The organism is Phyllobacterium sp. CL33Tsu (assembly GCF_900113985.1).
GTDB lineage: Bacteria > Pseudomonadota > Alphaproteobacteria > Rhizobiales > Rhizobiaceae > Phyllobacterium > Phyllobacterium pellucidum.
Genome location: NZ_FORJ01000007.1, coordinates 57672 through 172690, shown reverse-complemented (window position 1 = coordinate 172690; position 115019 = coordinate 57672). Strand labels below are relative to the sequence as shown.

The following is a 115019-nucleotide window of genomic DNA, read 5'->3' as shown; positions in this document are numbered from 1 at the left end:
ATTCGCTGACGCCGAGCAGCACCGACAGGACCGTCACGGCGAGAATGCCGATGAGGATCGATCCACGTACCTTCATGGCGTCAAGCGCGGCAATGATGAAGAAGCCGAGAATTGCAAGCAGCGTGCCCGTTGCGCCGAGATGACCCAGCCCAACGAATGTAGCCGGATTGGCAACGACGATGCCTGAGGTCTTAAGGGCAATAAAGGCAAGGAACAGACCGATACCGGCGGCGATCGCGCTGCGCAGCGATTTGGGAATGCCGGCGACGAGCCAGCTGCGCACCCCGGTTACCGTCAGTAGCAGGAAGATACAGCCGGAGATGAATACGGCGCCGAGCGCCTGCTGCCAGGTGAAGCCCATGGCCCCGACCACCGTAAAGGCGAAGAAGGCATTGAGACCCATGCCCGGCGCCATGCCGATCGGCCAGTTAGCGACCAGGGCCATGACGGCAGAGCCTAAGGCGGCCGCGATACAGGTCGCCACGAATATGGCGTTGCGGTCCATGCCGGTCGAGGACAGGATCTCTGGATTGACGAAGATGATGTACGACATCGTCAGGAATGTCGTGATACCGGCCAGCACTTCCGTGCGCACGGACGTGTTGTGGCCTTTGAGCTTGAAAAGCCTGTCGAGCATTGTTCCTCCCCTTGGCAAAACGCCGAGTCTCCGGCTACCGCCCGGTGCGCTATGCACCAGAAAGCATGGCATCCGTTCTGATTTTCAATAGTTCTCCACTTGAAAAAATGATTGTCGTGCACTCCTCTGCACGCGCATCATTTTCCCGGTGTCGCCACCGCAAAGCCGATTGTGCGTTTTTCGCACAATGGATGCTAGGTGCCCATTCCGCATTCATTTACGAAACACCTTCAATAAATTCTTGATTTCAAAGCCAAAGAAAATGTCGCCAGCCCTGGAGATTCGAGACTCGTTCAGCGCGTTGCCACGATGAACAGGCGCGGGAAAGGCAATAAGACCGTGCCATCGCGCATCAGGGGATAATACGGGGCGATGCGCTCCCTGTACTTCTCAAGAAAACGCAAACGCTCGTCTTCGTCAAGCGCCGCAAGATAAGGACGCAGGCCCGAACCCTTGAACCATTCGATAATCCCATCAAGACCTTGCAAGGGATGATGGTAGGTCGTGCGCCAGACATCGACGCGTTGCGCCAATGGTCGCAACAACGGATAGTAGAATGAGGCGTCGCCAACCCTGGTGCGGGCAAGATCGGCCTGCGCCATCTTCTTGGCCCAGGCGCCCTCCCTCGCCACCTCGCGCATCGCCACGTGAGTGGGTTGCTCGAGGTTGTCGGGCATCTGCAAGGCCAGGGAGCCCCCCTCATTGAGGAAGCCGAGCAGCCGCGGAAAGAGCTGGTCGTGATCTGGCAGCCATTGCATGACGGCATTGCCATAGAGCAGGTCAACCTTCTCCCCAGGTTGCCAGGCGTCGATATCGGCCACGGCGAATGACAGGTCCGGAAGGCGACGTTTCGCCTGATCGATCATTTCCGCCGACGAGTCGATGCCGGCAATGACCGCACCCGGATATCGCTTGACGAGGAGTTCGGTCGAATTGCCCGGACCGCAGCCAAGATCCACTGCCCCCTTTACGTTCTGATTGGGAATAGCGTTCAGCAGGTCATTGGCCGGGCGCGTGCGCTCGTCTTCGAATTTCAGATATTGGTCTGGCGACCACACAGCCTTTGCCACTTTTGGCGCCTCCGTTTCAAAGATTCGACTGCAGGATATCCGAAGGGTCCCGGGATTACAGCCATTATTGATCAACAGGCCGAACCGGCTGGACAAGCTCAGCAAAACAGAATCTCATTGCAAACAGAAGTTGTAGAGACCGGGATGGAAGCGACGATGACGCATAAACGGATTCTGTCGATTATTTTCATTTGCTTCGGCGTTCTCGCCTGGCCCGCTTATGCTGCTGCCTATACCGCCTATACAATGGGCAACGTGAACATTCGCACGGGTCCGGGCACCGGCTACGCAAAAGTCGCGACTCTCGCGCCAGGGTTGCGGGTCGATGTTCTCGCTTGCGAAGGCAGTTGGTGCCGCGTCGGCTATCAGGGGCTGCGCGGCTGGCTGTCGGCCAACTACATCGATCGCGCCGTTTCGACGCGTCCGCCGGCAGTCGTCATCCAGCCGACGATCGTCGTCAGGCCGCCCTACCGGCCTCCATATTATCGCCCGCCCGCATACCGTCCGCCGCCACCCTATTATCGGCCTCGGCCGAACTGCCGGATCGCGCCGGGCTACCCCTGTCCGTAATGCAAGCGACCGGCTGGTCGCGCTGGCGGCGCATCAGGGTTTATTCGACTGAAATCGCATAAAATTCTCGACCCGCTGTCGGGATTGGCGTTACCTGTTCGTCATCACTCAGAGAGGAACGAACGCGAATGCTCTACGCCATTTTTTGCTACAATCCCGAGGATGTCGTCGGCGCCTGGACCAAGGAAGAAGACGATGCAGTCATGGAGCGGCTTGGCAAAGTCCAGGACAAGCTTAGGGAGCAGGGCCGGCTCGGGCCCGTCGCGCGTCTGTTGCCAACGACTGCTGCAACGACGTTGCGCAAGGGCCGTGACGAGCCGATTATCATCGATGGCCCATTTGCCGAGACCAAGGAGCAATTGCTCGGTTTCTACATCATTGAGTGCGCATCGCTCGAAGAGGCCATCGACACGGCAAGGGATCTTGCCGTCGCCAATCCGGGCACCGGTTCCTACGAAATACGCCCTGTCTCCATCTTCCGGCCCGGAGTCGATCTGACATGAGCGAAGGGTGCTGGATCGACGCAGCATTGACGGCCGCCCGCCCCCAGGCGGTGGGTGCGCTGCTGCGTTATTTCCGCAATCTCGATATCGCCGAAGAAGCCTTTCAGGAGGCATGCCTGCGTGCCTTGAAAAACTGGCAGACGAACGGGCCCCCTCGCGATCCCACAGCCTGGCTGATCTTCGTTGGGCGTAATAGCGCCATTGATGGCGTCAGGCGTCAGGCGAAGCAACAGCCGCTGCCGCCCGAGGAATTGCTGTCAGACCTTGGCGACCGCGAGACCGCGATTGCCGAGAAGATCGACAATTCCGACTATCGCGACGATATATTGCGACTACTTTTTATCTGCTGCCATCCCGATCTTCCGGCAACCCAGCAGATCCCGCTCGCCCTGCGCATCGTTTCCGGGCTGTCCGTCCGTCAAATTGCGCGCGCATTTCTGGTTAGCGAGAGCGCCATGGAACAGCGCATCACCCGGGCGAAATCTCGTATCGGCAGCGGCGATGTTCCGTTCGAAACGCCAGGGCCCGTCGAGCGTTCCGAACGGCTCGCGGTCGTTGCCGCCATGGTCTACCTTATCTTCAACGAAGGCTATTCGGCTGGCGGCCATGAGCAGCAGGCGCGTTTCCCGCTCTGCGATGAGGCCATAAGGCTGGCGCGGCTGCTACTGCGCCTCTTCCCGGCCGAACCTGAAATCATGGGGCTCACCGCCCTCCTCCTTCTGCAAAGTGCGCGTAGTGCCGCCCGCTTCGACGCCGACGGCGCGGTCATTCTTCTCGAAGATCAGGACAGGCGCCTGTGGAACAGCAAGATGATCGCCGAGGGCCTCGCATTGATTGACAAGGCGATGCGCCATCGCCGCCCCGGTCCCTATCAGATCCAGGCGGCGATTGCCGCGCTGCACGCGAGGGCCGCGCGGGCCGAGGATACCGACTGGAGGGAAATCGATCTGCTTTACGCCGCGCTCGAACGGCTGACCCCTTCGCCAGTTGTTACTCTCAACCGGGCCGTTGCCGTCGCGAAGGTAAAGGGTCCGGAAGCCGCCCTTGCCTTGATAGAGCCGCTTGAGGGAAGACTTTCAGGCTACTTCCACTTCTTCGGCGTCAAGGGCGGCCTGTTGATGAAGGTCGGACGCACCAAGGAAGCACGCGAAGCTTTCAATCATGCAATTTCGCTGGCGAATACGGCGGCCGAAGCGGCCCATATCAGGATGCATCTCGACAGGCTCGCCGAAGGCTAGACAATCTGTTTCAGTTGCTGTCGGTTTGGCGGCTTTTCGTTCGTCCTTGAGATGAGGTTCATCAATCAAGGATAAATCCCATGAACGAGAGACATGCAGTCGAGGCGACAATCAAGGCCTGGTCCAGCGCCATAACCGCCAAGGATGCCGCAAACGTCGTTTCGAACCTGACCGACGACGTCGTACAATTCACCCTCGCACCGCCGCTCCAGCACAAAGGCAAGGACGCGGAAGATCTTGCAGGCTGGTTCGCCACCTGGGAAGGACCGATTGGCGGCGAAGCGCGCGATACGCGCATTGAAGTCGGCGGCGACGTAGCCTTCGCAACGAGCCTCGTGCGCATGACGGGCACGAAGACTGACGGCCAGAATGTCGATCTCTGGTTCCGCCAGACCCTTGGCCTCGTCAAGAAGGAGGGTACCTGGCGGATCACCCATGTCCACAGCTCAGTACCGTTTTACATGGACGGCAGCATGAAGGGCGCTTTCGACCTTAAGCCGTAAATGCCATCAAGCCATGTCTATCGGGGTCTTATGCGCCTCGATATCATGCGGGACGATGGTTTGGCGCTCGACCATGCGATGCACGCGCGGATTGTCTTCGCCGCGATGAAGCTTACGGATGCGATCCCAGATCTCGGCATCGGCGTGCGTCCGGCGTTGGTTATGCCGGACGTATTCGACCCAGGTTGGGGTGTGGTAGCTCTCGGTCCACACTTCTGGATTTTCGAGATCGCGCATCAGCGCCCAATGGCCGGCGCCATCGCGAATGCGCACCCGCCGCCTCTCGGCCATGACGCTGAGAAACTCCGGAACGTCTTCCTCGGCAATGATGTAGTCGATCATGATGACGATAGGGCCGCTCCGTGGTTTCAGATCGAGCGCCAGCAGCGGCTCGCTGAAGCGGTTGAGCGGATCGAGATTGAGCGTCTTGAATTCCGGCAGGGCATAGCGGAGACCGATGGCGGCGCCCGCAAGCATGATGACGCTCGATGCGAGCAGCGCCTTGTCGGCCCCATATTCACCGGCCATAACACCCCAGAGCCAGCTGCCGGCAGCGATTCCGCCGAAGGTAGTGGTCTGGTAAAGCGACAGGGCGCGTCCTACCACCCAGCGCGGCGTCGAAAGCTGGACGGTGACATTGAACAATGAGAGCGCGAGTACCCAGCAGGCGCCCGCAGCAAGAAGGGCTGCATTGGTCGGCCAGGCGCTCGGGCTTACGGCTGCAATGGCTGAACTCACGGCAAATCCGGCGAAAGCGATGCGGACGATTGCTTCGCTCGACAGGAATTCGCGCAGCCGCGCGCTGAGGAGCGCCCCGCCGATGGCGCCGATCCCGAACGATCCCAGCATGACGCCATAAACGAGCGGACCGCCGCCCACCAGATCACGCGCGACGAGCGGCAGCAGCGCCAGCACGGCGCTCGCCGAAAAACCGAAGATGAAGCCACGGAAGATCACCTTGCCGATATTCGGCGACATGGCAACGTAGCGCAGGCCCGCGGAAATCGCCCGCCCCATCGTCTCGCGCGGCAAAGTATTGGGCGGGTATTTCGGCTGCCAGCGCATCAAGGCGAATATGATCGGAAAGTAGCTGACCGCGTTGACGGCAAAGGCCGCCGCCGCGCCCGCTGCGGCGACGATAACACCGCCGACCGCCGGGCCGACGCTGCGCGTAATGTTGAAGCCCATACTGTTGAGTGCAACGGCGCCCGGGAGATCGTCGCGGGGCACCATGTCGCCGACGGAAGCCTGCCACGACGGATTGTTGAGCGCGGTTCCGCAACCGAGCAGGAAAGTAAATGCGAGGAGGAGCCAGGGCGTGATCAGTCCGAGATAGGCGAAGACAGTCAGGAGCACGGAAATGACGACCATGAAGGTCTGCGCCACGATCATGACAGCACGGCGATTGAAATTATCCGCGAGCGCACCGGAAATGAGCGAAAACAGCATGATCGGCAGGGCGGTCGATGCCTGCACGAGTGCGACCATATCGACCGAACTCGAGATCGTGGTCATCATCCATGCGGCGCCGACCGCCTGAATGAGTGATCCGAAGTTCGAGGAGAGATTGGCGATCCAGATCGTGCGGAACGTTTCGTGTCTGAACGGCGCGAGTGGCGATATTCGGTCTGGCACCTCGAATGCTTCCTATTTGCGGTGATGGCTCGTAGTGCCCTTATAGGCGAGCCTGCCGCGAATTCCAGTTCTCGTGAACGACCGGTCCGTTCAACTTACGTTTTCGGTCTTAAGGAAGTGTGGGTGAGGCTCGCCCTTCCTCTCCCTTGTCGAGGGGACGGCGCCCAATAAAAAAGGGACGCCGCATCATTGCGAACGTCCCTTGAATTCGATTGAGCACTGCACTCATCATCTACGGTGCAATTGCTGCTTTGCGCGCCCCTTGTTCAAATGGTTTCCCCATGGCGAGCCTCGTCCCCGTCGGATCGGTACCACCTGGCCACCCGGCTCTCCGCCAGGTCCCCACTGGTTTGGCGCAGTACCTGATCCAACAGGCTCACCATGAGGAAAGTCGTCAATGCGAAGAAAATGCCGAGGCTAAACATCACGCCACCTCATCATACATCGCGTTGATCTTGTAGATCGCTTCCGAACGGTTCGTGACGCGCAGCTTCTTGAGAATATTGCGAACATGAACTTTGACGGTGTTCGGTGCCAGGTTCAGCGTATACGCAATTGACTTGTTCGCCTTACCGAGCCGCAGCACCTGAATGACGTCCTCCTCGCGCGGTGTAAACATCGCCCCCCGCTTGGATTGGTAGCGCCTCGTCCCCAGGATGCGCTGGATGTCAGTCAGATTTTCGGCCGCAACAAACACACCCCCGGCCAATGCCATCGAAATTGCTTCCATGCAGACCGATATGCCGGCATTGCCTGGAAGATAGCCCCGTGCCCCATGCTCGAGAACGGTCAGTATTTGCTGGAAGCCGCAAATATCGGCCTGGACGATGACGGGTGCGTTCGGGAATCTCAGCACCAGTTCCTCGATTTCGAGTACAATCGAGTTGTCCATAAATCTTGAATCGTCGACACACACGAGAATGGCTGAAAACTCCGAGGCATCGAAGTCTTCGATATCATTCACCGAGCCGAAATTGACGATATGCAGGCCGAGCCCATTCGCAAGGAGACCCCAGGAGAGATGCTCGCGAGAGAGCACGCGCCCGTCGATGATGGCAAGCGACTTTTGCGGCCGTGGATTTTCCGAAGCGATATGCAGCGTGGCACGACGGGCAGCTGTACGTCGGTCGGCAATTGGCCTGCCATCCGGTATTCGCTCATACGTGATTCCTGACATGATACTCACCCCTAAAACTTACTCACTGATTTTCCATCAGTTGTTTGTAACTCTAAGTTGTACGACATGATTTACTGCGATGGCCGGTAGACCTCTTGAGCACTTTTCAGCCGGCCACGGCTTACTCCACTTTGGTGTCCGTTCCTTCACTTGCCTGAATATTTCAGGGAGCGAATTGTCTAACGGAAGCTCATAGTTGTCGATTTTCCGGCAAAGCGCTTCACCCTGCGGGGTGAAACAAAAAAAACTGCAAATTTTTTGTTTGAAAGGAAGTTTAAAGGCCTTCCAGACCTGCAACCATCCGGATCAATTCGACCTGGTTTGCGGCATTGGTCTTTGCATATAAGCTCTTGATTTGCGACCTGATCGTCTCTCGGGAGAGCCCCGCCTCGGCCGCGATTTCATCGGCAGTCCGGCCGCCGATCAACCCGTTCAAGGCCCTGACTTCCGCACCGGTAAGCGCGTACATTTCGCGGAACTCCGCGAGGTCGAATACGCGTGGCGTCGTGCGTTGCGGCTCGAGAATCACGACGACAGTCGGCCCCTCGAAGAAGAACGAGAACCTGTCCTTCTGAACATGGATCAACGTCACCTTGACGTCATCGACCTGAAAACTAGCATATTTCGGTTCGTGCGACGTGCGATCGAGCATCTTCTGCAACATGGCTTCAGCATCGTGGGAGGCGATGTGCAGTTTCCCCAGCGCGGAGGTGCGCACACAGTTTCCCTGCTCCATTATCTTCTGCGCGGTCTCCGAGGCGGACTTTATCCGGGAGCTGTCGCCGACGATAATCAGCCCGACATCGATGGCGTCGAAGGCAAGACCCCGGGCCTCCTTGCTGAACCGGTTGAATGAACGGTTCTGATAATATTTGAAGACCCTGTTGAGATGCGGTGCCAGTCGCGTCAGCAGTTCGGCCGCTTCGGCAGTACGCTCAGTTTCTCGCTCGCTGGTCAGGATGCTTAAAAGAAAAGACCGCCCTTCAGTGCGAACGATCGTTACGCCCACTGCAGATTCGGCGCCGGCCGGCACAAGAAAGTCGCTATAGAACTCGGTCTTCACCAGCCGGTCATAGGGCAGCATCTGTTCCGCCGTGACACCGATTCCGATCTTGCGGTTCGCGGCCCTCGGCATCCACGGATTGATACGGCAGAAATAAGTATCGTACTGGTTGACCTGCTTGGAGGTCATTCCGGAGGTCAATGACAAGGCGCCAGTTGCCTTGTACTGATCGTGATAAAAGAGGGTTGATTTGCCGTCCGGAAGGGTCGCCGCAAGCCGATCGAGAAAATGCTGCCAGCTGGTTTCACCCAGGAGGGAAGCATATACGAGGTCAATGAACTCGTCGTCGATAAGCTTCAAGTCGTGCTTCATCCCACTTTGCCGCTGAACTGTCTTATCTTGCGCGAGTATAGCGCTGCGAGAGAATTTTTCCACAGCAACCCTAGATAATCGGAGCAATGGCTCCGATGCGGCAACTTGCTCCAAGACCGCGGGAACTCCGTACGGACAAAGCCGATTAGCTAAATATATAACCCCAACTGATTACCGATTAGCCCATTATTTGGTTCGACTGTCAGTATATTTTCTCATAACATTGATAGATCAAACGCACTACGATGTATTATTTGAGACAAACGAGCGTACATCCCATATTCAACCTGCAGCTGTAAATATTCCACAGATTATTTCACAGCGCAAGGCGGTCCCGTCCCGCCAACGACTTCTAGCAGCATCGCAAGATAATCTTCATTCATCTCGCGGAGAGCGATTCGGCCGCCTGTGCTTTGCTGCGACTGCCATTCGAGGGGGAACCAACATGGCATTTACGGATAATTGCGACATCTTCGCCTCGTTTCATGAAGATGCGTTCAATGCAGTGATAGGACACGTGCGCCGGCAGCGGCCGTCATTGTTCAATTATGCTTCGCTTGGCGTCATCGCCAACCCTGGGCTGCTGTGCCGGCAAATCGATGCGCACCCTGTCGTTGCCCAACGCAACAATCCACTGATGACGCGCATCGACCCGCTGCAGATACCGGGCACCAACTTCGCCATGGAACTGGCCGTTCAGGTCACCGAGGCCAAGATCGACTTTCACCCAGGCAAAGGGATTGCCCTACCCCCGGAACTCGGAAAGCTCGCGCCGCAGCGCTTCGCGATGGCGCTCGGGGTATGCCTTGGTCTTGGCTGCCCGCGTGATTTCCCCGTCGACAGGCTTATTGATCCTCCCAAGGACAAACCGGACCGCGATGACAAGGGCCGGGATCCGGTACCGCCGCGACCGCTGCCCGTGCGCAGCCTGATGTGCTTCTGTCTGGAAGTCTTCGCCGTGGGCGGCGTGCGAATCCGCTTCTACAACGGCAAGCCCTATCTGGAGCCGTTTCTCGACCGGATCGAGATTGTCGATATACGCCCCGACGAACTTGAAGCGATACTGGAATGCTATTTGGAGATGATGCTGAAGCTCGGCCTCATCCCAAAACTCCGCATCCTGCTCGAACGGGCGCCGCTGGAAATCATCAAGAACGTCGTGAGCGTCGTCGTCAAGCCAACGCCGATCTCGGCGGCGGTTCCGAACAATCCGGCAATCGAGGACGACCAGCTGAAGGCATTCATCAACCTGGAGGTGATCTGAAATGGCCAACCTCACCATTGCCGCTTCCGAAGCGAGTTTCGTTCGCCTCTTCAATGCCATCCGCGACAACTTCACCTTTGCGGACGCTGACAGCGCCGACTTTGGACCTTTCACAGCAAGTTATGACGTCGCCTTCCACCTTGAGAACGGCAATGTCGATCTTCGCGGCGACAATACGGTCAAGATCGACGAACTCGACATCAAATGGGACAAGCTCGACCTGTCGCTCGGCATCGATATACCGAGCATCTGCATAGGCGGCTGGTGCATCATCCCGACGCCATTCGGCTGTGCCCTTCGCCTGCCGAAAATCTGCATCTTCGACGACGATCCCGATATCGCTATCACGCTACCGCTCGGCGGTCTCGTTTCGGAAGTGTCGCTGACCGGGCGCCTTGTCATGCGCCATTTTGACAACCCGGCGCGTCCACCCGGGATGAACGCCTGGGATGCCCAGGACGCCGTGCCTTCTCTGGCGAGCGAATGGCGTCTGTTCTTCGATGATCCGATTGTCGATATCGACCCTATCGATGTCGGCGATACCGTCGGCGACTTGCTGGAGGCAGCGGTCAACGCGGCGGTCGACAACCTTCTCTTTTTCCTTCCCGGCTGGGCGAGGGATATCGTGAAGGGGATACTCGGGCCGGTCATCGATCTCGTTCGGGCGATCCTCGACATTCCTGACGATATTCAGGAATGGATCTCGGACCTTCTGAATGTCAGCTTTGGACTGCTCGACATCGTTGCCCAGTTCATCATCGATTATTTCGGTGACAAAACTCCGCTGATGGCAATTGAAGATCCCTACCCGTTGCTGCCGGAAACCACCAACCCGAACAATTTCGGTCCCTCCATGCTCATGCCCGTCAAGATCCCGATCCGGAAACTCAACGTCTTCAACAACGATGTCGAGATGATTCTGGAAGCAGATATAGGATGAAACGATGTTAGCGAACCTCAACCGGCAATTGTTCGAGGCTACCGTTTTTGACAGCGGGGCGCTTGGGCTCACCACCAGCATTGTCCATCAGTTCACGGTCGCCGGGGTCTATTCGGCAACCGTGCGCAAAGACGGAAAGCACATGGGAAATGTCAGTTTCGAGGTTCGCGACGATGCGACCTCAATGCAACTCGACATTGATCTCGCCAAGACCCAGCAAGGCTCGAAAGATGGCTGTTGCTGCGGCACGGAAGCCGGCCAACCTGTGTCGTCAAAGGGCTATGTCGTCTTTCACACGACGTCCGGCACGGGATGGTCGGTACATGTTGGCGAAGGCAAGCAGGCGAGCTTTGACAGCACACGTCTGACGAAAGGCGATATTTTTGCCCTAACCCTGCTCGAGCCAACCCGGTACGGCATCGAGAACAAACTCGGCAGTGCGAAGGGTTCCGTCACGGTGGAGTTCAGCAAGGGGGATGCGAAGCGCTTGAGCGAACTCAAGCCTGTCATGGTGACGGCCGGAAAAAAGTTCGACCCCGAGAACTTCAAGCTGATCGCCACGCAAGGGCTCGTATTCCGCATCGAAACCGATGCCCGTATCGTCATCAGCCGCAAGGAAGCGCGTAAGGCTGAACCTGACAAGGGGCGCATCCGCTTTCAACGGCCGCGTATCGTCGAAACCCGGCCGGCGCGGAAGGCTTCATAGTATCGTCCGGAGGCTAGCGCGCGCTGCGATACAGGATCTCGCCCTTGCCCGACACGGAATTGTCGCCCGCATATTTCCCCGGCCTGTTGCCAAGCAGGGGGCGGTCGAGGATGCCTTCCGCGATGAGGTAGCGGTCGAAAAGGCCGGAAAAAGCGGTATCCGGCCGCCCGCAAGGGATGAAGGTCGGCGACAGTGCCTCGGGGTGGCGGTCAAAGAGCAACGAGCCGCGCTTCATAAGGTAGCCCGGCATTGCACCGACCTTGCCCGTAACCACGATGGTTCCTGCGATCATGCGATAGCCCGCATGATCGCCGCAGCCCTTGCCGATTGCGACCGTGCCACGACGCAGCCGGTCGCCGGCGTAATTGCCGGCCCTGCCCCGAACAATGAGGACACCGCCTTCCATGCCTGCAAGCTCGCCGGCAAGCGGTGCGGCGACGTGATTGCCGGCGTTGCCCGTAAGTTCGATTCGCCCGCCAGCCATGCCAGATCCCAAATGATCGCCAGCGTTCCCTTCGATCAGCAGCGATCCCCCGGACATCTTGCGGCCGGCCTGACTCCCGACATTTCCAACAACGCGCAGACTGCCAGCACCCATATCGGCCCCGACCCGGTCGAACCGGGCGCTTCCGCCCTCGACGATGAGGTTTTCAGCGTCTTTTCCGGCCAATTTGAAAAGGTCGCCGACAACGGCTGGTTTGCGGCTTGTACCGACGCGCAACCTTTCAATCTGTGCGAGCGAGAGCCCTGATATGCCTGTCGGCGTAAGGACGGAGAGATCGAGGCGCTCCTCGGGCTCGGACAGCAGGGTGAAGGTCATGGCTTTCATGGCAACAAGTCCTTCAGATGATAGTGAAACTTGCCAAGCTTGCCGCCATAATTGCCAGCGCTGATCCGCAGCGCCCCGCGCTTCGGGCCAAGATCGATCGCCGCCTTCAGTCCGGCGCGCATCGCTGCGGCAACCGCATCGCTGGTTTCGCCGTCAATGACGATCTCCAAAACGGCGTTGACGTCCGCCGTGAGTGAGGAATTCACCACGCCGCGCAGCGTCGGCGCAAAAGCATCGTTGGTCGAAGCCATCATGCCCTTGTATTTCCCGCCGACTTTCGAGCCAGACCGAACGATACCGCCGGGGAACGGCATGATTGCACCCGGCACTTTTTCGATGGCGGCGACCGCTCGCTCGGCGGCGTGCAGCGCCTTGGCATTGTCCGCCGCAAGGAAAAGCAGGTTGCCGCCGCCGACTGCATTCTTGGTAAGGCCCGTCGTCGCTTCGCACAGAAATTCGCCATCCATGACCGGCACGCGCCAGTAGTGGCGGTAGCCGAACTTCTTCGAGATTTGCCAGCCGTCGCCGAAATAGCGCAGCGAATTGCCAAGGTCGAGCCGCACTGTTCCATCGAGCGCGGCGAAACACGCGCTCCCCGGCGAGGTCAGCACACATTGGCCGAGCCGGGTCTTGAGCTGCTTCTGCAAATCTTCAGTGCTCATGGCGAAGATCATGACGCGGCAGCCCGGACGGCCATCCGGTGTTTGGGTCTCCGGCACATCCATATCGATGGCGGCCTCACATCCGCAGCCGATCACGGAGGTCGCAAAGCCGGTCATGGTGATCGCTGCCTGGCGAGCCCACTTCAGTGTCGGCGCCGTAATGAGGATTGCGGTGGCCCGCATGCCGAAGGCCTCGGCAAATGTATCGTCGACAACGACCCCATTGCGGCTCAGCTCTTGCATGAAACCTCCGCAAACGGCTCTTCGCGGGCAATCGCGGTATCAGCAAAGGTGAACCACTCCAGCGACAGGCCGTAGCGCTCGTCGTGATAGTCCCGCATGCGTTTTACCATGGCCTTGTCCGCCGGCGGATTGAGCCGCAACGCCTTGCCCCAACGGTATTTGGTCACCTTGCCGTTCTTGACGACCACCTCGCCGTTCTTGAAGACGAGCGCGGCTTCGCGGAACATCTTCGCGATGTCCTTGCCGCGCCTGTAAACGGCAATATCGGCGATCGCACCCGCCGCGAGATGGCCCCGATCCTTGAGGCCAAGAAGCTTTGCCGGCGCGGCCCGCGTCATGATGGCGATCTCCTCGAAAGTGTATTCGCGCCGAACCGAAGCCAGCGTCGTCAGCTCCAATGCTCCGGCATTGAGCTCGGTCGCCTTGGCGTCTCGCGCCTCGGCACTCATCAGCAGTTCAAACAATTCCGGATAGGCGGTAAAGGGCGCACCGTTGGGATGATCGGTCGTAAAGAACACGCGCCATGGATCTGTAATGAGGAGAAAGAGCTCGAGCCCTACCGCCCACTGCAGCGAGCCATAGTAGTCGTGCTTGTAGCGATAGGGGACAATGCCGCCACCGCTATTGCCGTCACCGTCGATAATGACCGATTTCTTCGGATTAGCGTTACCGAGTGCCGAGAACTGACGCATCACGTCAGAAGAAATCGTCACTGTCTGGCCGAACATCACCTGGCCGATATCGATCGTCACGTCGGGGTTGCCGTTGACAAGTTCCGCAAGCCGCGCGGCCTCGGACGAGAACTTGCGCTTGCCTTCCGTCCCATAGCCGTAGAACTGCAGGTGCGCCAGATGCAGGGGCGTGCCTTCGGTAGCGGCAATCGTCGCCGCGGCCGTGTCGGCGCTTCCGGCTATGCCGAGATTGTTGCAATGGACATGCAAGGGATGCGGAATGCCGAGCCGCGTGACCGATGCCTGCAGCGCCTTGACGATGCCGCGCGAGGTCAAACCATATTCCGGCACGATGTCGTCGAACGAAAACGATCGCACATTGTCCTTGAACGCAGCGGCCGCGCCGGCATTGATTACCTTGACGCCCAGCGCACGGGAAGAAGCGACGATCCAGGCAACATAATCGTCGAGCATGGCCGTCGATTTTTCATCGCGCAGCAGCGAAAGGGTAAAATCGTCGTTGCCGAGAATGGCGAGCGTCGCCTTGTCGATGATGGGTATGTCGGCAAGCTCAAGATGGGTGTGAAGCGCGGTGCTCGGGGCCATGGCCGGCTCTACGACGGTTGTAAAGCCCATCTGAGCGTAGAGGCACCCGGTCTGATAGGTCGACCAGCCCGCATTGGAAAGCGGGGTGTTTGCCGGGCGTGGCTGATGCGCTGCGTGTTGCTCGGGCAGCAGCAGACGCGCGGTATTCACATTGCCGCCGCCGATATGCGAGTGAATATCGATTGCGCCCGCCATGACGATGCAACCGGATAAATCGTGCGTTTCGTCTGCTGCGCCGCCCTCGGGAGCTTCCACGATAACACCGTCCCTGATCCACAGGTCACGGCGGCCACTTGTACCATTGACCGGATCGATCACGTCTCCCCCAGCGAGACGGATCAGCATGGCAGACCCTTTCGCCCGGGAAGAACAAGCGCAAGCTGCTGCAGCACGCTTGCTATGCTCGGCAATTCGGACGGTGCCGAAGCCGTCAGCGAATGGAACGTGCCGATCCTGCTTGAGAAGGCAACCCCGTCATGATCGACTCCCGCCCTGCCGACCGATATCGTCACGGCAGCCCCTTCCCTCCGCTTTTCCGTCCGGCTCAAAGAGACCAACCCGATCCTGCCTTTCGGGGGCATTGTTCCCCGTGCGGACACCCAGACGTGAAGGTCCGCTTCCTTGTCGCGAACCATACGCTGGGTGTCCCATCGCACGGGGTCATAGCTTGGGAGGCTATCGGAAAATCCTGTACGGGGCGGAAAACCGGTCATCCACAGTGATGTGAGGGCGGTACCCCAGGCATCATCGTCCGTGGGAAGAAACAGACTGCTGGCGCGACCTTGCTTGTTGAGGTCGGCCACAAGTCCCTGGAGCATGGCAAGGTCCGGCGAATTCATCGTGCCGGAAAAGACGAAGACCGGAAACCGGCTCTTGCCGAGCGCGCTCTTCAGACGATCTACATTTGCCAGCGAACCAGTCTGATTTCGCCCAAGCAAATCCGCGCGCAGGGCAGCGAGCACGCCCGAAAGTCCGAGGCCCTCCCCGCCGATCGCAACGGATCTGAGCTTGCGATGGAGGCGACCCGCGTCTGAGGGGGGCTCCAATGCGCCCTCGACATGAAACCAGACCCGCTTGTTGCGATCGCCGAGATCAGGACCGGATCCTGCCAGATGGAGGAGGAGTTCATGATGGGCAACGGGAATGTCACCGACGAGAACGACGAGGCTGGAACGGCGCCGCGTCTCACCCGGCGTCGTGATCATGGCGCCTTGATCGGCGAACAGCGCCACCTCCCTTGCGAGCGTGTCGCCATGGATATGATCGAAGGCGCCACCAACTCTTTCCGCGAGTGCAATCGCACTGCGCGTACCATGCACATCCGCATCTATGGTGAATACTGGACAGCGGCTTGATACCAGAAGCTTTGCAACATTCTGTATCGCATCCATCAAGGATACCGGCTGGCTGCCAATCCATGCAACCGACATATTCCGCATCTTTCTGGTGCCAAGATTAACTTAGCTACTTCTTTTTCGATTGTGAACCCTGACGCCAGGCAAAAATCACGCGGTCAATCGTCGTATTTTACATAGGCAAAGCGCTGGTCTGTTTGCGGCGTTCCTTCCAGCGATCCCGTCTCCTTGCCGGGTTGCCACTGGACCACACTTTCGATCTTCTTGGCGAGTTCGAAGTCCTTGTCGGTAATGCCTTTGGCCGCGTGATTCTGGAGCAGGACCTCGACCCAGGCATAGGACGCCTTAAGATCCGGATGATGCCATGCGGCCTCCGCGAGATGACCGATCGTGTTGATGACCATCAATGTCGACTTCCAGCTCTGCGTTTTGTATTTGCGGCGAATCCAACCGTTCTCATAGCGCCAGTGAGGCAGTTCTTCCTTGAGCTTTGCGACGATTTCGCTTTCGGAATAGACGCGTTCCTTGATCTTCGGTTCATCGGTCATTGGCATTCCTCCCTATTTCGTCGCGCATCGCGCTTGCGCCGAATTCGAAAGACGATATCATAGTGGTGGGCCCGATTTTTGAGATTATGTAAAGAATAAGCAAATGTCGGATTCCGTCACTATCAAAGTCCCGGCCCGCCTGCATCTTGGTTTTCTCGATATTCCCCGCTCGCGGGACGATCGCTTCGGCAGCATTGGCCTGCCAGTCGAAGACATTGCGACGACATTGACGATTGCACGTAGCGCCGAGACGCATGTGGCCGGCGACGAAGAGGCGCGTATCACCCAGCACCTGGAAACGCTCTGCACATATCTCGGCATCAAGGCGCACCACAGGATCAGTATCCAACATGCGATCCCCCGCCACATCGGTCTTGGCTCCGGTACGCAGATTGCCCTCGCCGTTTCAGCCGCATTGCGCACTCTCCACGGACTGCCGCTTGAGCCTGCCAACGACGCCGTGCTCTTGAAGCGCGGATCGCGCTCGGGCATCGGGATTGCGGCGTTCGAGGAAGGCGGCGTCATCATCGACGCGGGGAAAGGCGATACCAACCGGGCACCGACGGTGGTTGCCCGTTTCGCATTTCCCGACGCCTGGCGCATCATTCTCGTCTTCGACAATGCTGCCCATGGCATCCACGGCGAGGCCGAGATCGCTGCTTTCCGCGCGCTTCCTCTGTTTCCTGTCGCGACATCCGCTTCGATCGCACGCACCGTACTCCTTGGGATCATGCCGTCATTGGTCGAGCGCGACCTTGCTGCCTTCGCGCGCGGGATTGCGTCCATCCAGACTGAAATCGGCAGCTATTTCGCGCCGGCCCAAGGGGGCGTTTTCACGAGTCGGAAGGTAGAGGCGACATTGCACCGGCTCGCCGACGCGGGCGCCCTTGGCATCGGGCAAAGTTCCTGGGGTCCGACCGGATTTGCCTTTGCACAGACGCAAGCCGAGGCGGAACGTATCGTCAGCGCCATTGGCGGCCGCGCTCCCGGCACGACGATCCAGATCGTTGCGGGCCGGAACGCGGGCGCGGAGATCACGCACAGCGCCCTCAATCTCGCCAGAGCTTGAAATCATGGGCGCCACAGCCAGAAAGGAGCGGGCACGATGAGCCGCAAGACGATCCTTCACATGTTGACGCCACTCCGGCACATGAGCCCGTTCGACGTGAACATGGCGCTCGATGCTGGTTTCGATGCGGCAATTCCCTATACGGAAGTCGGCCTCGCCGATATCGGCAACCTTGTCCAGGATGCGATTTTTTCCCGTCCGCCCGACGCCGGCGTCGCAACCGGCATCTTCATCGCCGGCAAGGATGCGCCGCTCGCGCTTGACATGCTGGGTGCAGCAAAAAAAGCCATGGTTCCGCCGTTCGAGGTCTCGGTATTTGCCGATCCGGCAGGATCGTTCACCACTGCCGCTGCCATGGTCGCCAAGGTGGAAAAGGCCCTTATCAAACACCATGATCGCGGCCTTGCCGGAACGGCTGTCGCCGTGTTTGGCGCAACCGGGGTCGTCGGCTATTGCACGGCGGTGATCGCCGCCAGCGAAGGCGCCAACGTTACCATCGTTGGCCATGACGGCATTGATCGCGTGACGGATATCGCAGCGTCGATCAAGGAGCGTTTCGGCGTCGTGGTCGAGCCTGCAGACGGCTCGACCGATGCGTACAAAACCGCCATCGTGCGCGCAACAGAGGTGGTGCTCGCCGCCGCCAAGGCCGGCGTGCAGGTCCTGTCAAAGGCGCAACTCGGATCGGCAGGCGGGCTGCTCGTCGCCGCCGACGTCAACGCGGTACCTCCGGCCGGCATTGAAGGGCTCAAGGTCAATGCCAACGGCGAACCGCTCGATGCGACACAGGCTGTCGGCATTGGTCCACTCTCCATCGGCAACGTCAAATACAAGACGCAGGCTGGTTTGTTCGAACAGATGATCGAGGCCAAGAAGCCGGTCGTCTATGATTTCCGGGACGCTTTCACACTTGCTCGCGAACTTGCCAAATAATGCCGCGATCCTGATCGCCGCGATATCCGGGCGCTCGCTGGCGGCCGCCGCTCGGCGCGCCGGTCTGCGGCCACTGGTTGCCGATCTTTTCAACGATGCCGATACGCTCAAGCTTGCTGAACGGGCCGTCAAGCTTCACGGCAGCCTTGAGGACGGGATCGATCCGCATGCAATCGTCGAGACCCTTGCCGGACTTGCCGGTGAAGCCCAATCAGTCGCTTTCGTGTACGGATCGGGGTTCGAGCGCCGACCCGAAATGCTGGAAGCAATCGCCAAGAGGTTTTCGCTTGGCGGCAATGCGGCCGACACTGTCCGGCTGGTGAAGGAACCCGCCAGCCTCGCAAGCCTCTGCCACGAGTTTTCCATCCCGCATCCGGAGATCCGCTTCGACAATCCCTTGGAAGCAACGGGCTGGCTGACAAAACTAGGCGGGGGAGCCGGCGGCTCACATGTCAAGCGCTTGAATGGGCATAATGTCATCCAGCCCCCCCTACCGGTGACGGAGGGGAGCGTTTTCGAACATACTAGCCCGCAAATGGGACACTATTTCCAGCGCTTCGTCGAAGGCAAGAACCTTTCAGCGCTGTTCCTCGCAGATGCAACGACGGCGCATATTGTCGGCTTCAGTCGGCAGTGGCCATCGCCGCATCCCGGTGCGCCGTTTCGCTATGGCGGCGCGGTTCGGCTGCGCCGCTACGACCGTGGCAAGGCTTTGCAAATTGAGGCTTGGCTCTCCACCCTGACGCAGCGCGCCGGCCTTGTCGGTCTGTGCAGCGCCGATTTCATCGAGGCTGAAAACGGTCTCAGTCTTATCGAAATCAATCCCCGCCCGGGGGCAACGCTCGATATTTTCGACAGCGACGCAACGCCGCTGCTGCGTGAACATTTGCGTGCACTAGCGGGCGCTTCCATTACGGTTCCTGCCTATCGCGGCTCGGCCGCATCGGCCATCGCTTACACCAATAGGCCAATCAGGGCCTTTCCGCCGGTCGACTGGCCGGCGATGACAGCCGATCACCAGACATCCGGAACTGCACTCGGTGCGGGGGATCCGGTCTGCACCGTGTTTGCGTCGGCGTCCTCGGCAGCAGCAGCCGAGCGCGCAGTAAGGCACCGCGTCAGGACGTTGGCGATCAATTGGGAGGAGGATTTCGCATGAGGGACGGTCATGCCTATCTGAACAGGAATGCACAGCGCCTCGCTGACGCGATGATCGAAGACGCCGATCGGCTCGGGATAAGCCATAGTCGCGGCAGCCTCGGCGAACACTTGATCGACGCCGGGGCCAAGGCTAGCGGGGGAATAGAGGCCGGCCTGCGCATTGTCGAAATCTGCATGGGCGGGCTTGCCACCGTCTCGGCCAGCCTCGATCGCAGTTTTGGCAAATGGCCATACACTGTGGACGTGCGTTCGTCGCAGCCGGTCCTTGCCTGCCTTGCCAGTCAGTACGCCGGCTGGAATCTTTCGCACGAAAAATACTTCGCCATGGGATCGGGACCGGTGCGGGCTCTCGCTCGAGTCGAGCCGTTATTCAAGGATATCCCCTATCGCGAGCTCGAGGCGCAGTCTTCCGTCGTGATGCTTGAAGCAGCGACGCCACCACCGGCGGAGATCGTTGAAAAGGTTGCGAAGGCGACGAAGCTCGACCCATCGCAATTGACCTTCATCTATGCGCCGACGCAGAGCCTCACGGGGTCGATGCAGATCGTGGGACGGGTCCTCGAAGTCGCCCTCCACAAGGCGCACGATCTCAACTTTCCGCTCGATGCCATTGTCGACGGCGCGGGACGGGCTCCAATACCTGCCCCGCATCCGGACTTCCTGAAAGCCATGGGCCGCACCAACGACGCCATTATTTATGGCGGCATCGTCCAGCTTTATGTGCGTGGCAGTTCGCAAGCGGCCCGCGACCTTGCCGAGCAGCTGCCGAGCCACCGGTCACGCGACCATGGACGGCCGTTCGCCGACATATTCAAGGCATTCAAAGGCGACTTCTACGCAATCGATCCGCATCTCTTCAGCCCTGCCGAGGTGATTGTAACCGCAATCGAAACCGGCGATACGTTTCGCAGCGGCAGCCGCGATGATGAAATGCTCGAGCAATCCCTGGGATGAGACGACCGTAAATGCCAGATACGATACTGATCCTATCCGACCGGGCCGATCGGCAGGTCAGACAATTACAGGCTTCGCTTGAGCGTCTCGGCTTCAATATCCTCACCTTGCACCTTGCCGATATCGCTTTCGATACCCGTTTCTCATCGGGACTTGCGATCCCGGGATTGAACGGCGCTTTGCCAGCGGGTGTCATCGTGCGTTCGATATCATCAGGATCGTTCGAGGCGATTACCCGAAGGCTCGGCATCCTGCATGCCTTCGCGCAAATGGGCGTTCCGGTGTGGAACTCGGCCAAGGCCATCGAGCGCTGCGTCGACAAATCGACGACCACTTTTCTGTTGGCGCATGCCGGTCTGCCGACGCCACAGACCTTTGCCGTCGAGAACCTCGCCAACGCGCGCGACGTTGCCGAGCGCGAGCTTGGGCACGGCCCCCTGGTGCTGAAGCCGCTATTTGGATCGCAAGGCAAAGGTTTACGCCTCATCAGGAGCGTCGAAGACCTCCCCCAGCCTGAAGAAGTCGACGACATCTATTACCTGCAGCGTTACGTTGCGCATTCGGGACCGCCCTTCTGCGACTACCGGGTTTTTACATGCGCCGGTGAGGTGCTGGGCATGATGGCGCGCCGCGCCGACGGCTGGATCACCAACATGGCCAAGGGCGCCAAGGCCGAACCCGTCATCGGTACCGTGCGTCCGCTCCTCGAAAGCCTAGCGCTTGCCGCGTCTGCAGCCATCGGCACTGACTTTGCCGGCATCGATATCGTGCCTGCCGCCGATGGCCGCCTTCTCGTCCTTGAGGTCAACAGCATGCCGGCCTGGACCGGCTTGCAATCGGTCGTGCCGGTGCGCATTGCCGATCGCATCGCGGGTGCACTCGCCGCCCGCATCGCTCCCGCACTCGATGAAAGGCCTGCTGCGTGAAACCGACACGCGAGCAGATAAGGCGTGCCTATATCGATGCCTGTTATCACGAGATCGACGCGCTCAAACCGGGAAACGTGCATCGATTTGCCGACGGCCACAAGATGAGCGTCGCACAGTTCTTCGACAGTGCCCAGGCTTCGGCTACGCCGATTGCGGACCCTGAACTTGCCATTGGCGCTCGCATCCTTGCCGCGATCAGGGCGACGCGGCAGAAGGTTGAAACCAACACCAATCTCGGCATCGTTCTCCTTTGTGCGCCGCTGGCACAGGCTGCGGAGCGCGGCGGCGCCGACCTGCGCGCGAACCTTGATGCCGTGCTTGCGGCGCTCGACGTCGAGGACGCGCGCAATGCGTTCGCCGCGATCGTCCTTGCGCAGCCCGGCGGTCTCGGTTCCGCCACCAGACATGACGTGGCAGAAGAACCCGCAGTCACGCTTCTCGAAGCGATGCGCGAAGCCGCCGACCGTGACATGATTGCCCGCCAATATGCCACCGGCTTTGCTGATATCTTCAGCGGCGGATTTGCCGCGCACGCTGCCGCTGTCCAAGCGGGCGAGGAGCACATGTGGCCCGTCGTTTTCCTCTATCTCCATTACCTGTCGGCCTTTGCCGACAGTCACATCGCTCGCAAGTTCGGTGCGGCGCGCGCTGAAGCAACACGCAAGAAGGCGGCGCATATACTGGAGCGTGTACACGCTCTTAAGGACGGCACTGAACGGGAAAAGCTGCTCCTCGCCTTCGATGCCGAGCTCAAGCATGATGGCATCAACCCCGGCACGTCCGCCGACCTCACCGTTGCAACCCTTTTTGCGCTACAACTCAACTTGGTCTTGCATATTCCCTAGGTAAATGATTGAATTTCGTCAGTGGATTTCATCCGCTGCTATCTGGCCAACCGACCCCCAACTCAAGGGTGCTGCGAACAAGGATAGCTGTCCATCGAGCGTCGTGTCTCGAGGTGCGGCATCTTTGGACGAACCATTTGGGACCGCTATAGGGAGGAAATAGGCTGTGGCGAAAATCAATAAAGTTATGGTTGGCGAGTCGCTGGTTGGCGACGGAAATGAAGTTGCGCATATCGATCTTCTGATCGGGCCGCGTGGCAGCGCCGTTGAGACGGCATTCTGCAATGCGTTGACGAACAACAAGGATGGGTTCACCTCCCTGCTTGCCGTCATTGCTCCGAACCTCGCATGCAAACCCAATACGATCCTGTTCAACAAGGTTACCATCAAGGGCGCCAAGCAGGCCGTCCAGATGTTCGGACCGGCACAGCATGCTGTTGCCAAGGCGGTTCAGGACAGTGTTGCCGACGGAACGATTCCTGCGGACGAAGCCGACGATATCTTCATCTGCGTTGGCGTTTTCATCCATTGGGAAGCAGAGAGCGACGCAAAGATCCAGGACTACAACTATCGCGCCACGAAGGAAGCAATCCAACGCGCAGTAACGGGCAAGCCGACGGCCGCGGAAGCAACCGCCCAGCGCGATTCCGTGAAGCACCCCTTCAGCGCATAGACAAGAGACAACCCCGCACAGAGCGCGCCCTCTGTTGAACCGGATGGCCTGCTGCGCCGGTTGGCAAAACTCTTGGGATTCTAGGTTTCGAGGAAGGGGACACCCTCTTCCTCGAAGGCTCTGCGCCTTTTCACACCTTGTGCATGAAAGATGCGATCGCCTCTGAGGCGAGAGCACCATTGTGAAGCGACGTCGCTACAAGTGCGCCCTCGATGCCCATGGCGGCGAGCTGGTGAAGGTCGTTGGCATCGCGGATACCGCCGGCGGCGATGACCGATCGATTGTCGGCACGCCGCTTTATGTCAGCTAGCCAACTGAAGTTCGGACCCGCGTTCGCGCCAATACTGCCAAGGGTCATCACGATGATATTCGACGGCCAGGTTTGGGCATCCGCGAGGATCCCCTCTGGTCCAAGAAATGCGTTGCCGCGAAAATCTAGGGATAGAATGATGCCGGGCATCTTGAGAAGCGCCAAATCGCGCTGGGACTCGGAGCCAATGACCGGAACAATTCCCTTGAGCGACAGTGCTTGTTCAACCTCTTCTTGAGCAGAGAATCCGGCATCTAGCCAGATGGCCGAGGACGCGAGCGCGTCCTGCAGTTGCGACACGAGGTGAAGTGGCGGATGGCGGCCTTCGATTGCGTCGAGATCGGCGACGTAGACAAGTGGAAACGGATAGAGCGAGTTAAGGCCCCGTGCGACATCGCCTATCTCGGCCGTCGGGCTCAGCGGGGTCTCGATGGGGCGATAATTGGCACGATCGCCGAGATGCGCCCGCACCACGCGGCCGTCTTTTATGTCGATTACCGGAATGATATGCACAGGGTCGAATCCAAGTGATGAGAGTGCCATGAAACCGCGATTTGCCAATGAAAGAAAGCCCCTCGTAACCGGTTGGGATCTTGGCGGTGCACACCTGAAACAGGCGAAATGCCTGGGCGGTGAGATCGTCTCCGCGCAGATTGTAAAGACCCCCCTATGGCTCGGCATCGACCAATTGCGCGCAGCGCTGCGTGAAATGGGGCCTTTGCGCGAAGCGGGCAACCTCAATGTCTTCACTATGACCGGCGAACTTTCCGACACCTTTGCGTCGCGCGACGCAGGGATCGCCGGCCTGCTCGATCTTATTGAGGCCGAATTCGGTAGCGATGACACGCTGATCTATGCGGGACGGGCGGGATTTTGCGATGTCACGACGGCGCGCGGGCTTGGAAGCGACATTGCGTCTGCAAATTGGCACGCGACGGCAAGTTTAAGCGCCAAGCTCCTGGACAGCGGGCTTTTCGTCGATATGGGTTCGACCACCACCGACATACTTGCCTTCAAGGCCGGCGAGATCGCGAACGACGGCTATACCGATGCTGAGCGGCTTTTGACAGGGGAACTGGTCTACACCGGATTTGCCCGTTCGGCGCTTATCGGCATCGCGGCGCTGGTACCGGTGCAAGGCCGCATGACACCCCTGATGAACGAGTATTTCGCCAACACCGCCGATCTCGGCCGCATTCTCGGCACGCTGGATGAAGCCGACGACAAATATCCATCGGCCGATCGCCAGGCAAAGTCTGTCGCCGGCTCTATGGCGCGTCTCGCACGCATGGTCGGGCGCGACAGTGCCGATCTGGAATACGACGAGTGGGTGGATATCGCGCGGTGGTTCAGCGAGCATCAGCTGCGCATGATCCATGACGGCGCCTTCCGCGTTGCGCGGCGCATAGGGTCGAATTATGCGGCACCTATCGTCGGTGCGGGCATTGGCCGGCCGCAGATCAAGCGTCTTGCAGCGCGACTTGAACGCCCCTTTCTCGATTTCGGATCGCTTATCCCGGCAACCGATGCTGCGCGCGATGATGCGAGCAAGGCGGCGCCGGCTGCTGCGGTCGCACTTTTGGGCTCAATGCATCTTAAAGGAACTGAAGCTCCCTATCAGCCGTGATGATGCTCATGATGGATGGCATCCTTGCCTTTCGCATCGCGGGCATCGCGATGGTCCTTCACTCTTTGCATCAGCCATGACCAGGCCTGTTGCTCGTCAGGGCCGGCCGTTTTCTCCATGGCTATCGATAGATATTTTATCTCGGCCTCGATCTTTTCAGGTGGCAGCATGTGTAATCGGCTGACGAGAATCGCGAGTTCGAGGATGGCTGCCTTGGCGCGGTTGAGCCCGGTAAACGGAGCGTGCGTCTCTTCCGACACGATCTCGCAAAGATGCTGGGGTCGAAGGCCGTCATCATTGACCGAAACAACCTTCAGAACCGAGTGGCTGAGCGCCGATTGGAGACGGGGAACTTTGCAACCCTTGACGGCGACAGTGGGCCAGTCTTTGCGCCCGGTCAGGCATCCGGCAAAAACCAGCATATCGTCCGTGTAGTTGGCGATTGCATAGGGCACTGCAGCGAGGTTTTCCAGCGTCTTTGACGGCCGGAACGGCGCAATGATCCATTTGTCGTCCTGCTGGATAATGCCGAGCGGAGCGATATGCACCGCGCCTTGATTGTCCACGGTCGTTACGATCGTTTCCCTGATGTAGGTCATGGCGCCACATCCTTTTTTGTCCGCAACGTATGTCCAGCCTCGGCCAGCCTCGTGCGGTCCTCTTGTTTCTCAGGCGCAGCAGCGCCCCATGCGAGCGGCTCGTCCTGCGCATAACGCTTGCCGAGCTTCCAGGCGATTTCCGCTTTGGTCAGTTCCGCGCCGAGATAGAAGGCGTGAGCGCCATCAGCCTCAACGCCGAGACCAGGGAAAAGTTCGAATACGTCCTGTGCCGTCCGGTGGGCCTTACCGTTGAAAACATGGACGCCGTCCGGCGCAGTCATGATGCGGAAATTCGCATCGCGAACGTCAGCGGCAAGCGTATCGATATCCTGAATACTGTGCGGATAGGGTTTGCGATCATGCACCTGCAACAATCCGGCATCGTAACCACGCGGCAAGGCGTGATCCTCCTTCGCAGCGAACATGATGCGGCGGGCGCGGTCATGCTCCTCAACAGTGCGCACCGTGTGTGGACTGACGTTGACGACGAGCACATTTTGGATCGAGAGCTCGGAACAAAGTCCGGCGAGGACCGCCGTAACCCCTGAAGAGTCGGCGTCGGTGAGTTCGGTGAGATTGCCTGTGCCCATCATCATGGGAATGTCCGGCCAGCGTTTCCGCGCTTCGATGAAACGGCCAATCGAGGCCGCAAAGCCGAAGTGGATGGGATCGAGGACCGGATCGGCGATGAAGGATATACCGGCCGTCTGCGCCGCTGAAATCGCACGGCCGAGTGAATCGAGATCGCCGGCAGCCGCGGGGATGAGGATGGGCGTCGCACGATATTTTTCGGCAAGCCAAAAGGTCTCCTCGGTCAGGCTGAGGAGATAGTCGGCGCCAGCTGCGGCCCCCTCCTCCAGCTCCTTGATATTGGCGGAATCAACGCTGACCTTGAGGCCCATTGCCTTGAGGCTGCGAACGGCCTCGGCGAGATGCGGAAACGGTGTTTCCGGCAGGCAACCGAGATCGATTACATCGGCGCCAGCGGCGCTGAGCGTCATTGCACGCCGAACCAGCGCCTCGATGCCCAACGCCGATGCGTCGACGATCTCGGCAAAAATCCTCATGTCATGGCGCGAAAGATCGACGGGCTTACCGGCCCGCCCAAGGAAGGCGGGAAGGTCGGCCACCTCATCCGGACCGCGCACGAAAGCCACACCGAACCTGTCGCTAAGCCGCGCAAGATCACCACGGTAGCGCCCGGGCAGGATCACGCGGTCTGCAGTCAACGGCGACTTCAAACGGCGCGAAATGATCTCCTCGGTCATTAAGGCCGCGACCTTCACGCCGATATCGACGATCTCATAGGAAAAAGTCGTTTCCCCGAGGTCGGCGAGAACCCGCTCCAGCCGCGACCGCGCCAGGTGCCCGGTCAGGAATAGCAGGCGCTCAGCCATCGCTGGCGATCTCATTATGCCGCTGTGCGATGAGCCCCTGCAGTTCGGAAAGTGATTCCACGACCTTGGTGCGTGGATAGGCCTTCAGGCGCTCGGTGTTTTCCAGGTCGATGGGCCGGGGATAGACCTTGACCATGCCGCCCGGCGCCATGGTTTCAAGTTCCGGCGCGGTGTCGCAGGCAAAGACGATCGACGGCACGCGGCACTTGCCGGCCTGCGCGTAAACATTGGTGGGCAAGGAGTCCGATATGCCAGCGACGCATTTCGCCACCGTGTTCGAGGTAGCCGGTGCAATCACTGCCGTATGATAAACGCCGTGGTAAAACCCTCCGATCGGGATGGAACTGGCCGTCTTGTCGTGGAGAACGCGCATCGTATCGGGGAAATCGAGCTTCAGGCCATACATGCGCAGGACCTCATTCGCCGCTTTGGATACGAATATATCGCAGTGTTCGAGCGTACGGATCAACTCGAAGCTTTCGATGAAGAAGTGGCCCGAGCCGGTAAGGGCCCAGGCCCAGCGCGGCGTATGAAGTTGTGTCATTGAGCACTCATGGCTTCAGCAATATTGCAACGCATGATCGGGTGTCCGGGGATCGTTGCCAAGGGTAATTTCAACGCGTCGAGTGTCTGCGGACCGGCAATATAAAGATCAATGTCGGGGGCAAGCATCTTGTCCAGCAGCGGATCGACAATAGCGGCGTCAGCAAGGGCGGAAAGCGATGCGCAATGCAGGTATTCGTCCGTCTGTTTGATGAGAAGCAGCGCTTTGGCCCCGAGTTTTTCTGCGAGCCAAGCGCTCAGCGAATCGGACGTCACATTCCAAGAGCGCTCGACATCGGCGGCGTCGATCGTCATGGTCGAAGGCAGCCAGACAGGAATACGTTCCGCCACCAGCACGTCACCTATCTCGCCGACAGTTCGGGCAAGGCGAAGCCTGTCATGGCGCTCGGCAAGCATCATGCCGAACTGATCCATGGAGAGGATCGCCATGGCGTGAGCAGCGTCATCCGAAATGCCGAACCGCTTTTGCGCAAGCCGCACCTGGTCCGCAAAGGGGCCACCGCCGGGGACGATTACGAGCGGAAAGGTCGAGCTCGCCAGAGCGTCGATCCAGTGCTGCATTTCCGCCTTTCCCGCCGTGCTCCCGCCGAGCTTCACGACAAGCGGTTTCATGAGGTCGCGCCGCCCTTCCTGCCTCCATGCACATGCACCTGCTCGGCTTTGCCCTGTCTCGACTTGGCCGAATTTCGCATGTCGTTCTTGCGCTCGATCTCGACGCCGACGCCGCCTGGCCCGAGTTCCAGTTTCTCCGCCCGGACGACAACACGGGTCACGCGTGGATTCTCCAGAACCAGCGCCGCCACCTGTTCCGCCAATGTCTCGGCGAGCTCGACATGGCCCTGCGCAACGATCGCCCGGATGCCGTCCATTATGAGGTCGTAGGAAACGACATGGCGCATGTCCTCGGGATTGCGCGTCACGCGGAGCACATCCGCAGTAACATCGAAGCGGACCTTCTGGCTCTTGCCGTGTTCGAAACTATAGGCGCCGATCTGCACGGGAACGACGAAATCCCGGACGAAGATCTTGTCGGTCCCGAGGCCGGCTTCTGCGGGATCGGGAAAGTAGGCGCGGGCGGCGAGCAGCTTGTAGTCGACACCCGGAGGCGCGCGCCGCCCCTCCGTCTCCGGAATAAGGCCACGTATCTTCGCTGTCGCCTGCGCGTCAACAGGCGAATTACGGCTGAGCCCCGCGCACAGCGCCCCGCGAAATCCGAGAAAATCGGGCTTGAAGGCAAGGAGCCGCGGAACGTCCGGCGCCTCGAGCGATCCCGCAACGCCGCACATCAATTCGTGCGAATGGCACTCCTTGATGAAATGGCCGATCTGGTCGGGCGTCATGTGGTCGAGCAGCCGGCCCGAAGCCTTGTCCGCGGTATCGATCATAACGCCATGAAACCCTGCAGCGGCCAGCTTCTCGACAAGGTTTTCATCATATTCCGCCACATGATCCGCGAAGAGAACGGCAATCAATTTTCCGTGCGTTGCGAGCGGCTTCAGTACCTCGATGCAGGCATCGAGCTGCGCGTTCGGGAAGAACCCAACCTTGAGATAATCGATCCCGGCCGCCGCAATTTCCTCGACCTTGCTGCGGATTGTGTCAGGGTGCATCGGCAGATCGCCACAGGCAGCGCTGAGCGGTCGGCGTCCGGCAATATAATCCTTTACTTCCAATAGCTTGGATAGTTCCACCGCGCCCAGGGCACCATTTGCCGGATCCTTCAGATCGATGATATCGGCGCCGTTCAGAAAGACGATTTCCGCTTCCTGGCGATCCCTTACGCTGGCCAGCATCTGCGTCATTGGCGCGCTCCCGACAGAATGAACATCACATCAACCAACGCGTGAGAAAAGCTGACACGGTGGGTTGAGATTTCGGCGGGCTTGTTTAAAAACACTCTGGGCACCTCTGTTCTTAAGCGACCGCCATGACGCGAATGGCGGCAAAACGGAATGGTATGATCATGAAGAGTACGGTGCCAAACACTCTCGTGTTTTTATTCGGCTTTTTTTTGCTCTTCGTCAACGTCCCTTCCCTAAACGCACAAGCTACACAACCCGACAAATCTGCAAAACCTGCGCTTGATGTACGCATCGGTTATCTGCGCGCCTATGAGCCGCAACTTGCGCTCTCCGTACTCGATATTCCGCCGCGCGACGAGGGCGTGGCCGGCGCAAACGTTGCCATTAACGACAACAATACGACCGGCAAATTTCTCGGCCAATCCTTTATTCTCGATGTAACGGAAGCCAAGCCGCAGGCCGACATCGTGCCCGTTTTCAAGGAAATGCTGGCGCGGGGCGATCGCCTTATCCTCGCCGACATTTCAGCCAAGCAACTGCTTTCGATCGCCGATCTTGCCAAGGAAAATGGCGCGATCCTCTTCAATGTCGGGGCCACCGACGATTCGCTTCGGGAAGAGGAATGCCGTTCGAATGTCTTCCATACGGCGCCCACCCGCTCGATGCTGGCTGACGGCCTCGCGCAATATCTTGTCTGGAAACAATGGCGCAAATGGGTGCTGCTTTATGGCTCCCACGACGGCGACAAGCTTTACGCCGATGCGATGAGGCGCGCCGCCACGCGTTTCGGCGCGACCATCGTCGAAGAGCGGCTTTACGAGGACAAGGGCACCGCACGCCGCACTGACACAGGCGTCATCCAGGTACAAAAGCAGATGCCGGTATTCACCCAGAACCTGCCCGAACATGACGTCGTGATCGTCGCCGACGAAAGCGAGGTCTTCGGCAGCTATGTGCCCTATCGGACCTGGACGCCGCGTCCAGTTGCAGGCACGGCGGGGCTTGTGGCTTCGAGCTGGCATCCCGCCAGCGAACAATGGGGCGGATCGCAAATCCAGAACCGTTTCGCCAAGGCGACTGGTCGCCGGATGCTTTCAAAGGACATGCAGGCATGGACTGCGGTCCGCATTGTCGGCGAGGCGGTCACACGGACGAAAGGCAATGATCCGAAGCAGGTCGAGGACTACATCAAGTCGGACGGTTTCTCGATTGCCGCGTTCAAGGGCCAGAAGCTGACCTTCCGCAATTGGAATTGGCAGTTGCGCCAACCTGTTCTGATCGGCGATGGCCACGGGGTGGTGTCGACTTCGCCGCAGGAGGGCTTCCTGCATCAATTCTCCGAGCTGGATACGCTCGGCGTCGACAGGCCGGAGACCAAGTGTAAACTGAACTAGAAATACTGGGAGGACTGAATGCGACGGACCTTACGCCTGCTCGCCGCGACTGCGGCTCTGCCATTTCTTGCGGGCCCAAGCCTTGCGAATATGGTCTACGTGTCGAACGAGAAAGACAACACGGTCACCGTCGTCGATTCGAAATCAATGGAAGTCGTCAAGACGCTCGAAGTCGGACAGAGGCCGCGGGGAATTACCATCTCGCAGGACGGTAAATTCGTCTACGTCTGCGCCAGCGACGACGATACGGTGGAGATCATCGATACCGCCTCCGGCGAGATCGTAGGATCGCTTCCCTCCGGTCCTGATCCCGAACTTTTCGTGCTCTCGCCGGACGGCAAGAAGCTCTACATTGCCAATGAAGACGACAATCTCGTCACCGTCATCGATATCGAGAGCAAGAATGTCATCGCCGAGATACCGGTCGGGGTTGAGCCGGAAGGCATGGGTGTCAGCCCTGACGGCAAGACCATCGTCAACACGTCGGAAACGACCAACATGGCGCATTTCATCAATACCGACACTCACGAAATCACCGATAATGTCCTTGTCGACTCCCGCCCGCGCTTTGCCCAGTTCAAACCTGACGGCTCCGAGGTCTGGGTGTCAGCCGAAGTCGGCGGCACCGTGTCGGTTATCGACAACGCCAAGCGCGAAGTGACCCACAAGATCACGTTCGAGATCCAGGGGCTGCGGTCGGAACAGATCCAGCCCGTCGGCATTCGCATCACCGCTGACGGCAAGAAAGCCTATGTCGCTCTCGGACCGGCCAACCGCGTCGCGGTCGTCAATGCCGAGACCTACGAGGTGGAGAAATACATCCTCGTCGGGCAACGCGTATGGCAGCTCGCCTTCACACCGGACGGCAAGAACATCATCAGCACCAACGGGCTTTCGAATGACATCACCTTCATCGATACGGCCACGGACGAGCCGATAAAGTCCGTTACCGTCGGGCAACTGCCCTGGGGTGTCGTGGTGGCGCCGAACTGACCAATGAATGACGCATATCAAGGGAGGAAAAGTATGAGAAATTTCAAGACGGTCGCCCTCGCGACATTCCTGAGCATTGTGGCCGCCCAAACGGCATTTGCACAGGCCGATGATGACGACGACGATCAGGCGGCACCGAAGCCGAAGGCCGAAGCACAAACCAAGGCACCGGCGGTCACGCGTGCGAGCAAGAACCTCCCGGAACTCATTCTTGGCTCCAAGACCGACGACTTCGCCGTAAACCAGAAGGATTTCGAGCTTGTCGCCGGACAAGGCTACCGCTGGAAGATCACCTCGGCCGCCGGTTTCGAATACAAGTTCTTTACCGACCTTTTCCGCAACGTCTGGATGAATCAGATCGTCATCAACGAGCTCGAGGTGCACATGAACGGGGCGCCCGCCTGGCTCGAATTCGATTCACCCGGCACGATCAATGTTCAATTCACCGCGGTTCGCCCGGGCGAATACACATGGTCGGTTCCCGACCTTGCCGACAAGGGAATGAAGGGTAAGATTACCGTCAAATAAGTGATACCGCATACGGTACCAGGGTGGAGCTCAATGGGTACAAATGCCGGACTGAGAAATATCGAAGGCAGGACTTTGCCGGAAGCAGACGTTCCCGCATTGCAATTGACTTCGGTGAGTTACGCCTATGGCAAACGACAAGCGCTGGATGACATATCATTCTCGATTGCGCCCGCACGTTTTGCCGTTCTTTTGGGTTTGAATGGAGCGGGCAAGACGACGCTGTTCTCATTGATCAGCCACCTCTTTGCCACGCGGCAAGGGAATATTCATGTCTTCGGGCACGATATAAACCGCAAGTCCGGCGACGCGCTACGGCGCCTGGGAATTGTTTTCCAGGCGCGAACGCTTGATCTCGACCTTTCCGTACACCAGAACCTGGCCTACCACGCCTCGCTCCACGGCATTGGGTCGCGGCAGGCAAACCAGCGCATCAATGAGCTCTTGATGTCGATAGACATGAGCGACCGCCTGCACGAGAAGGCGCGCAGCCTTTCCGGCGGGCAGATTCGCCGCGTCGAAATCATACGCGCGCTTTTGCACCAGCCGTCGCTGCTGCTGCTCGACGAAGCGACGGTCGGGCTCGACATCAAGTCGCGCGCAACGATCCTTTCCGACATCCGCAAGCTCGTCCAGAACGAGGGCATCAGCGTACTTTGGGCGACCCATCTCATCGACGAGGTCAGCCATGCCGACCAAGTGATCGTGCTCGATCGGGGCAAGCTCGTCGCCAATGGCCCCGTGCACGACGTCATCAAACGCGCGGGCGCCGAGACGATCAACGAAGCATTTTCGCGGCTTACGGGCATCGTGGCGTTAACCCCAGGGCTGAAACCATGACGGACATTGCCGGAAACGTACCGCTTCCCCGGTCCTCGGCGCGCAAACGCTTCGGCCTGATGCAATATCTTGTTTGCCTCAAGGGCATTCTTATCCGTGAGGGCCTCCGCTATCTCAACCAGCGCGAGCGGTTCATTTCCTCGCTGGTTAGGCCCCTGCTTTGGCTCTTCATTTTCGCGGCTGGCTTTCGCCAGGTCCTCGGTGTCTCTATCATCCCGCCCTATCAGACCTATGTGCTCTATGAGGTCTATATCACCCCCGGCCTGTGCGGCATGATCCTTTTGTTCAGCGGCATGCAATCATCCTTGTCCATGGTCTATGACCGCGAGATGGGAAACATGCGCACGCTCCTCGTCAGCCCATTCCCGCGCTGGTTCCTGCTGGTTGCGAAGCTCCTGGCCGGCGTCGCCGTTTCGATCACCCAGGTCCATGCCTTCCTTTTCATTGCATGGTTCTGGGGTGTCAAAGCGCCGCCCATTGGCTATCTCCTGACCCTCCCCGCCCTCTTCCTTGCCGGCATGATGCTCGGCGCGCTTGGCATGCTGCTCTCTTCGGTGGTGAAGCAGCTCGAAAACTTCGCCGGGATCATGAACTTCGTGATCTTCCCGATGTATTTCGCCTCGTCGGCGCTCTACCCGCTGTGGCGCGTGCAGGAGGCAAGCCCGCTGCTTTACAAAATCTGCCAGCTCAATCCGTTTACCTATGCCGTGGAATTGATCCGGTTTGCCTTCTATGGTCAGGTCGAATGGACCTCGCTTGCCGTCGTATGCGGCTTTACGCTTGCCTTCATGACCGGCGCCATCATTGCCTACGACCCTTCGAGGGGTCTCACCATTCGCAAGCAGGAGGGAGGAAATACGTGAGACAAGCGCGCGCTATTGCCCTGATTTCGGCAACGCTTCTTCCCTTTTTTGCTACGCTTCCCGGTTATGCGGCGGCGAGCAACGATCCGGACTGGCCCTGCATCCAGCGCAAAGTGCCGGAAATTTCGGTCGGGCAGGTCTGGAACGGACCGCAAATTCCCGAAACAGCCAGCGACTGGGGCAACGATCCCAAGATCGATGATCTGGTCAGCGAGATTGCTGCCCGCCGTAACCCGCTCGACGCCGCACAGAAACAGATAACGGAATTTGCCGCCGGACTTCCCAAAGACCAGGCCAACGACAAGCTCTTTCAGGTTTTTCAGGGGGTCTTCGACACGCTCAGCCGCGAGCGCCAACAGGTGATGACCGGTATTTCACGCTACGCCATGCGCCAGCGCGACATGGCGGAAGACCTGCGTAAGGAAGCCGCCCTTGTCGATGCCATGCGCGCCAAGCCCGATGCGGATCCGGAAGAACTGGACCGGCAGGACGAGCGTCTGAAATGGGAGACGCGCATCTTCGACGAGCGCGTGCAATCCCTGACCTATGTCTGTGAGGTTCCGACGATCATCGAGCAGCGCCTCTACGGTTTGGCGAAGACGATCAGCCAGTCGCTGGTCAAGCCGTAGGCTCCGTGACCCGCCCAATCCGCCGATAGGTGAATGTTTCGGCGCCATTCGCCGAAGTACTGGCTCCGGCCGCTTCGTTGATGAGCGCGCCCATGCGCGCGTGCAGCGGGGATTTGATGCAGGCTGGATCGGTGGCGGCGGCATCGCCGGCAATGGCCAGCGCCTGGCAGCGGCAGCCCCCCCAATCGATCTCGCGCCGCTCGCAGCTCCGGCATGGCTCCTGCATCCAATCGGTACCACGGAAAGCATTGAAAGCGGAGGATTCATGCCAGATGCGGCTCAGAGTCCAATCGCCGAAGCGTTCGAAATTCAGGGTTTTGATGGTAGCGGCGGCGTGGCAGGGAAGCACAGTGCCGTCAGGGGCTACCATGAAGGCGTCGCGGGCCCATCCGCCCATGCAGGGCTTTGGATAGATGGCAAAGTAATCGGGTGTGACAAAATCGATGGCCATGATGCCCCGCAACCGCTCCTGCGCTGCCTCGACCACCTCGACCTGGCGTTCGACGGCTTCCCGCTCCGGCATCAGCGCATTGCGGTTGAGCAAGGCCCAGCCCGCATATTGCACATTGGCGATTTCGAGCCGCTCGGCACCAAGTGAGAGTGCGAGATCGACGAAGTCGGGCACCTCTTCCATATTGTGCCGATGGATCGGCGCATTGATGGTCAGCGGCAGGCCGGCGGCGCGAATGCGTCGCGCCGTCTCCAGTTTCTTTTCGTGAGCGCCGCGCGCATTGCCGATCTTTTCCGTCGTCGCTGCGAACGCTCCCTGGAAACTCAGCTGGACATGATCAAGTCCCGCTTCAGCAAAGGACTCGATGCGGCCCTCAGCAATGCCGACACCCGCTGTGATAAGGTTCGTATAGACGCCGCGCCGCGCAAGGCACGCGATGAGGTCAACGAGGTCAGCGCGCAAGGTCGGCTCGCCGCCCGAAAGATGCACCTGCAGCACACCGAGATCGGCCGCCTGTTCAAAGAGCGAGACCCAGCCCTGCGTGTCCATCTCGCGATTGGCCTTGAGCAATTCAACGGGGTTGGAACAATAGGCGCATTGCAGCGGGCAGCGATGCGTCAATTCCGCCAGCATGCCGATCGGGGGTAAGACAGGTTCCGTCATAACGTCACCAGAAATTTGTCGGACCATTCTTGCAGAAAGCCGGTCACATCCGGCGCAATTTCCGCTTCGTCCGCTCCATATTGGTCGCCGAGCGAGGCAATCATTTCAGCCACGGTCTGCCGCCCATCGCATAGACGCAAGATATCAAGACTGACCTCATTGGGCCAGAACACGCGCTCTGGCGACAGGAGGGCCCATGCTTCACGCACTCTATCATATTGCAGACGGACATGCCGCTTCAGGATCGGTTTCGATTGCATCGACACGAGCGAACGGGCACGGGCGGTTTCGATCATGTTCTCTCCGGATCGAAGGCGCCTGGCGGAACGTGGCCCGCTTCGCCATAGGCATGCGCCAGCGCATCGAGCATCGCCCAAAGGACGTCGCACTTGAAAACCAGCGCATCGATAACCGCCTGCTGCTTCTCGGCCGTGTCTGCATGTTTAATGACATAGGCAAGGGCAAAGTCGGAATCGCGCGATGCCTGGGTCGGACGTTTGTCGAAATAGGCCAGAATCTCCGGCGTAACATAATCGTATTTCGCCAGCATCGCCGGAACGCGCTCGCCGATTATGACCGGCGAGAAGAGTTCGGTGAGCGACGATGCCACCGCCTCGAGCAGCGTGCGGTTGGTGCAGAACGAGAGATAGGCGCCGACTGCAAAGCGCGTCGCAGGCAGCGCCAGCTTCTCGCTTTTGACGGCGTCAGCATCGAGGCCTAGCCCCGTTGCGAGTTTCAGCCACCGGGCAATTCCGCCGTTCCAGCCATCACTTCCGTCATGGTCTTCGATCCGCTTGCGCCACTCGGCGCGGAATTCCGGGTCCTCGGCGCGTGCGATGATCATGGCATCCTTGCGCGGAATCACCGACTGATAACAGTAGCGATTGAGCGCCCAGGCCTGCATCTGCGCCTTGGTCAGCGCTCCGCTGGTCATCTGGTGATGATAGGGATGGCGATTGTGATAGCGGACCGCCCCCACTTCGCGCAGAACGTTCTCAAGTTCCGCCGGCGAAAGGCCGCTTCCCGCCGCATTGCTGAAATCGCTCAAAGCCTTACCTCCATGCCGTCATGGGCGACTTCCCATCCCGCCTCCCCGACCGCGGCGCGCTCCGCCGATGCTTCATCCAGGATCGGGTTGGTATTGTTGATGTGGACATAGATCCGCCGCTTGACCCCGAGATTGCTCAGTGCATCGATCGAACCGGAGGGCCCTGAAATGTGCACATGGCCCATCCGCGCGCCGGTCTTGGACCCGACGCCTGCAGTGATCATCTCGTCATCGGTGAAAAGCGTTCCGTCAAAGAGCAGGCAATCGGCATTCGACAGGCGGCGCTTCAGATTGGCGTCCACGGCTGCACAGCCCGGAACGTAAAATGCTGCATGTGGCGTCTGCGACGACGAGATACGAAGGCCGATCGTGTCGCCCGTCTCGGTGCCGAAACCCTGCGCGGCCAAACTTGGATCTTCGAGAAATAGCGCCACTTTGCCTGGAACGGCAAATGCCTCGACAACGAGACCGGTGGGCTTGCCGCTGGCGTCAGCGATTTTCGTAGGCTCATCGAGCAGAAGCTCGCGCCGCTTGACGATCGCTGGATCGAGCACGTTGAAAATGGAATTGCTTGCGAGAACTTCCAGGATCCGCTGGGAGGCGTAGATCGCAAATGGCTCGCGTTCGCGCAGGCTGAGAAGCCCGGCAATATGGTCGACGTCGGCGTTGGTCAGAACGACTGCGCGGATTGGTGTAGACCGCAACGGGCCTGCAGAAGCAGGTTGGAGCTCGGGTGTCGCGGCAATCTGCTCACGGATATCCGGAGACGCATTAAATACCACCCAATCCGTGCCGTTTGCACTGGCAATGAGGCCGGACTGGGTTCGGGGGCGAAGATTGATATCGCCGCTCCGGGCACCTCGGCTCAATCGATAGTTGCAATTCCATTGCGGAAACCCGCCACCTGCCGCTGAACCAATTATCTTCAAACGCATTGCAGGCACGCATCCTCACAGCCGAACAGCAAGGCATTAGCACGTGCTTTCAGCTTACGATTGAACCAGAAGGCCGCCCCACGCTCCATATGTGCGTGGGGCGAGAGGTATGTGGCTTATTTCTTGGCCTTCAGTTCCGCTGGCAGGTAACGCGAAAGTTCCATGCCGGCAGCAACTTGGCACATGACTGGCTTTGTCCAGGTTTTCTTCATGCTTTCCTCCTTCTCAAATCAAAGATCATTCCCGATCTTTCTCCAGCATCATACGCCACAATGGCGCAGGATTGAAATCAGTAGGGTTCATTTCTTTGTGTGGCCTGCTTGGCAGTGGTCCATCCATCGGTGCCGAGGGGAAACCAGATCACCGAAGTGTATCCCCATTCAACCGCCCTTTTGGCTGCATTCCACGACATCCAGCAGTTCTCCATACAGTAGAAAATCACCTTCTTGTTCACGTCATCACCCAGACGAGATTTGAGCCCCTTGCGAAAATAGGCCTCTGTCTCCTTGTTAATGACCCCGTATCCGACATTTGGAAGCCAGATGCTTCCTGGAATGTCCTCTCGAATCTTTTCCTTCCAGATCGTGCCAGCCGGCAATTCTGCTGGCTTCGGATCATGGGGAAGAACATCGACGAAAACAGCGTCCTTGCTCTTCCATAGTTCGACCGCCTCGTCGGTCGTGATCACCTTTGCGCCCTTCAGCGTCGCCGGCGTCGGCGCCCTGTAGGCTTCAGTCCTGTAACCGTCGGGCTCGGGAACCGTTCCTGCGGCAAGTGCAAAGCCTGTCCCTGCCACTATCAGAACGGCTGCCGCCACAAGCCGGTTGCACTGCAATTTCAAGCGTCCTCCGTCATCCTATTGCGTCACCGGCTTATTGTTCTCATCGATCAACGGAACCTGGTAATCGAGCAGGATTTTGTTGATCTCCGCCTGGTTTTCCCTGATCACCTTATTCAGGGTCCGTTTCCACTCCTGGTCGGACGGGCGCACGCCCATGGTGATGCGGAATGCCATGTGCCCCGACTTCTCATTCAGGAGCGGCACGAAGGCGAGATCGGGATCGATCTGCTTGGCATAGTAGCCTGCCATTGGCCCCCACAGAATGGCGACATCGATGACACCGCTCTTGAGTTCCTTGATCATGACTTCGGCCATGGACGGAGCGAGGCGCGTATCGACCATCAGCGGATACGGATGAACGTTGCGCATATAGCCTGCCTTGGCGAGATTTACCGATGGCGGCGTACCGGCAACCACTCCGATCTTCTTGTTGGCAAGCTTCGGATCCTCGATGCTGTCCACGCCATCAAGCCCGGCGCCCTTCTTATAGATCAGAACGTAGGTCGATCGATAATAGGCGTTGGTGTTCTGGACGAGTTCATCGCCCTGGGCGTAACCCATGATGATATCGCAGCGATGCGCCCGCAACGTATTGCGAACGAAACCTGTTGCCATCGGATACCAGGTATAGGCAACCGACTTGCGGCCGGTCTTTGCCGCAACGAGCTCCGCGAGCTTGTTCTCAAAACCTTTGCCGCTCTCGTCGGAAAACGGCATGTCGGAGGGATCGGCGCAAACCCGCAAAACGTCTGGATCGACAAGTTCACCGGCCGCACCGAGCCCCGCCCCCTGCGCCAACGCCGTAGAGGGCGATGCCAGGAATGCCGCCAATGATAATGCGGCAATCCATTGCGGAAGAGAGCGGAGGCGCAGATTCATATCAACCACCCATGCAGGATGTTTCCTGCTCCTTGGCCGCATCGGGTTTGTTTTCGTGCTTCGCCGGGCGACCGCGCGGCAAGTCGCCGACAGCGCGCGCACGCAGATAGACATAAAGATCGTCCATGTAGCAGTAGACGTTCTTGTTGTCGCCGAAGGCCGGCATGACCTTCTCATTGCCACCACTGAGATTTTTGCGCCCACCCGCAACGATCGCCATGAAATCTGCGTAGTTGATGGACTTCAGCGAAGTTGCGAGGGCCGGGGCAAAGGACGAACCAGCGCCATCAGCGCCATGGCAGACGTGGCACTCGGAGTTGAACCGCCGGTAACCGCTATAGGTGTACCAGTCGACTGTGCCATCTTCCTGTATCTTGTATGTGGGATTTCCCTCTTTGTCGGCATATTTGCCGTTGGCGTCGGATGCGACTGCAGCGGTCGCTGCGTCGTCGGCGTAAGTGCTGCCCTGGCTCGCCAGAAGGGCGAGTCCGGCAGCGACGGCAAGCAATGTCTTTCGAATGGGCATCCGGAGTCCTCTTTCCAATCCGCGGTCAGCATCTCACGATACAGGCCCACGGTTGTTATTGATCAATGTTTCGGCATTTGAGACACGAAGGGCCCGGCCTGGAAGGACCGGGCCCTATTGTTCAGAGCCTGCCTGCGCACGCTCGCAATGTGTCCGACATCGTTCCTGTCATTCAGGAACGGTGAATACGGTCAGCTGACCACCCAACGTGGTGTAGTCGGCCAAACCGGCGTAACCGCCGACGGCGCCGAGACCTGCAGTTCCGACTGACTTGGTTTCGTCGCCCTGGGCCCTGCCCTGATCGACTGCGCCATGCCATGCAGCTGCATTCTTGGCTTCGAGCAGACCGGCTGCGAGACCGATGCCTGCCCAGCCACCAACACCGGACAGAACGGCAACATATTGTTTGCCCTTATGTTCGTAGGTGGTGACATTGCCGATGATCCCGGAAGGTGTCTTGAACTTGTAGAGTTCCTTACCGTTCTTATCGACCGCCTTCAGGTAGCCTTCAAGTGTGCCGTAGAAGACGACGTCGCCATCCGTGGCAAGGGCGCCTGACCAAACCGAGAACTGCTCGGGAATGGACCAGACGATTTCACCCTTGGCAGCATCCCAGGCAATGAAATTGCCCATGCCGCCGTGGCTGTTGGGAGCCGGATACATGGAAACCGTGGCGCCCACATAAGGCTGACCAGCGGTGTAGCTGACCTTGTAGGGCTCGTAGTCCATGCAGACATGGTTCGTCGGAACATAGAAGAGCTTGGTCTTCGGCGAATAGGCCGCAGGCTGCTGATCCTTCGTACCGAGAGCGGCCGGGCAGATACCGGTCGTATTCGTATCCTCACCCTGAGCCTGGGTCGAATACTTGTCTACGACCTTTGGACGGCCATAGGTCTTGCTGCTCTTGTCCATGTCGACTTCAGTGGCCCAGTTGACAGCCGGATCATATTTCTTTGCGACCAGAAGCTCACCGGTTGCACGATCCATCGTATAGGCGAAGCCGTTGCGATCGAAATGCACGAGCACATCGCGATCCTTGCCGTCGATCTTGATGCCATCGGCCAAGATCATTTCATTGACACCGTCATAGTCCCACTCATCGTGTGGGGTCATCTGATAGAGCCATTTTGCCATGCCGGTGTCGGCATCGCGGGCCATGATGGTCATGGACCATTTGTTGTCACCCGGGCGCTGGTTAGGATTCCAGGTCGATGGGTTGCCCGTGCCGTAATAGATCAGGTTCAGCTTCGGATCGTATGAGTACCAGCCCCATGTCGTCCCGCCGCCGATCTTCCATTGATCGCCTTCCCAGGTATTCGTTCCAGAATCAGGTCCGACTGGCTTGCCGAGCGCTGTCGTCTTTTGCGGATCGATCAAGGTCTCCTTGTCGGATCCCATAGAATAGGCCCGCCAGGCCTGCTTGCCGTCCTTGATATTATAGGCTGTCAGGTGACCGCGGACGCCGAATTCACCGCCGGAAACACCGACGAGAACCTTGTCCTTGATGACAACCGGCGCAGATGTGCCGGATTCACCCTTGCTGCCGTCAGCTGCTTCACCATTCTTGACGGACCAGGCAACGGCGCCGGTCTTGGCGTCGAGAGCAACGAGGGTCGTGTCAGCCTGGTAGAGGAAAATCTTGCCGTCGCCATAGGCAACGCCGCGATTGACCGTATCGCAGCACATGATCGGAATGACGTTCGGATCCTGCCTTGGCTCGTACCGCCACAGGATTCTGCCGTCATTGTTGAGATCGAGCGCATAGACCGTGTTCGGGTAAGGAGCATGGACATACATAACATCGCCAACTACGAGCGGACCGCCTTCATGGCCGCGCAGTACACCGGTCGAGAACGTCCAGGCGACTTGGAGGTTCTTGACGTTGTCCTTGGTGATCTTCTTCAGTTTCGAGTATCGAGTGTTGGCGTAATCGCCCGTCTGCATAGCCCAGTTCTTGGCATCCGAAGACAGGGTCTGAAGATCATCATTGGCAAATGCTCCTCCCACCAACGAGAGCGTCATGGCTGTGGTAGCGAGTGCAATGCCAATGAAGTGTTTGTGTACACGCATTCTGAGTCCTCCCTAAGTTCACTTTAATGAACCATCGGACGGCGCCATCTCAAAGGACGACTCCGCTCCATCAGCTCACGCAAATGGGAAGTATTTCCGGCAGCGTGTCACGACCTAAGCCAGGCGAGCAGAGGGCACCGTTACTGCCCACCCCGCTTGGCCTACGAAGACTGTCACCACTCCCTTGACGGTAACGTCCTTGAAGCCGGAAACAAACCGACGATAGGAGAAACAAATGCATTAAGCAAGCAGGATTATCAATTTATATTTGCTGCATTGCAATACACTTCTATTGCACTGCAGTAACCTGCCTATTTTATTCATATATTCTGCTTTTTGCGGCTGTCACACAATTTGATACTTAAAACCGGCATAAATGTTTGCAGATCGTTGTTATCTTTTGCTATCTACTTGGAAAATGTATATTTCAACGCCACGAAAGCGAGAAATGCCATGGCCGCGTTCAGAGTTGCCAAATTCGCCCTGTTAGCAGTTGCAATATCTGGCTTCACTTTGCCGGCAAATGCTGCGTCAGACTACCCCACGGCGACGGTCGCAGAATACGTGTACGCGTGCATGAAATCCAATGGCGAAAACCGGGATATGCTGCAGCGCTGCTCGTGTTCCATTGACGTTATTGCCTCCGTCGTGACCTATCCTCACTACGAGGCGGCTGAGACCTTCAAGCAGATGGGACTGGTTCCTGGCGAGAACGGCGCACTGTTCCGTGAGAGTGCGCCGGCCAAGGCTGCAAACGCAGAGTTGAAGCGGGCGCAGGCAGAGGCTGACGTGCGCTGCTTCTGATCCTCAAAGGGTAGATGACTGGATCGGCCACTCGTTCTGGAACTTCTTGCCTTTCGTGTCAGCCGCATCGACCTTGATGTCTTCGTCGGGCTTTGCATTGAAGTCGAAGCGGAAGTTGGGATCCTCCGAGATCGATATGCCGCCTACCATGGACATGATCAAGCGATCGCCCTGAGTGATCGTCAACCCGTCGATGAAATGCGGCGGAATGTAATAGCGCGTGACCTGATCCATCTGGAGCCCGGAATTGTTAGGATGCCGGATCATCAGCTGCATCTCCGTGGCGCGTGTCATCGGCTCAGTGCCCGCAGCCGTCGACGGAAAAACCTTGAGCTTCATCTGGCCGAGCGAAGCCAAGGCTTCGTCCTGGTTCTTCATTGCTGGAGCCGAACAGCCGCCTGAGGCCTTTACGAAGGTCTCTGTCATGTGCAGCTTGCCGTCCTCGGTCTCGGCAATCGCCCGGATATAAGAGTACGCGTTGACGCGCAAACGTGTGGCGAGATGCGTGACGCCGGCATCCTTGCCGAATTGAAAGACCGCGGCGACGGGCGACGGGTTCTCATCGACGATAAGGGTAACGGCTTTCAGCCTGCCTGACGCGGCGTCGGTCTTGAACCGCAGATCGACCGGAACGATCGCCGCATCTTCCGCGCGTTTCGGTGCCTCGATACTGATGATGCCATCAGCTGGCTCGATCGGCTTCGCGCCGAACACGTCGCCCTTGAGGCTGTTCCAGGTCGTCGGTTCCGGCCCTGAAGCGCTCTGCGCCATGGCGTTCGGCGCCAAGCCGCCAAGAAATGCCAACGACAAAACGATCGCAAAACGGCTGCGCCGATCTGTGAAATTAAAAGTCATGCTTTGCCTCCACCAAGTTTTGGCGGTGCCCGGCCAGGTGCCATTATACCACCACGCCGAACTTTCTGGCAAACAACACCGTTATTCCCATTCGAGTTCGGCGAAGGCTGCCGTCGCATTGCGTTCATTGTAGTCGTCAAAGAGATGCCAATTATCTCTTTCGCTTCTGGCCGCGGTCGTGACGGCCTTGGCCATTGGCACCCCATCGGCAATTGCCTTGCGGATGTCCGCGGCAAGCACGTCGAAATAGCGACGCTCGGCGTCGAGCGCCTGCGGCCAGTTCGCCGGCACGTCGCCGTGGCCCGGGACTGCACGTTGTGCCTTGATGGATGCCAAGGCGTCGAGTTGAGCCATCCAGCCGCGCAAGGATCCATCCATCGTCGGCAGGTGCCCGAGAAAGCAAAGATCGCCGGTAAAGAACGTTGCGGTTTGCTGATCGAAAACCGTCAGGTCGTTGTCCGTATGGGCAGGTTTCCACGCTTTAAGTGTCAGTCTGCGCCCGCCAAGATCGATCTCAACGACGTCGGTGACAAGTTGTGTCGGCGGCATAATCCTGATGTCTGCCATGAGCGCAGCGCCCATGGCATCGCGGTAGCTCTGCAAATAGAATTCGCCGCGGGCGGCAAGGGCTCGCGGCAGGTTATGGTGCCCGACAATTGTCGCGCCCGTCTCGGCAAAAGCGGCATTGCCGAAGATGTGATCCGGATGCATGTGGGTGTTGATCAGGTAGCGGATCGGCTTGTCGGTCACGGCGCGGATCGCAGCGACGAGTTCCCTTCCCTCGGCCGTGCTTCCCCCGCTATCGACGACCGCAACACTCTCATTGCCGACGATGAAGCCAAGATTGCAGATCTTTCCCTCGTTAGCGGCCAGCATGAGGGCCGGAACACCCCTGAAAGCGAAAACGCCGGGGGCAATCTCGCTGACCGTCAGTGATGACTGCGCCCCTGCGAAGCTAGAATGCATCATGCCGCAACAGGCGAAGAGCATCCCTGTCTTGATGATGCTTCGCCGGGTTGGCGCCGGAATCATGGTTCAGTCCTTATGCCGGCGAATTTCTCCCGGAATGCTCGCAGCAGATCGGCATTGACCTGTTCGTTGCGATAATTGCGGGGCAACCGGATATCGAATGTGCCAAGGACGTGGGTCGGCCTGTCCGAGAGGACGACAATGCGGTCGGAAAGCATGATTGCCTCCTGCAGGTTGTGCGTTACCATCAAGGCCGTCGTCGGGCGGTCCGACCAGACGCCAAGCAGGAGATGCCGCAATTGCTGGGCAGTCGAGGCATCAAGGGAAACAAACGGTTCGTCGAGGAGGAGAATATCGGGCTCGATAGCCAATGCCCGGGCGATTGCTGCGCGGCGCGCAAGGCCGAGTGAGAGCTCCGAAGGGTAGAAGCCGCGCATCTTGGCGAGGCCAAGACTTGCGAAAAGCTGGTCCAGGCTGGTGTCGCGAAGGTGCGTCGGGAGGGCAAGCCGAACGTTCTGTTCTACGGTCCGCCAGGGCAAAAGCAGTGGTTCCTGAAATACGGCACCCATGCGCGCCTCCACCTTTCCAGGCAGCTGGACGGAGCCGCGAAACTCTCGGTCGAGCCCGAGCAGGATGCGCAGCATTGTCGTCTTGCCGCATCCGGAGGGTCCCAGCACGCAGGCAAATTCATTCTCCCCCACCTCGAAATTGAGGTCGCGCAACACCTCGATCGTTCCGCCGTCCGAGGTGCGGAACGATTTCTCTTCGATGTTGACCTTAAGCCGCGCGGCGGCGCCAGCGAGTTGATGAGCGTTCAAGGGGCTGTACCAGGAGGAGTTCGATGAAAAGCATGACCGCGACGAAGGCAAGCGCATAAGCCAGGATCGCCGCGACGTCGAAAAGTTGGAAGAAGAGGTTGATCTCGAAACCCACACCGTTCGATCGGCCGAGCAGTTCGACCACGAGTACGATCTTCCAGATCAGGGCAATACCCGAACGCGACGCAGCGGCGATGTAAGGCTGCAATTGCGGCAGGAGAATATGGCGAAGCCGATCGAGGGGTCCAAATCGATAGACGGCTGCCATCTCGGCGTAGCGCGGATCAAGCGCGCGCGTGCCCTCGCGCATGGTGACGATCACATTCGGGATCTTGTTGACGGCCACGGCACCGATCGCCGCCACCTCGTTGAGGCCGAACCAGATATAGGCGAGGACGATGACGACGAGCGCCGGAATGTTGAGAAACAGTATGAGCCACGGGTTGAAGAATTGGTCGGCGCGCCGGAAACTGCCGAGGAAAACACCGATGACCGAGCCTATGACCATGGCGAGGACGAACGATGCCGCGACGCGCCAAAGCGTCATGCCAAGATGGTAAGGCAAATCACCGCTCGCCGTTTCGCGCAGGAAAGTCTGGAAGACCGGCAACGGACCCGGTAGGGAGCGGCTTGGCCATGTAACGGCAGCGAAATGCCAGGCGGCCAAAAGGACGGCAAAAGATAGTGCGATCATGATCGGCGAGGTCAGTTTGCTGCGATCTGCCGGTGCCCTTCCCCGTTGCATGCGGTCGGATTCAGCGCTTGCCGGCCCCATTCATTCGTCTCCCCAGAACGTGCCTGGCGCCAGTGTCTTGGCCGGTCCCACAAGCCGCGGCCCACCGAGTTCGGCAAGCACAGAATAGAGCTTCGTGGCATCCGCTTGCTGTTCCTCGACTGAATCGTCGGGGATTCCCTCCCGGTAGCGATCCCGCAAAACGTCAAGTTCCCGACCTTCGGCCTTCACGACGGGGGCGAGGCGCCGCCAATCCTCGTCCGAGGTTGCCAGCAATGCCTTGGCGTCGCGGCTGGCCGCAATGAAGCCGGCAAGGGCCTGCGGATGCGCTTTCGCCCATTTTTCATGAAAGATGTAACCGATGGCCGAAGTGGTGCCGGACGCGCCAAGCGCTTTCGCGGCATCATTCGCGCTCAGCAGACGGCGGAAGCCGTTTGCCTCGAGCCGCGCGGAGAAATTCCAGAAGTTGAGGACCGCATCGAGCTCGCCCTGCATCGCCTTTTCGGCCAGCAAGGGCGGCGCGCCGTAAATAATCTCGTTTTCAGCAGCAAGGTCGAATGCGTACTGCTGTTTCGCCAGACCCTGGATCAGCAACCAGCTCTTGTCCAGGGGACCACCGGCCACCCCGAGCTTCTTGCCCTTGAGGTCTCCAAGGCTTTCAATGGGCGATTGTGCTGGCACCATGATGGCGCCCACCGAACTTGAGTACGGGACGAATGTCAGGTCCTCGCCGGACGATCGCTGGCGCGATACCCATAACCAGTCGCTGACGATGATATCCACGTCGCCGGCCATCATCGCCACGTTGGTGGCATCTTCGCCCGCGAAGAACCGGATATCGAGATCGATACCGTGCTTCTCATCGAATTTATGAAACTTGATCGTATCAAGTTCCCAATTCACCGTGCCGAACTTGAGAACCCCGATCCGTACCGTTTCGGCAGCCAAGGCGCCGGTGATGCCCGCTTCGTAAACCAGAAGGAGAATTGCCAGACTGAAAAATGCCCGTATGCATACGCGAATCACGACGCTCTCCTCACAGCGAGCGTTCATCTGTCGGATAATCACACTTCCAGCGGACTACCTTCTGCTTGGGATGGAGCTCCGACCATTTCGCGATCTCGGCAGGGGCGAGAAACATGCAGTTCAGCTGGCCACCACGGTCTTCGAAATGCAGCCGCTCCTCCCGACAACTCGAAGGATTCGACGCAAGGCATATTGTCAGGACGAGATCGATCACATTCATTGTCGGCACCTCCCGCCTTCTGCCGAGGTCTTCCTACGCTCAGCCGCACGTCCGGCGCGAGAAAGACTCAGTCACGCTGATCGGATTTCTCAAGGTGCCCGAATGAGAAATATTGCAACAGGTTACGGTTCCCGTATGCGAACGTCAATCACGGCGAGCATGGAAAAATCGGCCCGCAATTTCTCGGTGTAAGCGATTGACTTCTCAGGAACGGCGGGTAACTCTGGAAGAGTTCTAAATGGTGGACACCAATGCATGGAAATTGGTGCCAGTCTTCGTCCAGGGCACCCTTGGCGAAAATGAGGAAATGCCATGCGATACAAGAATGCCCTACTTATCGGTCTATCAATTGTTTCGTTGTCAGCTGTTGGAGCGCGGGCCCAGGAGGGTGATGCCACTGCAGGTGCAACGGTCTTCAAGAAATGCGCGGTATGTCATGTCGCCGATAGCGACAAGAACAAGGTCGGGCCCTCATTGTTCGGCCTGTTCGGCAGGACTGCCGGAACGCATCCTGGCTTCAGTTATTCGACTGCCATGGTCGAGGCTGGCAAGGGTGGTCTCGTCTGGGACCCGGCAAGCCTGAAAGACTACCTGCATGATCCGAAAGCCAAGGTCAAAGGCACCAAGATGGCCTTTGCCGGTTTGAAGGATGATACGGATATCGCCAATCTGGAAGCCTACCTGAAGCAGTATTCGAAATAAGCGCAATGCCGCCGCTGAACGCGGCGGCGTTCCCCCGCATTCATGCCGGTTCGCGCCATTTGATCGAGCAACCGATCGAAGCGACCTGTTCGCGCGGGCCCTGGCCTGAATTTGCGACCTGTTTCATGGCCTCGAAAAGATCGCGGCGAAGATCGGTATCGCCTTCCTCCTTGCGCGATGCATCAAGGCGGCCGCGATACTGTAATTCCCCGGCAGAATTAAACCCAAAAAAGTCGGGCGTACAGACCGCTCCATAGGAGCGTGCCACCGTTTGATCGGCGTCATGAAGATAGTGGAATGGAAAGTCATGCTCGCGGGCGAAGCGTTGCATGTTTTCGAAAGAGTCGGCCGGATAGGCCGCCGCATCGTTGGCATTGACCGCGACGAAACCAATGCCGAAATCCTTGAGATCCCGGGCATCGCGCACGATGCGTTTGATCACCGCTTTGACGTAAGGACAATGGTTGCAAATGAAAGCCACCACCAGTCCCCTTCGACCGGCCTGCGCCAGGATCGAATGTGTCTCGCCATCGATACCGGTGAGCCGGGAGTCGATAGCCTTCCAGCCGAAATCGCATACGGGTGGGATCGCCGCCATTGTCCTCGCCTCCGTTCAAGCTGCCCGCGCGTGCATTGCCGCGTCGGCAGCATGACGGATTGCTGCGATATTGTCAGCATAGGCGAGCTTGCCATTTCCCTTGAATATCGCAGAACCCGCGACAAGCACATCGGCGCCCGCCGCCGCTACGAGTGGCGCGGTCTGCGGTGTGACACCGCCATCGATTTCGATATGGATCGGCCGCCTGCCAATCATGGATTTGACCCTGCGTACCTTGTCGATGACCGAAGGAATGAAAGCCTGTCCGCCAAAACCGGGATTGACGGTCATCAGCAGGACGAGGTCGAGGCGGTCGAGGACATATTCTATGACGTTCTCCGGGGTCGAGGGGTTCAATGAGACACCGGCCTTCTTGCCAAGGTTGCGTATCGCCTGCAGCGAGCGATCAAGATGTGGTCCAGCTTCCGCATGGACCGTGATAATGTCGCAGCCGGCTTCGGCGAAGGCGGCAAGATAGGGATCGGCCGGAGCAATCATCAGATGACAATCGAAAGTGGCTTTCGTCCGGTTGCGGATCGATTTGATGATCTGCGGACCAAAAGTGATATTGGGGACGAAATGCCCGTCCATGACATCGAGGTGCACCCAGTCCGCGCCGGCCGCAATGACATCCTCCACCTCTTCACCGAGCCTGGCGAAATCCGCCGAGAGCACGGACGGGGCGATGATGGTCTTCTGCCCTATCATGATCATTCCTCCTGCCTGGACATTGCGAAGACGCGGCTGACCCTGATGTCGGGCGCAGTGATCGTTGAAAGCGCACGCGAATCGATCGGACCATCCGAACTTTCAAAGAGCCGGTTGGCCTGTCGCAGGCGCGCCCGGTCGAGTGCGTTGCGGATGGAACGGGCATTGGCAAAATGTGGCTGCTGCCGGCGTAACGTGATGTAATCTGCCATGATGGCGCGGGCTTCATCGTCCAAATGGTAGTTCTGCTTCGACAGCATCGTTTCAGCAATACTCAGCAATTCGTCGTCGCCGTAGTCAGGAAAATCGATGTGGTGGGCGATACGCGAGCGAAAGCCCGGATTGCTTTCGAAAAACTTGTCCATGCGGTCCGCATAACCGGCGAGGATAACCACGAGATCGTCGCGCTGGTTTTCCATGACCTGAAGCAGGATCTCGATGGCTTCCTGGCCATAGTCGCGCTCGTTTTCCTGCCTGTGAAGATAGTAAGCCTCGTCGATGAAGAGTACTCCGCCCATCGCCTTCTTGAGGATTTCCTTCGTCTTCGGCGCGGTATGACCGATATACTGCCCGACGAGATCATCACGCGTCACCGAAACAAGGTGTCCCTTGCGGATATAGCCGAGGCGATGCAGGAGATCTGCCATGCGCAGCGCGACCGTGGTCTTGCCAGTACCGGGGTTACCGCTGAAGCTCATATGCAGAGTCGGCGTCTCATGCGCTAATCCCATGCGCCGGCGGGCGCGCTCGACCAGGAGTAGCGCTGCCGTTTCCTTGATACGCTGTTTTACCGGCTTCAACCCGATCAACTCGCGGTCAAGCTCATCAAGCACGTCTTTGACGCCGGATTCGACATATTCGGCGCGCAGATCGACGGCGGCAGGCGCCGCCGCGATGCTATCCTCTGCCTGAAGTTCCTTGACGGCCATATCAGCCATAACGCTGCCCCGCGGGTTTGTCGGCCGCGTAGGCGCGCGTCGTATAGCGCACGACACGCCCTCCCGCTTCCTGCCGGGCCAGATGGAAACCGGGCTCTTCCGCCGGCCGGTTGACCAGGAACGAAAGCTTCACCGACTCCCAGCCATGGCTGTTATCGAAGGCGACGAAACGGATATAGCGGTCGCCATAGACCTTGCGGCATTCCCTAAGCTCCATCATCAGCGCCGCCGCATCGGGATTGTCGAACATCGGGTGGGCCCACATGTCCCAATAGGTGTTGCGCGGATGCGGATCGTCGGTGAATTCCAGGCTCACCGCCCAGCCATTGTCGATGCAGTACTGGGCCTGTTTTGCGATCTGTTCGTCGGTCAGATCCGGCAGGAACGAGAAGGCTCCCTGTGTGACACGCATATTGTCCTCCTATTCTGCTGCGGTTGCTGTCGGAACGAAATCCGGCGAGTCGGTCGATGTGTAGTTGAAAGTGACGTCCTTCCAGATATCCAACGCCTGCTGGAGCGGCTGGCAGGTGCGCGCGGCCATGCGGAGAATCTCGGGACCCTCGTTGACGATGTCGCGGCCTTCGTTGCGGGCAAGGATCATACACTCCAGCGCTACGCGGTTGGCGGTCGCGCCGGCGGCGATTCCGAGCGGATGGCCGATCGTGCCGCCACCGAACTGGAGGACGACATCTTCCCCGAGAAGATCGAGCAGTTGGTGCATCTGTCCGGCATGGATGCCGCCGGACGCAACCGGCATCATCTTGTTCAGCGATGCCCAATGCTGATCGAAGAACACGCCGTTCTCAAGCCGCATCGGGTTGAAGTCCTCGCGGCAGATATCGTAATAGCCGCGTGTCGTCGCCGGGTCGCCCTCGAGCTTGCCGACCACAGTTCCCGCATGGATGTGGTCGACACCCGCCAGCCGCATCCACTTCGCAATGACGCGGAACGAGACGCCGTGCGACTTCTGCCGGGTATAGGTCGAATGGCCGGCACGATGCAGGTGCAGGATCATGTCGTTGCGGCGGGCCCATTTCGACATCGACTGGATGGCGGTGTAGCCGATCACGAGGTCGATCATCACGATGTTGGAGCCGAGTTCCTTGGCAAACTCGGCGCGCTCATACATGTCCTCCATGGTGGCGGCCGTCACGTTGAGGTACGTACCCTTGATTTCGCCGGTGGCCGCTTGCGCCTTGTTGACCGCCTCCATGCAGTAGAGGAAGCGTTCGCGCCAGTGCATGAAGGGCTGCGAATTGATGTTCTCGTCATCCTTGGTGAAGTCCAGCCCACCCTTCAGTGCTTCGTAGACGACGCGGCCGTAGTTGCGACCCGAAAGGCCGAGCTTCGGTTTTACCGTCGCTCCGAGCAAAGGGCGGCCAAACTTGTCGAGGCGTTCGCGTTCGACAACGATGCCGGTTGCCGGACCCTGGAAAGTCTTCACATAGGCGACGGGCAGGCGCATATCCTCAAGACGCAGCGCCTTCAGCGGCTTGAAGCCGAATACATTGCCGATGATAGATGCCGTCAGGTTGGCGATCGAACCCGGTTCGAAGAGATCGAGGTCATAGGCGATATAGGCAAAATACTGCCCTTCGCCGTTTGGAACCGGATCGACGCGATAGGCCTTCGCCCGGTACTTTTCTGTCGCCGTCAGCCGATCGGTCCAGACGACCGTCCAGGTGGCGGTCGAGGATTCGCCAGCAACCGCAGCCGCGGCTTCGATTGGATCGACCCCGTCCTGGGGCGTGATGCGGAACATGGCGATAATGTCCGTATCCTTGGGCTCGTAGTCCGGCTCCCAGTAGCCCATCTTCTTGTATTCCATCACGCCGGATCTATAGCGCTCCTTTCCCGTAACCGTCTCTGACTTGTTCAGCATTTGTAGGGTCCTTTCCGTTGATTGGGTCCTGTCAGGCAGCCTTGGCTGCGGCGATCTGCGGGTCGAGTTTGCCCGCGGCGTAGCGTTTGGCCATGTCGTCGAGGCCGATGACCTTGATTTTCGATGCCTGGCCCGCGGTTCCGAAACGTTCGAGCCGATCGCGGCAAAGGTCGCGCATCGCATCCATGGCCGGTTTCAGGAATTTTCGCGGATCGAATTCCCCGGGATGCTCGACAGCGATGCGGCGGAACTGGCCACTCATTGCCATGCGGCAGTCCGTATCGATATTCACCTTACGAACGCCGTGACGAATGCCGCGCTCGATCTCTTCGACCGGTACGCCATAGGTTTGCGGCATCTCTCCGCCGAACCGGTTAATTACGTCCTGCAGCGCTTGAGGAACGGAGGACGAGCCGTGCATGACAAGGTGGGTATTGGGCAGCTTGCGATGGATTTCCTCGATCACACCCATCGCAAGTATGTCGCCATCCGGCGCGCGGGTGAACTTGTAGGCGCCGTGCGACGTACCGCAGGCAATCGCCAGTGCGTCCACCTTAGTGCGCAAGACGAAATCAACCGCCTGATCCGGGTCGGTCAGCAGTTGCTCATGGCTGAGTACACCACTCGCGCCGTGTCCATCCTCGGCCTCCGACGCGCCGCTCTCCAGCGATCCGAGCACGCCGAGTTCGCCTTCAACCGAGACCCCGACCCAATGTGCAATCGTCGCAACGCGGCGGGTGATCTCGACATTGTACGCATAGGAGGCAGGCGTTGCAGCATCAGCTTCGAGCGATCCGTCCATCATGACCGAGGTGAAGCCATGCCGGATCGCCGTCAGGCAGGTGGCTTCGTCGTTGCCGTGGTCTTGGTGCATGCAGACGGGAATGGAAGGATAGATATCGACCAGCGCATCGATCATGCTCGCCAGCATCAGATCTTTCGCGTAGGAGCGGGCCCCCCGCGAGGCCTGCAGGATGACCGGCGCGTCGCATGCCCCAGCGGCTTCCATGACGGCAAGCCCCTGTTCCATATTGTTGATGTTGAAGGCGGGAACGCCGTAGCCATGCTCGGCCGCATGGTCGAGCAATTGCCGCAGGGTAATTCGAGCCATGATCGCTATTCCTTGTTAACGAGTTTGCGCGCGGTCGCGACGATGTTTTCCGGCGTGATGCCAAAATGACGGTAAAGATCGGAGGCGGGCGCACTCGCGCCGAAGCCCTGCATGCCGATGAAGGCCCCTTTCTCGCCGATCCAGCGATCCCACCCGAGCCGGGCCGCCGCCTCGATTCCAACGCGCGGCGCAGCAGCGAGAACCGACCGGCGATAGGCGGGCGTCTGGGCTTCGAACAGCTCCCAGGACGGCATCGAAACCACCGCTGCCGCGATCTTGTGCTGCCCGCGCAGGATATCGGCGGCCGTGCAGGCGATCTCGACTTCCGAGCCTGTTGCAAGAAGGGTGACCGCGCGGGGCTCCGCAGGCTCGCGAAGGACGTAGGCGCCGCGGGCCGAACGATTTTCCTCAACATGCGCTTGGCGCAGCATGGGCAGGTTCTGCCGCGACAAAACGATGATGCTCGGCCGGTCCGTATAGCGCAGGGCAAGTTCCCAGCATTCCGCCGTCTCGATGATGTCGGCAGGGCGGAACACGTTGATGCCGGGCGTTGCGCGCAACATCGCAAGATGTTCGATCGGTTGGTGGGTCGGACCATCCTCGCCAAGGCCGATCGAGTCATGCGTCATGACGTAGATGACCTGCTGACCCATTAGCGCCGACAGCCGAATGGCGCCGCGCGCATAGTCGGCAAAAGCCAGGAACGTGCCGCCATAGGGAATGAAGCCGCCATGCAGCGCGATGCCGTTCATAGCGGCGGCCATCGCATGTTCGCGAATGCCGTAGTGAATGTAGCGGCCGGTAAAATCGTCAGGCGTAATGTCGCGAAGCCCTGGGGTAATCGTCAGGTTCGAATGGGTAAGGTCGGCTGACCCGCCAATCGTGATTTGCGTTGCGCCATTGATGACGCCGAGCACCATCTCCGAGGCCTTGCGCGTTGCAACCTTGGTTGCTTTTTCCACGTGCTCCCGGCGAAACGCATTCAGCGCGTCAAACAGCTCCGCAGGAAGCTCCTTCTGAACCTCCTGCTTGAACGCTTCCGCCTGGAGCGACGCGGAAAGCCGCACGCACCACTCACGGCGTTCGTCTGCACCACGGCGGGCGACGTTGCGCCATGTCTCGACGATTGCTTCCGGAACGTCGAAAGGTTGATGAGGCCAGTCGATGGCGAGCCGGGTGGCGGCGATCTCGGCCTCGCCAAGTGGTGCGCCGTGGGTTTTCTCTGTTCCCTGGAGCTTTGGTGCACCCTTGCCGATAATCGTCCGGCATGAGATCAGCGATGGCCGGTCGGATAAACGCGCCCGCGTAATGGCGGCGGCAATCGCCTCGAAATCGTGCCCGTCGATCTCTTCAACCTCGAAGCCGGCCGCCTTGAACCGCGCAAGTTGATCCATCGACGTCGAGAGCGATGTCAGGCCATCAATCGAGATGGAGTTATTGTCCCAAAGCACCACAAGTCGCGCCAGTTTCAGGTGTCCGGCAAGATCGATCGCTTCATGGCTGATCCCTTCCTGAAGGCAGCCGTCGCCGGCGATCACATAGGTGAAGTGATCGACAATTTCCTCGCCATAGCGCTGGCGCAGAAGCCGCTCGGCCATTGCCATGCCGACCGCCGTTGCAAGCCCCTGCCCGAGCGGTCCCGTGGTCGTCTCGATACCCTGGGCATGGCCGTACTCGGGATGGCCGGCGGTCTTGGCGCCGAGCTGGCGGAACCGCTGCAATTCCTCGATCGGCATATCGGGATAGCCGATCAGATAGTGCAGAGCGTATTGCAGCATTGAGCCGTGACCGGCCGACAAGACGAAGCGGTCGCGATCCGGCCACTGTGGATGCAGGGGATCAAGCTTGATGAAGCGGTTGAACAAAACCGTCGCAACGTCGGCCATCCCCATCGGCATGCCCGGATGGCCGGAATTGGCCTTCTGCACGCTGTCCATCGCGAGCGCACGGATCGCATTGGCCATGTCGCTTTCGCTGACAATCTCGGCGGTTGGGGTCTCTTGAAGGAAAGCTTGGGTGTTCATCGTCTTCTCCTCACGAGGCTCGGTTCTTGCGTTCCATCAGCTGCATGATCAGCGGGGTCAAAATCAGCTGCATTGCGAGATCCAGCTTGTTTCCGGGAACGACGATGGAATTCGCCCGGGACATGAAGGAATCGTGGATCATCGACAGCAGGTAGGGGAAATCGATGCCGCGCGGCTTGGCGAAGCGAATGACGAGCATCGATTCGTCGGGAGTCGGTATCCAGCGCGCGATAAACGGGTTGGACGTATCGACGATCGGAACACGCTGGAAATTGATGTCCGTAAGTGTGAACTGGGGTGTGATATAGCGGACATAGTCCGGCATGCGGCGCAGGATCACATCCATGACCGCCTCGGTCGAATAACCGCGCGTTGCCCGGTCGCGATGGATCTTCTGGATCCATTCGAGATTGATGACCGGGACCACGCCGATCTTCAGGTCGGCATGGCGGGCAAGGTCGACCTCGTCCGTCACGGCACAACCATGCAGCCCCTCGTAAAAGAGCAGGTCGCTCGGCGGAAAGTTGCGCCATGGCGTGAAGGTTCCGGCGGGCGCTTCATGCACCTTCGCCTCATCCTCGTCGTGAATATAGCTGCGCGTCTGGCCTGTGCCGCGCCGGCCATATTCTCCGAAAACTTCCTCGAGCTTGTGCAGTTCATTTGCATCGGCATGAAAATGCGTGAAGTTGGGATTGCCCCTTTGTTCTTCCTCCGCGACCTTTTCCTTCATGGCGTTACGGTCATACTTATGGAAGGCATCGCCTTCGATGAACGCCGCTTCGATCTCCTCGCGCCGGAAAATCAGTTCGAAAATGCGCTTGACCGAGGTGGTCCCGGCGCCTGAAGATCCCGTGATGGAGATGATGGGATGCTTTGCTGACATGGTCGTCTCCCATCAGGCCCTGAACAGGCCACGGTTGCTGAAGAGCGGTGCTCGCTCGCCGATGCTGCTTGGCTGCGTGTGATACCGGCTGATGCGCGCGACTTCCCGGGACGAGCCGAATATCAGCGGAACCCGCTGGTGCATGCCTCGCGGCGTCAGCCCGAGAATGCGGTTTTGCGTGTCGGTTGCGGCGCCGCCGGCCTGCTCGATCAGAAAAGCTACCGGATTTGCTTCGTAGACGAGCCTGATCCGTCCCTCGCCATAGCTCTTGCGCCGGTCGCCGGGGTAGAGAAAAACGCCGCCGCGCACGAGGATGCGATAGGCCTCGGCAACAAGCGAGGCGACCCAGCGCATGTTGAAGTCGCGTCCCCGGGGACCTTCATTGCCCTTGAGGCAGTCGTCGACATAGAGACGTACCGCCTCGTCCCAATGGCGGTAGTTGGCAGTGTTGACCGCAAACTCGTGCGCACGGTCGGCAATGACGATGCTCTCATAGGCCTGGACAAAGGTGCCGAGCCTCGAGGAAAACACGAAGATGTGGGTGCCGCTGCCAAGGGTCAGAACCAAGGCGAGCTGCGGTCCATAGATAAAAAAGCCGGCAGCGAGCTGAGCCTCCCCTTTTTGCAAAAAGGAAGCATCAGGCTCGCTGTCCGGTTCACCAGCCACCGGGAGGATGGAGAAGATCGTCCCTATCGAGACATTGGTGTCGATGTTCGACGAACCGTCGAGCGGGTCGATGGCCAGCGCCAGTGGAGCTGAAGGGTTGAGGATGGCTGGATGCTCAAGTTCCTCCGAACCGTAGACCGCCACCGGCGCCTGCCGCATCGCTTCGATGAACATGTCATCGGCAAGGATATCGAGTTCCTTCTGTGTGTCGCCACCTGCATTCCTGTTGCCCTGGTTGCTCGCGAAGGCCTTTCCCAGAGCACCCTGATTGATGGTGTTGCGCACCTTGACGGCGGTGAGAGAAAGGTGGCGAACGACGGCGGAAACCGCGATGCGGATCTCGTCGCCCTTTTCGCAATAGGACCCAAGAAAGGCGTCTAGTGTCGCCGTGGTCATCGTATTCCTCCCGTGCCTGACGTCTCTCCCGTGTCAAGCTTCGGGTTCATGGAAACAGCTTCATATCCGTAAGTAAAATTTAATATATTTACCGGATCACTAAATTATTTTAACTTCGTTGGATGCGAAATCTTACCCTCAAGCAATTGCGTGCAATCCAGGCCATCATGAAGCACGGAACCATCGCTGCTGCTGCAAACGCGCTTCGCCTGACCCCGCCTGCGGTCACAATACAGTTGAAGCTCGTCGAGGAGGAGGCGAAGGTGTCGCTGTTTGACCGGACCAATGAAGGGCTTCGCCCTACTGCCGCTGGCCTCGCATTTCTGGATGCCGCCCAGATGATCGAAGAGAGGCTGCGTGTCCTTGATGACGAGATTGACGCAATCAAGGGCGTGCGGGTCGGCAGCCTCAACCTAGGGGTCGTCTCGACCGCGAAATACTTTGCGCCGCGCCTGATGGCGACCTTCAGGAACGAACATCCGGATATTGCCATCAAACTTCTTATCGGCAACCGGGCCGAAACCATTGCCAGCCTCAAGAGCCATGAGGTCGACATCGCCCTGATGGGGCGGCCACCCAAGGACATCCCGCTACGCTCGGCCGTGTTCGGCGATCACCCTCTTGTCGTCATCGCCGCTCCGGACCATCCCTTGGCCAAACGCCGCGACATAACCAAGGAACGCATAGCCCAGGAGCACTTCCTCGTACGCGAACCCGGATCAGGAACACGCATCTCTCTCGAGATCTTTCTGAGCGAGCTGCCCGGCAGGCTCGATGATCTTGGAACCGAAATGTCGTCGAACGAAACGATCAAGCAGGCGGTCATGGCGGGGCTCGGCGTCGCTTTCATCTCTGCCCACACGATCGCCCTCGAACTCGAAGTCGGCAAACTGGTCATGCTCGACGTGGTCGGCATGCCCATCCGCCGGCAATGGTTCTCCGTGGTGCGCACCGACCGCACCCTGTCGCCGGCGATGAAGGCGTTCCAGGATTTTCTCAACCGCAAGGGCGCGCAGTGCCTGCCTTTCTTCGACAAGCTTTATCCGGATATGGGCAGCATCCACAGATAGCGCAAACAGACCGGAAAATGCTTCGCCCGATGGTTGACTCATTGCTCGCGAGCAATAGGTTGCAGTCTGATTGTCGTAGGGGTCATTCGTGAATTCACCGTTTTATCGCGCTCTGCTCTTTGCCGTCTTGCTCGGACCCGCGCCGGCAATAGCCGCCGACAAAACGATCTACCTGACATTCGACGATGGCCCGCTCAATGGAACGTCGAACATCCTCAATGTCCTGGACGCCGAGCAAGTGCCGGCAACCTTGTTCATGGTCGGTTTGCATGCCGAGGCGAGCAAGGAACGGCAGGCGCTCGTGGCAAAAGCGAAGTCGCTGCCCTTCGTGACGATCGGCAATCACAGTTACAGCCATGCCTATAACCATTACAAATATTTCTATGCTTCGGTCGAAGGGCTCCTTGCCGACCTCGCCAGGGCGAACAAGGTTCTCGGATTGAAGGGTCCACCGATTTATGCACGCCTGCCCGGGCGAAACGTCTTCCGCCTGCCCGACATGTCATCCGACGACATGGCGATCGGCAAACCGGAGGATCACCGCGAGGAGCCCGGCTTCGAATTCGTGGCTGCCTCCGGCTACTATCTTTACGGCTGGGATCACGAATGGGTACACGACGACAGCGGCAAGCCGGTGCAGAGTGTCGATCACCTCGTCAGCGAGATCGAGCATCTTTTTGCCTACGGTAAGCTGGCAAGACCGAACAAGCTGATCCTGCTCATGCATGACGAAATGTTTCAGGACAGCTTCAACGGAACAGCCAACCTGCAGTCGCTCATCGCGTCCCTCAAGAAACGCAGCTACAAGTTTGGACAGATTTCTGCTTTTGACGACTAGTTCAAATGATGAACTTGCAACCCTGGTATATCTGGTTCACGCAAGAGTTGCAAAATGGCGGACTATAGCCAGCGGATTGGCTATATTCACGGAGGGGCGTGGTACCATCGTCAAGGACGATCGTAGTCGCCGGTACAAGCAAGGAGATTTCCATGGGACTGATGACCCGTTATTTCCGCGGTGCGGCGCTGTCGCTGTTCGCCATCTTGTTTTCGGCGAGCATGGCATCGGCGCAGGTCGGCAAGTCAGGCTGCTCGCTGCAGCAGGTCGGTGGCACATCTCGCCAAATGCTCAAGTGCACGGGTGGCTTGACGATCATTGCTGAAAAGGGTGCCCGCTACTCGCTTGTCGACCGCAACCGGGACAACCGTGTGGACGGCGTCCGGCTGCAAAGCAAGGCGCTGCTCCTGGACTTCGCCCCGGGTTCCGGCACCGGGTTTCAGGTGACAACCCCACAGGCGATCGCTGCGGTGCGCGGCACGAAGTGGGCGGTAGATGTCGGCGCTGGCAAGACTTCGGTCTTCGTCGAGCGTGGGCAAGTCGGCGTGCAGCGACCCTCCGCAAATGCCGGGGTCGTTCTCGGGCCCGGCGAAGGTGTCGATGTCGATCAAAGCACGAGCCCCCTTACCGTGAAACGCTGGCCGCGTCCCCGCGTAGCGGCATTGATGGCACGCTTCGGCCAATAATTTCATGAGCGGAAGAGCGCTCCAGACGCTGATCGCCCTCGTTGTCGCAGGAATTTGGGGCGCAGGGCTTGGCCTTGCGCATCTACGCGGCGACATGTGGTTCATCGATCGGGTCGAAGCGACAATGACCGACCTGCGAACAGTCATCCGTGGCCAGAAGCCAGCACCTGACGTCGTCACCATCGTCGCCATAGACGACGAGGCTGTCAGCCAAACTGGCAGTTATCCCCTGGCGCGAGCAAAGCTTGCCGAGTTGATCGACGCAATTGCCGCCTTGAAGCCCAAGGTCATCGGCGTGGATACGTTGCTGATCGATCCGGGGCCGGCCGAGGGCGACCAGCGGCTGGTTCAGTCTCTGGCCAAGGCGCCGGTCGTGCTTGCGGCGGCGGCCGTTTTTCCGCAGGGTCAGCAACGAACCCAGAATGACGCCGCCGACCCGCTATCGGGCGTACCCGACGCTGAGCGCTTCCTGTTGCCCTTACCTGCCTTTGGCGATGTGGCTGCCACCGGCGTCGTTAACGTGTCGACCGATCGAAACGGAACTCCACGGCTCGTTCCGATGCTGTTCAAGAGTGGCGGCGACATCGAGGCATCCTTTCCGCTTCGGGTGGTTTCAATTGCAAAAGGTGTCGAACCTGCCGTGGAACCCAGCAGATTGCTGCTCGGCGACGAAATTATCCGAACCGATATCGGCCAGGGCCTGCCGCTGAGCTTCTATGGCACGCGCGGGTCGATCAGCACCATCAGCGCCGCGGACGTGCTTGCTGGTAAACTACCACGCGAAAGCATCGAGAACCGGATTGTCGTCATCGGAACCACCGTTACCGGCGGCGGCGACGTTTTTCCGACTCCTTTCGATCCGGTATTGCCGGGAGTGGAGGTTGTTTCGACAGCGATAACCCACTTGATGAGCGGTGGCGCTCTCATCCGCGATCGCACCGTCAGGCTGGTCGATGCGGGATTCGCGGCCGCCCTTCCCGTCATCCTGGTCAGCCTTCTCGCCTGGCGGCGCAATGCCATTGGCCTTATCGCAGCGTTATGCGTGGTTCTTGCCTGGTTCGCACTCAACCTCGCCGCCTTCTTCAACGGTGTCTGGCTGAGCGCCGCCGTGCCGCTGGTTGCGGCCATCCCGCCGGCACTCGCCTTCGGAGCAACGCAGTTGTGGATCGGAAGGCGACGGGCCCAACATTTTGCTGAACAGAGCAAGCTTCTGCAGCAAGTGCAGGCGCCGGGACTCGGCAACTGGCTGGCGCGCAATCCCGATTTCCTCGCAGCGCCGGTGCGCCAGGATGCCGCCGTCGTGTTTGTCGACCTTTCAGGGTTCACCGGTCTAAGCGAAACCTTGGGACCCAACGCAACGCGCGAACTCCTCAACGGATTCTACCAGCTGGTGGACGAAGAAGTCGCCGCCAGCAGCGGGTCGATCACGAGCTTCATGGGCGATGGCGCCATGATCCTTTTCGGATTGCCCGCGTCGCGTCCCGACGACGCGCTCAATGCCGCCCATTGCTGCGTTGGCCTTTGTGACCGGACGCGCGCGTGGCTGGATGCGCTGCCTGAGGCCGTCAGTTCCCGTATCGGCTTCAAGGTCGGCGCCCATTTTGGCACGATCGTGGCTTCGCGGCTGGGGAGCGGCACGCGGCAGCAGATCACCGCGACGGGCGACACGGTGAACGTCGCGAGCCGGTTGATGGAAGTGGCCGCAAGCAACGGGGCGGAACTGGCGTTGAGCGAAGAAATTTTGCGCGCCGCCGGGGAGAATGCCGATCCATTCAAGTCGGGCGTCCTTCGCGGTCCGCTCGAGACCCGGATACGCGGGCGCGCAGGGTCAATCGCCATATGGCTATGGCGAGGCAAGGCTTCCGACAGCGCGCGCGGGCAAATTGAAATGTCGAAGTAAAGATCAGTTCGACGCCCGTAATAGCGCGCAACGGCGTTTCGTCGCTGCGGATGAGGCCTGTCTTGGCATCAAGGCATATGGTACGGCAACTAAGCAGCTGCGGCCGTTGTGATATTTTAGCCAACTCACTGCGCGGGCAGACTCCAAACGGGAAATTCTGTCATTGCATGTTAACGGCGGATACCACCTGCCGGATGGGTAATAAGTATTCATTCAGTAAATCTTCCGGACATAAAGTTGTGCACTGCACAAAATCTTTCGCGGTCGCGGACAATACAACCTAGGGTATAAATTTTGCTGTCATTGCCTGTTTTTCGTCTTTGTGCAATGCTACCTTTGGGCGCCTACAGATTGCATGTTCATGTCCACAGCCGATGTCGGCAGGGAGGTGGCAAGAAATGGCTGTCGTACTCATTCTGGTTCTAGTAGCGGTTGCGTCAGTTCTGTTTCATCTGTTGAGTCCCTGGTGGTGGACGCCTATTGCCTCCAACTGGCACTACATCGACAATACAATCATCGTCACATTCTGGATCACCGGCGTTGTCTTCGTCGCGGTTGTCCTTTTCGTTGCCTACTGCGTCTATCGTTTCCGCCACAGGCCGGGAATGAAGGCCCACTACGAACCTGAAAGCCGAAAGCTCGAATTCTGGCTCGCGACGGTAACCGCCATCGGGGTTGCGGCCATGCTTACGCCTGGCCTCTTCGTCTGGCATCAGTTCGTGACCGTCCCGAGCGACGCCACCGAAGTCGAGGTTGTCGGGCAGCAATGGCTATGGAGTTTCCGCCTGCCGGGCGCCGACGGAAAACTCGGCACGTCGGAGACGCGCGATGTGACCAGCGATAATCCGCTGGGGATCAATAAGAACGACCCGGCCGGGCTCGATGACATAATCATTTCGGGCGGCGAGCTGCATCTGCCGATGGATAAGCCGGTAAAGATGGTGTTGCGCTCCATTGATGTGCTGCACGATTTCTACGTGCCGGAGTTCCGGGCCAAGATGGACATGGTGCCGGGCATGGTCACCTATTTCTGGTTCACCCCGACCCGCACCGGAACATTCGAAGTGCTGTGCGCCGAACTTTGCGGCGTCGGCCATCCGCAGATGCGCGGCACCGTCATCGTCGACAATGACGAGGATTACAAGACGTGGCTTGGGCAGCAGCAGACCTTTACGCAGTTGATGGCATCGGGAGAGACCAAGACCGTGAACTGAGCATGCGCTTTTTGGGAGACGAAGCGATGAGCATTGAGGGAGGCAATTGATGGTCAATATTCCATCCAGCATGGACGACCCCATCCCGCCGGCGGAAGTCGAAGACGTGGAGCTCTATCATTCGCACAGTTGGTGGACGACCTACGTCTTCAGCCAGGATGCCAAGGTTATTGCCATTCAATATTCGATGACGGCAATGGCGATCGGCCTCGTTGCGCTCGTGCTTTCATGGCTCATGCGCCTGCAACTCGGCTTTCCCGGCGTTTTCACCTTCATCGATGCCGAGCGCTATTACCAGTTCATCACCATGCACGGCATGATCATGGTCATCTACCTGCTGACCGCCCTCTTTCTCGGCGGGTTCGGCAACTATCTCATACCGCTTATGGTCGGCGCTCGCGACATGGTGTTTCCCTACGCCAACATGCTGAGCTACTGGCTCTATCTGCTCGCCGTCTTGATACTTGTTGCCAGCTTCTTTGCGCCCGGCGGACCGACAGGCGCCGGCTGGACGCTCTATCCGCCGCAGGCTGTTCTTTCAGGCACCCCCGGCGGCGCCGATTGGGGCATCGTCCTGATGCTTCTGTCGCTCATCTTCTTCATCATCGGCTTTACGATGGGCGGGCTTAACTATGTGGTCACAGTGCTCCAGGGGCGCACCCGCGGCATGACGCTGATGCGCCTGCCGCTGACGATCTGGGGCATTTTTACCGCAACCGTCATGGCCCTTCTCGCTTTTCCTGCCCTTTTCGTCGCTTCCGTCATGATGCTGTTCGACCGCCTGCTTGGGACGAGCTTCTTCATGCCGGCGATTGTCGAAATGGGTGAGCAGTTGCAGCACGCCGGCGGAACCCCGATACTCTTCCAGCACCTTTTCTGGTTCTTCGGGCATCCCGAAGTCTATATCGTTGCCTTGCCGGCATTCGGCATCGTCTCAGATCTCATCAGCACCCACGCGCGCAAGAATATCTTCGGATACCGCATGATGGTCTGGGCCATCGTCATCATCGGCGCACTCAGCTTCGTCGTCTGGGCGCACCACATGTATGTCAGCGGCATGAACCCCAACTTTGGCTTCTTCTTTGCGACGACGACGCTGATAATCGCCGTGCCCACTGCGCTCAAAGTCTACAATTGGGTACTGACTCTCTGGCGCGGCGACATCCATCTCACGCTGCCGATGCTGTTTGCCCTCGCCTTCATCGTCACCTTCCTCAATGGCGGGCTAACCGGCCTCTTCCTCGGAAATGTCGTCGTCGATGTTCCGCTGTCCGATACGTTGTTCGTGGTTGCTCACTTTCACATGGTGATGGGCGTCGCGCCGATCCTCGTTGTTTTTGGTGCGATCTATCATTGGTATCCCAAGATTACCGGGCGGATGATGGACGAGACTCTCGGGCGTATCCATTTCTGGGTGACATTCCTCGGCGCCTATCTGATCTTCTTCCCGATGCACTATCTCGGCCTGCTCGGCATGCCTCGACGCTACTACGAAATGGGTGAAACCGCCTTTGTGCCGCCCTCTGCACATTCGCTGAACGAGTTCATCACCATCGTGGCGCTCATCGTCGGCGCCGGCCAGATGGTGTTCCTGTTCAACCTCTTCTGGAGCGTCCGGCACGGCAAGGACGCCGGTGGTAATCCGTGGCGGGCAACCACGCTCGAATGGCAGACGCCGACGACACCGCCTCCGCACGGCAATTTCGGCAAGGACCTGCCGATCGTCTATCGCTGGGCATATGACTACAGCGTGCCGGGCGCGGCGGAAGATTTCATTCCGCAGAACCAGCCCAACGACGACCGGATATCGAGGGAACCGTCTTGAGCGCGATCCTCATCTTCCTCGCGGCGCTTGCCGTCATCATCACCTGGTGGATGGCGCAACAGCGGCTCATGTCAAAACCCTGGCTTGAAGTCGGGCATGCCGGCGACACGCCCCAGCGGGAAGGATCTTCCATTCCAACGGCAAAGATCGGGCTCGGCGTATTCCTCGCGGTCGTCGGCGCTTTGTTCACATTGCTGATCAGCGCCTATTTCATGCGCATGGGCCTCAATGACTGGTGGGCCGTGCCGATCCCGGGCCTGTTGTGGTTCAATACTGCCCTGCTCGTTGCGAGCAGCCTCGCATTGCAGTGGACTAAGGCAAAGGCGCAGCGGGGCAATCTCGAAGCCGTGAAGGCCGGACTTGGCCTCAGCTTCGTAACCTCGGTCGGCTTTCTTGTCGGTCAGATCCTGGCCTGGCGTCAACTGACGGCGGCAGGGTATCTCGTCGCCGACAACCCGGCGAACAGCTTCTTCTACCTGATCACCGGCATGCACGGCTTGCACATTCTCGGCGGCCTCGTCGCACTTGGTCGCACATCCTTCAAGGCACTCAAGGGCGCGCCAGCCAAGGCGATCCGGCTAAGCGTCGATCTGTGCGCCATGTACTGGCATTTCATGCTGTTCGTATGGCTGATCCTTTTCGCCCTGCTTGCGGGCTGGGCGAACGATTTCGTCGAAATCTGCCGGCAATTGCTGACTTAGAGGTGTGACGATGCACGAAACCACAAAGACCAAGCCTGGCATTGCCCTTCCTCCGCTCGCTCCCGGAATGCAGGGCTTTGCCTCCGACTGGGCCTCCGACCAGCGAGCATTCAAGAATGTCTCCTGGGGCAAGGCCATGATGTGGATCTTCCTGTTGAGCGATACATTCGTTTTCGGATGTTTCCTCCTTGCCTATATGACCGCGCGCATGTCGACCACCGTGCCCTGGCCGAACCCCAGCGAGGTCTTTGCGCTCAATATTGGCGGGCAGGACATTCCGCTTATTCTCATTGCGATCATGACCTTCGTATTGATCAGCAGCAGCGGCACGATGGCCATGGCGGTGATGTACGGCTACCGGCGGGACCGCCGCAAGACCGCCGCGCTCATGCTCCTTACCGCGCTCTTCGGCGCGACCTTCGTCGGCATGCAGGCCTTTGAATGGACCAAGCTGATCCATGAGGGCGTCCGTCCCTGGGAGAACCCCTTTGGCGCGGCCCAGTTCGGATCGAGTTTCTTCATGATCACCGGTTTCCACGGCACGCACGTGACGATCGGCGTCATCTTCCTCATCATCATCGCCCGCAAGGTTTGGCGCGGGGATTTCGATCAGGAAAAGCGCGGCTTCTTTACGAGCCGCAAGGGGCGCTATGAGATTGTCGAGATAACGGGCCTCTATTGGCACTTCGTCGATCTCGTCTGGGTCTTCATTTTTGCTTTCTTCTATCTGTGGTGAGGTGGGTCACATGGCACAGACTGCAGCACATGCCGAACATCAGGAACATCCGATCAAGCTCTATCTGCTTGTCTGGGGGCTGCTCTTCGTCCTCAGCGTCTGTTCCTATCTCGTCGATTATTTCGGCCTGCACGGATATTTGCGGTGGGGCCTGATCCTCATCTTCATGGTGCTGAAGGCCGGGCTTATCGTTGCTGTCTTCATGCACATGGCCTGGGAGAGACTGGCGCTCATCTACGCCATCATCGTACCGCCCGTCCTGGTCCTGGTCTTCGTCGCGATGATGGTCTCGGAGTCGCACTATACGCTGCTGACACGGGTCAACTTCTTCGGCGCCGGCCCGTGATCTAGTCTCTCGCGCGTCGCTCAACTGGAAACGGCGCCATCTGGCGCCGTTTCCATTGTGCCCAATGAATTGATCGTCGTTACGCTGCAGTCGGCGCAGGCACGACAATCTTCTTGTAGAGATGCCAGGTCGCGTGGCCGAGCACCGGGATGAACACGGCCAAGCCGACGAACAAAGTCAGGAAGCCCACGAGAAGGAGCGCTGCAACGATCAAGCCCCAGAGCGCGATCGGTACGGGATTGGCAAGCGTTGCCTTCACGGAGGTGGCGACGGCCGCAAAGGCGCCGACATCGCGATCGAGGAGCAACGGAAAAGCGATCACTGTGGTGCATAGTACGACGACGGCGAAAACGAAGCCGATAGCGTTGCCGAGCAGGATCATCCGCAGGCCCTCCGGGGTCTCGAACACCTGGCTCATGAATGTGCCGATCGATGCGGGGACCTGGTCACCGAAGAGGTTCGTATAAAGCGTCTGGGCCACCAGAATCCAGGCGACGAACAGAACGAGAAGCATGACGCCGACCGCGATGATGGATGGGATTGCCGGCGAGTGGCGTACCTCGAAGGCATGGCTCCAGGACGTGTCGAGATTGAGTTCCCTGCGCCTGCTGATCTCATAAAGGCCAAGCGCCGCGAACGGCCCGACCAGTGCAAAGCCCGACATCAGCGGGAAGAGCAGCGGCAGCATGTTGGCTCCGGATGTCCAGCGTATCAGGACCAGACCGGCTATCGGATATATCAGGCAGAGAAAGACATAGTGCGAGGGCTTGTCCCAGAAATCATCGAGCCCCTCGCGCAGCGCGGCAAAAACATCGGCCACACCAATTCGACGAACCTCCGGATAGACGTTCGTTTCATTCGCACCTGCTATCACGTGAAATTGTGCCATGAACAATTCTCCCAATCTCGTTTCGAGCGGGAAAGGTACCGGGGGCACCGTGCAAAGGCGGGGCCAAGGGACCTAAACCTGCACAAGCAAAACATAACCTGATCGGCATGCATTTGCCAGATCTATCGGCAACCGCTGGTAGAAAGGCCGCCCTATGGCCAATCCCTATGGTGATTGTGGTGTGCTTCGGTCAGCCCGTTCTGGAAGAACCGTTCATAGTAGTCGATATCGACGTGATGCACCTGCAGCCAGACGCCGGGAACATGGATCGCATCGCAGTGAGCCGGGAACCTGCCATGGGTATCATAGATATAGGTGCAGATATCCTTGACGCACTCGATCACATCCGAACTGTAGACAGCAGCTTCGGAAAGGTACCGATTGCCGTAGTCGCCTTTGTAAATCTGCGCGAAAAGGGCCTTGTCTGTGTAGAAACCGCCCTTGTCGGCGAACTTTTCGCGAACGACCTCCTGAACGGCGCTTGCCATGGAGTCGTAGTAGGGCGGCGACATGCCCTTGATCAGATGCTCGCCCTTGTGACGCAGGCCGATCGGGTTGCTCCTGAGGTTGGAGTAGCGCGGCAGCGGCACATGCCAGCGCAGAAGATCCATGATGCGCCACTTCGGCGTCTCCACATCGAGTCCGAGCATGGGCCCGTAGTCCTTGGTGAACTTCGGGTCTCCCACCAAGACGGGCGGACTGATCGAGGCGTGTATCCAGGCGCCGAGCCCCATCGCATCGGCGACGAGAAAGAGATTCTGCAACAGAAGGTCAGCTTCGATCTGCGTGCGCAGCGAACCAATTGCGCCGAGCGGCACCTTCAGGTCCTTGTTGAGAAAGCCCTTCTCGACCCATTTCTTCACGCCCGCCGACCGATAGAAGTTGCGGTCATCGACAATAGCCGGGCGAGCTCCATCAGGCTGCGTCAGGATGTACATCATCCCGTTGATGTATTGCCGTGACAGGTCGACCACCGGGAGCAGCACCGTCGTTCCGGGAAGGTTCGAAAGGAAGCGGTTGGAATCGAGATAGGCCGGGAAATCCCTCTTGCCGTTCGGCACATCAAGGCGGTGATCGAGTATTTTGACTTTAGCCTGATTGGCGCGCTCCAACAGAAGCTCGGTGCTGAATGCCTTGTTGCCATCTGCTGGCGGCGGCAGCTTGCGCAGGAAATAGGTTCCGGAATCGTTGATGAGGAAGAAGTGCGTTCCTTGCGCATTGTCCGGGCTTCCCGCCGTTCGTCCCGCCATGTTGAGATTGGGCTTGGCCATGATCGGCTTGCGCGTTGCAGGATCCTCGAAGGGCCGGTCCGGCATGGTTAGGCCGGTACAGCCGGTCATGGCGATGAGGACGGCTTCCTCGAGTTCGGAGAGCGGCTCGCGCGGCTTGTCCGACTCGTAGCTCATCGTACCCGCCAGCACCGTACTTCCCTGGCTGACCCGATGCGTACGCCGGCGCCAGATCGTCTCTAAAAGCGGCCGCTTCAGGAGGGCATCGAGCCCCCGGTGTCCGGTGGATGCGGGAGCATTGGTGGGGAGCGGCTCGGTCACGGCGTCGCTCCCGTCATCGACGGCATTGTGCTGTTCGGCAGGATCGGGCGCCAGGGCGCAAAGGCGCTGCCGGTGCGCGGCAGCACCGAGGCAAGTTCTGGACAGTGCCGCAGGATGACGCTGGTCATGTTGTTGTTGGCGATCCAGTCGATGCCGAATGACGAATAGACCTCCGGCCTGAAATCGACGGTCAGGAAGCGGTCGCTCTGCAGCCGGCGTGATGCCATGAGTATGAAGATACGAAAAGCCGTATCGCTGAAACCGAAGCCGGTGGGCGCGGGTTCGGCAAAGAGACCGACGACCGTATCGACGCGGTCGATACTTCCATAGAACTTTTTCAGGAGCTCGATGTCAGCGGGATTCGTCGTCAACTCTTCGAAGCTTCTCAATCGCGGCCGATGCAGGCCGGCACGGAAATCATTGTATCGCGGCACCCCTCGCCGTCTTGTGCGCACGAGGTCGACCACCGAAAGGTCGATGATCTCGTTGTCGCGTTCGAGCGCCAGAAGCGAGCGGGGATAATTGTGCAGCGTTATCGCACCAGGATGCGCGATGCCGAACGAATAAAGCGTGTTGCGCAGGCCGAACGCCCGCATCGCATCGTCGGCCGCCGCTGCCTGGATGTCGAGGAACCCCTTATCCGCGATCTTGCTGCCATTGGCGTGGTTGTAGAAGCAGTAATCGTCAGGCAGGAGCGGGTGCAGCCGGTAAACGGTGACAAAGTCCTCCGTCAGGCAGTAGGGCGCGCCATGATGATCCGGCAGGGTCTTCGGAATGCCGGTCAGCGCGTGCGCGTCGAGCAGCCATATGCCGAGCTTGGTCAGCCAGTCATTGGCTGGCGGACCGTTCCAATTGCTGGATAGGCCGACGTCTATGGCTTTCGTTGCGAGGATCGCCGGCGTCCATTCAACGGTGTGGATCTTGGCAATCAGGGCCGAGACGATCAGGCGGGCCGTATGATAGACGCGCTCGTCATCCCAATTGCGGTACCGCGAGCGAAGCTCGTCGCAGAGGAGATTGTGTTCGCGCGCAAACAGCGTGTGCAGGGCGCTGAGACCGAGCCACCAACTCTCGTTAAAGCCGGTAACCTCCATGCCGCGCATGTCGACCGGTAGATGCCCGTCTACCAATCGCAGCTTCGGGCCCTCGCGCAACAGATTGGCGGACTTGCTGTCCGGGCCATAGACCTCCGAACCGTCCCACCACTGAGAGGCAGCATTGCCGAAATAGATGGGCGGCTGACCGTCGACCGGATCGCGCCCGGCCACGTTGCTGGCGATGCGCATGACGTCTTCGTGCGGACCGCCGACGCTGCTTTGCCAGGTCATTCCCTTCGGCAATGGCACGATGACATCGTCCTTGCCGAGCGGGTTGCGCGCATGATTGACCCAGTCGTGCACCTGGAACTGGATCCATGCGGCCGCCAGAATGTTCAGCGAGCGCGCGGGAATGAACGTATCACGGTGCAGCAGCTCCCGAGCCACCTCGACTGGATTTGGATTGTCGAACTGATCCGGCTCAAACACCGGCTTCAGATTACGCCCGAAGGCCGAGCCGATCGATCCCATTTTTGGCTGGGACAGATCATTGAACGTTCCATCGTAAGTCCGCGCCTGGCGAACTGCCTCGTCGACGCTAGACGGCGGGACCGGACGGGCTGTCGGCGGTGCTTCATAGACTTCCGTGTCGATCAGGTTCTTCTCGCGCAGCACATAGCGGAACGCGTCAAGGTTGAGCAGGCTCAGGCGCAGCGATAATTTATGCCACTCGATGTAGCGATTGATGACCAGAAAGCCCTGTCGTGCAATCGCACCGAGCACGCGGTTGCGGAGCGGCGTTTCCGTTCGCCAGCGATAGACATGCCGATGCGCCGAACTCGCATCGTAGACCGATTTGCGGGCACGGTTGAGGTTGCCCAAGGGCCGGAATTCATCGGTCGTGTTCCACGGATTGAAGGAAAGCTCGTCGATGACTCTCGCATTGGTGAACGCTTCGGCGATGCCCGAATTGGGCTTCGAAATGGTGAGGTCGGCCACCTTGATGGGCCGCGATACCGATTCCAGCCATTCGACCGCCGTATCCTCGATCGGCGTGGACGCCACGTCGACGTAGGGTTGCAGGCAGAGTTCGAATCGGACGTCGTCACGATCGAGACGGCGCGCGAACTCGTTTGAAAGGTAGCCGGGATCCTTGTCGGAAGGTTCGGGAGCGGACGGAGCGTCGGCAGCGGGGCGCAGGATGAAGCGCACGGCAAGCGTGTCACCCCAACGGATGGCACCGCGGCTCCAATAGGACTCAAGCGCGACGCTCGAAACCTTGCGTTTGCGTGCGGTCGTGACATTGCGGAGCATGCGGATGACCTCTGACGGCCCAAATTTCACCACGAGTTGGACAAGGCCCGCGAGTTTACTGAAAATGCCGCCTGACGTTGCTTTGGCGAACGCCACGAACTGCTCGGCATTGCGCGCGTGCGAGACGGGAAAATTGGTGGCAAGCAGGTCGTGAAATTCGTCGTCCGACACCTTCACGCGCAAGGCAACGCCACGCATATCGGGCTTGTAATCAGGCTGGCCATAGCCGTTGGCGTTCGAAAAGCGGACGATCGTCGTGTATGACGCGCCGGGCTGCGCAAATCCCGCGCGAAATTCCTCGGGAAGGTCGTCAACGAACGTCAGTTTCGCGTCAATGGCGGAAAAGACGGCCTTGCTGTGAAACGCACGCTGGATTGCCGGCGCCTTGCCATGCTTCTTTGCCTTGACCTGAACATCCATCATGTCCTGGGCCAGACGCTCGAACGTCAGCCGCTCGGCTTCCGCATTACCTTGATATTCCTCACGCCACGTCGACATTTTTGTTCCCCTACGCAGGCTACATCAGAAAATATGCGACTTTTTTCGCGCTTTTAGTGCGCACGAACCCTCTCTCCCAGTCGCTCGACCAATCCGGCGAGCGTTCCCTCGGGCGATGAGCTGTATTTCGGCAGTTCCATGCGCGAGATATGGGCGTCGATAAGCACCGGCTTGTTGAGGGCAAGCGCCTTGTCCAAGGCCGATTCAAACTCGCTGACCGTTTCGACCCGGAAACCTTGCGCACCACACGCCTTGGCATAGGCGACGTAGTCCGGATTTTCGAATTCGACGAGACCGGATTCGCCATAGGTCGATAACTGGTAAATCTTGATCAATTTGAACTGGTTGTCATTGAAGATGATCCAGATCACTGGAAGGTTATACTGGACCGCCGTCAGTAATTCGAAGCCGGAAAGCAGGTAGCAGCCGTCGCCGCAGCCGACGATGACGGTGCGGTCGGGATGAGCACATTTGACGCCGAGCGCGCCATTGACGCTGCCCGCCATGGGACCGAAGCCGCCCGGCTTGCGAAACCGCTGGTGCGACTTGAGTTCGAGATAATATCCGAGCCAGGTGAGATGCGCGCCGGCATCTGCAAGCACGATGGCGTCGTCAGGCAGGCGGCGTGAGAGGGCCTGGGCGAGCTGGCCCGGATGAATCTTGCCCACCAGATCGTGAATCTTGTCGGATCGATAGTCGTAGCGGGGGAAGCTTCGTTTCGGCAGCGGCTCTAGTTCGGCCGACATGCGGTCGTAAAGCGCCGTTATTGCAAGCTTTGCATCGCCAATAATCGCCGCATCCGCCTTGTAGACCTTGTCCACTTCGCCGCCATCAATATTCAAGTGAATGAGTTTCTTGCCCTTGAGAAGGTCCTTGCGGAAATTGAACGTCGCATGCTGGGCAAAGGAGTTGCCGATCGCGAGAATGATCTGCGCCTGCTTGAATGCTTCCCGCGCCGCTTTGTGACCGCTGTCGCAGAAAACGCCGATCGCCAAAGGGTGGCTCTCGTCGATAATCCCTTTCCCGTCGAGCGTCGTCACGAACGGGATTTGGTAGCGTTCGAGTAGGCGAAGCAGGGGCTCGCCGGCGTCGCTCAAAATTGCGCCGAAACCGATGAGCGCGAGTACTTTCTCGCCTTTTGCCAAAGCGGCGATCAGAATTTCCGCGACCGTCTCGACCCTTGCCGTCTCGGGCACAACCGGCTTGATCTGCAAATCGACGTCGCGATAGTTGGCAACGGAAACGCCCTTATGGGTCAGATTTTCCGGCACGTGGATATGAACAGGCCCCGGACGGCCGTCAAAGGCGACGTTGACAGCCTCCTCCAGCACGTCGCAAGCCTTGGCCGCATCCTCAAGGAGAAACGACTTCTTGGTGGTCGCCACAAACATCGCATGGGAGTCGGGTGTCCGGCTGACACCGGACGTCTCGTTCAACGCGCCCTTGCCTTTCCATTCCAGCGACGAATAACCCGAAATCGCGAGGATCGGATAGGAATCCGACATGGCGACGGCGAGCCCTGAAAAGAGATTGAAGGCGCCGGGGCCCGCCGTGGCAAAACAGACGCCGAGGCGGCGCGAATACATGGCGTAGCCGCATGCCATGAAGGCTGCGGCCTGTTCGTGACGCGTGATCACCGGCCGGATCGTCTTGGAATGTTTGAGCGCCAGCATCAGCTGGGCAGCGTTCTCGCCGGCGCCGCCGAACGCAGCGCCGACGCCAACGCTCTCCAGGCCCTTCACCAACGCCTCGTAGATCCTCATTGCGAGCGCTCTCCGGCTGCGCAGGACTTCCTCCTGCACAACAAATACTCACCAGCGAGGCAAGCGCCCCGACCAAGAGTCATGACTTTACATTACAGATCGTATTTTCGGCAGAACTTGTCTTACACGACTGTCAATAAATGCTGTCTTTTATCGAGCGGAAACCCTTTACGGATCATAGCATTCTTTGAATGACTTGCAATCTCTTCGGATGAACTTAAGCGTTTCTCACCCATAGGGATTAGCCCAATTTTTGGAGGCCGCACAACTTCGTTGACGCGCTATCCCTCGCCCTCGCGATTTCGCTGTTCGGCAATGTGCCCAAGGATCGCAGTTCGCATATCGTAGGGAATGTTGAGCAATTGGAGGGCGGACGAAACCTCCGCTTCCCATTCGGCCGAAGGCGATCGTGGCTTGGCAAAATCATCGGCGCCGGCAAATAATCCTCGCGTGGCGTGGAAGCCGAGCGACCGATAAGCTTCAAATTGCTCCTCGCTGAAAAATTGATCGACCGTCGTTTCGTGTGGAAAGGCCGGGTTATGGCGCTTGTAGTCGAGAACATAATCGTTCTCGTCACCGCTCAGCGAGGCCTTGATATAGATAAGGATGCCCTGGCCGTCATCGTAGCGTATCTGACCGATCACGGCGTGTGGCCCAAGCTTGCCGGGAAGTCCGTTCGGGCCATAGAGCGCCGTCGCCGTGACGCCGGTTGCGCTGGACTGCAGTGCTTGCCATGGCAGTTCGATGCGGATCCCGAGGTCGATGCGCGCCATGACCTCGAGGTTGACCAGGGCAGAGAACGTCATATTGGGGTCCGCTTCAGCATCAACCGCAACAATGACTTTGCAGCGCCGGCGCAGCAGTTCATAGATGCCGAGATTCTCGATGTGCCCGCCGTCGGTCAGATAGACGTTGAGGCGCTTCTCGTTGAGCTTTCCGAGGGTCTCCATGGCAAAGAACCAGGTGCCGAGTTTAGCCTTCCAGCGATTGCGCCAGGAATGAAAGTCGTCGAGCCGCGCCGGATTTGCCAGCCAATATCCAAGGCGGATATTGAGGAGCGACAGGCTGAATGTCAGGACCTTGATGGTATTTCGGCCCATATTCGCCGAGGCGGCGGCACCCGAGACTGCCATTGCCGTCGCCAGGCTGAAATCCGGCACGATGGCTTCCATCCGCGTCGTCGGGACATATCCCGTCCACCAGCTGCCGACATGCAACGGGCTGAAGATAAAGGTGTCGCCGTTGCGCCCGCGCTTGTTGAGGTCTTCGGAGGCTTCGAGATTGATCGCTGTATTTGTCAAAAGGTATGGCGCATAGGCGGCCGACGGCAGCCAACTTCCCGTCGCTTCCGCGCGCGGTTTCAACGATGAGAACTTCCAGGTATCCACATCGCTTGGCGCATTGTGGGTGCCCATCTGCGCCCGCTCGAACAGGAAAGCGCGGCTCAGGCGGTCACGGTAGAGCTTGTGCAGGGAGTTTGCGTTGGGCCCGATGAAGAGGGTGACCACGACAATAGCCAGCGCGACCACGAGATAGATTGCCAGCGAGCTAAAATCGCACAGAGTGAGCCATCGCATCCAGTCGGCCGTGCCGGCGGCGCAGCGATTGCCGGAATAGTTCTGGATCGCCCAGTAACTCAAGCCGATATAAACCAGCCAAAGCAAAAGCGGGACGATGATTGCCGCCACATAGAGGGCAATGCGGCTTGCATATTTTTTGAGACTGGCAGTCCACGTCGCCTCCCCTATTGACGCCTTCGCCACATTGGCGAGCTTCTGGGATGCGGCAATGAGCACCGTGGCGACGGATGTCAGCAACGCAAACAGCCGTGAAAGCCAAGTCATATCCATATTCGCAGGACCACCAGCGCGCGACATAATTGCCGCAAGGATATAGGGTTGGGCCTGGAACACGGCCGCGACCAGAACGAGGACAACGAGCAAGCCGATGCCCTGCCCGAGGATCTCCCTCGATCGCAGGGTGCCTGGCCTGAAGGAAATGTAGATGGCGCTTGCCACCATGAAGACCGCCGTGAGACCGGCCAGTATCAGCGTCAATGTGAAAGACTTGTAGAGGTCGGGTCGCGGATAAATCGCAACGGTCAGGGCCGCAAGGAGCAGTAGCACCGGCAGAACGATGACGGCATTGACGAGTATCCCGCGCAAAATCAGCGCGAAGCTGACGAGGTAATCGATGCCGCCATTGGCGGTGAGAAAGTTCGAATAGTCGCGCAGATGCTGCGTCTCGGGCGCTTCCTGTTCATCAAGGCGGCTGTCGAAGGGGAACGTTGCATTTTCCTGCATCAAACCGGCAACAAGCGACGTGCCGATGTAACCGCCGCCGGATACAGCAGAAACGTAATCGATGGCATCGATCACCCGCGGCTCATTGTGCTTCGACAGGGAGTCGAGACCCTGGAGCACTCCAAGCGAAAAGGACGCTGAACGTATGCCGCCGCCGGAAAGCGCAAGGCCGACAAGATTGCTTCCGGGAACGGTCCGGGTTGTCTCTCGCCCGGGAACCTCGCTCTCGGCGAGAGCAGCATCGGTGCGCGGGGTCAGGAAATGCGGATTTTCCGCGAATGGCACTTCGACATCGGGAAGAAATAGGTCGGTACTGCCCCGGCGGGTAAGCGATCTTGCGCGTGCGACCGCTCCATCCTGGATGGTGCGTCGGCGGTAATTCACAACATCGAGTTCGTTCCGGAAAATATCAAAGAACGAAAGCACCAATTCACGCCTCCGACTCCATTCAAGATGTCAGATCATCATGTGCAGGCAGATATCGAAGTTCCCGGATGCCATCCTAAAGCGTTTCCCATGTAAATAGAAGCGGTTCTGTTCAGCCCGGCCATCTACGCCGAAGCTTGGGGCCTCATGGCAAAAAACTCTTAACCTTTGCGCCGTATAGGACAGGCATGCGGCGAACCATCCTTTTTCCATCGGCGGCAATTGGCTTGTTGCTCATCTTTGCCGGTTGCGCGACCGCGCCGAGCCGCATCAACGATGTCTGCTCCGTCTTCGACCAGAAGGATGGCTGGTTTGACAACTGGTACGATGCAGCCAAGAAGACAGAGCGGGAATATGGTGTGCCGGTTCCGATCCTGATGGCGACGATCCGCAAGGAATCCGGATATAACGCCTATTCGCGCCCACCCCGCACCAAGCTGCTGGGTTTCATTCCCTGGAAACGGCCGTCAAGCGCCTATGGCTATTCCCAGGCCCTCGACGGCACCTGGGCACGGTACAAGAACGAGACCGGAAAGTTCATGGCCGACAGGAATAGTTTTGCCGATGCCGTGAATTTCGTCGGCTGGTACCATAGTCAAAGCCACGAGAAGAACGGCATCGAGCTCAACGATGCCTATCACCTCTATCTCGCCTACTATTTCGGCCACAACGCCTTTGCCCGGGGCGACTGGAAGACCAATGCAAACATGCAAAAGGTCGCGCGCAGCACGGCGGAGATGGCCTATAGTTATGGCGCGCAGATGCAGGCCTGCGGCCAGCAATAGAAACCCTAAAGGCGCTCGATAGCAGCCGCCTTCGTGGATTTTGGCGGCGAGCAGCGGATCTTTACATATTCGTTCGGGGACCGCCCGACGATGGCAGTTCTTGCGATGAAGGCCTGGCCCTGCAATCCACACATCATGGGATTGTTTGCCTGCGGGCCGATGATCACATCGAGAGCCGTGTTGGTCTGGCACTCGGCTGGCGAAAGACTGGTCGCGCAGATCAGGATTACGATTTGGAGCATGTTGTCACCCTCAGCAACGATTTGCTCCTCCCAGTACAGTCACAATAGCCCAATTTTGCTGCATTGCAATAAGGGTTTTTGTGCATCGCACATAGACTAAAGGATGTATGGTGGCATTAACTGTATTTTCCTGCTTTCCATGCTAGCTTCCCGCCATGACCGATGTACGCAACATGCGCCTCCATACAAGGCCCAATCAGTCTGCCGACAGCGCCGAGGCAAATCGCTGGAGCTTCGCCCTGGAATCGGCGGGTCTGGGCGTATGGGATTCCAATCTTGTCACCGGCCAGTGCTACTATTCCTCCACCTGGAAAAGGATGCTCGGCTACCGGGAGGACGAACTTGGTGACAGCGGCGATCTTTGGCTGACGCTTATCCACCCGGACGACAAGCAGCGCGCCATCGAGAGTGGACAGCGGCATATTGCCGGCGAAATTCCGCAGATCGAAACGGAGTTCCGGCTGCGCCACAAGGACGGCCATTGGGTCTGGGTGCTCGATCGCGGCCGCGTGGTTGAGTGGGATGCGGACGGAAAGCCTACCCGCATGATAGGCGTTCAGACGGATATTACCGACCAGAAGAATGCCGAACATCAGCTGGCGCTGCTGAACCAGCGCGTTGAACTGGCGCTGGACGCGGGCCAGATTGGCCTGTGGCATTTCAACATCGAGACCGAAACAGTGCTTTGGGACCGGCGGATGCGCGAAATATTCGGCATCGGGTCGGGCACCGACGAGGTCCCTCGCGCCACCTGGCACCGTCTCCTGCATCCGGAAGACGCGGCGATAGCGGAACAGGCGGTCGAGGCGACCTTCAAGACCGGTATTCCCATGAAGACGAGCTATCGCATCGTCAAGCCCGACGGCGAGGTGCGCCACGTATATGCTCTTGCCCGCCTCGTTAAGCGCGAAGGCATGCCGGAGATGCTGATGGGCAGCATCTGGGATATTACCGAGCAGGTCCACAGCGCCGAGGCACTGGCGCGCGAGAAGGACCTTTATCGCGTCACGCTGCAATCGATCGGCGACGCGGTGCTGACAACGAATGTCGACGATATCATCACCTTTGCCAACCCTGCCGCTGAACGGCTGTTGCTGCGATCTGCCAGCGAACTGATCGGCGCCCCGGTGAGCGGCGCCCTTCGCCTCGTTGACGAAGTTAGCGACCATGTTTTGACGTCGTCGACGATGCGAGCGATGGAGAACAGATCGACGGTCGATCGCGTCGAAAACGCGGTCGTCGTCCGAAGCGATGGCGAACGCCGCTCGATACGTGACCTTGCATCGCCGATTTTCAATTCAGCCGGCGCGGTCACCGGCTCGGTGCTCGTCGTTCAGGACGTCACCAACGCGCGCAATTTGCAACGTGAACTCTCGCACGCGGCGACCCACGATACCTTGACCGGGCTTCTCAATCGGCGTGCATTCGAAGTGGCCACCGCCTCGATACTTGCCAGCCCCGACCGGCGACACGCGCTGCTCTACATCGACCTTGACCGCTTCAAGATGGTGAACGACACCCTCGGCCACGCGGCTGGCGATGCGCTGCTGAAGCTTGCAACTGCGAGCATGAACAGCGTTCTCCCGCATGACGCCGTCATCGGCCGTCTGGGCGGTGATGAGTTCGCCGCGGTCCTGCCCTCGGCCAACCCCGAGGACACAAAGGCAATTGCCGAGCGCCTGATCGAAGAGATCCGCAAGGTGCGCCTCGAATGGGACGGGAAACTGCAGGAAATCGGCGCGAGTGTCGGTATCGCATTTCTCGACGACCCCAACCTCACACTTAACGAGGCAGTCGCGCGGGCGGACGCTGCCTGCTACGCTGCCAAGGCGGAAGGGCGCAACCGCACAGCGATTTACGATGAAAACACTGGCGCAGCGAAGGAGAACCTCGCAAGCGTCCAGGCTGCATCGGGCATTCTCGAGGCGCTGGCGGAAGGACGGCTGGAAATCTACGGCCAGGAGATCAGGGAGATTTCCGATACGACCGAAAATACGGTCTACATCGAAATCCTGTCGCGCATGCGCGCTCCGGACGGCACGTTGATTGCCCCTGCGGAGTTCATCCCGGCGGCGGAGCGCTTCGGCCTGATGGGTATCGTTGACCGCTGGATCATCGAACACACGCTGGAGCAATATGGCAAGCGGCTGATGGCCACCGATAAGGTTGCGATCGCGCTCAACCTTTCAGCCAACACGATCAGTGATCCGACTTTGTGGTCGTTTATCAAGACGACCACGGAACGTACAAACGTCTCGCCCTCGCGCCTGATCTTCGAGATCACGGAAACGACCGCTGTCAACAATTACGAGGCGGCCGAAAATTTCGTCAAGGAAGCCCGGGCTGCCGGCTGCCGCATCAGTCTCGACGATTTTGGCGCGGGCCTCAGTTCCTTCGGCTATCTGCACCACTTTGATGTCGACAGCATCAAGATCGATGGTGCCTTCATCGAGAAGCTCTCCAACAGCCGGCTCAATCAGGCGGTTGTCCGGTCGATCGGCAGCGTTGCGCGCGAACTCGGGGTCGATGTGGTTGCCGAGCATATCGAAGACACCGGCGCTGTCGGCATCTTGCGCTCGCTCGGCATCGGCTTTGGACAGGGCTTCCTGTTCCACCGCCCGCAACCACTCGGAAACTTGCTGCAGGAACTCGACGTCCGTGAAGCAAACTCGTAGTTATCGCTTCGATTGGGAAGGGAACTGACTGATGATCTCGCCAACAATGTCGTCGGTCGTTGCGAACTGATCCGTATCGAGCACCCTGCAGCCATGCTCCCTGACAAGTTCGGTGGTCTTCTGGTCGAAGAGGATGGTTCGCTCCAGAAAACTTGCAATCATCGCGCGGCTTCGTTCGTCGGCATTCTGGTAACCGCTGCTTTCATGGATGCGCGACCTCAACGTCTCCGCGCTTGCCGTTAGCCAGACGGCGCCGATTTCCTTCAGGCGGTGACCCGCCGTGATAAACGGCCAGAGAGCGGAGCCTTCGAGCACAGTCCTCTCGTCATTGGCGCCCTTGAGTATCGACCAGATAAATTCCGCAACGAGCGGCGACATGCGCCTGTGATGAAGGATCACAGACTCTAGTAATTCGTCGGCTTGCAAATTGAGGTAATGTTCCGAAACGTGATTTGGAACCTTTTCCTTCCGCTTGGGCCATGGCCTGCCTGGATGTTTGGCGAGGCTGTCGGTTGAAACGCAGCGCCAGCCAAGCTTGCCCGCAAGCACATCCCCAATGGTTGATTTGCCCACATTGGATGATCCGCCCAATAGAATGACCTTGAGCTTGGCGTCTATGCGTTTGGTCAATGAGTTTCCCCTACCCCACAAAAGCTTCGAACAGTGTTTATCGCAGTACAGTTTTTATCAATTGAAACAGCTCTAATATAAGGGTGCCCAATAACACAATTCAACTTTAGAGTGAAAAATTCAACCCGTAGGTGCACCGTTACACCTTGATAGATTCCTTGATCCTCACCATGCCGATCAATTCATTTACCGTAGCGATCACAAAGCGCAAGGCAACCATGACTGTAGCCGTCTTCATATAGAAAGTCTTAATCGCTATAACGCAACTGTTGCATGTGCCGCACTCGCAGTTTCAAATTGAGCTCAACATGTCAAATACGCCTGCGCGCAGTGTATCCAGCGCGAAGACACGCCAACTTGCCGATCTGGTAGCCGAAATGATCGCGTCCCTTGGTCGGCGCGATGATGCCGAAACCGCGTCGCGTATAAAGGCAGAGCTTGATGCCATGGAGTCGCGCATCCGCCAGCAGGCAGCCGCGCTCGCTCACAGCCAAAGAATATTCGATCAATCGGCGGCGGCAGCCCGGATCGGCATCTGGGAGTGCAGCCTTCCCGATGAAACGCTGCGTTGGACCGACGTCGTCTACGATATCTTTGATCTGCCACGGGGCTCGCCGCTCGATCGAAACGAGATCATGTCGTTCTATTCTGCGGAATCCGCGCGCGAACTCATTCGGCGCCGCAGCCGTGCCGTCGAAGAGCATAGCGGATTCACCATGGAAGCCGAAATCGTCACGGCAAAGGGCAATCACCGCTGGATGCGCATTACCGCTACCGTGGAATGCTCCGACAATGAGCCCGTGCGCATCTTTGGCATGAAGCAGGACATCACCGAGCAAAAGCTGCTCCTCGATCAGACCCGCTATCTCGCCGAATACGATCCGATGACCGGCCTTGCCAACCGGACCCAATTCCAGGCGAAACTTGCGCAGATGTGCAAGCAACATGGCGAGATGACCGATGCGGGTGCGTTGCTCCTGATCGATCTCGACGGTTTCAAGAAAGTCAATGACACGCTCGGGCACGCGGTCGGTGACGATTGTCTGAAGGAAGTGGCACACCGCCTGGCACATGCTTGCCGCGCCGCCGAGATCGTCGCACGTATCGGCGGCGACGAGTTCGCCGTTCTTACAAAGCCATCGCAAGGCAGGGATGCGCCCGAGGACCTTGCACGCATTATCGTCGAAGCGCTGAGCCAGCCGATCGAGCATGATGGAAGGACGCTGCGACTTGGTGCCTCGGTCGGCATCGCCCTCGTCGATGCGGGCTTACCATCGGACGTGTTCAAGCGGGCAGATATCGCGCTCTACGCAGCAAAGGCTGCTGGCCGCAACCGCTTCCAACGGTTCGAACCGCCGCACGATCTCAGCGCGTGATCAGCAATCATTGCTGTCGAAGGCATGCTGTTCCCGTGAAGCGCACGGGTGTGCTCGGCCAGCCACGGGATCGGGTATCGAATACCAACGAAGCCGCTGACCGTCGCCTCCATAGTTGAACGCTCGGCGGGACAAGAGCGCGCCCATCCCATTGGGTTGAAGCGATTGCATAGAGCCAAAGAAACGGGCAGCATGCCATTTCCTGGCGGTGCAAGGGGCGACAGCGCAATTGCCGTCGATGCGTTGCCAGGGAGGGCTGGCAAATGCGGTCATGACACGCGCGCAGCAATTGGGGGTAATTATCGGCCTTGCCTTCGTGGCGGTACTCACCATCCTCCGGGCCGGTGATCCACCCATCCTGAAGCTTGCCCGCGACGTCACCTTCGATGAATATCAACGCATCCTGCCGCGCGCCTTCGAACCCATGCCGGTGAAGGTGATCGATATCGATGAGGCATCACTGCTCGAATACGGACAATGGCCCTGGCCGCGCGACCGGATCGCTGCCCTTGTCGACAAGCTGAACGATCTTGGCGCCTCGGCAATCGCCTTCGATATTCTTTTTGCCGAACCGGATCGCCTGTCTCCGAGCAACGTGGTTCGCGATGTGAAGGGTATCGATCCCGCGCTCCTCGGCAAGTTTCCCGACAATGATGCGATTTTCGCCAACGCCGTTCTGGGAAAGCCGGTCGTGTTGGGCTTTGGACTGTCGAATGAAGGAAGCTACCGCCCGCCCGTAAAGGCGGGATTTGCGTTTACCGGAGAAAGCCCATTCGGCGCCCCACCCCGTATCAAGTCGGCGACGCCGCTGCGACCGCAACTTGAGGCAAACGCCGCCGGCCTTGGCCATATCAGCCTCAATCCCGGCAGTTCCACATCGGTCGTGCGGACGGTTCCGCTGTTTCTGAGCGACGGCGAGCAGCTTTACCCCAATCTTGCTATCGAGGCGCTTCGCGTCGCACAGGGCGCCTCGACCTATGTTCTCGCCGATGCGCCCGATGTCCCCGACACGATAACACAGGTGAAGATCGGCGAGTTTGCGGTGCCCGTCACCGCCGCAGGTGAATTGTGGCTCTATGTTACCCCAGACCGAGCCGGACGTTATATCTCGGCTCGGCGCGTACTTGGCGCGGAAGGCAACTCGCCCGAACTCGCCTCCGCCATCGAAGGCAGTATCGTCTTCGTTGGAACATCAGCGGCGGGATTGCAGGATATTCGCGCCACCGCGCTCGGACAGAATGTTCCGGGCGTTTCGCTGCATGCGCAGACGGTCGAACAGATTCTATCCGGCAAGTTCCTGTCACGGCCGGATTGGGCCAACGGCCTCGAGATCCTCGCCGTCGCCGTCGGCGGTACCTTCCTTGTCCTTGTCACAACCTTTATCAGTCCCGCCTTCGCGCTCGCCTGCGGCTTGCTGATCACCGCGCTCGGCCTCGCCGCATCCTGGCTCGCCTTCTACTATGCTGGACTGCTGTTTGACCCTCTCGCCCCGATCGTCGGCTGGTCGGTCACCCATTTCGGGGCGACGGCATTCCGCTTTCTGGTGACTGATCGGGAACGGCGGGAGGTTCGCAAGGCCTTCGGTCACTATCTTTCGCCTTCACTGCTTTATCGCATCGAGCACACGCGCAATGCCTTGCAGCTTGGCGGGGATGATCGTGAACTCACCGTGATGTTCGTCGATGTGCGGAATTTTACCGAAATCAGCGAGCGCCTCGAACCGACCGCTCTCGTCGGCTTCCTGAATACGCTTCTCGATGCCTTGAGCCAGCATGTCATTGCCAATGAGGGAACGCTCGACAAGTTCATCGGCGACTCGATCATGGCGTTCTGGAATGCACCCGTTGATGTCGCCGACCATGGCCGCAAGGCAGTGCAGGCGGCGCTCGGCATGCGCGAGACACTCGTTAAGCTCAACGCCCGCGACGCGTTTGGATTCGGCGAGGGACAACCCGTAGGCATTGGCATCGGCATTCACACCGGCATCGCCTGCGTCGGCAATATGGGGGCCGAGGCACGTTTCAATTATTCGGCGGTCGGCGATGCTGTCAATGTCGCGGCGCGTATCGAATCGTCGTGCAAGGATGTGGGCTTCGATATTCTCGTGTCCAACAACACCGCGCGTCTCCTGCCGGACTACGCATTGCTGGAAGTCGGCGACCTTGCGCTAAAGGGCAAGAGCACGCGGACGAAACTCTTTGCCGTGGTCGGTAATGAGCAAGTCTCGACGTCGGCGAAATTCGCCGAATTGCAGACCATTCACCGGCAACTTATCGCGGCAATGCGCGCGCAGTCGACAACCAGCCGCAGAATGGTCAATGCCGCCAAGTCGAAAGCTGCGGATTTGGGCGTTGGGCTGCCGGAATTTTACGGCCGCATAACACGCAGATCCCAACATTATCTCGATGAGCCGAGGCGCAAAGGCAACGGCCATTCAAGATAGCCGGTGCCGGCGAGAACAGTTCGACTAACGTTGGTGTCGACCGCCACCATCCCAGCCGCCACGGCCCCTGCGATCGCCGTCATGATGATCGTCGTCGCGATCATGGTCATGGCGATCATGTTTGCCGTGATGATGCCCCTTGTCGGGCTTGTCGGGCTTATCGGGTTCGTCCGGCTTATCCGGCACGGTTGGCGTATCGGGCGGTTCCGCCTGCGGGGTCGGAGCAGCCGGTGGGCTCGGCGGTGCCGGCGGATCCGGGTCGTTCTGTGCCACCGGCGTGGGCGCCGGTGGAGCGGGAGCCGCTGGCGTCGGTCGCTCGGGCCTGTTTCTTTCGGGTGCGGTCTGGGCAGGGTCCGACACAGCCTTGGAAAGCCCGCAACCAGTTACAAACCTTCCGAAGCCGGTCGAAAGTTGCTGAGTGCCGGAGAGGAATGGCAGGGCGCGGTTATTGCCCAGCGTCTTGAAGATGCTCTGGTTGACGCGGCCGGGGTTCGTCATACGGCCATTGGGTTTCGCGACAACGCAGTCGCAGCGCTTTGTCAGTTGCCGGCATCCACCCGGGCCGCAAAATCCGACTGCGCCGCTAAGCAGCACGACGGCAGTAGTGCCATCGCGATCGATATAGAAGTCGAACGCCGTGCCGCGGACGCCAATCGTGCCGGCGGGCGTGAGTATCTCATAAGCGGACGATTTCGAGCTGCCGCTGATCCAGCGGAAAGTCCCTTTCGCGGCCTTGATCGAGAGCCTCTTGACCGTGTCGGAATCATCGAAGACAAATTTGTCGAGGGTAACGGACGAACCCCACCCCACCGCAAGCTTGGTGCCGTCCTTGAACACGAACTGGCCGAGGCCGTCCGGGGACGTGCTGATCTTCTCGTTGCGATGTACGGGATCGGTAACGGCCAACGTCCCGCCCGCGCCGGTTACTTCGGTCTTGATCCGGACCGCTTCGCCAATTGCTTCAGCAGCAATAAGAGGCCTCGGGCTTAACAGCGAGAGGCTCAACGCCACGATCGCGGCACCACGCATCCACGTCATGGCACCCCCTTCACCAAAGGCGGAAGGTTACCATGTCACCCCGTCAAGAGTCGTGTCATCCCTTTGGGTTAAGTCAGATGTTTGGGCGAGCGCGCTTTTCGCCCACTATTTGGCCTCGGCCATCGGCGCCTTGGCTGGCTGCTTGCGCGCTGAGCGCCACTCCTCGAAACGCTGCATAATGACGAAGAATGATGGCACGAACAGCACTGCAAGGCAGGTCGAAGCGATCATGCCGCTGAACACGGTGATGCCGATCGATTTGCGCGCACTGGCACCAGCACCCGTCGCCACGACGAGCGGCGCCACGCCGAGAATAAAGGCAAACGATGTCATTAGGATAGGCCTGAAGCGGGACCTCGCCGCTTCGATGGCGGATTCGGTAATCGATTTCCCTGAGGCCCGCAATTCCCGCGCCATTTCGACAATCAGGATGGCATTTTTAGCGGAAAGCGCGATGAGCAGGATCAAGCCGATTTGGACATAGAGATTGATGGGCGTGTTCGCGCCAAGCAGTACTCCAACCGGTCCGACGAGCGACATCGGGGCCGCGAGCAGGACGGAAACCGGCGCGATCCAGCTCTCATATTGGCCGGCCAGAACGAGATACACCAAAAGGAGGGCAAGCGCGAAGACCAGATACATCTGGTTGCCGACAATCTTTTCCTGGAATGAGAGCGCGGTCCAATCGAAACCGAAGCCCGGCGGCATGGTCTTCTCGGCAATCTGTTCCATAAGGTTCATTGCCTGTCCCGAGGAAAAATTGGCTTCGGGAACGCCCGTGATCGAGGCGGACGGATAAAGGTTATAGAGGCTGATCAGCGAAGGACCGACGCTTGGCGTAATGGTCAGGACAGTGCCGAGCGGGATCATGTCGCCATTCTTGTTGCGCACGGTGAGGTTGTTGATGTCGTCGGGCGCCAAGCGGAACTGCGCATCACCCTGAACATAGATCTGGAAGACACGGCCGAATTTGTTGAACTGGTCGACATAGCTGGAGCCGAGATAGCTCGCGAGCGTATCGAACACCTGATCGGCGGTGAGCAGCAGCGTCTCCACCTTCTCGCGATTGATCTGGACATCGTATTGCGGCACGGTTGCCCGGAACGGCGCGCTTGCACGCTGGATACCGGATTGCGCTTCCGCAGCAGCGACCATGGTATTCGTCACGCTCTGCAATTTAGCGAGATCGAAGCTCCCGTCACGGACTTCGACCTGCATCGTAAAGCCGCCCGCATTGCCGATGCCCTGGATCGGCGGTGGCGGCAGCACGATGATGCGGGCCTCCGGATTGGTGGCGAGACTTGCATTCAGCTTTTGGTAGAGCGATCCGAGGTCTTTACCCTTCCCGCGCTGGCTCCAATCATTGAGCATGATGTAGGCGAGGCCGGCATTGGCGAGGGTGGAACTATTGTCGAGGGCTGACATGCCGGCAATGGTGATGACCTGCTTCACCCCTGGTGTCTCCTTGGCGACCTTCCCGACATCCTCCAGAACCTTTTGCGTCCGCCCCAGCGCCGCGCCATCAGGAAGCTGGACCGCTGCCAGCAGATAGCCCTGGTCCTCGATGGGCAGGAAGCTCGTCGAGGCGCGCGTCAATCCGTAACCCGCCGCGCCGATGATCGCCAAGGCGATGATTGCCATGAGCCCGGCGCGGCTGACCATTGATCCGATCAGCCGGATATAGGCGTTTTCGACGCGCTGGTAGACGGCGTTGAAGCCGCGATAGAACACATTGCGCTTTTCCATTGGCACGGTCGGCCGCAGCCACAGGGCGCATTGGGTCGGCTTGAGGGTTACGGCATTGATCGCGCTGATCAACGCCGTCGCCGCGATAACCAGCGCGAACTGAGAGAAGATCTGTCCGGTGATGCCTGGCAGAAACGAAGCGGGCAGGAACACGGCCATCAGCACGAGGGTAATGCCGACGATCGGTCCGAACAGCAGATCCATGGCACTGATCGCCGCATCGTGCCCCGACATGCCTTGCTCGATATTGTGGGCCGCGCCTTCGACAACCACGATGGCGTCATCGACCACAATGCCGATGGCAAGCACGATCGCGAACAGTGTCGACAGGTTGACGGAAAAACCCATGGCCGCCATCGCCGCGAAGGCGCCGATGATCGTCACCGGAACGGTCGTCGCCGGCACGAGCATGGCGCGCCAATCCTGGAGAAAGACGAGAATGACGATCAGCACCAGCAGAGCCGCCTCAAACAGCGTCTTGTAGACCTCGTTGATCGCCTGGCTGACGAACGTGGTGGTATCAAACGGTATCGAATAGGTGACGCCTTGCGGGAATTCGGCGGCGAGCGCCTTCATGCGATCGCTGACAAGCTTGGCGACGTTCAGTGCGTTGGCACCGGGCGACAGAAAGATTGCAAGGCCCGCGGCCTGCTTGCCGTCGAGCTTGAAGTACTGACCATAGGTCTGTGCGCCGAGTTCGACGCGGCCGATGTCGCGAACGCGGGTGAAGTCCCCATTGGTGCCGGTCTTTACGATTACCGCGCCGAACTGCTCGGGATCGCTGAGGCGGCTTTCAACATTGATCGTATATTGAAACGACTGGTCCGCCGGCACCGGCGGGATGCCGACCTGCCCTGCGGTCACCTGCGTGCTTTGCTGTTGCAGCGCCTGGATTACATCCTGCGCGGTCAGGCTGCGTGCCCGCATCTTGTTGGCGTCGAGCCAGATGCGCATGGAGTACTGGCCTGCGCCGAAGACGCTGACATTGCCGACGCCGGGGACACGCGCGAGCTCGTCCTTCAGACGGATCGTGGCATAGTTGCTGAGATAGAGACTGTCGAAGCGATCGTCAGGCGACGTCAGGGTTACGATTTCAAGGATCGACGTCGATTTCTTCTGTACGTTTACACCCTGTACCTGCACCGACTGCGGCAGAGCGGCAAGCGCCGCCGAAACCCGGTTCTGCACCAGAACCTGCGCCGCATCGAGATCGGTGCCGATCGCAAAGGTGACCGTCAGCGTATAGCTGCCATCGGACGCGGAATAGGACTGCATGTAGAGCATGCCCTCGACGCCGTTGACCTGCTGTTCGATGGGCAACGCCACCGTATCGATCAGGGTACGGGCGCTCGCGCCGGGATAGCGGGTCGTCACTTGCACAGTTGGCGGCACGACGTTGGGATATTGCGCAATCGGCAGCCGGTAAAGCGACACGAAACCGATGACCACCATGAGAATGGCGATGACATTGGCAAGGACTGGACGCTCGATGAAAAATTTGGAGATCATTGCGTCACGCCGTCAGCAGCGGTGGCGGTGAGAACAGTCATATGCGGTTCGATCTTCTGGCCGGGAATCGCCGTCAACAGGCCGGAGACAACGATGCGGTCATCGGCGGTGACGCCGGAACTGACGACACGCAACTCGCCAACAAGCTGGCCGAGCTGAACCGTGCGCTGTTCCACGATATCATCCTTGCCTGCAATGAGCACATAACGCCCGCTTTGATCGCTGCCGACGGCGCGGTCAGGTACGAGCAGCCGGTCCGGCTCCTCGAAAAGCGGGACGCGCACACGCACGAAATAGCCTGGCAGCAATTGGCGATTCTCGTTGTCAAACACACCGCGTACGGCAAGCTGGCCGGTATTCGCCGTTATTATCGGAGCGGCGTAGTCGAGGGCTCCGACGTGAGGGTAGCCTTTCTCGGTTTGCAGGCCGATCTCGACCGGTATCTTCTTCAGATCCTGCGTCGTCACTCCGCGCTTCTGCATTGTCGCGCGAACACGCAAGACCTCCTTTTCACTGACGTTGAAGTCGACATAAATCGGGTTGAACTGCACGATGCTGGCGAGGGTCGATACATTATTGGGGCCAACAAGTTCTCCCACCGAAACGAGCCGCGCGGTGACGACACCATCGAAGGGCGCCTTGACCTGCGTATAGCTCAGATTGAGTTCGGCCTGCTGAATGCTGGCTGTCGCCTGCTGCTGGGCGGCAATATTGGCGTCACGGGCGGCTTCGGCTTTTTCGAGATCCTGCTGGGTGGCGAAGGTTTTGGCGACGAGGGCCTTCTGGCGCTCAAATTCTGCTTGGGATTGCTTCAGCGCCGCGTCGGCGGATGCCTTGGCAGCGTTCGCTTGATCGAGCGCCAGCTGGTAAGGCTCCGGTTCGATGACAAAAAGCACCGTCCCGGCCTTCACCGCATCGCCATCCCGGTAGTTGATCGATTGGATGAACCCCTGAACGCGGGCGACCAGAGCCGTCGAATTGATGGAGGCCGTGGTGCCGGTCGTTTCAAGATAGGGCGTCACATTTTGCTTGACCGGTAGGGCCACATCAACTTTTGGCGGCGGCGGCGGCTCGTAGGTATTCTGTTCGCTGCAGGCGGCGAGTGCGAAAGCGCCGGTAAGCAAAGCAGCGGAGAGGACCATTCTCTTGCGGGGCACGGCTCTCAAAATGGCCGCAAATATTGAATTTGGGTCTCCGCCCAGCTGTCTTTGCGGGCGATATGCATTGTCTTCGCGCCTGCGGGCATGCAACCCCAATAGACCTGCCATCAAACTCCCCGATTGACGTTGGTTGCAGGGAAATCCAGTCGGATGCTACGTTATTCCGCAATCGGAGGATAGATCTTCAGCGGCATATTTTGGGAGGTTGTGATGCGGTTGGTCTTTGGTTTACTTGCGATCGGCATTGGACTTTCCGGCGGCATGGCAGCGGCACAGACAGCTGCCGAGCGGGAAGCATGCATGCCGGACTATCAGAAATACTGTAGCGGCGTAGCGCCTGGTGGTGGACGTATTTTCGAGTGCCTAGCAAAGCAGTTGGACCAACTATCGCCGGCCTGCAAGAAGGTTGTCGAGGCGCACGCACCCAAATAAGGCAATGATCCTGGCAACCACCCTATGCAGGCGTCTTCATGGTTTCCTGCTGACGGTGCCATTTGGACTGCAAAAGGAACCAGAAGTCCGGCATGATGCCGAAGGAGCGTTCGATCCGAAGGGCGATGTCGTAGGTTATGGGATGCCGTCCCGCGATGATGGCATCAAGCGTGGTTGCGGGCAGGTCCGCTCGGTCGGCAAAGTCTTCCACGGACAGGCCGCGGGATTGGATGCACTCAAGGAGATGCTGGCCCGGGTGAATTGCCCAATGCGGCGTCCATCGATTTGCTGATGTGTTCATCTTGCTTGCCGATCTGTCTCGCATCACCTGTGTCTCGAATCATAGTTGCGCTGCATGTCAGGCGAGTGAAAAAATCGTGGCGCGAAAGCGGCAGTTCGACTTCGCCGATCAATAACGCGTGACCCTACTTTGCCGGCCCCATACCAAAGATATTGGAGCCGGTGATTGTTCAGCGCCAATGGGCCGTGCTAGATTTCGCTCCAATCCAACGCCGGGCCACGCGTCGCCTGTAAGCAATCGCGTTGGTTTCAACCGTCATCGGACTGGGAGAACGACAATGGGCCTACGTATCAATGATACCGCACCGGATTTTACCGCTGACACGACGCAGGGCGAGATCCATTTTCATGACTGGATCAAGGATAGCTACGCCGTGCTGTTCAGCCATCCCAAGAATTTTACGCCGGTCTGCACGACGGAACTCGGCTACATGGCTGGCCTTGCTCCTGAATTTGCCAAGCGCAACGCCAAGATCATCGGTATTTCTGTCGATCCTGTCGAAAGCCACGCCAAGTGGAAGGCTGACATCAAGTCGGCGACGGGCCACGAGGTCGACTATCCGTTAATCGGCGATAAGGAGCTCAAGGTCGCGAAGCTCTACGACATGTTGCCGGCTGAAGCAGGCGATACATCCGAAGGCCGCACGCCAGCAGACAATGCAACCGTGCGCTCCGTATTCGTGATCGGACCGGACAAGAAGATCAAACTGACGATTACCTATCCGATGACGACCGGCCGGAACTTCGACGAGATCCTGCGCGCGATCGACAGTATCCAGCTGACAGCCAAGCACAAGGTGGCGACGCCGGCGCAGTGGCAACAGGGAGAAGACGTGATCATCACGGCCGCCGTTTCGGACGAAGAGGCGAAGGAGCGCTTCGGTGAGTTCGAACGGGTTCTGCCCTACCTGCGCAAGACAAAGCAGCCGCAGGCTTAAAACCCTCTGGGAAAACAGTTCATCGCCGCCAGTGCCTCGGCGCCGGCGGCGATTGCTTGTCAGGCTGTCTCGGGCGGAATGACACCCTTGGTGAGCATAAAGCACCCGTAGAAGCGGGTCTCCCCGGTGGTAATCACGCAATAGGCCTTCTTTGCTTCCTCGTAGAAGGCAAAGCGCTCGATGCCATACATGGGCGAGGCCTTGCCTTCCGCCGCATCGACCTCAGCTTGCACTTCACGCTGGACCGGCGGCACTTCGCCCGGCGCACCCATGACTTCCATGCGACCGACCGACGGCTGAATCGGCGTATCCAGCGGCATCACCGACAAAATAGCCTTTATCGCGCGAGCAGCGGAAACATTGTCGATACGCAGGAGCTTGCCCAACGTCGTTTGCCGAGCGATGGCGTCGGAGGGAAAGTTTGTATCTGAAATCACCAGCGTGTCGGCGTGACCCATGGACCGCAACGCGTGGAGAACGTCCGCATTGAGCGCCGGGTCGATATTCTTGAGCATGAAATTCCTCCAGAGTTGCAGGGCCTTGGGTCTCTGACTATTCCTATTCGCCGTAAGGAATCCAGATATTCTTTACATCGACGGCGCGGCGCAGGAAAAGCGTGCCTTCGCCGGCGGCGCGATCGTTCCAATCGGTGGCCTTGCCGTAATCGACGAATGTCAGCTTGAGGTTGCCCACAGATAGTTTCTCGACCATGGCGGATAGTTCATCGCTGCCAAACGCCCAAACAGCATCAACATCGTTGTGAGCTGCAAGGGTCTTGGCGAGTTCGATTGACGATCCGGTCACGATGTTGATGACACCCGCTGGCACATCCGACGTCTCGAGGATCGAGTAGAAATCAGTCGCGGCGAGCGGGTAGGCCTCACTCGGCACCGCAACCACGCGGTTGCCCATGGCGACAAGCGGCGCAACGAGGCTGACAAAACCGAGTAGCGGAGCTTCGGGCGGGCATATGACCCCAGCTACGCCCAATGGTTCCGGCATTGCCAAGGCCACACCTCGCAGGGGCGGAGCATGCACCGCGCCCTCGAACTTGTCCGCCCAGGCGCCATAGGTAAAGAGCCGTGCGATAGAGGCGTCCACCTCCGCCCTCGCCGCCGCTGCGGAAGACCCGGTCATGGCGGCAATCCGCGCGGCAAATTCGTCGGCGCGTCCGGAAAGGTTTTCGGCGATGTAATAGAGGATCTGCGCGCGATTGTGCGTCGTCGCGCTCGACCAGGCGGAAGCCGCCTGCGCGGCGACAACGGCGTTGCGAATATCCTTGCGGTTGCCGTCGCCGACCTCCCCGATCACCTTTCCTTTGGGCGAGATCACGGCGCGCGAATAATTGCCGTCCGGCCGCGCTTGCTTGCCGCCGATGAAGAGCTTGGCCGTCCGGTCGATCGCCGGCGCGGAAAAATCCCCGACTACAGGCTTGAGCTCGGGCAAATTCGGTAGAACGCGCGCCTTGCGGCCGATCCACGCTTTGGGCTTCAGATATTCGTAGCAGCCTTCGCGCCCGCCCTCACGTCCAAAGCCGGATTCGCGCTTGCCGCCAAAGCCGACCGCGGCATCAAACAGGTTCGTCGCATTGACCCAGACGACGCCGGCCGCAAGCTTGGCCGCGACGTTGAGCGCAAGGCCGATCGTCTCGCTCCACACGCTGGCGGAAAGACCATAGCGCGAATGATTGGCGAGTTGGACCGCTTCCTCGGGCGTGCGAAACGTCATGGACACGGCAACCGGCCCGAAGATCTCTTCGGTCGCAACGATCGAGGTGGGTTGCACGCCGCTCAGAAGCGTCGGCGGGTAGAAACTTCCACCCTTCGGGATTTCGATCTGCGCCTGGTGCAGTTCTGCGCCTTCGGCTAGGCCCTTCTTCACCAGCGCTTCAATGCGGCTGAGTTGCACTGGCGCAACGATGGCGCCCATGTCTATCGCCTTGTCGAGCGGGAGACCGACCCGCAGCGTCTGCATGCGGCGCTTCAGCCGGTCATGGAACAGCCTGGCGATGCCTTCCTGGACGAGGAGCCTCGATCCGGCGCAGCATACCTGACCCTGGTTGAACCAGATCGCATCGACGACACCTTCGACCGCACCATCGACGTCGGCATCATCAAACACGATGAAGGGTGATTTGCCGCCAAGTTCGAGGGTAAGCGATTTGCCGCTGCCCGCCGTGCGCTCGCGAATGATGCGGCCGACTTCCGTCGATCCGGTAAAGGCAATCTTGTCGATGTCGCTATGATCTACGATCAGCGCACCGGTTTCACCCTCACCGGTGACAATATTGAGAACGCCCGCTGGAAGGCCGGCCGCCGCTGCTAGCTCCGCGAAAAGCAAGGCGGTCAGCGAGGTAAATTCGGCAGGCTTAAGAACAACCGTATTGCCGAGCGCCAGCGCGGGGGCAATCTTCCATGCGAGCATGAGAAAGGGGAAGTTCCAGGGAATGATCTGGCCGACGACGCCAACCGGAACGTGATCCGCAAATTCAGTGTCCTTGATCTGCGCCCATCCCGCATGATGATAAAAGTGGCGAGCGGCGAGCGGCACATCGATATCGCGCGTCTCGCGGATCGGCTTGCCGTTGTCTATGGCTTCGACCACTGCGATCAGGCGGGCGTGCCGCTGGATCATCCGGGCAAGCGCGTAGAGGTGGCGAGCACGAAGGTGACCGGGCAGCCTTGCCCAGGAAACTTGTGCCTTGCGGGCTGCGGCGACCGCCTTGTCGACGTCCGCCTTGTCGCCAACGGCGAGTTTGGCAAGGCGCTTGCCGGTGGCGGGCTCGAACGTGTCGAATGTCTTCCCCGACGTAGAAGGCACGAAGGCGCCGTTGATGAAGTGGCCAAAACTCGACTTGTGGCGAGCCAGCCAATCGCGGACTTCGGTATCGGCCTCGGGCGCGGGGCCGTAGGACATTTCGTCAAAATAGGTCGCGACTGTCATGGCATTATCCGATCGGATGTCTGTTGAGCGCGGAATATGCGCCCGTAACGTGATGTTCCAATTGCCGCTCGATGTCGGCAAGAAGGCTCGATGCACCGATGCGGAAGAGATCGGGCTCGAGCCACTCCCGGCCAAGTTCTTCCTTCATGAGGAACTGATAGTTCAGCACGTCCTTTGCCGCAGAAATGCCGCCAGCCGGCTTGTAGCCTATTTTGAACCCCGTGCGCTCCTCATAGGCGCGGATCATGCGCAGCATCACCAGCGTAACAGCCAGCGTTGCGTTCACGCCTTCCTTGCCGGTCGATGTCTTGATGAAATCGGCACCGGCCATCATGCAGACGAGCGAGGCACGCGCCACATTGCGCAAGGTCTTGAGGTCGCCGGTGGCGAGGATCGCCTTTACGTGCGCATCGCCGCAGGCCCTGCGATAGTCCTGCATCTCCGCATAGAGTGCGGTCCAGTTGCCAGTCAGCACATGTTCGCGGGTGATGACGATATCGATCTCTTTTGCACCGTCGGCAACCGACGCTTCGATCTCCTTCACCTTGAGGTGGTGCGGACTAAGCCCCGCCGGAAAGCCGGTCGAGACCGCGGCGACGGGAATGCCGGAATCGCCGAGGGCTTCCACCGCCGTCGCTACGAAGCGATGGTAGACGCAGATGGCTCCGGTGGTGATCGACCGCTTGCCCATGCCCAAAGCGTCGAGAATATCCTGCCGCACCGGGTGCATCGCCTTGGCGCACAGGCGTTTGACCCGTTCGGCCGTGTCGTCGCCGTTGAGTGTCGTCAGATCGATACAGGTGACCGCCTTCAACAGCCACGCTGCCTGGGCGTCCTTCTTGACCGTACGCCTGCCGGGAAGGCTTGCGACACGGCGCTCGACGGCGGAAAGGTTAACCCGCGCGTCAAGCACCCAGGAAAGGTCGAGTTCCATGCCAGGATTGCGCGGCCAGCCATTCGTCCTGGCGTGGTCCACCAGCCTCGTTGGCGAGGAACCGGCTGTCACAACCCCGCCATCGCCTGATGCAGTGATAATCCGGGCTTTTTCCACGAGAAAACTTCCTCCAGCGAATGCAAGTCTAGCATAGGCGCTTGGCGCCGACAGACCAGAACATTCGCACCGGCCTTCGCCATCATTGTTAGAATAGTATCAGTTTTTGTTATTTTTCCATCAAAATGGCCATCGCGTCAAGGGGCTTTAGGCACGTCGATCTCGCCTTCCTCGGTGATGATCGCCTGGAAGGCCGCAACGGGCGCAAACAGAACGGGCTTGACCTTGCCCATTTTGCTGCTGTCGGCGACAAGCAGGCTCATTTCAGCAAACTCGATCGCTCTTTGCTTGACCGGTGCTTCATGAAAGTGCGCGCAAGACGCGCCTCGGCTCATATCCAGTCCGGCAGCCGAAATGAACGCAGTATTGATGCCAAGCTTGGAGAGGGTTTCAAGGCCGGAATCGCCGGAAAACGAAGCGGACGAAGCGTAATAAAGCCCGCCAAGCATCACCAGGCTGATGTTCGGGCGCCGCGTCAGCCGCTCGGCGACATTAAGCGCATAACAGATGGCAGTGATCCGGTAGTCGGCGGGAACATGGTCGATGAGGCTGAGCAGCGTCGTGCCGCAATCGATGAAGATCGTATCGTCGGGGCGAATATATCTGGCGGCATGCGCGCAGGCCCTCACCTTGGCGGCGGCATGGGTGTCCACCGCCTGCGACAAATCGTAAGGACTGTCGTTCCAGAAATCGCCAGCCGGAACGATATGGCCGCCAAGGTAGCCGAACTGGTCGGGATTTTCAGCAACGTCGCGGCGGACGGTCATTTCGGAAACGTTGAGCAGCAGGGCTGCATCCTTGAGACGCAATACCCGCCGCGCCCGGAGCGCTCCCGAAAGGTCTGCAATTCGCCGTGCCTTGCGGCTTACCATTGCGTTTCGTCCCCTCAACCATTGTGACAACTGTTAAAAACATAACAGATCGCGTTCAAGGAGCAATGAACCGCAACGAAGCAGCATAACTATGTTGCGCGTGCAGAAAAGCGAAGGAGTTCTCCCGCCGTCATATTCCGTGGCTTATGGTACCCTCGGCACAGCTTGACCGCCGTTGCTCCACTTTTCTGACATATTGACGCAGATTCTTTGTCGTTACCTATACAATTTGCCAGAGAGACTACTTACATCTTTGGTGAAGGACAGACGACGAAAGGTGATCCTCACCTCATTGCAGACACAACTATGTGCCTAAATTGCATCTACACAAGATAACAACAATTAGTGTCTTGCACAGTGGAGCGACTCACCTGACAGTGTAACGATACGGCATGCAATCCTCTGAGCGGAGGGGCGGCCCCTTCAGCTCAAGTTCCGTCGAACTTGCATGCGGCTGGAGGTTGGAAATGACAACGCAGGCATCTGACGTATTCAGTCTCTTCTCAGAGATCTACAGCAGCGAAAAGCAGGAAGAGATGAGCCTGCAAGAGTATCTGCTGGCCTGCCGCAACGATCCCAAGATGTTTGCCACCGCTTCCGAACGCATGGTCGATGCCATCGGCGAACCGACCCTGGTCGATACCAGTACCGACGAACGCCTCGGCCGCATCTATCTCAATCGCACGATCAAGATCTATCCGGCCTTTGCCGATTTCTACGGCATGGAAGACACGATCGAACGCATTGTCGGTTATTTCCGCTATGCCGCTCAGGGTCTGGAAGAGCGTAAGCAGATACTTTATCTGCTCGGGCCGGTTGGCGGTGGTAAGTCTTCACTTGCGGAACGGCTGAAGCAATTGATGGAGCGCCGGCCCATCTACACCCTCAAGGCGGGCAACCAGATAAGCCCCATCTTCGAATCGCCGCTCGGCCTGTTCCAGCCTGATCGCATGGCTGGCCTCCTCGAAGACAAATACGGCATTGCCCGCAGACGCCTCAACGGCCTGATCTCCCCTTGGGCAGCGAAACGGCTCGACGAATTTGCCGGTGACATCTCCAAGTTCAGTGTCGTCAAGCTTGCTCCATCGCGGCTGCGCCAGATTGGCATCGCCAAGACCGAACCTGGCGACGAGAACAACCAGGACGTTTCCTCGCTCGTCGGCAAGGTCGATATCCGCCAGCTCGAGAATTTCAGCCAGGCCGACCCCGACGCTTATTCCTATAGCGGCGGCCTTAACCGGACCACGCAGGGAATGCTTGAATTCGTCGAAATGTTCAAGGCGCCGATCAAGGTCCTGCACCCGTTGCTGACGGCGACACAGGAAGGCAATTACAACGGCACCGAGAACTTCGGCGCCTTCCCGTTCCAGGGGATCATTCTTGCCCACTCGAACGAATCCGAATGGCTCCAGTTCAAGAACAACAAGAACAACGAGGCCTTCCTCGACCGCATGTCTGTCGTGAAGGTGCCCTATTGCGTGCGGGTGACGGAAGAAAAGCAGATCTACGAAAAGCTGCTGCGTGAGAGCGAACTCGTCAACAATCCCTGCGCACCGGAAGTGCTGGAAATTCTCAGCCGCTTTACGGTTTCGACCCGGCTTGCAGAGCACGAAAATTCGCCGCTCTACACGAAGATGCGCGTCTATGACGGCGAGAACCTGCGTGAATCCGATCCGAAGGCGAAATCGGTGCAAGAGTACCGCGATGCCGCAGGGGTCGATGAAGGCATGAATGGCATCAGCACGCGCTTTGCCTTCAAGGTTCTCTCGGAAACGTTCAATTACGACACCAAGCAGGTTGCGGCTGACCCCGTCCACTTGATGTATGTGCTCGAACAATCGGTCAAGCGCGAGCAGTTCCCGCAGGAGATCGAATCCAGCTACCTCGATTTCATCAAATCCGAACTGGCATCCCGTTATGCGGAGTTCATCGGCCACGAGATACAGAAGGCCTATCTCGAATCCTATAGCGAATACGGCCAGAACCTCTTCGACCGTTATATCGCCTATGCCGATGCATGGATCGAGGACCAGGACTACAAGGACCCCGATACTGGCCAGATTCTCAATCGAGGCATTCTCGACGGTGAGTTGTCGCAAATCGAAAAGCCGGCCGGCATTGCCAATCCCAAGGACTTCCGCAACGAGGTCGTAAAGTTCACCCTGCGCGCCAAGGCCAAAAATAATGGCCGCAACCCGTCCTGGACCAGCTACGAAAAGTTGCGCGAAGTCATCGAGAAGCGCATGTTTGGCCAGGTCGAGGATCTGCTGCCGGTCATCAGCTTCGGTTCGAAGAAGGATGGCGCCACCGAGAAGCAGCATACGGAGTTTGTCCAGCGCATGGTCGAGCGGGGTTATACGGAACGGCAGGTTCGTCGACTGGTGGATTGGTACATGCGCGTGAACAAGGCGGGGTGATCGCCGAAGAAAGGTGCTTGCATGCCGAGCTTCATCGATCGCCGCCTTAACCCCAAGGACAAGAGCCTGAGCAATCGCCAACGCTTTCTGCGCCGCGCGCGCGGAGAGCTGAAGCGCGTCGTCCATGAAAAGATAAAGTCGGGCAAGATCGTCGATGTGGATGCGGGCCACAGCGTTCCCTTTCCACTGGACGGCACCAGCGAGCCCAGCTTTCAGGCGGATCGAAGCAGCGGCAGGCGCGAACACGTACTGCCCGGCAACAAGGAATTTACCGCCGGTGACCGCCTCGCCAAACCCGGTCAGGGCGGCGGCACGGGTGCAGGCAAGGGTGCTGCATCCGAAGGCGACATGGAGGATGATTTCCAGTTCGTGCTGTCGCGCGAGGAGGTGCTCGATCTTTTCTTCGAAGACCTCGAACTTCCGGACATGATCAAGTCCAGTCTCAAGGAGGCCGTTACCTTTCGCTCGCGCCGTGCTGGTTTTACCATTGCCGGCGCCCCGACCAACATCAATGTCGGGCGAACTATGCGGAACAGTTTTGGCCGCCGCATCGCACTGCAGCGCCCCAAGCTTGCCCAGGTCGAAGCAATCGCCAAAGAAATCGAGGAACTCGAAGCAAAGCACCCGAAGCCCGGCAGCGCTTCCTTCGAGCGCCTTGCGAAAATGCGCAGCGACCTGGAACGTCTTGAGCGCCGCCGCAAAGTGGTTGGTTATATCGACCCTGTCGATATTCGTTTCAATCGCTTCGAGCCGCTGCCCTTGCCGAATGCAAGCGCCGTGATGTTCTGCCTCATGGATGTTTCAGGATCCATGGGCGAGCGCGAGAAGGATCTTGCGAAGCGCTTCTTCGTACTTCTCCACCTGTTTTTGAAACGGCGTTACGAGCGCATCGACATCGTTTTCATCCGCCATACGCATCAGGCGCACGAAGTCGATGAAGAGACGTTCTTTCGCAGCACCCAAAGCGGCGGCACGGTCGTATCGACCGCGCTGGAGGAAATGCAGCGCATTATCCTTGAGCGCTATCCGAGCCAGGATTGGAACATATATGCCGCCCAGGCTTCGGACGGCGACAACCTCGCGGGCGATTCCGAGCATTGCGTCAATCTGTTGAACAAGGAGATCATGAAGCTTTGCCAGTATTATGCCTATGTCGAGATTCTGGACGAACGCGAGAGCGCCATATTCCGCTCGACCGACAATGGTACCTCGCTGTGGCGTTCCTATCGACAGGTCGGGGAAAATTGGCGAAACTTCCAGATGACGCGAATAGCCAAGCCAGGCGACATCTACCCGGTGTTCCGCCAGCTCTTCGCCAAGCAACCATCTTCCGCCAAGAACGGCTGAGCGGGGTCTAGATGAGTAAGAGTGCGGGCGCTTCCGACCTTCTGTTCACCGGGTCCGACTGGACCTTCGATACTCTGTCCCGGACCTATGACGCGATCAAGGAGGTCGCCCTCGATGATCTCGGGCTCGACTGCTATCCCAATCAGCTCGAAATCATTTCCTCCGAACAGATGCTGGATGCCTATTCGTCCAATGGCATGCCGCTCATCTACCAGCATTGGTCTTTCGGCAAGCATTTCGTCTACGAGGAATATCTCTACCGCAAGGGCAGGCGCGGCCTCGCCTATGAGATCGTCATCAATTCCAATCCATGCATCGCCTATCTGATGGAAGAAAACACGATGGCCCTGCAGGCATTGGTCATCGCCCATGCCTCCTTCGGCCACAACCATTTCTTCAAGAACAACTACCTCTTCAGGCAATGGACCGATGCCAGCGCCATCCTCGACTATATGGAGTTCGCCAAGGGCTATGTTTCGCGTTGCGAGGAACGATATGGTTTTGCGGCCGTCGAATCCATCCTCGATGCAGCGCATACCCTGATGGATCAGGCGGTTTTCCGCTACCGCCGTCCGCCCCGCATTTCCTCGGCCAAGGAACAGGCCCGCGTTCGCGAGCGCTTGGAGTATGAGGAAAAGATTTTCAGCGATCTTTGGCGAACCTTGCCGCAGGCACGGCAAAGCGAGGACACGACCGAGGCCGAGATGGAGGCGCAGGAGCGCAAGAAAGCCCTCAACCTGCCGGAAGAGAACCTTCTCTATTTTCTCGAGAAGAACAGCCTGATCCTCGAGCCATGGGAGCGCGAGATCCTGCGCATCGTCCGTGTCGTCGCCCAGTATTTCTATCCGCAGCGGCAGACCAAAGTGATGAATGAGGGCTGCGCAACGTTTGTCCACTACACGATCATGAACATGCTCTTTGACCGGGGAAAAATAAGCGAGGGCCACCTTCTGGAAATGCTTCACAGCCATTCCAATGTGGTGTTCCAGCCAGGGTTCGACGATCCGCGTTTTTCGGGACTCAACCCTTATGCGCTCGGTTTCGCCATGATGCAGGATATCGAGCGCATCTGTACCAAACCGACGGCCGAGGACCGCGACTGGTTCCCTGAATTTGCCGGCAATGGCGACTGGCGCGGCACCTTGCTCGATGCTTGGGCCAATCACCGGGATGAATCATTCCTGCTGCAATATTTGAGCCCTGCGCTCATCCGCAAGATGCGGCTGTTCGCTCTCGATGATGAATCGAAGGAAAAGCACTACCAGGTCGCGTCTATCCATAACGAACGAGGCTATGAGAAAATTCGCAGCTCCCTCGCCCGCAGCTATGACATCGGCATGAACCAGCCCAACATCCAGGTCGTCGATGTCGATCTGCTGGGCAATCGCCACCTGCGGCTGCAGCATACGGCTCGCGACGGCATTGTGCTTAGCGAAAGCACCCGGGACGCAACCTTGCGCCATGTTCGTCGCCTGTGGGGCTATGACGTCAGTCTCGTCGGCGTCGATGCCGAATTCGGTAATGTCCTCTACGAAACATCGACGGACAAGTTCGCCGGATAGCGATTCAGGTCGAGAGGCGGTGCTCGCGGCGGTCACTCTCGGTGACGTTTGCAAGGTCAATCGCCATCTGCAGCCTGGCGGCGTGGCGAAAAGACGGCTCGAGGCTCAGGCCAATGGCTACGGCCTCGACGAAGCGCTGATAGTTCGTCTGTACCGGATCGACATTGATCTCCCTCCACGTTGCAGTCTCGATATCGGCGTCAAGGCAAACAAGAAGCCTGGAACCGTCGTGGCGATGAAGCACTTCGAGCGATCCCTTGTCGCCATAAACGCGCAGCCGCAGTTCATTCACATGACCTGTCGCCCAGCGGCTGGAATGCACCACGCCGAGGGCGCCGTTCTTGAAGCTCACGCTCATGGTGAAGCTGTCATTGGCATCGAGTTCATATTCGCCGATACGATTGCCCTCGGCTTTGTCGAATGCTTTTAGCCGGCAAAACACTTCGTCGATTTCGGTGTCCGTTGCATAAACAACGAAATCAAGGATGTGGACACCGACGTCCCCCAGGGTGCCGTTGGAGCCATGGTTCTTAGAGAGGCGCCATAGCCATTGGCTTTCCGTGCGCCAGTCGCCCCATTGCCTTGAGACCAGCCAGCTTTGCAGATATGACGCCTCGACATGCTTGACCGTCCCGATCCGGCCGCTCGTGACCAGCTTGCGCGCCGCCTGCAGCTGGGCAACGTTGCGATAGGTCAGGTTGACCATGCCCACGAGATTGGCGGATTCGGCCTTCTCGGCCATCTCCATCGCATCTACCGAATTCGTGGCCAGCGGCTTTTCGCAGAAGACGTGCTTGCCGGCGGCGAGGCATTGCAGGGTCGTCGAATAATGCGCGCTGTCAGGCGTAACATTGGCGACTGCATCGAAGTCTCCCCAGGCAAGTGCGTCTGCCAGCGAGGTGAACGCCTTCTCGATACCGTATTTCGCGCGAAACGCCTCGGCGCGGGCGGGATCGACATCCACGGCGCCTGCAAGCGTCACCGTCTCGATCTCGGCGAAACTGCGCGCATGTGCGTTAGCCATCTGGCCGGTACCCAAGATCAAAAGACGCATCGACCCGCCTGCTCCTGATGCCAATCCAGCGATATCAGCGAAAGCCTTCCTGGCCTTCGGCGTGAACGCTGCCGCCCCGCGCCTCGATCGGCTCGAGCGCCTTCTCGACCGGCACATTCGGCGCGGTTGTTATAGTGGGATACCGCTCAGGATTATAGGCCCAGTTCACGGCGTTACGCAGAACGAGGCCAACCGTCTCGTGGTAATAGGTCGGATAAGTCTCATGACCCGGCCGGAAATAGAACACATTGCCCGCGCCCCTGCGATAGGTCAGACCCGAACGAAAGACCTCGCCGCCCTGGAACCACGATACGAACACCGTCTCGAGCGGTTCGGGCACGGAAAACGGTTCGCCATACATTTCCTCGTTCTCGATCTCGAAATAGGCAGGAAGCCCCCGCGCAATGGGATGACCCGGATTGACAACCCAGAGCCGCTCACGCTCGCCGGCCTCGCGCCAATTGAGGGCACAAGGCGAACCCATCAGCCGCTTGAAAATTTTCGAGAAATGGCCGGAGTGGAGAACGATCAGCCCCATGCCCTCCCATACGCGTTTTGCCACCCGTTCAACGATCTCATCGCCGACATCGCCATGGGCTTGGTGCCCCCACCAAACCAGCACGTCGGTTTCACCGAGCGCCCTTTCGGTCAGACCATGCTCAGGCTCTTGCAAGGTCGTTGTCTTGACGGAAATCTCTTCGTCCGCGGCAAGAAGTTTTGCTATCTGTGTGTGCATGCCTTCGGGGTAAATCCCGGCAACGGTCTTATTCGTCTGTTCATGAACGTTTTCGCCCCAGACGAGTGTTCGGATAGCCATGTCTCTATTCCTGTTTCTCGGATACGGTCGGGAGGGTACGCGCCCAGTATGACGCTCAGAAGGCGATGCCTTCAACCAGACCAATGATCAACGCATTGGTCTGGTTCCATATTCTTCAGAAACAGGATGCATGAAACCCCCTCCAATGAACGAAGGGGATTTCCGTTGTTAGCGGATCGGCGGAGCGTACATCAGGCCGCCGGCGTTCCACAGGGCGTTGATGCCGCGATCAATCTTGAGCGGGCTACCCTTGCCGAGACTGCGCTCGAACATCTCGCCGTAATTACCGGTCGCAGCGACGATGTTGTAAACCCACTTCTGGTCGAGACCCATGGATTCCCCGGTATTGCCTTCCGCACCAAGGAACCCGCGAACTTCGGGATTGTCGGATTCCAACTGCGCCGCGATGTTATCCTTGGTGACGCCGAGTTCCTCCGCGTTGATCAGGGCAAACAAGGTCCACCGGACTATGCCGAACCAACGGTCGTCGCCCTGGCGGACGGCCGGTCCCAACGGTTCCTTGGAGATGATCTCCGGCAATACCAGCGATGAATCCGGATCGGTCAGGACAAGACGCTGCGCATAGAGCGCGGAGGCGTCTGTCGTATAGACGTCGCAGCGATCCGTATTGAATGCAGCAATCGTCTGATCGGCTTTTTCGAACGAGATGATGTCGTACTTGATGTTGTTCGCCTTGAAGAAATCTGCGGCGTTCATTTCGGTGGTTGTGCCGGTTTCGGTGCATAGCGTCGCGCCGGAGAGTTCCTTTGCGCTCTTTACGCCGACGGACTTCTTCACCATGAAGCCTTGGCCGTCATAATAGATCGTCCCGACGAAGCGCATGCCCATGCCAGTATCGCGCGACTGCGTCCACGTTGTCTGGCGCGACAGGAGATCGACTTCACCTGATTGAAGCGCCGCAAATCGCGCCTTCGTCGAAAGCGGAACATAGGTCACCTTGGTAGGATCGCCGAGGACGGCTGACGCCACGGCCTTGCAGAAATCAACGTCGAAGCCCGTCCAGACGCCTTTGTCGTCGGCGTTGGAAAAGCCGAGCACCCCTTCGCTCACGCCGCAATTGAGCTTGCCACGCTCCTTGATCGTTGCGAGCGTATCTGCCGACGCTGGCGATGCCGCGAACGCTGCCGATGCCAGCAGCAGTGCAATAACGGATGTCAGTTTCATTGTGTTCTCCCTCGTTTTGGCAGGCAAAGCCTGTCCGTGCCGCCGGACACATGTCCGAAGACCCAATGGTTTCGATGTTAGAGATTTTACCGGCGTCGCCTGCTGGAGACTGTGCCGGGCCTTGCGCCTGTTATGCCTCGGCCATGACTGCTGCGAAGGTCTCCTCCATGACCTCGATCAGCAGATCCGCATTGGCGCGGTTGAAAATCATCGGGGGACGCAGTTTCAGCACGTTGTCCTGCGGTCCTTCGGTTCCCATCAACACGCCCCGCTCCCTTGCCCCGTTATTGATCTTGCGAGCGAGCTCCGTTGCCGGTTGCTTGGTCTTGCGATCGGTGACGAGCTCAATGCCGAGGAACAGACCTTGGCCGCGAACGTCGCCGATCACTTCATAACGCGCCTGCATCGCCCTGAAACGCTCCAGCAGATAGTTGCCGATCGAGAGCGCGTTGCCGCGCAGATCGTCACGCTCGATTACATCGAGCACGGCAAGCCCGACCGCGCAGGAAACGGGATTGCCACCGAACGTATTGAAATATTCCATCCCGTTGTTGAACGAGGCAGCCACCTCGCGGGTCGTCACCACGGCTGCCATCGGATGGCCGTTTCCGATCGGCTTGCCCATGGTGACGATGTCGGGCACGACGCCTTGAGTCTCGAAAGCCCACCAGTGGCTCCCAACGCGCCCAAACCCGACCTGCACCTCATCTGCCGCGCAAATTCCGCCGGCGGCGCGCACCATGGCATAGACTTCCCTAAGGTAGCCTTCGGGCAGAAAGACCTGTCCCGCCACGCTGGGGATGGACTCGGCCAGGAAGACGCCCGGTCCCTTGCCGGCCCTGCGCATCGCCGCGATCTGCTCGGCAACGCTCTCGGCATACCGCTGCGCGATCTTATCCGCTGGCCAATCGGCAGGCGCGCGGTAGGTGTCAGGTATAGTCGCTTCATAGACGTGCGACTTCCGGCCCTTGCCGCCTTTCCGCTTATATTTGTAGGGGCTGAGATCGATAAGCTCCTGGGTCGTGCCGTGGTACGCCCAATCGAGCACGATCGCCTCCTCGCGGCCCGTATGGGCGCGCATCATCCGCAACATCAGGCTGTTAGCCTCGCTGCCGCTGCAGGCAAGGGTTGCCACGCACAAGTCACTGGGAAGGGTCGCTGTCAGTCGCTCGGCGAAATCGACGATGTTGTCGTGGAGATAGCGCGTGTTCGTATTCAGAATTCCGGCCTGCTTGCGCAATGCCTCTACGACATCGGGATGGGCATGGCCGAGATGGCAGACATTGTTGAAGCAGTCGAGATACGCCCTGCCGCGATCATCGACCAGCCAGGCGCCCTCCCCGCGGACAAATTTGATCGGCTCGGCATAGGAAATGGAAAGGTTGGGCAGAAGGATGGACTTGCGCTCGGCAACGATCTCGCTCCGGCTCCGCCCTGACTGCTCGAACGTCTCCGGCGGCAATCCCGCAAAGGCTGCGGCATTGGGGAAAAGCTCGGCCCAGACCGGCAGAAATGCCGGCTCGCCGACACCCAGGATCTCCATCGCGGCCAGCTGCGCATCGACCGATAGCTGGAGATGCAGATGAGGCACCCAACCGCCATTTTCCGAAGGACCACCCATCTCCCCGATCAGGTCGCCGGCGGCTAGTTTTTCACCAGGGCGCAAACGACCGACTGCCTCATGCGCGAGGTGGCCCCAGAGCGTCGCGAATGGCGGACAGCCTTCCGGCCGGTGTTCTAGCTTGACCAGACAGCCATAACCGAGGGGGTCCTCTTCGATCATTACTTCTCTGACGACGGCGTCGATCGGGGTAAAGAGCTTCGTCCCGGCAGGCATGAAGAGATCGAGGCCGAGGTGCCGGGTGCGCCGTGTTCCTGCAATGAAGCGCGACTCGAACATAGTGCCGGTATAGACCGAGCGCTCTTCCCCCCAGGGACCGATGCCGAGCGCAATTTTCTGATCGCCAGAATAGGCATCCCACCACTCGGTCGCCTTCTCGGGCTCCTTTCCAGCCGAAAGCATGGTCATCGGGTTTTGTGGGTCGCCATATGGCACGATGCCCTTGGCGAGCCGCGCCGGATGCGTTGCAAGAATCGGCTGGAACGACTTGTTGTTTTCCTCTATCCAACGGACGATGGCTTTCGCGCCGGGGAATGCGTCGTAGCCGCAGGCCTGTCGCAGGATTGCGGTGGCAAGGCCCGGGTTCATCCGGTCGAGCCGCCGCAGCAAGTTCCAGGCAGGTGCCTCGCTCACTTGCAGATACGGATTTTCGGCAGTCTTGTCGCTGCGCTGTGCCGACATGGTTACGCTGATGACGAGCCGCATTACAATCAGGTCGAAGAGCAGGTCGACTTCCTCCTCCAGAAGCGGGTACTGCGCGTTGAAACCTGCAACAATCAACCCGGCAGCTCCGATCGGGTCCTCGACTTCCAGAATGGAGTAGGCGCAGGCAACGGCGACCTCCGCAATCAGCACGCTGTGCAGTGCATCACCGAAATCGATGAGGCCGGCGATGCGAGTGGGGTCGGAGGCGTCGACCAGCACATTCCAGTCATTGGCATCATTGTGAATGACGGCAGCGCGCGAGGCAGGCAGGCGCGGGGCGACATCACGGTCGAAGCGATCGAGCCAGCGTTCCAGCAAGGCGCGATCGCCTGCGTCGTTGACATATTGCACTCGCTGCCGCGACAACCCCGCCGCCCGAATATCCCAATCGAAAGTTCGCAGCGCGCCGGTGTGGATGAAGCCCTGCATTGCCCGGTCCAACTCGCCGAGAACTTTGCCGAGATTGCCAAGCGTTGCCGGCGTTCGCGCCATTGTCGCGAGTGGTTCGCCGATCTGCCAGGACACCATGCGAACGGCATGCAGTCCGCCGCTCGGCCCTTCGACGCTTGCGAGCGCCAGACCGGTCAAGGTGCGGCGCAGCCGGGGTACGGCGAGTTCGCAGGCGTGCTTTTCAAGGTGCTCAAGCAATGCCGTTTGAAAATCGCTCTGATCACGCGGCTCGCTGGCGTTGACGATCTTCAGGATGAAGGAATGACCATCGTTCGCATCGATCTTGAAATTCTGGTCCCGCTCGCTGGCAAGCGGGCTGATCCGGCCTTCGATACCGAAGTGCTCACGAGCGATTGTGAGGGCTTCCGCGTCCGAGAACGACGGTGCCGGATGAGACAGATCAATCATGCACAGGCTCCATTTTCTTCAAGCTTGGCATGGGCCAAAAAATGGGGCATCCGTTAATCCGCCGGTTTGATCGTCGTTTTGACGGCCCTGACCGGCATTTGGTCGGCGAGGATGAAAGTGCAATGAAAGAGCTTGATGACAAGGACCGCGCGATCCTCAGCATTCTTTCGCGCGATGCCAAAATTCCCATCAAGACTCTCGCCGGCGAGATCGGTCTTTCGCGCAGCGCGACGAGCGAAAGGATACTCTTTCTCGAAAAGTCAGGTGTCATTCGCGGCTATCGCGCCGATATCGGCCAACTGAACGAAGGGCTGATTTGCGCCTTTCTACTCATCAGCCTGGTTCGCACGCCCTCGCTCGGCGTCCTCGACCGCCTTGCCGCCTATCCCGAAGTTCGGCGTGTCTCGTCAGTCAGCGGCCAACTTGACCTGATCGTCGAAATTGAAGTGCCATCGATCAATCACCTCAACATAATTCGCGACAGGGTCGCGACGATGGATCAGGTCGACGATGTAACGACGTCGATCATCCTGCGGCGCGACATCGACCGAGGCGACGCCAGCCTCGCACTTTAGCTGTTGCCGACTTGACGGCGGACCGCCGCGACCTATGCTGCTATGGATCGGCGGATCGCCAGCACTCTGGGAGGAGAGCATGGGAAGACTGCATGAGGTCTTGCACGCGGAACACATCCAAACGGCGCTTGCCGGCGATGCTGCGGCGCAGTCAGCACTTGTCGCATCGTGGGGACGGTCCATGCGCCTCTATGGGCTCAACCCGGAGGAACATACGCCACCGAACGTTTTGACAGACCGCGAACTATCGGAGGCGCGCGAACGGCTCGGTTCGTTGATCGACACGGCATCCGGAACCCTCGACCGCCTCTATACTGCCGTCGGCGGTGCCGGTTGCTGCGTTCTCCTCGCCGACAAGGAGGGCGTGCCGGTCGATCGTCGCGGCTATGCCGGTGACGATACGACGTTCTACAAGATCGGGCTTTGGACGGGAGCCGTGTGGAGCGAAGAAAGCGAAGGCACGAACGGGATTGGAACCGCCATTGCCGAGCAACGATCGCTGACCATCCACCGCGACCAGCATTTTCGCAGCCGCAACACCGCCCTTTCCTGCACTGTCGCGCCCATCTTCGACCATCGCGGTCGCTTGATGGCCGTGATCGATGTCTCGTCGGCGCGGTCCGATCTCACGGAAGACTTTGTCAAGCTTATTGCCATGGCGGTCGTCGATGCGGCCCGCCGTGTCGAGGCCGAGAATTTCCGTCTTGCTTTTCCCAAGGCGCGCATCGTCATGGCAGGCGACAATATTGCCGGCGATCGCGTCGTCAATGCGCTGATTGCCGTCGACCAGGACGATCTCGTCATCGGCGCGTCACGGTCCGCACGCCACGTCTTCGGCTTGACTGATGAAAGCCTCAGCGGTCCCCTGCCGGCCGCCAATCTCCTTGGCCAGGAGATCGATCCCGAACGCGGTTTCGCCTCGGCCGAGCGCAGCGTCATCCGCCGCGCCCTAAGCAATGCAGGGGGTAATGTTTCCCTTGCGGCCGGAATGCTTGGGATGAGCCGCGCCACGCTGCATCGGAAGCTTAAGCGCCTCGGACTCAATTAGCGCGGGCAATTGTCTCAGATCTGCGACACTCGCACTGTCATGTTGCTGGCACCCGGCTGACAGGCCGGGCTTTCTCACTGATGCTCCAACCCTGCCGCAGGAGGCGGTATTTAACGCGCGAGTTCGTCAAAACCGGCTCGCGTCAGGGAGGAAATCACATGAACAAGGTAGAGTTCAACCGCACAGCCAAACCCAAATTCAAGTCGCGATACGGCAACTTCATCGGCGGTAAATTCGTCGAGCCGAGGTCCGGCAAATATTTCGAAAACACCTCGCCGGTGAACGGCCAGGTAATTTGCGAAATCGCCCGCTCCGATGCCAGCGATGTCGAAGCAGCACTCGATGCAGCGCATGCTGCCAAGGAGGCCTGGGGTCGTACCAGCGCGGCCGAGCGCAGCGTCATCCTCAACAAGATCGCCCAGGTGATGGAAGACAACCTCGACATCCTGGCCGAAGCTGAAACCTGGGACAACGGCAAGCCCATTCGCGAAACGACCGCAGCCGACCTGCCACTGGCGATCGACCATCTGCGCTATTTCGCCGGCGCCATCCGCGCGCAGGAGGGTGGCATTTCCGAGATCGACCACGACACGGTCGCCTATCATTTCCACGAACCGCTCGGCGTCGTCGGCCAGATCATTCCGTGGAACTTCCCGCTTCTCATGGCGATCTGGAAGCTTGCTCCCGCGCTCGCTGCCGGCAACTGCGTCGTGCTGAAGCCTGCTGAACAGACCCCCGCATCGATCCTTGTTTTCGCTGAATTGGTCGGCGACCTTCTGCCGCCAGGCGTCCTTAATATTGTCAACGGCTTCGGCCTTGAGGCAGGCAAGCCCCTCGCCTCCAGCCCGCGCATCGCCAAGATCGCATTTACCGGCGAGACGACGACTGGCCGGCTGATCATGCAATATGCAAGCCAGAACCTCATTCCGGTCACACTCGAACTCGGCGGCAAATCACCCAACATCTTCTTCAAGGATGTCACGGCTGAGGATGACGATTTCTTCGACAAGGCGATCGAAGGTTTCGTCATGTTCGCGCTCAATCAGGGCGAGGTTTGCACATGCCCGAGCCGCGCCCTCGTTCATGAAGCAATCTATGACAAGTTCATGGAGCGTGCGTTGAAGCGCGTCGAGGCTATCGTCCAGGGCGACCCGCTCGATCCAGCGACCATGATCGGCGCGCAGGCCTCCAGCGAACAACTCGAGAAGATCCTCTCCTACATGGACATCGGCAGGCAGGAAGGCGCCGAGGTCCTGATCGGTGGCGGTCGCAACGAACTTCCAGGCGATCTTGCCGGCGGCTACTATGTCAAGCCGACGGTGTTCAAGGGTCACAACCGCATGCGCATCTTCCAGGAAGAGATCTTCGGTCCAGTGGTTTCCGTGACCACCTTCCGGGATAATGACGAGGCCCTGTCGATTGCCAATGACACGCTCTACGGTCTCGGCGCCGGGATCTGGAGCCGCGACGCCAATACCTGCTATCGCTTTGGCCGCGCCATCCAGGCCGGACGCGTGTGGACCAATTGTTACCACGCCTACCCGGCGCATGCCGCGTTCGGCGGATACAAGCAGTCCGGCATCGGCCGGGAAAATCATCTGAAGATGCTTGACCACTACCAGCAGACGAAGAACATGCTTGTGAGCTACAGTCCAAAGAAACTCGGCTTCTTCTGACCGGTTGGATCATTGATGGCGCTGGAAGGCCGGCGCCATCAATTTCACTTGGAGGCTCGCATGGAAGAAAAAGTCACCGCCACCCCTGCTGCACTCGAATTGATTTCGACCCTGCAATCGGAATACGGGCCGATCCTCTTTCACCAGTCCGGCGGCTGCTGCGACGGTTCTTCGCCCATGTGCTATACGCAAGGCGATTTCATCATCGGTGACCAGGACGTCAAGCTTGGCGAGATCGGCGGCGCGCCGGTCTATATCAGCGCCTCCCAGTACGATGTCTGGAAACACACCGACCTGATCATCGATGTCGTTCCGGGACGGGGTGGCATGTTCTCGCTCGACAATGGGCGTGAAGTGCGGTTCCTCACGCGGTCCACGATCTGTGCCGTTGGCAGCAACGACTAACCGCGGCTTTGCTCCCCCCGAAAGGCCAAGCGCAGCCCACCCGTTAATCCTCTGTTTAGGTTAATGTTTTTGTCGAAGCGGAAGACAAAACGACGTTCACTTCCGCTTCATCGGCGCATCCATATGTTCGCTCGCCATGCCTGGCTGTCATAAATCCGGCCTTCGTCATGTTTTCACCAGTTGAACGTGGCTGCCATTGGCCCGCAGCTGAGCAAGGAGCATCGGCCAGACCGAAAACTCCTCGCGTGCCGCCTTGTCCGTCAAGGAACGCAGATAACCGCCGGCCGAGTTGATATGGTCTGCCCTTTCGAGGATGCATGCTACGACAATCGCCGCATTTTCCTGGCCCAGTATATCGCAAGCTTCCTCATAGGCCGAAGGACTCACCCCAAGCATCGAGCGCACGACCACGGCCGCGGCCATCAGGTCATGCCAGCTTGAAATACCGTCGCGCCCATAGGCGGCAATGCTCGGGCATGCCTGGCGAACCAATGCAAGCGGGATAGGCCTGTCGGTCTGTGCAGTTTCCGGCGTCTGCGCGCTTCTGGCCATCTTGTCTGATACCGACTGCTTTGTCTCTGTCATGCTTCCCGTTTGATCCACGACTTTTGCCCCCTGGTCTTTTCTAAAGCTAGGTTCAAGATCAGAGGTGGATTGGGTGTTTGAATTTTGTTTGTGGCGCTCAGTTTGAGACTCTTTGGCGCTCATATTCTCAGAATTTAACTGTTTCTCCAGGTTGTTAGACACTTCCATGTGGATGCATTCCAGACCGTCCACAGCGGGTTCCAGATCGTGGATGGTCGCTTGACGCGGAATCCCGTCAATGACACTGCGAAACCGCCTGTACTGCACGCTCCAGTCGAGATCGGGCAAAGTCTCGAAGCCGAGTTCAATGAGTTTGACGATATCGCGCCGGAGCAGCGTTACGCGCTCCTTCATCAGTTTCAGCTGAAGCCGTTCGCTTCTCACCTGTTCGGCCATTCCTGCGAGTTCCTCGGCCCGCGCCACCAAGGGAGCCAGCGAGAAGCCGAATGCTTCACCACCCTCCCCTCCCCGCGCCTTGCGTGCGAAGCGTTTGCCGTTGGGGCTGTCCTTGCGGAAAATGAGCCCCGCTTCGATCAGGGCAGCGAGGTGGCGACGCAATGTGGCGGGAGCCATTCCATGCGCCCGCAACGACAGCTGCGCGTTCGACGGGAAGACAACAAGCCCGTTTGCTTCGCTGAGCTCCGCCTGCGGATAGAACGTCAGCAGAGCGTTCAATACCACCAGAGCGCGGTCCGAAATTGCCACCAGCGCCCTCGCCTCGCAGAGGCTCCTGAACAGCTTCCATTTGTCGATCGACGTTGCCGGATCTATCTCCAGGGCCAGGTGTTGGGTTGCCAACATGCCAAGCGATAGCGACCGCCGCCCAAAGGGCGTCGTGAATGCATTCCCCGTCTGCATTGCCTCTTACCTTTCTAAAGGCAAAAGAAATCCACTCGCCAGAACGACGTCAAAATATCTTGACACTGATTCGGGGAAATGCGATTCTCGATCCTGCTAGAGATATGAGAGAAGCCTTCCGAGACAGCGATGTTGAGGTGGGCTTTTTTCTTTTGCGGGTTAATCTCCTGATTTATTGACCGTTTCCGATTGCTGGAAGTCACGGTAAAGCTCCTCCAGCCTGTCGGTAATATAGGATCCGAAGCGCGAAGCGTTTTTGGCTTTGAGCGCCAGGGTAAACGCCTTGCCGTTGTCCGTGATATCGACGCGGAGCGACTTGTCCGTGGGCGCCCAGGCCTTCAGGCGCGAAGCAGCGGCCTTCGCGGGACGCTTGTTGGCCCTGCTCAACAAATCGAACAGTTGCCCAAAGCGCGCGTCGCCCGTCTCGGCTTCAAGTTCACCGGACGCTACCAGAGCCTTCGCCCTCGCCGCATTGCCTGGCATTTCCAATAGCTTCGAAAGCTGCCACCACCGATCCCGTCCCGTCGCCTTCGCGGCACCGATGGCGAGGATGATATCTTCCGGGATGTGCGCGCCGACGGACTGCATCTTCGAGAACGTCGTCGCATCGATCGCCAATGCGGACCTGATGATGGATTGATCGTAGCCGAGATCGCCCAGCCGCTTTGCAAACAGTGCGCGCTCAATGAAGGAAAGATTCGAACGCGCCGCATTCTCCTGGCCCTGTGCGATCACATGGTCCTGGTCCTCGAGCGCCTTCACGACGGCGCGGACTTGCCGGCCGAGATGCTTGGCCACCTTGACGCGGCGGTGGCCGAAGACAACCTGGTAGCGCCCGGCGGCCGCTGGGTGCGGCCGCACAAGAATGGGGGAGTCCTGCCCCCTCTCCCGCACCGCGGTCAGCAGCTCCTGAAACGCCTCGTCGTCCTCGTCGATACGGTCGGCAACGAACGATCCATCGACGAGATCGGGATCAAGTTCGACGACGCTTCCCTTGGCGAGTTCCTCGAAGGAGCTCTTTATCGAGCGCGACGCACCACTCACCACATAGTTCAGGGCATTGTTGCGCTCGGTCTTGACCGGCGCCGGGTTCATGACACTGCTGAAAATGTCCTTACGGGCCATCTATCTGCTCCCGCTAAGCTGTAAGCAATTGATCCTGCGTTCCAATTTCGCGTTTTTTACTGCGGTAAACCCCTCACCCATGGTCAGCGTCCCCACGCACGGTGAATGAGCGTTGCGATCTCGGCGTTGACCGCGTCCAGCGACTCAATTGCGCGTTCATAGGTTGATCGCGTGAAGCTGTTCTTCTCGACCTCATAGAGGGTCTGCTTTGTTAGCCCGGCATCGGAGATTGCCGTGGATTTCAGCATGGGATTGGAAAGGATCTCCTCGGCCAGCATCGATTGCATGAAGCCGACCATCTGGGCCTGCGGAATGTCCGTCGGCTCGTAGCGCGTGATCAGGTAGCGGAACCAGTCGAGCTGGACCTTTGCCCCGGCCTGCTTGACTGTCTTCAGGATCCCGCCGAGCATCAACAGGAACTGCGACATCGACATGAGATCGAGCATCTGCGGGTGCACGGTAATAAGAACGGACGTAGCCGCCGACATGGCTGTCAGCGTCAGATAGCCAAGCTGCGGCGGGCAATCGACAACGACAACGTCGTAGCGGCTATCCAC

Annotated in this window: 107 protein-coding genes (2 of these 107 cut by a window edge); 45 read left to right on the top strand and 62 right to left on the bottom strand. The window is 59.0% G+C overall.

All coding sequences use genetic code 11. The annotated features are described in order from the left end of the window. A protein-coding gene (locus tag BM074_RS20510) for an NCS2 family permease (protein WP_091924801.1) crosses the window boundary here: on the bottom strand, positions 1-637 show its 5' end (the start). It extends 656 nt beyond the left edge of the window; only the first 637 of its 1293 coding nucleotides appear in the window; the start codon lies at positions 635-637; its stop codon lies beyond the left edge, outside the window. A gap of 293 nt (positions 638-930) precedes the next feature. After that, a complete protein-coding gene (gene tam, locus BM074_RS20505) occupies positions 931-1707 on the bottom strand; it encodes a trans-aconitate 2-methyltransferase (RefSeq protein WP_210186489.1) in 777 nt (258 codons plus the stop codon). 156 nt (positions 1708-1863) lie between these two features. Here tam and BM074_RS20500 point away from each other — a divergent pair, with 156 nt between their 5' ends. The 4 genes from BM074_RS20500 to BM074_RS20485 all read left to right on the top strand — a co-directional run bounded on the left by BM074_RS20500 (position 1864) and on the right by BM074_RS20485 (position 4521). Next, the gene (locus BM074_RS20500; RefSeq protein WP_027232857.1) at positions 1864-2277 is read left to right on the top strand and encodes an SH3 domain-containing protein; all 414 of its coding nucleotides are present in this window, start codon (positions 1864-1866) and stop codon (positions 2275-2277) included. A 128-nt stretch (positions 2278-2405) separates the two neighbouring features. Then, entirely contained in the window at positions 2406-2780 is a 375-nt protein-coding gene (locus tag BM074_RS20495; RefSeq protein WP_027232858.1) for a YciI family protein, read from the top strand. Continuing rightward, entirely contained in the window at positions 2777-4018 is a 1242-nt protein-coding gene (locus BM074_RS20490) for an RNA polymerase sigma factor (RefSeq protein WP_091924795.1), read from the top strand. The genes BM074_RS20495 and BM074_RS20490 overlap by 4 nt, the downstream gene beginning before the upstream one ends. An 80-nt stretch (positions 4019-4098) precedes the next feature. Further along, positions 4099-4521, top strand: a complete 423-nt coding sequence (locus BM074_RS20485) for a YybH family protein (RefSeq protein WP_091924792.1) — start codon at positions 4099-4101, stop codon at positions 4519-4521. Between the two features lie 6 nt (positions 4522-4527). Here BM074_RS20485 and BM074_RS20480 read toward each other — a convergent pair whose 3' ends face one another. From BM074_RS20480 to BM074_RS20470, 3 genes are all read right to left on the bottom strand, one after another. Further along, positions 4528-6156, bottom strand: a complete 1629-nt coding sequence (locus tag BM074_RS20480; protein WP_027232861.1) for an MFS transporter — start codon at positions 6154-6156, stop codon at positions 4528-4530. A gap of 424 nt (positions 6157-6580) precedes the next feature. After that, entirely contained in the window at positions 6581-7333 is a 753-nt protein-coding gene (locus tag BM074_RS20475) for a helix-turn-helix transcriptional regulator (RefSeq protein ID WP_051615243.1), read from the bottom strand. 274 nt (positions 7334-7607) lie between these two features. After that, entirely contained in the window at positions 7608-8708 is a 1101-nt protein-coding gene (locus BM074_RS20470) for a helix-turn-helix transcriptional regulator (protein WP_051615245.1), read from the bottom strand. Positions 8709-9153: 445 nt separating this feature from the next. Between BM074_RS20470 and BM074_RS20465 the strand changes: the two genes are divergently transcribed. Genes BM074_RS20465 through BM074_RS20455 form a run of 3 tightly spaced genes read left to right on the top strand, consistent with a single transcriptional unit; the run spans position 9154 to position 11618 of the window. After that, entirely contained in the window at positions 9154-9972 is an 819-nt protein-coding gene (locus BM074_RS20465) for a hypothetical protein (RefSeq protein ID WP_091924789.1), read from the top strand. A gap of 1 nt (position 9973) precedes the next feature. After that, a complete protein-coding gene (locus BM074_RS20460; RefSeq protein ID WP_091924786.1) occupies positions 9974-10912 on the top strand; it encodes a hypothetical protein in 939 nt (312 codons plus the stop codon). 4 nt (positions 10913-10916) lie between these two features. Then, positions 10917-11618, top strand: a complete 702-nt coding sequence (locus BM074_RS20455) for a hypothetical protein (RefSeq protein WP_091924783.1) — start codon at positions 10917-10919, stop codon at positions 11616-11618. 13 nt (positions 11619-11631) lie between these two features. On the opposite strand, the gene BM074_RS20450 is transcribed toward BM074_RS20455, so the two are convergent. From BM074_RS20450 to BM074_RS20430, 5 genes are all read right to left on the bottom strand, one after another. Continuing rightward, complete coding sequence (locus BM074_RS20450; protein ID WP_091924780.1) at positions 11632-12447, bottom strand: formylmethanofuran dehydrogenase subunit C; 816 nt, start codon at positions 12445-12447, stop codon at positions 11632-11634. Next, positions 12444-13352 carry a formylmethanofuran--tetrahydromethanopterin N-formyltransferase gene (fhcD, locus tag BM074_RS20445; RefSeq protein WP_091924778.1) on the bottom strand — a complete coding sequence of 303 codons (909 nt, stop codon included), beginning with the start codon at positions 13350-13352 and terminating at the stop codon, positions 12444-12446. Before fhcD ends, BM074_RS20450 begins: the two co-directional genes overlap by 4 nt. Beyond that, entirely contained in the window at positions 13340-14974 is a 1635-nt protein-coding gene (locus BM074_RS20440; protein WP_091924776.1) for a formylmethanofuran dehydrogenase subunit A, read from the bottom strand. The genes fhcD and BM074_RS20440 overlap by 13 nt, the downstream gene beginning before the upstream one ends. Continuing rightward, positions 14968-16059 carry a molybdopterin-binding domain-containing protein gene (locus tag BM074_RS20435; RefSeq protein ID WP_091924925.1) on the bottom strand — a complete coding sequence of 364 codons (1092 nt, stop codon included), beginning with the start codon at positions 16057-16059 and terminating at the stop codon, positions 14968-14970. The genes BM074_RS20440 and BM074_RS20435 overlap by 7 nt, the downstream gene beginning before the upstream one ends. Positions 16060-16142: 83 nt before the next feature. Beyond that, a complete protein-coding gene (locus tag BM074_RS20430; protein ID WP_091924773.1) occupies positions 16143-16532 on the bottom strand; it encodes a 4a-hydroxytetrahydrobiopterin dehydratase in 390 nt (129 codons plus the stop codon). Between the two features lie 103 nt (positions 16533-16635). On the opposite strand from BM074_RS20430, the gene BM074_RS20425 reads away from it, so the two are divergent. From BM074_RS20425 to fae, 7 genes are all read left to right on the top strand, one after another. Continuing rightward, complete coding sequence (locus BM074_RS20425; RefSeq protein ID WP_091924770.1) at positions 16636-17601, top strand: beta-ribofuranosylaminobenzene 5'-phosphate synthase family protein; 966 nt, start codon at positions 16636-16638, stop codon at positions 17599-17601. A 36-nt stretch (positions 17602-17637) separates the two neighbouring features. Beyond that, entirely contained in the window at positions 17638-18534 is an 897-nt protein-coding gene (locus BM074_RS20420; protein ID WP_091924767.1) for an NAD(P)-dependent methylenetetrahydromethanopterin dehydrogenase, read from the top strand. After that, positions 18512-19693, top strand: coding sequence for an ATP-grasp domain-containing protein (locus BM074_RS20415; RefSeq protein WP_244533003.1), 1182 nt, complete (start codon positions 18512-18514; stop codon positions 19691-19693). The genes BM074_RS20420 and BM074_RS20415 overlap by 23 nt, the downstream gene beginning before the upstream one ends. Then, positions 19690-20649 (top strand): methenyltetrahydromethanopterin cyclohydrolase, encoded by a 960-nt coding sequence (gene mch / locus BM074_RS20410; protein ID WP_091924764.1) that lies wholly within the window; start codon positions 19690-19692, stop codon positions 20647-20649. The genes BM074_RS20415 and mch overlap by 4 nt, the downstream gene beginning before the upstream one ends. 11 nt (positions 20650-20660) lie before the next feature. After that, a complete protein-coding gene (locus BM074_RS20405) occupies positions 20661-21575 on the top strand; it encodes an ATP-grasp domain-containing protein (RefSeq protein WP_091924761.1) in 915 nt (304 codons plus the stop codon). Then, complete coding sequence (locus BM074_RS20400; RefSeq protein ID WP_091924759.1) at positions 21572-22423, top strand: triphosphoribosyl-dephospho-CoA synthase; 852 nt, start codon at positions 21572-21574, stop codon at positions 22421-22423. Before BM074_RS20405 ends, BM074_RS20400 begins: the two co-directional genes overlap by 4 nt. 166 nt (positions 22424-22589) lie before the next feature. Then, complete coding sequence (fae, locus tag BM074_RS20395; protein WP_027232877.1) at positions 22590-23096, top strand: formaldehyde-activating enzyme; 507 nt, start codon at positions 22590-22592, stop codon at positions 23094-23096. A gap of 130 nt (positions 23097-23226) precedes the next feature. Here fae and BM074_RS20390 read toward each other — a convergent pair whose 3' ends face one another. Beyond that, a complete protein-coding gene (locus BM074_RS20390; protein ID WP_244533001.1) occupies positions 23227-23949 on the bottom strand; it encodes a HisA/HisF-related TIM barrel protein in 723 nt (240 codons plus the stop codon). On the opposite strand from BM074_RS20390, the gene BM074_RS20385 reads away from it, so the two are divergent. Further along, positions 23948-25033 (top strand): hydantoinase/oxoprolinase family protein, encoded by a 1086-nt coding sequence (locus BM074_RS20385; protein WP_091924756.1) that lies wholly within the window; start codon positions 23948-23950, stop codon positions 25031-25033. The genes BM074_RS20390 and BM074_RS20385 overlap by 2 nt on opposite strands. Here the strand turns inward: BM074_RS20385 and BM074_RS20380 are convergent. Genes BM074_RS20380 through BM074_RS20360 form a run of 5 tightly spaced genes read right to left on the bottom strand, consistent with a single transcriptional unit; the run spans position 25024 to position 29395 of the window. After that, on the bottom strand, positions 25024-25632 hold the full coding sequence (locus BM074_RS20380) for a DUF447 domain-containing protein (protein ID WP_091924753.1): 609 nt from the start codon (positions 25630-25632) through the stop codon (positions 25024-25026). The genes BM074_RS20385 and BM074_RS20380 overlap by 10 nt on opposite strands. Then, the gene (locus BM074_RS20375; protein ID WP_091924750.1) at positions 25629-27029 is read right to left on the bottom strand and encodes a DUF6513 domain-containing protein; all 1401 of its coding nucleotides are present in this window, start codon (positions 27027-27029) and stop codon (positions 25629-25631) included. Before BM074_RS20375 ends, BM074_RS20380 begins: the two co-directional genes overlap by 4 nt. Continuing rightward, positions 27022-27573, bottom strand: a complete 552-nt coding sequence (locus tag BM074_RS20370; RefSeq protein ID WP_091924747.1) for a flavoprotein — start codon at positions 27571-27573, stop codon at positions 27022-27024. Before BM074_RS20370 ends, BM074_RS20375 begins: the two co-directional genes overlap by 8 nt. Beyond that, positions 27570-28205, bottom strand: coding sequence for an amino acid kinase family protein (locus BM074_RS20365; protein ID WP_091924744.1), 636 nt, complete (start codon positions 28203-28205; stop codon positions 27570-27572). The genes BM074_RS20370 and BM074_RS20365 overlap by 4 nt, the downstream gene beginning before the upstream one ends. Further along, a complete protein-coding gene (locus BM074_RS20360) occupies positions 28202-29395 on the bottom strand; it encodes a (5-formylfuran-3-yl)methyl phosphate synthase (RefSeq protein ID WP_091924741.1) in 1194 nt (397 codons plus the stop codon). The genes BM074_RS20365 and BM074_RS20360 overlap by 4 nt, the downstream gene beginning before the upstream one ends. Before the next feature lie 173 nt (positions 29396-29568). On the opposite strand from BM074_RS20360, the gene BM074_RS20355 reads away from it, so the two are divergent. From BM074_RS20355 to BM074_RS20330, 6 genes are read left to right on the top strand one after another with little or no spacing between them, the layout of a single operon-like run. After that, positions 29569-30789 (top strand): ABC transporter substrate-binding protein, encoded by a 1221-nt coding sequence (locus BM074_RS20355; RefSeq protein ID WP_244532995.1) that lies wholly within the window; start codon positions 29569-29571, stop codon positions 30787-30789. Positions 30790-30807: 18 nt separating this feature from the next. Beyond that, entirely contained in the window at positions 30808-31782 is a 975-nt protein-coding gene (locus tag BM074_RS20350) for a YVTN family beta-propeller repeat protein (RefSeq protein WP_091924740.1), read from the top strand. A 33-nt stretch (positions 31783-31815) separates the two neighbouring features. Beyond that, a complete protein-coding gene (locus tag BM074_RS20345; RefSeq protein ID WP_027232886.1) occupies positions 31816-32310 on the top strand; it encodes a cupredoxin domain-containing protein in 495 nt (164 codons plus the stop codon). 33 nt (positions 32311-32343) lie between these two features. After that, the gene (locus tag BM074_RS20340; protein ID WP_091924737.1) at positions 32344-33150 is read left to right on the top strand and encodes an ATP-binding cassette domain-containing protein; all 807 of its coding nucleotides are present in this window, start codon (positions 32344-32346) and stop codon (positions 33148-33150) included. A gap of 59 nt (positions 33151-33209) precedes the next feature. Beyond that, positions 33210-34013, top strand: a complete 804-nt coding sequence (locus BM074_RS20335) for an ABC transporter permease (protein ID WP_244533022.1) — start codon at positions 33210-33212, stop codon at positions 34011-34013. After that, a complete protein-coding gene (locus tag BM074_RS20330; protein WP_175499081.1) occupies positions 34010-34642 on the top strand; it encodes a hypothetical protein in 633 nt (210 codons plus the stop codon). Before BM074_RS20335 ends, BM074_RS20330 begins: the two co-directional genes overlap by 4 nt. Here BM074_RS20330 and pqqE read toward each other — a convergent pair. The 9 genes from pqqE to BM074_RS20290 form a co-directional block, all read right to left on the bottom strand. Beyond that, positions 34632-35756 (bottom strand): pyrroloquinoline quinone biosynthesis protein PqqE, encoded by a 1125-nt coding sequence (gene pqqE / locus BM074_RS20325; protein ID WP_091924732.1) that lies wholly within the window; start codon positions 35754-35756, stop codon positions 34632-34634. The genes BM074_RS20330 and pqqE overlap by 11 nt on opposite strands. Then, positions 35753-36052 (bottom strand): pyrroloquinoline quinone biosynthesis peptide chaperone PqqD, encoded by a 300-nt coding sequence (pqqD, locus tag BM074_RS20320; protein ID WP_027232890.1) that lies wholly within the window; start codon positions 36050-36052, stop codon positions 35753-35755. Before pqqD ends, pqqE begins: the two co-directional genes overlap by 4 nt. Beyond that, positions 36049-36804, bottom strand: a complete 756-nt coding sequence (gene pqqC / locus BM074_RS20315; protein WP_091924730.1) for a pyrroloquinoline-quinone synthase PqqC — start codon at positions 36802-36804, stop codon at positions 36049-36051. Before pqqC ends, pqqD begins: the two co-directional genes overlap by 4 nt. Beyond that, complete coding sequence (gene pqqB / locus BM074_RS20310; RefSeq protein ID WP_091924727.1) at positions 36801-37739, bottom strand: pyrroloquinoline quinone biosynthesis protein PqqB; 939 nt, start codon at positions 37737-37739, stop codon at positions 36801-36803. The genes pqqC and pqqB overlap by 4 nt, the downstream gene beginning before the upstream one ends. Before the next feature lie 116 nt (positions 37740-37855). Next, the gene (locus BM074_RS22840) at positions 37856-37951 is read right to left on the bottom strand and encodes a pyrroloquinoline quinone precursor peptide PqqA (protein ID WP_113280421.1); all 96 of its coding nucleotides are present in this window, start codon (positions 37949-37951) and stop codon (positions 37856-37858) included. 77 nt (positions 37952-38028) lie between these two features. Further along, positions 38029-38580 (bottom strand): PQQ-dependent catabolism-associated CXXCW motif protein, encoded by a 552-nt coding sequence (locus tag BM074_RS20305; protein ID WP_244532993.1) that lies wholly within the window; start codon positions 38578-38580, stop codon positions 38029-38031. A gap of 15 nt (positions 38581-38595) precedes the next feature. Then, the gene (locus tag BM074_RS20300; RefSeq protein WP_027232894.1) at positions 38596-39459 is read right to left on the bottom strand and encodes a substrate-binding domain-containing protein; all 864 of its coding nucleotides are present in this window, start codon (positions 39457-39459) and stop codon (positions 38596-38598) included. 1 nt (position 39460) lies between these two features. Further along, on the bottom strand, positions 39461-39985 hold the full coding sequence (locus BM074_RS20295; protein WP_051615263.1) for a c-type cytochrome, methanol metabolism-related: 525 nt from the start codon (positions 39983-39985) through the stop codon (positions 39461-39463). 168 nt (positions 39986-40153) lie between these two features. Then, a complete protein-coding gene (locus BM074_RS20290) occupies positions 40154-42007 on the bottom strand; it encodes a methanol/ethanol family PQQ-dependent dehydrogenase (RefSeq protein WP_162737164.1) in 1854 nt (617 codons plus the stop codon). A 624-nt stretch (positions 42008-42631) separates the two neighbouring features. Here BM074_RS20290 and BM074_RS23125 point away from each other — a divergent pair. After that, positions 42632-42859 carry a hypothetical protein gene (locus tag BM074_RS23125; RefSeq protein WP_091924893.1) on the top strand — a complete coding sequence of 76 codons (228 nt, stop codon included), beginning with the start codon at positions 42632-42634 and terminating at the stop codon, positions 42857-42859. Positions 42860-42862: 3 nt separating this feature from the next. On the opposite strand, the gene BM074_RS20280 is transcribed toward BM074_RS23125, so the two are convergent. The 6 genes from BM074_RS20280 to BM074_RS20255 form a co-directional block, all read right to left on the bottom strand. Further along, a complete protein-coding gene (locus BM074_RS20280) occupies positions 42863-43714 on the bottom strand; it encodes a quinoprotein dehydrogenase-associated SoxYZ-like carrier (protein WP_051615265.1) in 852 nt (283 codons plus the stop codon). An 81-nt stretch (positions 43715-43795) separates the two neighbouring features. Next, complete coding sequence (locus BM074_RS20275) at positions 43796-44683, bottom strand: quinoprotein relay system zinc metallohydrolase 2 (RefSeq protein WP_244533020.1); 888 nt, start codon at positions 44681-44683, stop codon at positions 43796-43798. Positions 44684-44742: 59 nt separating this feature from the next. Next, positions 44743-45501, bottom strand: a complete 759-nt coding sequence (locus tag BM074_RS20270; protein WP_244532991.1) for an ABC transporter ATP-binding protein — start codon at positions 45499-45501, stop codon at positions 44743-44745. After that, entirely contained in the window at positions 45461-46195 is a 735-nt protein-coding gene (locus BM074_RS20265; RefSeq protein ID WP_027232901.1) for an ABC transporter permease, read from the bottom strand. Before BM074_RS20265 ends, BM074_RS20270 begins: the two co-directional genes overlap by 41 nt. 81 nt (positions 46196-46276) lie before the next feature. Continuing rightward, positions 46277-47221 carry an ABC transporter substrate-binding protein gene (locus BM074_RS20260; protein WP_244533018.1) on the bottom strand — a complete coding sequence of 315 codons (945 nt, stop codon included), beginning with the start codon at positions 47219-47221 and terminating at the stop codon, positions 46277-46279. A gap of 49 nt (positions 47222-47270) precedes the next feature. Continuing rightward, entirely contained in the window at positions 47271-47480 is a 210-nt protein-coding gene (locus tag BM074_RS20255) for a hypothetical protein (RefSeq protein ID WP_027232902.1), read from the bottom strand. Between the two features lie 312 nt (positions 47481-47792). On the opposite strand from BM074_RS20255, the gene BM074_RS20250 reads away from it, so the two are divergent. Continuing rightward, a complete protein-coding gene (locus BM074_RS20250) occupies positions 47793-48182 on the top strand; it encodes a c-type cytochrome (RefSeq protein WP_091924707.1) in 390 nt (129 codons plus the stop codon). A 40-nt stretch (positions 48183-48222) separates the two neighbouring features. Here BM074_RS20250 and BM074_RS20245 read toward each other — a convergent pair whose 3' ends face one another. Genes BM074_RS20245 through BM074_RS20205 form a run of 9 tightly spaced genes read right to left on the bottom strand, consistent with a single transcriptional unit; the run spans position 48223 to position 57388 of the window. Beyond that, entirely contained in the window at positions 48223-48780 is a 558-nt protein-coding gene (locus BM074_RS20245) for a thioredoxin family protein (protein ID WP_091924704.1), read from the bottom strand. 15 nt (positions 48781-48795) lie between these two features. Beyond that, entirely contained in the window at positions 48796-49485 is a 690-nt protein-coding gene (gene rpe, locus BM074_RS20240; RefSeq protein ID WP_091924891.1) for a ribulose-phosphate 3-epimerase, read from the bottom strand. Positions 49486-49490: 5 nt separating this feature from the next. Beyond that, a complete protein-coding gene (gene cbbX, locus BM074_RS20235) occupies positions 49491-50417 on the bottom strand; it encodes a CbbX protein (RefSeq protein ID WP_091924888.1) in 927 nt (308 codons plus the stop codon). A 1-nt stretch (position 50418) separates the two neighbouring features. Further along, positions 50419-50838, bottom strand: a complete 420-nt coding sequence (locus BM074_RS20230) for a ribulose bisphosphate carboxylase small subunit (RefSeq protein WP_091924701.1) — start codon at positions 50836-50838, stop codon at positions 50419-50421. Positions 50839-50847: 9 nt separating this feature from the next. Then, a complete protein-coding gene (locus BM074_RS20225; RefSeq protein ID WP_027232908.1) occupies positions 50848-52308 on the bottom strand; it encodes a form I ribulose bisphosphate carboxylase large subunit in 1461 nt (486 codons plus the stop codon). Between the two features lie 31 nt (positions 52309-52339). Next, positions 52340-53419 carry a class II fructose-bisphosphate aldolase gene (gene fba, locus BM074_RS20220; RefSeq protein ID WP_027232909.1) on the bottom strand — a complete coding sequence of 360 codons (1080 nt, stop codon included), beginning with the start codon at positions 53417-53419 and terminating at the stop codon, positions 52340-52342. Between the two features lie 5 nt (positions 53420-53424). Then, complete coding sequence (gene tkt / locus BM074_RS20215) at positions 53425-55443, bottom strand: transketolase (RefSeq protein ID WP_091924698.1); 2019 nt, start codon at positions 55441-55443, stop codon at positions 53425-53427. 10 nt (positions 55444-55453) lie between these two features. Further along, on the bottom strand, positions 55454-56326 hold the full coding sequence (locus BM074_RS20210; protein ID WP_027232911.1) for a phosphoribulokinase: 873 nt from the start codon (positions 56324-56326) through the stop codon (positions 55454-55456). Between the two features lie 12 nt (positions 56327-56338). Beyond that, positions 56339-57388 carry a class 1 fructose-bisphosphatase gene (locus tag BM074_RS20205; RefSeq protein ID WP_091924695.1) on the bottom strand — a complete coding sequence of 350 codons (1050 nt, stop codon included), beginning with the start codon at positions 57386-57388 and terminating at the stop codon, positions 56339-56341. Positions 57389-57510: 122 nt separating this feature from the next. Here BM074_RS20205 and BM074_RS20200 point away from each other — a divergent pair, with 122 nt between their 5' ends. From BM074_RS20200 to BM074_RS20160, 9 genes are all read left to right on the top strand, one after another. Continuing rightward, entirely contained in the window at positions 57511-58458 is a 948-nt protein-coding gene (locus tag BM074_RS20200) for a LysR family transcriptional regulator (protein ID WP_027232913.1), read from the top strand. Positions 58459-58546: 88 nt separating this feature from the next. Further along, the gene (locus BM074_RS20195; RefSeq protein ID WP_091924692.1) at positions 58547-59296 is read left to right on the top strand and encodes a polysaccharide deacetylase family protein; all 750 of its coding nucleotides are present in this window, start codon (positions 58547-58549) and stop codon (positions 59294-59296) included. 221 nt (positions 59297-59517) lie between these two features. Next, positions 59518-59982, top strand: coding sequence for a FecR domain-containing protein (locus tag BM074_RS20190; RefSeq protein WP_244533012.1), 465 nt, complete (start codon positions 59518-59520; stop codon positions 59980-59982). A gap of 4 nt (positions 59983-59986) precedes the next feature. Continuing rightward, positions 59987-61882 (top strand): CHASE2 domain-containing protein, encoded by a 1896-nt coding sequence (locus BM074_RS20185; RefSeq protein WP_091924689.1) that lies wholly within the window; start codon positions 59987-59989, stop codon positions 61880-61882. A 398-nt stretch (positions 61883-62280) separates the two neighbouring features. Then, entirely contained in the window at positions 62281-63096 is an 816-nt protein-coding gene (locus BM074_RS20180) for a cytochrome c oxidase subunit II (RefSeq protein WP_091924684.1), read from the top strand. Between the two features lie 49 nt (positions 63097-63145). Next, positions 63146-64921, top strand: a complete 1776-nt coding sequence (gene ctaD / locus BM074_RS20175) for a cytochrome c oxidase subunit I (RefSeq protein ID WP_162737158.1) — start codon at positions 63146-63148, stop codon at positions 64919-64921. Further along, on the top strand, positions 64918-65622 hold the full coding sequence (locus BM074_RS20170) for a cytochrome c oxidase subunit 3 (protein WP_091924661.1): 705 nt from the start codon (positions 64918-64920) through the stop codon (positions 65620-65622). The genes ctaD and BM074_RS20170 overlap by 4 nt, the downstream gene beginning before the upstream one ends. A gap of 67 nt (positions 65623-65689) precedes the next feature. Then, entirely contained in the window at positions 65690-66358 is a 669-nt protein-coding gene (locus BM074_RS20165) for a heme-copper oxidase subunit III family protein (RefSeq protein WP_228017047.1), read from the top strand. 10 nt (positions 66359-66368) lie between these two features. Then, complete coding sequence (locus tag BM074_RS20160) at positions 66369-66704, top strand: cytochrome C oxidase subunit IV family protein (RefSeq protein ID WP_027232921.1); 336 nt, start codon at positions 66369-66371, stop codon at positions 66702-66704. A 79-nt stretch (positions 66705-66783) separates the two neighbouring features. On the opposite strand, the gene BM074_RS20155 is transcribed toward BM074_RS20160, so the two are convergent. The 5 genes from BM074_RS20155 to BM074_RS20135 form a co-directional block, all read right to left on the bottom strand. Next, positions 66784-67593 carry a DUF2189 domain-containing protein gene (locus BM074_RS20155; protein ID WP_091924658.1) on the bottom strand — a complete coding sequence of 270 codons (810 nt, stop codon included), beginning with the start codon at positions 67591-67593 and terminating at the stop codon, positions 66784-66786. 152 nt (positions 67594-67745) lie between these two features. Continuing rightward, positions 67746-69143: a hypothetical protein gene (locus tag BM074_RS20150; protein WP_091924656.1), complete on the bottom strand. Its 1398-nt coding sequence runs from the start codon at positions 69141-69143 to the stop codon at positions 67746-67748. Then, complete coding sequence (locus BM074_RS20145) at positions 69140-71992, bottom strand: peroxidase family protein (protein ID WP_091924653.1); 2853 nt, start codon at positions 71990-71992, stop codon at positions 69140-69142. Before BM074_RS20145 ends, BM074_RS20150 begins: the two co-directional genes overlap by 4 nt. Positions 71993-72045: 53 nt before the next feature. After that, the gene (locus BM074_RS20140) at positions 72046-73755 is read right to left on the bottom strand and encodes a thiamine pyrophosphate-binding protein (RefSeq protein WP_091924650.1); all 1710 of its coding nucleotides are present in this window, start codon (positions 73753-73755) and stop codon (positions 72046-72048) included. Between the two features lie 281 nt (positions 73756-74036). Further along, the gene (locus BM074_RS20135; protein ID WP_175499080.1) at positions 74037-76484 is read right to left on the bottom strand and encodes a patatin-like phospholipase family protein; all 2448 of its coding nucleotides are present in this window, start codon (positions 76482-76484) and stop codon (positions 74037-74039) included. A gap of 188 nt (positions 76485-76672) precedes the next feature. On the opposite strand from BM074_RS20135, the gene BM074_RS20130 reads away from it, so the two are divergent. Further along, positions 76673-77269: a transglycosylase SLT domain-containing protein gene (locus BM074_RS20130; RefSeq protein WP_027232926.1), complete on the top strand. Its 597-nt coding sequence runs from the start codon at positions 76673-76675 to the stop codon at positions 77267-77269. 5 nt (positions 77270-77274) lie between these two features. On the opposite strand, the gene BM074_RS20125 is transcribed toward BM074_RS20130, so the two are convergent. Beyond that, entirely contained in the window at positions 77275-77511 is a 237-nt protein-coding gene (locus tag BM074_RS20125) for a hypothetical protein (protein WP_027232927.1), read from the bottom strand. Between the two features lie 155 nt (positions 77512-77666). Here BM074_RS20125 and BM074_RS20120 point away from each other — a divergent pair, with 155 nt between their 5' ends. After that, positions 77667-80186 (top strand): EAL domain-containing protein, encoded by a 2520-nt coding sequence (locus tag BM074_RS20120; RefSeq protein ID WP_091924645.1) that lies wholly within the window; start codon positions 77667-77669, stop codon positions 80184-80186. Here the strand turns inward: BM074_RS20120 and BM074_RS20115 are convergent, their stop codons facing one another. After that, complete coding sequence (locus BM074_RS20115; protein ID WP_027232928.1) at positions 80187-80816, bottom strand: P-loop NTPase family protein; 630 nt, start codon at positions 80814-80816, stop codon at positions 80187-80189. It abuts the gene before it with no gap. A gap of 308 nt (positions 80817-81124) precedes the next feature. Here BM074_RS20115 and BM074_RS20110 point away from each other — a divergent pair, with 308 nt between their 5' ends. Together BM074_RS20110 and BM074_RS20105 are read left to right on the top strand one after the other, a co-directional pair. Next, positions 81125-82192 (top strand): diguanylate cyclase domain-containing protein, encoded by a 1068-nt coding sequence (locus BM074_RS20110; protein ID WP_081815962.1) that lies wholly within the window; start codon positions 81125-81127, stop codon positions 82190-82192. Positions 82193-82463: 271 nt separating this feature from the next. Then, on the top strand, positions 82464-84635 hold the full coding sequence (locus tag BM074_RS20105) for a CHASE2 domain-containing protein (protein WP_091924642.1): 2172 nt from the start codon (positions 82464-82466) through the stop codon (positions 84633-84635). Positions 84636-84659: 24 nt separating this feature from the next. Here the strand turns inward: BM074_RS20105 and BM074_RS20100 are convergent, their stop codons facing one another. The 3 genes from BM074_RS20100 to BM074_RS20090 all read right to left on the bottom strand — a co-directional run bounded on the left by BM074_RS20100 (position 84660) and on the right by BM074_RS20090 (position 90070). Next, positions 84660-85673, bottom strand: coding sequence for a FecR family protein (locus tag BM074_RS20100; protein ID WP_091924639.1), 1014 nt, complete (start codon positions 85671-85673; stop codon positions 84660-84662). Between the two features lie 105 nt (positions 85674-85778). Further along, positions 85779-88928, bottom strand: a complete 3150-nt coding sequence (locus tag BM074_RS20095; protein WP_091924637.1) for an efflux RND transporter permease subunit — start codon at positions 88926-88928, stop codon at positions 85779-85781. Beyond that, entirely contained in the window at positions 88925-90070 is a 1146-nt protein-coding gene (locus tag BM074_RS20090; RefSeq protein WP_091924634.1) for an efflux RND transporter periplasmic adaptor subunit, read from the bottom strand. Before BM074_RS20090 ends, BM074_RS20095 begins: the two co-directional genes overlap by 4 nt. 228 nt (positions 90071-90298) lie before the next feature. Here BM074_RS20090 and BM074_RS20085 point away from each other — a divergent pair, with 228 nt between their 5' ends. Then, positions 90299-90520: a cysteine rich repeat-containing protein gene (locus tag BM074_RS20085; protein WP_081815964.1), complete on the top strand. Its 222-nt coding sequence runs from the start codon at positions 90299-90301 to the stop codon at positions 90518-90520. A 22-nt stretch (positions 90521-90542) separates the two neighbouring features. On the opposite strand, the gene BM074_RS20080 is transcribed toward BM074_RS20085, so the two are convergent. Continuing rightward, entirely contained in the window at positions 90543-90821 is a 279-nt protein-coding gene (locus BM074_RS20080; RefSeq protein WP_051615273.1) for a HigA family addiction module antitoxin, read from the bottom strand. A gap of 277 nt (positions 90822-91098) precedes the next feature. Here BM074_RS20080 and BM074_RS20075 point away from each other — a divergent pair, with 277 nt between their 5' ends. Further along, a complete protein-coding gene (locus BM074_RS20075) occupies positions 91099-91758 on the top strand; it encodes a peroxiredoxin (protein WP_027232933.1) in 660 nt (219 codons plus the stop codon). Between the two features lie 59 nt (positions 91759-91817). Here BM074_RS20075 and BM074_RS20070 read toward each other — a convergent pair whose 3' ends face one another. From BM074_RS20070 to BM074_RS20055, 4 genes are all read right to left on the bottom strand, one after another. Further along, positions 91818-92273, bottom strand: coding sequence for an RbsD/FucU family protein (locus tag BM074_RS20070; protein ID WP_027232934.1), 456 nt, complete (start codon positions 92271-92273; stop codon positions 91818-91820). Between the two features lie 43 nt (positions 92274-92316). Next, positions 92317-94701, bottom strand: a complete 2385-nt coding sequence (locus tag BM074_RS20065; protein WP_091924631.1) for an aldehyde dehydrogenase family protein — start codon at positions 94699-94701, stop codon at positions 92317-92319. A gap of 4 nt (positions 94702-94705) precedes the next feature. Next, complete coding sequence (deoC, locus tag BM074_RS20060; protein WP_228017049.1) at positions 94706-95635, bottom strand: deoxyribose-phosphate aldolase; 930 nt, start codon at positions 95633-95635, stop codon at positions 94706-94708. Positions 95636-95889: 254 nt separating this feature from the next. Beyond that, a complete protein-coding gene (locus BM074_RS20055) occupies positions 95890-96624 on the bottom strand; it encodes a DeoR/GlpR family DNA-binding transcription regulator (protein ID WP_091924627.1) in 735 nt (244 codons plus the stop codon). Between the two features lie 467 nt (positions 96625-97091). Here BM074_RS20055 and BM074_RS20050 point away from each other — a divergent pair, with 467 nt between their 5' ends. From BM074_RS20050 to BM074_RS20040, 3 genes are read left to right on the top strand one after another with little or no spacing between them, the layout of a single operon-like run. Next, positions 97092-99041 (top strand): PrkA family serine protein kinase, encoded by a 1950-nt coding sequence (locus BM074_RS20050; RefSeq protein WP_027232938.1) that lies wholly within the window; start codon positions 97092-97094, stop codon positions 99039-99041. Between the two features lie 21 nt (positions 99042-99062). Next, positions 99063-100388 (top strand): YeaH/YhbH family protein, encoded by a 1326-nt coding sequence (locus BM074_RS20045; protein ID WP_091924624.1) that lies wholly within the window; start codon positions 99063-99065, stop codon positions 100386-100388. An 11-nt stretch (positions 100389-100399) separates the two neighbouring features. Next, positions 100400-101950, top strand: coding sequence for a SpoVR family protein (locus BM074_RS20040; RefSeq protein ID WP_091924621.1), 1551 nt, complete (start codon positions 100400-100402; stop codon positions 101948-101950). Between the two features lie 4 nt (positions 101951-101954). Here BM074_RS20040 and BM074_RS20035 read toward each other — a convergent pair whose 3' ends face one another. The 4 genes from BM074_RS20035 to BM074_RS20020 form a co-directional block, all read right to left on the bottom strand. Further along, positions 101955-103004, bottom strand: coding sequence for a Gfo/Idh/MocA family protein (locus BM074_RS20035; protein WP_091924618.1), 1050 nt, complete (start codon positions 103002-103004; stop codon positions 101955-101957). A gap of 34 nt (positions 103005-103038) precedes the next feature. Beyond that, positions 103039-103821 carry a ThuA domain-containing protein gene (locus BM074_RS20030; RefSeq protein ID WP_027232942.1) on the bottom strand — a complete coding sequence of 261 codons (783 nt, stop codon included), beginning with the start codon at positions 103819-103821 and terminating at the stop codon, positions 103039-103041. A gap of 168 nt (positions 103822-103989) precedes the next feature. Continuing rightward, positions 103990-105006 (bottom strand): amino acid ABC transporter substrate-binding protein, encoded by a 1017-nt coding sequence (locus BM074_RS20025; RefSeq protein WP_091924614.1) that lies wholly within the window; start codon positions 105004-105006, stop codon positions 103990-103992. Between the two features lie 130 nt (positions 105007-105136). Continuing rightward, positions 105137-108190 carry an aminotransferase class III-fold pyridoxal phosphate-dependent enzyme gene (locus BM074_RS20020; protein WP_091924612.1) on the bottom strand — a complete coding sequence of 1018 codons (3054 nt, stop codon included), beginning with the start codon at positions 108188-108190 and terminating at the stop codon, positions 105137-105139. A 122-nt stretch (positions 108191-108312) separates the two neighbouring features. Here BM074_RS20020 and BM074_RS20015 point away from each other — a divergent pair, with 122 nt between their 5' ends. The 4 genes from BM074_RS20015 (at position 108313) to BM074_RS20000 (ending at position 111894) form a co-directional block, all read left to right on the top strand. Continuing rightward, positions 108313-108765, top strand: coding sequence for an Lrp/AsnC family transcriptional regulator (locus tag BM074_RS20015; protein ID WP_027232945.1), 453 nt, complete (start codon positions 108313-108315; stop codon positions 108763-108765). 79 nt (positions 108766-108844) lie between these two features. After that, positions 108845-109813, top strand: coding sequence for a GAF domain-containing protein (locus BM074_RS20010; protein ID WP_027232946.1), 969 nt, complete (start codon positions 108845-108847; stop codon positions 109811-109813). A 158-nt stretch (positions 109814-109971) separates the two neighbouring features. After that, positions 109972-111489, top strand: coding sequence for an aldehyde dehydrogenase (adh, locus tag BM074_RS20005; protein WP_091924609.1), 1518 nt, complete (start codon positions 109972-109974; stop codon positions 111487-111489). Between the two features lie 60 nt (positions 111490-111549). Further along, on the top strand, positions 111550-111894 hold the full coding sequence (locus BM074_RS20000) for a DUF779 domain-containing protein (protein ID WP_091924607.1): 345 nt from the start codon (positions 111550-111552) through the stop codon (positions 111892-111894). A gap of 165 nt (positions 111895-112059) precedes the next feature. Here BM074_RS20000 and repC read toward each other — a convergent pair whose 3' ends face one another. From repC to repA, 3 genes are all read right to left on the bottom strand, one after another. Next, positions 112060-113337, bottom strand: coding sequence for a plasmid replication protein RepC (repC, locus tag BM074_RS19995; RefSeq protein WP_091924604.1), 1278 nt, complete (start codon positions 113335-113337; stop codon positions 112060-112062). 159 nt (positions 113338-113496) lie between these two features. Then, positions 113497-114462: a plasmid partitioning protein RepB gene (gene repB / locus BM074_RS19990; RefSeq protein ID WP_091924602.1), complete on the bottom strand. Its 966-nt coding sequence runs from the start codon at positions 114460-114462 to the stop codon at positions 113497-113499. Between the two features lie 83 nt (positions 114463-114545). Further along, positions 114546-115019 carry the end of a plasmid partitioning protein RepA gene (gene repA, locus BM074_RS19985; protein ID WP_091924599.1) on the bottom strand. Its footprint extends 726 nt past the window's final position, so 474 of the gene's 1200 nt are visible here — the last part of the coding sequence; the start codon falls outside the window, past its right edge — the gene reads right to left on this strand; it ends in the stop codon at positions 114546-114548.

What these genes read in the sequence shown, in the direction of transcription:
- BM074_RS20500 (WP_027232857.1), top strand. Translation starts at nt 1,864, where the DNA reads ATGACGCATAAACGGATTCTGTCGATTATTTTCATTTGCTTCGGCGTT.
- BM074_RS20495 (WP_027232858.1), top strand. Translation starts at nt 2,406, where the DNA reads ATGCTCTACGCCATTTTTTGCTACAATCCCGAGGATGTCGTCGGCGCC.
- BM074_RS20490 (WP_091924795.1), top strand. Translation starts at nt 2,777, where the DNA reads ATGAGCGAAGGGTGCTGGATCGACGCAGCATTGACGGCCGCCCGCCCC.
- BM074_RS20485 (WP_091924792.1), top strand. Translation starts at nt 4,099, where the DNA reads ATGAACGAGAGACATGCAGTCGAGGCGACAATCAAGGCCTGGTCCAGC.
- BM074_RS20475 (WP_051615243.1), bottom strand. Translation starts at nt 7,333, where the DNA reads ATGTCAGGAATCACGTATGAGCGAATACCGGATGGCAGGCCAATTGCC.
- BM074_RS20470 (WP_051615245.1), bottom strand. Translation starts at nt 8,708, where the DNA reads ATGAAGCACGACTTGAAGCTTATCGACGACGAGTTCATTGACCTCGTA.
- BM074_RS20465 (WP_091924789.1), top strand. Translation starts at nt 9,154, where the DNA reads ATGGCATTTACGGATAATTGCGACATCTTCGCCTCGTTTCATGAAGAT.
- BM074_RS20460 (WP_091924786.1), top strand. Translation starts at nt 9,974, where the DNA reads ATGGCCAACCTCACCATTGCCGCTTCCGAAGCGAGTTTCGTTCGCCTC.
- BM074_RS20455 (WP_091924783.1), top strand. Translation starts at nt 10,917, where the DNA reads ATGTTAGCGAACCTCAACCGGCAATTGTTCGAGGCTACCGTTTTTGAC.
- BM074_RS20450 (WP_091924780.1), bottom strand. Translation starts at nt 12,447, where the DNA reads ATGAAAGCCATGACCTTCACCCTGCTGTCCGAGCCCGAGGAGCGCCTC.
- fhcD (WP_091924778.1), bottom strand. Translation starts at nt 13,352, where the DNA reads ATGCAAGAGCTGAGCCGCAATGGGGTCGTTGTCGACGATACATTTGCC.
- BM074_RS20440 (WP_091924776.1), bottom strand. Translation starts at nt 14,974, where the DNA reads ATGCTGATCCGTCTCGCTGGGGGAGACGTGATCGATCCGGTCAATGGT.
- BM074_RS20435 (WP_091924925.1), bottom strand. Translation starts at nt 16,059, where the DNA reads ATGTCGGTTGCATGGATTGGCAGCCAGCCGGTATCCTTGATGGATGCG.
- BM074_RS20430 (WP_091924773.1), bottom strand. Translation starts at nt 16,532, where the DNA reads ATGACCGATGAACCGAAGATCAAGGAACGCGTCTATTCCGAAAGCGAA.
- BM074_RS20425 (WP_091924770.1), top strand. Translation starts at nt 16,636, where the DNA reads ATGTCGGATTCCGTCACTATCAAAGTCCCGGCCCGCCTGCATCTTGGT.
- BM074_RS20420 (WP_091924767.1), top strand. Translation starts at nt 17,638, where the DNA reads ATGAGCCGCAAGACGATCCTTCACATGTTGACGCCACTCCGGCACATG.
- mch (WP_091924764.1), top strand. Translation starts at nt 19,690, where the DNA reads ATGAGGGACGGTCATGCCTATCTGAACAGGAATGCACAGCGCCTCGCT.
- BM074_RS20405 (WP_091924761.1), top strand. Translation starts at nt 20,661, where the DNA reads ATGCCAGATACGATACTGATCCTATCCGACCGGGCCGATCGGCAGGTC.
- BM074_RS20385 (WP_091924756.1), top strand. Translation starts at nt 23,948, where the DNA reads ATGAAACCGCGATTTGCCAATGAAAGAAAGCCCCTCGTAACCGGTTGG.
- BM074_RS20390 (WP_244533001.1), bottom strand. Translation starts at nt 23,949, where the DNA reads ATGGCACTCTCATCACTTGGATTCGACCCTGTGCATATCATTCCGGTA.
- BM074_RS20380 (WP_091924753.1), bottom strand. Translation starts at nt 25,632, where the DNA reads ATGACCTACATCAGGGAAACGATCGTAACGACCGTGGACAATCAAGGC.
- BM074_RS20375 (WP_091924750.1), bottom strand. Translation starts at nt 27,029, where the DNA reads ATGGCTGAGCGCCTGCTATTCCTGACCGGGCACCTGGCGCGGTCGCGG.
- BM074_RS20370 (WP_091924747.1), bottom strand. Translation starts at nt 27,573, where the DNA reads ATGACACAACTTCATACGCCGCGCTGGGCCTGGGCCCTTACCGGCTCG.
- BM074_RS20365 (WP_091924744.1), bottom strand. Translation starts at nt 28,205, where the DNA reads ATGAAACCGCTTGTCGTGAAGCTCGGCGGGAGCACGGCGGGAAAGGCG.
- BM074_RS20360 (WP_091924741.1), bottom strand. Translation starts at nt 29,395, where the DNA reads ATGACGCAGATGCTGGCCAGCGTAAGGGATCGCCAGGAAGCGGAAATC.
- BM074_RS20350 (WP_091924740.1), top strand. Translation starts at nt 30,808, where the DNA reads ATGCGACGGACCTTACGCCTGCTCGCCGCGACTGCGGCTCTGCCATTT.
- BM074_RS20345 (WP_027232886.1), top strand. Translation starts at nt 31,816, where the DNA reads ATGAGAAATTTCAAGACGGTCGCCCTCGCGACATTCCTGAGCATTGTG.
- BM074_RS20340 (WP_091924737.1), top strand. Translation starts at nt 32,344, where the DNA reads ATGGGTACAAATGCCGGACTGAGAAATATCGAAGGCAGGACTTTGCCG.
- BM074_RS20335 (WP_244533022.1), top strand. Translation starts at nt 33,210, where the DNA reads ATGCAATATCTTGTTTGCCTCAAGGGCATTCTTATCCGTGAGGGCCTC.
- pqqE (WP_091924732.1), bottom strand. Translation starts at nt 35,756, where the DNA reads ATGACGGAACCTGTCTTACCCCCGATCGGCATGCTGGCGGAATTGACG.
- pqqD (WP_027232890.1), bottom strand. Translation starts at nt 36,052, where the DNA reads ATGATCGAAACCGCCCGTGCCCGTTCGCTCGTGTCGATGCAATCGAAA.
- pqqB (WP_091924727.1), bottom strand. Translation starts at nt 37,739, where the DNA reads ATGCGTTTGAAGATAATTGGTTCAGCGGCAGGTGGCGGGTTTCCGCAA.
- BM074_RS22840 (WP_113280421.1), bottom strand. Translation starts at nt 37,951, where the DNA reads ATGAAGAAAACCTGGACAAAGCCAGTCATGTGCCAAGTTGCTGCCGGC.
- BM074_RS20300 (WP_027232894.1), bottom strand. Translation starts at nt 39,459, where the DNA reads ATGAATCTGCGCCTCCGCTCTCTTCCGCAATGGATTGCCGCATTATCA.
- BM074_RS20295 (WP_051615263.1), bottom strand. Translation starts at nt 39,985, where the DNA reads ATGCCCATTCGAAAGACATTGCTTGCCGTCGCTGCCGGACTCGCCCTT.
- BM074_RS20290 (WP_162737164.1), bottom strand. Translation starts at nt 42,007, where the DNA reads ATGACGCTCTCGTTGGTGGGAGGAGCATTTGCCAATGATGATCTTCAG.
- BM074_RS23125 (WP_091924893.1), top strand. Translation starts at nt 42,632, where the DNA reads ATGAAATCCAATGGCGAAAACCGGGATATGCTGCAGCGCTGCTCGTGT.
- BM074_RS20280 (WP_051615265.1), bottom strand. Translation starts at nt 43,714, where the DNA reads ATGACTTTTAATTTCACAGATCGGCGCAGCCGTTTTGCGATCGTTTTG.
- BM074_RS20275 (WP_244533020.1), bottom strand. Translation starts at nt 44,683, where the DNA reads ATGATGCATTCTAGCTTCGCAGGGGCGCAGTCATCACTGACGGTCAGC.
- BM074_RS20265 (WP_027232901.1), bottom strand. Translation starts at nt 46,195, where the DNA reads ATGATCGCACTATCTTTTGCCGTCCTTTTGGCCGCCTGGCATTTCGCT.
- BM074_RS20255 (WP_027232902.1), bottom strand. Translation starts at nt 47,480, where the DNA reads ATGAATGTGATCGATCTCGTCCTGACAATATGCCTTGCGTCGAATCCT.
- BM074_RS20250 (WP_091924707.1), top strand. Translation starts at nt 47,793, where the DNA reads ATGCGATACAAGAATGCCCTACTTATCGGTCTATCAATTGTTTCGTTG.
- BM074_RS20245 (WP_091924704.1), bottom strand. Translation starts at nt 48,780, where the DNA reads ATGGCGGCGATCCCACCCGTATGCGATTTCGGCTGGAAGGCTATCGAC.
- cbbX (WP_091924888.1), bottom strand. Translation starts at nt 50,417, where the DNA reads ATGGCCGTCAAGGAACTTCAGGCAGAGGATAGCATCGCGGCGGCGCCT.
- BM074_RS20230 (WP_091924701.1), bottom strand. Translation starts at nt 50,838, where the DNA reads ATGCGTGTCACACAGGGAGCCTTCTCGTTCCTGCCGGATCTGACCGAC.
- BM074_RS20225 (WP_027232908.1), bottom strand. Translation starts at nt 52,308, where the DNA reads ATGCTGAACAAGTCAGAGACGGTTACGGGAAAGGAGCGCTATAGATCC.
- fba (WP_027232909.1), bottom strand. Translation starts at nt 53,419, where the DNA reads ATGGCTCGAATTACCCTGCGGCAATTGCTCGACCATGCGGCCGAGCAT.
- tkt (WP_091924698.1), bottom strand. Translation starts at nt 55,443, where the DNA reads ATGAACACCCAAGCTTTCCTTCAAGAGACCCCAACCGCCGAGATTGTC.
- BM074_RS20210 (WP_027232911.1), bottom strand. Translation starts at nt 56,326, where the DNA reads ATGTCAGCAAAGCATCCCATCATCTCCATCACGGGATCTTCAGGCGCC.
- BM074_RS20205 (WP_091924695.1), bottom strand. Translation starts at nt 57,388, where the DNA reads ATGACCACGGCGACACTAGACGCCTTTCTTGGGTCCTATTGCGAAAAG.
- BM074_RS20200 (WP_027232913.1), top strand. Translation starts at nt 57,511, where the DNA reads ATGCGAAATCTTACCCTCAAGCAATTGCGTGCAATCCAGGCCATCATG.
- BM074_RS20190 (WP_244533012.1), top strand. Translation starts at nt 59,518, where the DNA reads ATGGCATCGGCGCAGGTCGGCAAGTCAGGCTGCTCGCTGCAGCAGGTC.
- BM074_RS20185 (WP_091924689.1), top strand. Translation starts at nt 59,987, where the DNA reads ATGAGCGGAAGAGCGCTCCAGACGCTGATCGCCCTCGTTGTCGCAGGA.
- BM074_RS20180 (WP_091924684.1), top strand. Translation starts at nt 62,281, where the DNA reads ATGGCTGTCGTACTCATTCTGGTTCTAGTAGCGGTTGCGTCAGTTCTG.
- ctaD (WP_162737158.1), top strand. Translation starts at nt 63,146, where the DNA reads ATGGTCAATATTCCATCCAGCATGGACGACCCCATCCCGCCGGCGGAA.
- BM074_RS20165 (WP_228017047.1), top strand. Translation starts at nt 65,690, where the DNA reads ATGCAGGGCTTTGCCTCCGACTGGGCCTCCGACCAGCGAGCATTCAAG.
- BM074_RS20160 (WP_027232921.1), top strand. Translation starts at nt 66,369, where the DNA reads ATGGCACAGACTGCAGCACATGCCGAACATCAGGAACATCCGATCAAG.
- BM074_RS20155 (WP_091924658.1), bottom strand. Translation starts at nt 67,593, where the DNA reads ATGGCACAATTTCACGTGATAGCAGGTGCGAATGAAACGAACGTCTAT.
- BM074_RS20145 (WP_091924653.1), bottom strand. Translation starts at nt 71,992, where the DNA reads ATGTCGACGTGGCGTGAGGAATATCAAGGTAATGCGGAAGCCGAGCGG.
- BM074_RS20140 (WP_091924650.1), bottom strand. Translation starts at nt 73,755, where the DNA reads ATGAGGATCTACGAGGCGTTGGTGAAGGGCCTGGAGAGCGTTGGCGTC.
- BM074_RS20130 (WP_027232926.1), top strand. Translation starts at nt 76,673, where the DNA reads ATGCGGCGAACCATCCTTTTTCCATCGGCGGCAATTGGCTTGTTGCTC.
- BM074_RS20125 (WP_027232927.1), bottom strand. Translation starts at nt 77,511, where the DNA reads ATGCTCCAAATCGTAATCCTGATCTGCGCGACCAGTCTTTCGCCAGCC.
- BM074_RS20120 (WP_091924645.1), top strand. Translation starts at nt 77,667, where the DNA reads ATGACCGATGTACGCAACATGCGCCTCCATACAAGGCCCAATCAGTCT.
- BM074_RS20110 (WP_081815962.1), top strand. Translation starts at nt 81,125, where the DNA reads ATGTCAAATACGCCTGCGCGCAGTGTATCCAGCGCGAAGACACGCCAA.
- BM074_RS20105 (WP_091924642.1), top strand. Translation starts at nt 82,464, where the DNA reads ATGACACGCGCGCAGCAATTGGGGGTAATTATCGGCCTTGCCTTCGTG.
- BM074_RS20100 (WP_091924639.1), bottom strand. Translation starts at nt 85,673, where the DNA reads ATGACGTGGATGCGTGGTGCCGCGATCGTGGCGTTGAGCCTCTCGCTG.
- BM074_RS20095 (WP_091924637.1), bottom strand. Translation starts at nt 88,928, where the DNA reads ATGATCTCCAAATTTTTCATCGAGCGTCCAGTCCTTGCCAATGTCATC.
- BM074_RS20090 (WP_091924634.1), bottom strand. Translation starts at nt 90,070, where the DNA reads ATGGTCCTCTCCGCTGCTTTGCTTACCGGCGCTTTCGCACTCGCCGCC.
- BM074_RS20085 (WP_081815964.1), top strand. Translation starts at nt 90,299, where the DNA reads ATGCGGTTGGTCTTTGGTTTACTTGCGATCGGCATTGGACTTTCCGGC.
- BM074_RS20080 (WP_051615273.1), bottom strand. Translation starts at nt 90,821, where the DNA reads ATGAACACATCAGCAAATCGATGGACGCCGCATTGGGCAATTCACCCG.
- BM074_RS20075 (WP_027232933.1), top strand. Translation starts at nt 91,099, where the DNA reads ATGGGCCTACGTATCAATGATACCGCACCGGATTTTACCGCTGACACG.
- BM074_RS20070 (WP_027232934.1), bottom strand. Translation starts at nt 92,273, where the DNA reads ATGCTCAAGAATATCGACCCGGCGCTCAATGCGGACGTTCTCCACGCG.
- BM074_RS20065 (WP_091924631.1), bottom strand. Translation starts at nt 94,701, where the DNA reads ATGACAGTCGCGACCTATTTTGACGAAATGTCCTACGGCCCCGCGCCC.
- deoC (WP_228017049.1), bottom strand. Translation starts at nt 95,635, where the DNA reads ATGGAACTCGACCTTTCCTGGGTGCTTGACGCGCGGGTTAACCTTTCC.
- BM074_RS20055 (WP_091924627.1), bottom strand. Translation starts at nt 96,624, where the DNA reads ATGGTAAGCCGCAAGGCACGGCGAATTGCAGACCTTTCGGGAGCGCTC.
- BM074_RS20050 (WP_027232938.1), top strand. Translation starts at nt 97,092, where the DNA reads ATGACAACGCAGGCATCTGACGTATTCAGTCTCTTCTCAGAGATCTAC.
- BM074_RS20045 (WP_091924624.1), top strand. Translation starts at nt 99,063, where the DNA reads ATGCCGAGCTTCATCGATCGCCGCCTTAACCCCAAGGACAAGAGCCTG.
- BM074_RS20040 (WP_091924621.1), top strand. Translation starts at nt 100,400, where the DNA reads ATGAGTAAGAGTGCGGGCGCTTCCGACCTTCTGTTCACCGGGTCCGAC.
- BM074_RS20035 (WP_091924618.1), bottom strand. Translation starts at nt 103,004, where the DNA reads ATGCGTCTTTTGATCTTGGGTACCGGCCAGATGGCTAACGCACATGCG.
- BM074_RS20030 (WP_027232942.1), bottom strand. Translation starts at nt 103,821, where the DNA reads ATGGCTATCCGAACACTCGTCTGGGGCGAAAACGTTCATGAACAGACG.
- BM074_RS20025 (WP_091924614.1), bottom strand. Translation starts at nt 105,006, where the DNA reads ATGAAACTGACATCCGTTATTGCACTGCTGCTGGCATCGGCAGCGTTC.
- BM074_RS20020 (WP_091924612.1), bottom strand. Translation starts at nt 108,190, where the DNA reads ATGATTGATCTGTCTCATCCGGCACCGTCGTTCTCGGACGCGGAAGCC.
- BM074_RS20015 (WP_027232945.1), top strand. Translation starts at nt 108,313, where the DNA reads ATGAAAGAGCTTGATGACAAGGACCGCGCGATCCTCAGCATTCTTTCG.
- BM074_RS20010 (WP_027232946.1), top strand. Translation starts at nt 108,845, where the DNA reads ATGGGAAGACTGCATGAGGTCTTGCACGCGGAACACATCCAAACGGCG.
- adh (WP_091924609.1), top strand. Translation starts at nt 109,972, where the DNA reads ATGAACAAGGTAGAGTTCAACCGCACAGCCAAACCCAAATTCAAGTCG.
- BM074_RS20000 (WP_091924607.1), top strand. Translation starts at nt 111,550, where the DNA reads ATGGAAGAAAAAGTCACCGCCACCCCTGCTGCACTCGAATTGATTTCG.
- repC (WP_091924604.1), bottom strand. Translation starts at nt 113,337, where the DNA reads ATGCAGACGGGGAATGCATTCACGACGCCCTTTGGGCGGCGGTCGCTA.
- repB (WP_091924602.1), bottom strand. Translation starts at nt 114,462, where the DNA reads ATGGCCCGTAAGGACATTTTCAGCAGTGTCATGAACCCGGCGCCGGTC.